At 62.8% G+C, this 110,095-nt stretch carries 118 protein-coding genes, 1 tRNA gene and 1 pseudogene (2 of these 120 only partly in view); 75 read left to right on the forward strand and 45 right to left on the reverse strand.

Going from position 1 to position 110,095, the window contains the following annotated elements; translation table 11 throughout:
• The 15 genes in view from SxD43FB_RS07175 to SxD43FB_RS07245 are tightly spaced (at most 35 nt apart) and all read right to left on the reverse strand, a layout consistent with a single transcriptional unit that may run on beyond the window.
• Positions 1-1,348: the 5' portion of a conjugal transfer protein TraN gene (locus SxD43FB_RS07175; RefSeq protein WP_255245633.1), read on the reverse strand. It extends 338 nt beyond the left edge of the window; 1,348 of the gene's 1,686 nt are visible here — the first part of the coding sequence; it begins with the start codon at positions 1,346-1,348; the stop codon falls past the left edge of the window.
• A 35-nt stretch (positions 1,349-1,383) separates the two neighbouring features.
• Positions 1,384-2,145 carry a type-F conjugative transfer system pilin assembly protein TrbC gene (gene trbC, locus SxD43FB_RS07180; RefSeq protein ID WP_096061598.1) on the reverse strand — a complete coding sequence of 254 codons (762 nt, stop codon included), beginning with the start codon at positions 2,143-2,145 and terminating at the stop codon, positions 1,384-1,386.
• Positions 2,142-3,173, reverse strand: a complete 1,032-nt coding sequence (gene traU / locus SxD43FB_RS07185) for a conjugal transfer pilus assembly protein TraU (protein WP_255245625.1) — start codon at positions 3,171-3,173, stop codon at positions 2,142-2,144. The genes trbC and traU overlap by 4 nt, the downstream gene beginning before the upstream one ends.
• Positions 3,170-3,811, reverse strand: a complete 642-nt coding sequence (traW, locus tag SxD43FB_RS07190) for a type-F conjugative transfer system protein TraW (protein WP_096061683.1) — start codon at positions 3,809-3,811, stop codon at positions 3,170-3,172. Before traW ends, traU begins: the two co-directional genes overlap by 4 nt.
• A 17-nt stretch (positions 3,812-3,828) precedes the next feature.
• The gene (locus tag SxD43FB_RS07195; protein WP_255245626.1) at positions 3,829-4,368 is read right to left on the reverse strand and encodes a S26 family signal peptidase; all 540 of its coding nucleotides are present in this window, start codon (positions 4,366-4,368) and stop codon (positions 3,829-3,831) included.
• A complete protein-coding gene (locus SxD43FB_RS07200) occupies positions 4,355-4,762 on the reverse strand; it encodes a type-F conjugative transfer system protein TrbI (RefSeq protein ID WP_096061599.1) in 408 nt (135 codons plus the stop codon). The genes SxD43FB_RS07195 and SxD43FB_RS07200 overlap by 14 nt, the downstream gene beginning before the upstream one ends.
• Positions 4,759-5,163 carry a hypothetical protein gene (locus SxD43FB_RS07205; protein WP_096061600.1) on the reverse strand — a complete coding sequence of 135 codons (405 nt, stop codon included), beginning with the start codon at positions 5,161-5,163 and terminating at the stop codon, positions 4,759-4,761. Before SxD43FB_RS07205 ends, SxD43FB_RS07200 begins: the two co-directional genes overlap by 4 nt.
• Positions 5,164-5,188: 25 nt before the next feature.
• Positions 5,189-7,735 (reverse strand): type IV secretion system protein TraC, encoded by a 2,547-nt coding sequence (traC, locus tag SxD43FB_RS07210; protein WP_096061601.1) that lies wholly within the window; start codon positions 7,733-7,735, stop codon positions 5,189-5,191.
• Complete coding sequence (locus tag SxD43FB_RS07215) at positions 7,735-8,529, reverse strand: conjugal transfer protein TraV (protein ID WP_176482696.1); 795 nt, start codon at positions 8,527-8,529, stop codon at positions 7,735-7,737. Before SxD43FB_RS07215 ends, traC begins: the two co-directional genes overlap by 1 nt.
• A 5-nt stretch (positions 8,530-8,534) precedes the next feature.
• On the reverse strand, positions 8,535-9,401 hold the full coding sequence (locus SxD43FB_RS07220; protein WP_096061602.1) for a DsbC family protein: 867 nt from the start codon (positions 9,399-9,401) through the stop codon (positions 8,535-8,537).
• The gene (locus SxD43FB_RS07225) at positions 9,398-10,741 is read right to left on the reverse strand and encodes a TraB/VirB10 family protein (RefSeq protein ID WP_096061603.1); all 1,344 of its coding nucleotides are present in this window, start codon (positions 10,739-10,741) and stop codon (positions 9,398-9,400) included. Before SxD43FB_RS07225 ends, SxD43FB_RS07220 begins: the two co-directional genes overlap by 4 nt.
• The gene (locus tag SxD43FB_RS07230) at positions 10,734-11,483 is read right to left on the reverse strand and encodes a type-F conjugative transfer system secretin TraK (protein WP_343228834.1); all 750 of its coding nucleotides are present in this window, start codon (positions 11,481-11,483) and stop codon (positions 10,734-10,736) included. Before SxD43FB_RS07230 ends, SxD43FB_RS07225 begins: the two co-directional genes overlap by 8 nt.
• Positions 11,483-12,055: a type IV conjugative transfer system protein TraE gene (locus tag SxD43FB_RS07235; protein ID WP_096061604.1), complete on the reverse strand. Its 573-nt coding sequence runs from the start codon at positions 12,053-12,055 to the stop codon at positions 11,483-11,485. Before SxD43FB_RS07235 ends, SxD43FB_RS07230 begins: the two co-directional genes overlap by 1 nt.
• 12 nt (positions 12,056-12,067) lie before the next feature.
• Positions 12,068-12,355 (reverse strand): type IV conjugative transfer system protein TraL, encoded by a 288-nt coding sequence (gene traL / locus SxD43FB_RS07240; protein ID WP_096061605.1) that lies wholly within the window; start codon positions 12,353-12,355, stop codon positions 12,068-12,070.
• A 29-nt stretch (positions 12,356-12,384) separates the two neighbouring features.
• Complete coding sequence (locus tag SxD43FB_RS07245; protein WP_096061606.1) at positions 12,385-12,714, reverse strand: hypothetical protein; 330 nt, start codon at positions 12,712-12,714, stop codon at positions 12,385-12,387.
• 350 nt (positions 12,715-13,064) lie between these two features.
• Here SxD43FB_RS07245 and SxD43FB_RS07250 point away from each other — a divergent pair, with 350 nt between their 5' ends.
• Both SxD43FB_RS07250 and SxD43FB_RS07255 read left to right on the forward strand, forming a co-directional pair.
• The gene (locus SxD43FB_RS07250) at positions 13,065-13,526 is read left to right on the forward strand and encodes a helix-turn-helix transcriptional regulator (protein WP_096061607.1); all 462 of its coding nucleotides are present in this window, start codon (positions 13,065-13,067) and stop codon (positions 13,524-13,526) included.
• Between the two features lie 56 nt (positions 13,527-13,582).
• Positions 13,583-13,831, forward strand: coding sequence for an AlpA family transcriptional regulator (locus SxD43FB_RS07255; protein ID WP_051093276.1), 249 nt, complete (start codon positions 13,583-13,585; stop codon positions 13,829-13,831).
• 17 nt (positions 13,832-13,848) lie between these two features.
• Here the strand turns inward: SxD43FB_RS07255 and SxD43FB_RS07260 are convergent, their stop codons facing one another.
• The 8 genes from SxD43FB_RS07260 to copC all read right to left on the reverse strand — a co-directional run bounded on the left by SxD43FB_RS07260 (position 13,849) and on the right by copC (position 20,990).
• Positions 13,849-15,219 carry a hypothetical protein gene (locus tag SxD43FB_RS07260; protein ID WP_096061686.1) on the reverse strand — a complete coding sequence of 457 codons (1,371 nt, stop codon included), beginning with the start codon at positions 15,217-15,219 and terminating at the stop codon, positions 13,849-13,851.
• Between the two features lie 141 nt (positions 15,220-15,360).
• Positions 15,361-15,756, reverse strand: coding sequence for a Cu(I)-responsive transcriptional regulator (gene cueR, locus SxD43FB_RS07265; RefSeq protein ID WP_096061608.1), 396 nt, complete (start codon positions 15,754-15,756; stop codon positions 15,361-15,363).
• Positions 15,753-16,253 (reverse strand): SRPBCC family protein, encoded by a 501-nt coding sequence (locus tag SxD43FB_RS07270; protein WP_096061609.1) that lies wholly within the window; start codon positions 16,251-16,253, stop codon positions 15,753-15,755. Before SxD43FB_RS07270 ends, cueR begins: the two co-directional genes overlap by 4 nt.
• The gene (locus SxD43FB_RS07275) at positions 16,250-18,610 is read right to left on the reverse strand and encodes a heavy metal translocating P-type ATPase (protein WP_096061610.1); all 2,361 of its coding nucleotides are present in this window, start codon (positions 18,608-18,610) and stop codon (positions 16,250-16,252) included. The genes SxD43FB_RS07270 and SxD43FB_RS07275 overlap by 4 nt, the downstream gene beginning before the upstream one ends.
• An 87-nt stretch (positions 18,611-18,697) precedes the next feature.
• Positions 18,698-19,360 (reverse strand): isoprenylcysteine carboxylmethyltransferase family protein, encoded by a 663-nt coding sequence (locus SxD43FB_RS07280; RefSeq protein WP_255245627.1) that lies wholly within the window; start codon positions 19,358-19,360, stop codon positions 18,698-18,700.
• Positions 19,360-19,608, reverse strand: a complete 249-nt coding sequence (locus tag SxD43FB_RS07285) for a DUF2933 domain-containing protein (RefSeq protein WP_096061611.1) — start codon at positions 19,606-19,608, stop codon at positions 19,360-19,362. The genes SxD43FB_RS07280 and SxD43FB_RS07285 overlap by 1 nt, the downstream gene beginning before the upstream one ends.
• Before the next feature lie 69 nt (positions 19,609-19,677).
• Positions 19,678-20,589, reverse strand: a complete 912-nt coding sequence (gene copD, locus SxD43FB_RS07290) for a copper homeostasis membrane protein CopD (RefSeq protein ID WP_096061612.1) — start codon at positions 20,587-20,589, stop codon at positions 19,678-19,680.
• A gap of 5 nt (positions 20,590-20,594) precedes the next feature.
• Positions 20,595-20,990, reverse strand: coding sequence for a copper homeostasis periplasmic binding protein CopC (gene copC, locus SxD43FB_RS07295; protein WP_096061613.1), 396 nt, complete (start codon positions 20,988-20,990; stop codon positions 20,595-20,597).
• A gap of 128 nt (positions 20,991-21,118) precedes the next feature.
• Here copC and SxD43FB_RS24670 point away from each other — a divergent pair, with 128 nt between their 5' ends.
• From SxD43FB_RS24670 to SxD43FB_RS07320, 6 genes are all read left to right on the forward strand, one after another.
• Entirely contained in the window at positions 21,119-21,400 is a 282-nt protein-coding gene (locus tag SxD43FB_RS24670) for a hypothetical protein (protein WP_141249473.1), read from the forward strand.
• Complete coding sequence (locus SxD43FB_RS07300) at positions 21,397-21,837, forward strand: periplasmic heavy metal sensor (RefSeq protein WP_096061614.1); 441 nt, start codon at positions 21,397-21,399, stop codon at positions 21,835-21,837. The genes SxD43FB_RS24670 and SxD43FB_RS07300 overlap by 4 nt, the downstream gene beginning before the upstream one ends.
• Entirely contained in the window at positions 21,834-22,397 is a 564-nt protein-coding gene (locus tag SxD43FB_RS07305; RefSeq protein WP_096061615.1) for a sigma-70 family RNA polymerase sigma factor, read from the forward strand. Before SxD43FB_RS07300 ends, SxD43FB_RS07305 begins: the two co-directional genes overlap by 4 nt.
• A gap of 51 nt (positions 22,398-22,448) precedes the next feature.
• A complete protein-coding gene (locus SxD43FB_RS07310) occupies positions 22,449-24,245 on the forward strand; it encodes a copper resistance system multicopper oxidase (protein ID WP_096061616.1) in 1,797 nt (598 codons plus the stop codon).
• 86 nt (positions 24,246-24,331) lie between these two features.
• Entirely contained in the window at positions 24,332-25,243 is a 912-nt protein-coding gene (locus tag SxD43FB_RS07315; protein ID WP_176482703.1) for a copper resistance protein B, read from the forward strand.
• Positions 25,244-25,549: 306 nt separating this feature from the next.
• Positions 25,550-25,900 carry a DUF305 domain-containing protein gene (locus tag SxD43FB_RS07320; protein WP_096061618.1) on the forward strand — a complete coding sequence of 117 codons (351 nt, stop codon included), beginning with the start codon at positions 25,550-25,552 and terminating at the stop codon, positions 25,898-25,900.
• 50 nt (positions 25,901-25,950) lie between these two features.
• Here the strand turns inward: SxD43FB_RS07320 and SxD43FB_RS26325 are convergent, their stop codons facing one another.
• Positions 25,951-26,187: a hypothetical protein gene (locus SxD43FB_RS26325; RefSeq protein ID WP_343228837.1), complete on the reverse strand. Its 237-nt coding sequence runs from the start codon at positions 26,185-26,187 to the stop codon at positions 25,951-25,953.
• Here SxD43FB_RS26325 and SxD43FB_RS07325 point away from each other — a divergent pair.
• From SxD43FB_RS07325 to SxD43FB_RS07340, 4 genes are all read left to right on the forward strand, one after another.
• Complete coding sequence (locus SxD43FB_RS07325) at positions 26,080-26,379, forward strand: DUF411 domain-containing protein (protein ID WP_343228836.1); 300 nt, start codon at positions 26,080-26,082, stop codon at positions 26,377-26,379. The genes SxD43FB_RS26325 and SxD43FB_RS07325 overlap by 108 nt on opposite strands.
• Before the next feature lie 131 nt (positions 26,380-26,510).
• Complete coding sequence (locus tag SxD43FB_RS07330) at positions 26,511-27,923, forward strand: MBL fold metallo-hydrolase (RefSeq protein WP_255245628.1); 1,413 nt, start codon at positions 26,511-26,513, stop codon at positions 27,921-27,923.
• The gene (locus tag SxD43FB_RS07335) at positions 27,920-29,461 is read left to right on the forward strand and encodes a thymidine phosphorylase family protein (protein WP_096061621.1); all 1,542 of its coding nucleotides are present in this window, start codon (positions 27,920-27,922) and stop codon (positions 29,459-29,461) included. Before SxD43FB_RS07330 ends, SxD43FB_RS07335 begins: the two co-directional genes overlap by 4 nt.
• Positions 29,458-30,351, forward strand: coding sequence for a ribose-phosphate pyrophosphokinase (locus SxD43FB_RS07340; protein WP_096061622.1), 894 nt, complete (start codon positions 29,458-29,460; stop codon positions 30,349-30,351). Before SxD43FB_RS07335 ends, SxD43FB_RS07340 begins: the two co-directional genes overlap by 4 nt.
• Before the next feature lie 119 nt (positions 30,352-30,470).
• Here the strand turns inward: SxD43FB_RS07340 and SxD43FB_RS07345 are convergent, their stop codons facing one another.
• From SxD43FB_RS07345 to SxD43FB_RS07360, 4 genes are read right to left on the reverse strand one after another with little or no spacing between them, the layout of a single operon-like run.
• A complete protein-coding gene (locus SxD43FB_RS07345) occupies positions 30,471-32,891 on the reverse strand; it encodes a cation-translocating P-type ATPase (protein ID WP_096061623.1) in 2,421 nt (806 codons plus the stop codon).
• Entirely contained in the window at positions 32,891-36,313 is a 3,423-nt protein-coding gene (locus SxD43FB_RS07350) for an efflux RND transporter permease subunit (protein WP_096061624.1), read from the reverse strand. The genes SxD43FB_RS07345 and SxD43FB_RS07350 overlap by 1 nt, the downstream gene beginning before the upstream one ends.
• Complete coding sequence (locus SxD43FB_RS07355) at positions 36,310-37,563, reverse strand: efflux RND transporter periplasmic adaptor subunit (protein WP_096061625.1); 1,254 nt, start codon at positions 37,561-37,563, stop codon at positions 36,310-36,312. Before SxD43FB_RS07355 ends, SxD43FB_RS07350 begins: the two co-directional genes overlap by 4 nt.
• The gene (locus tag SxD43FB_RS07360; RefSeq protein WP_096061626.1) at positions 37,560-38,861 is read right to left on the reverse strand and encodes a TolC family protein; all 1,302 of its coding nucleotides are present in this window, start codon (positions 38,859-38,861) and stop codon (positions 37,560-37,562) included. Before SxD43FB_RS07360 ends, SxD43FB_RS07355 begins: the two co-directional genes overlap by 4 nt.
• A gap of 501 nt (positions 38,862-39,362) precedes the next feature.
• On the opposite strand from SxD43FB_RS07360, the gene SxD43FB_RS07365 reads away from it, so the two are divergent.
• The gene (locus tag SxD43FB_RS07365) at positions 39,363-39,578 is read left to right on the forward strand and encodes a hypothetical protein (RefSeq protein ID WP_255245629.1); all 216 of its coding nucleotides are present in this window, start codon (positions 39,363-39,365) and stop codon (positions 39,576-39,578) included.
• 117 nt (positions 39,579-39,695) lie between these two features.
• Positions 39,696-40,061, forward strand: coding sequence for a hypothetical protein (locus tag SxD43FB_RS25845; RefSeq protein ID WP_096061627.1), 366 nt, complete (start codon positions 39,696-39,698; stop codon positions 40,059-40,061).
• A gap of 136 nt (positions 40,062-40,197) precedes the next feature.
• Here SxD43FB_RS25845 and SxD43FB_RS07375 read toward each other — a convergent pair whose 3' ends face one another.
• Positions 40,198-40,464: a metal-sensing transcriptional repressor gene (locus SxD43FB_RS07375; RefSeq protein WP_096061628.1), complete on the reverse strand. Its 267-nt coding sequence runs from the start codon at positions 40,462-40,464 to the stop codon at positions 40,198-40,200.
• A gap of 13 nt (positions 40,465-40,477) precedes the next feature.
• Complete coding sequence (locus tag SxD43FB_RS07380) at positions 40,478-41,347, reverse strand: nickel/cobalt efflux transporter (protein WP_096061629.1); 870 nt, start codon at positions 41,345-41,347, stop codon at positions 40,478-40,480.
• Between the two features lie 130 nt (positions 41,348-41,477).
• Here SxD43FB_RS07380 and SxD43FB_RS07385 point away from each other — a divergent pair, with 130 nt between their 5' ends.
• Entirely contained in the window at positions 41,478-42,692 is a 1,215-nt protein-coding gene (locus tag SxD43FB_RS07385) for an MFS transporter (protein WP_217988781.1), read from the forward strand.
• 478 nt (positions 42,693-43,170) lie between these two features.
• Here SxD43FB_RS07385 and SxD43FB_RS26330 read toward each other — a convergent pair whose 3' ends face one another.
• Positions 43,171-43,530, reverse strand: coding sequence for a helix-turn-helix domain-containing protein (locus SxD43FB_RS26330; protein ID WP_343228835.1), 360 nt, complete (start codon positions 43,528-43,530; stop codon positions 43,171-43,173).
• A 261-nt stretch (positions 43,531-43,791) separates the two neighbouring features.
• Positions 43,792-43,868 (reverse strand) — tRNA-Pro (locus tag SxD43FB_RS07395).
• A 188-nt stretch (positions 43,869-44,056) separates the two neighbouring features.
• Here SxD43FB_RS07395 and yajC point away from each other — a divergent pair.
• The 4 genes from yajC to SxD43FB_RS07415 all read left to right on the forward strand — a co-directional run bounded on the left by yajC (position 44,057) and on the right by SxD43FB_RS07415 (position 47,517).
• Entirely contained in the window at positions 44,057-44,392 is a 336-nt protein-coding gene (yajC, locus tag SxD43FB_RS07400; protein ID WP_037472426.1) for a preprotein translocase subunit YajC, read from the forward strand.
• A gap of 8 nt (positions 44,393-44,400) precedes the next feature.
• A complete protein-coding gene (gene secD, locus SxD43FB_RS07405) occupies positions 44,401-45,999 on the forward strand; it encodes a protein translocase subunit SecD (RefSeq protein ID WP_037472424.1) in 1,599 nt (532 codons plus the stop codon).
• 133 nt (positions 46,000-46,132) lie between these two features.
• Positions 46,133-47,119: a protein translocase subunit SecF gene (gene secF / locus SxD43FB_RS07410; RefSeq protein ID WP_096061630.1), complete on the forward strand. Its 987-nt coding sequence runs from the start codon at positions 46,133-46,135 to the stop codon at positions 47,117-47,119.
• A 56-nt stretch (positions 47,120-47,175) separates the two neighbouring features.
• The gene (locus SxD43FB_RS07415) at positions 47,176-47,517 is read left to right on the forward strand and encodes an Mth938-like domain-containing protein (RefSeq protein WP_096061631.1); all 342 of its coding nucleotides are present in this window, start codon (positions 47,176-47,178) and stop codon (positions 47,515-47,517) included.
• A gap of 72 nt (positions 47,518-47,589) precedes the next feature.
• Here SxD43FB_RS07415 and SxD43FB_RS07420 read toward each other — a convergent pair whose 3' ends face one another.
• Entirely contained in the window at positions 47,590-51,084 is a 3,495-nt protein-coding gene (locus tag SxD43FB_RS07420) for an autotransporter domain-containing protein (RefSeq protein ID WP_096061632.1), read from the reverse strand.
• Positions 51,085-51,422: 338 nt separating this feature from the next.
• Here SxD43FB_RS07420 and SxD43FB_RS07425 point away from each other — a divergent pair, with 338 nt between their 5' ends.
• Genes SxD43FB_RS07425 through SxD43FB_RS07435 form a run of 3 tightly spaced genes read left to right on the forward strand, consistent with a single transcriptional unit; the run spans position 51,423 to position 54,797 of the window.
• Positions 51,423-52,544 (forward strand): Ppx/GppA phosphatase family protein, encoded by a 1,122-nt coding sequence (locus SxD43FB_RS07425; RefSeq protein WP_096061633.1) that lies wholly within the window; start codon positions 51,423-51,425, stop codon positions 52,542-52,544.
• Entirely contained in the window at positions 52,541-53,245 is a 705-nt protein-coding gene (locus SxD43FB_RS07430) for an RlmE family RNA methyltransferase (RefSeq protein WP_096061634.1), read from the forward strand. Before SxD43FB_RS07425 ends, SxD43FB_RS07430 begins: the two co-directional genes overlap by 4 nt.
• Positions 53,246-53,288: 43 nt before the next feature.
• Positions 53,289-54,797: a YifB family Mg chelatase-like AAA ATPase gene (locus tag SxD43FB_RS07435; RefSeq protein ID WP_096061635.1), complete on the forward strand. Its 1,509-nt coding sequence runs from the start codon at positions 53,289-53,291 to the stop codon at positions 54,795-54,797.
• A gap of 191 nt (positions 54,798-54,988) precedes the next feature.
• Here the strand turns inward: SxD43FB_RS07435 and SxD43FB_RS07440 are convergent, their stop codons facing one another.
• The 3 genes from SxD43FB_RS07440 to SxD43FB_RS07450 all read right to left on the reverse strand — a co-directional run bounded on the left by SxD43FB_RS07440 (position 54,989) and on the right by SxD43FB_RS07450 (position 58,974).
• Complete coding sequence (locus SxD43FB_RS07440) at positions 54,989-55,366, reverse strand: polymer-forming cytoskeletal protein (RefSeq protein ID WP_037472413.1); 378 nt, start codon at positions 55,364-55,366, stop codon at positions 54,989-54,991.
• Positions 55,347-56,378: a M23 family metallopeptidase gene (locus tag SxD43FB_RS07445; RefSeq protein WP_096061636.1), complete on the reverse strand. Its 1,032-nt coding sequence runs from the start codon at positions 56,376-56,378 to the stop codon at positions 55,347-55,349. Before SxD43FB_RS07445 ends, SxD43FB_RS07440 begins: the two co-directional genes overlap by 20 nt.
• A gap of 313 nt (positions 56,379-56,691) precedes the next feature.
• On the reverse strand, positions 56,692-58,974 hold the full coding sequence (locus tag SxD43FB_RS07450; RefSeq protein WP_096061637.1) for an EAL domain-containing protein: 2,283 nt from the start codon (positions 58,972-58,974) through the stop codon (positions 56,692-56,694).
• A 364-nt stretch (positions 58,975-59,338) separates the two neighbouring features.
• On the opposite strand from SxD43FB_RS07450, the gene rpsL reads away from it, so the two are divergent.
• The 28 genes from rpsL (at position 59,339) to SxD43FB_RS07590 (ending at position 77,433) form a co-directional block, all read left to right on the forward strand.
• Positions 59,339-59,710, forward strand: coding sequence for a 30S ribosomal protein S12 (gene rpsL / locus SxD43FB_RS07455; RefSeq protein WP_026002556.1), 372 nt, complete (start codon positions 59,339-59,341; stop codon positions 59,708-59,710).
• Between the two features lie 15 nt (positions 59,711-59,725).
• Positions 59,726-60,196, forward strand: a complete 471-nt coding sequence (rpsG, locus tag SxD43FB_RS07460; protein ID WP_037472408.1) for a 30S ribosomal protein S7 — start codon at positions 59,726-59,728, stop codon at positions 60,194-60,196.
• A gap of 172 nt (positions 60,197-60,368) precedes the next feature.
• Positions 60,369-62,441, forward strand: a complete 2,073-nt coding sequence (gene fusA / locus SxD43FB_RS07465) for an elongation factor G (RefSeq protein WP_037472406.1) — start codon at positions 60,369-60,371, stop codon at positions 62,439-62,441.
• A gap of 137 nt (positions 62,442-62,578) precedes the next feature.
• Positions 62,579-63,769: an elongation factor Tu gene (tuf, locus tag SxD43FB_RS07470; RefSeq protein ID WP_037472405.1), complete on the forward strand. Its 1,191-nt coding sequence runs from the start codon at positions 62,579-62,581 to the stop codon at positions 63,767-63,769.
• Positions 63,770-63,913: 144 nt separating this feature from the next.
• Positions 63,914-64,222 (forward strand): 30S ribosomal protein S10, encoded by a 309-nt coding sequence (rpsJ, locus tag SxD43FB_RS07475; protein WP_007686587.1) that lies wholly within the window; start codon positions 63,914-63,916, stop codon positions 64,220-64,222.
• A 293-nt stretch (positions 64,223-64,515) separates the two neighbouring features.
• Positions 64,516-65,274, forward strand: a complete 759-nt coding sequence (rplC, locus tag SxD43FB_RS07480) for a 50S ribosomal protein L3 (protein WP_037472404.1) — start codon at positions 64,516-64,518, stop codon at positions 65,272-65,274.
• A gap of 3 nt (positions 65,275-65,277) precedes the next feature.
• Entirely contained in the window at positions 65,278-65,901 is a 624-nt protein-coding gene (gene rplD / locus SxD43FB_RS07485) for a 50S ribosomal protein L4 (protein WP_037472402.1), read from the forward strand.
• Entirely contained in the window at positions 65,894-66,211 is a 318-nt protein-coding gene (locus SxD43FB_RS07490) for a 50S ribosomal protein L23 (RefSeq protein WP_037472401.1), read from the forward strand. The genes rplD and SxD43FB_RS07490 overlap by 8 nt, the downstream gene beginning before the upstream one ends.
• 2 nt (positions 66,212-66,213) lie before the next feature.
• Positions 66,214-67,050, forward strand: a complete 837-nt coding sequence (gene rplB, locus SxD43FB_RS07495; protein WP_069065535.1) for a 50S ribosomal protein L2 — start codon at positions 66,214-66,216, stop codon at positions 67,048-67,050.
• A 6-nt stretch (positions 67,051-67,056) separates the two neighbouring features.
• Positions 67,057-67,332 carry a 30S ribosomal protein S19 gene (gene rpsS / locus SxD43FB_RS07500; protein WP_037472398.1) on the forward strand — a complete coding sequence of 92 codons (276 nt, stop codon included), beginning with the start codon at positions 67,057-67,059 and terminating at the stop codon, positions 67,330-67,332.
• A complete protein-coding gene (gene rplV / locus SxD43FB_RS07505) occupies positions 67,332-67,718 on the forward strand; it encodes a 50S ribosomal protein L22 (protein WP_043152133.1) in 387 nt (128 codons plus the stop codon). The genes rpsS and rplV overlap by 1 nt, the downstream gene beginning before the upstream one ends.
• A gap of 4 nt (positions 67,719-67,722) precedes the next feature.
• Positions 67,723-68,418: a 30S ribosomal protein S3 gene (gene rpsC, locus SxD43FB_RS07510; RefSeq protein ID WP_037472395.1), complete on the forward strand. Its 696-nt coding sequence runs from the start codon at positions 67,723-67,725 to the stop codon at positions 68,416-68,418.
• A 21-nt stretch (positions 68,419-68,439) separates the two neighbouring features.
• On the forward strand, positions 68,440-68,871 hold the full coding sequence (gene rplP / locus SxD43FB_RS07515; RefSeq protein WP_037472393.1) for a 50S ribosomal protein L16: 432 nt from the start codon (positions 68,440-68,442) through the stop codon (positions 68,869-68,871).
• A 3-nt stretch (positions 68,872-68,874) separates the two neighbouring features.
• Complete coding sequence (rpmC, locus tag SxD43FB_RS07520) at positions 68,875-69,084, forward strand: 50S ribosomal protein L29 (protein ID WP_037472392.1); 210 nt, start codon at positions 68,875-68,877, stop codon at positions 69,082-69,084.
• 12 nt (positions 69,085-69,096) lie between these two features.
• Complete coding sequence (gene rpsQ, locus SxD43FB_RS07525; protein ID WP_037472391.1) at positions 69,097-69,360, forward strand: 30S ribosomal protein S17; 264 nt, start codon at positions 69,097-69,099, stop codon at positions 69,358-69,360.
• Between the two features lie 200 nt (positions 69,361-69,560).
• Positions 69,561-69,929 carry a 50S ribosomal protein L14 gene (gene rplN / locus SxD43FB_RS07530; protein ID WP_007686569.1) on the forward strand — a complete coding sequence of 123 codons (369 nt, stop codon included), beginning with the start codon at positions 69,561-69,563 and terminating at the stop codon, positions 69,927-69,929.
• Positions 69,929-70,240 carry a 50S ribosomal protein L24 gene (gene rplX / locus SxD43FB_RS07535; protein ID WP_069065534.1) on the forward strand — a complete coding sequence of 104 codons (312 nt, stop codon included), beginning with the start codon at positions 69,929-69,931 and terminating at the stop codon, positions 70,238-70,240. The genes rplN and rplX overlap by 1 nt, the downstream gene beginning before the upstream one ends.
• On the forward strand, positions 70,240-70,812 hold the full coding sequence (gene rplE / locus SxD43FB_RS07540; protein ID WP_037472389.1) for a 50S ribosomal protein L5: 573 nt from the start codon (positions 70,240-70,242) through the stop codon (positions 70,810-70,812). The genes rplX and rplE overlap by 1 nt, the downstream gene beginning before the upstream one ends.
• A 52-nt stretch (positions 70,813-70,864) precedes the next feature.
• The gene (rpsN, locus tag SxD43FB_RS07545) at positions 70,865-71,170 is read left to right on the forward strand and encodes a 30S ribosomal protein S14 (protein WP_037472388.1); all 306 of its coding nucleotides are present in this window, start codon (positions 70,865-70,867) and stop codon (positions 71,168-71,170) included.
• A gap of 12 nt (positions 71,171-71,182) precedes the next feature.
• A complete protein-coding gene (rpsH, locus tag SxD43FB_RS07550; protein WP_096061638.1) occupies positions 71,183-71,578 on the forward strand; it encodes a 30S ribosomal protein S8 in 396 nt (131 codons plus the stop codon).
• Complete coding sequence (gene rplF, locus SxD43FB_RS07555; RefSeq protein ID WP_037472386.1) at positions 71,578-72,111, forward strand: 50S ribosomal protein L6; 534 nt, start codon at positions 71,578-71,580, stop codon at positions 72,109-72,111. The genes rpsH and rplF overlap by 1 nt, the downstream gene beginning before the upstream one ends.
• Position 72,112: 1 nt before the next feature.
• Positions 72,113-72,466, forward strand: a complete 354-nt coding sequence (gene rplR / locus SxD43FB_RS07560; protein ID WP_037472385.1) for a 50S ribosomal protein L18 — start codon at positions 72,113-72,115, stop codon at positions 72,464-72,466.
• 2 nt (positions 72,467-72,468) lie between these two features.
• Entirely contained in the window at positions 72,469-73,209 is a 741-nt protein-coding gene (gene rpsE / locus SxD43FB_RS07565; RefSeq protein ID WP_069065533.1) for a 30S ribosomal protein S5, read from the forward strand.
• Positions 73,210-73,214: 5 nt separating this feature from the next.
• Positions 73,215-73,394, forward strand: coding sequence for a 50S ribosomal protein L30 (rpmD, locus tag SxD43FB_RS07570; RefSeq protein ID WP_037472383.1), 180 nt, complete (start codon positions 73,215-73,217; stop codon positions 73,392-73,394).
• Positions 73,395-73,528: 134 nt separating this feature from the next.
• A complete protein-coding gene (gene rplO, locus SxD43FB_RS07575; protein WP_037472382.1) occupies positions 73,529-74,062 on the forward strand; it encodes a 50S ribosomal protein L15 in 534 nt (177 codons plus the stop codon).
• A gap of 194 nt (positions 74,063-74,256) precedes the next feature.
• Complete coding sequence (gene secY, locus SxD43FB_RS07580; RefSeq protein ID WP_037472381.1) at positions 74,257-75,606, forward strand: preprotein translocase subunit SecY; 1,350 nt, start codon at positions 74,257-74,259, stop codon at positions 75,604-75,606.
• Between the two features lie 44 nt (positions 75,607-75,650).
• Entirely contained in the window at positions 75,651-76,307 is a 657-nt protein-coding gene (locus tag SxD43FB_RS07585; RefSeq protein ID WP_096061692.1) for an adenylate kinase, read from the forward strand.
• Positions 76,308-76,548: 241 nt separating this feature from the next.
• A complete protein-coding gene (locus SxD43FB_RS07590) occupies positions 76,549-77,433 on the forward strand; it encodes an acyltransferase (protein WP_096061639.1) in 885 nt (294 codons plus the stop codon).
• On the opposite strand, the gene SxD43FB_RS07595 is transcribed toward SxD43FB_RS07590, so the two are convergent.
• A protein-coding gene (locus tag SxD43FB_RS07595; protein ID WP_096061640.1) for an IS630 family transposase occupies positions 77,434-78,497 on the reverse strand; the annotation gives its coding sequence in 2 pieces (ribosomal slippage) (positions 77,434-78,003 and positions 78,006-78,497; 1,062 coding nt in all).
• 78 nt (positions 78,498-78,575) lie between these two features.
• Between SxD43FB_RS07595 and SxD43FB_RS25850 the strand changes: the two are divergent.
• Positions 78,576-78,740: pseudogene (locus tag SxD43FB_RS25850) on the forward strand (acyltransferase); the annotation flags it as partial.
• Between the two features lie 52 nt (positions 78,741-78,792).
• On the opposite strand, the gene SxD43FB_RS07600 reads toward SxD43FB_RS25850, so the two are convergent.
• A complete protein-coding gene (locus SxD43FB_RS07600; protein WP_069065532.1) occupies positions 78,793-79,563 on the reverse strand; it encodes a CsgG/HfaB family protein in 771 nt (256 codons plus the stop codon).
• A gap of 185 nt (positions 79,564-79,748) precedes the next feature.
• Here SxD43FB_RS07600 and lepA point away from each other — a divergent pair, with 185 nt between their 5' ends.
• Genes lepA through SxD43FB_RS07615 form a run of 3 tightly spaced genes read left to right on the forward strand, consistent with a single transcriptional unit; the run spans position 79,749 to position 82,392 of the window.
• Positions 79,749-81,557, forward strand: coding sequence for a translation elongation factor 4 (gene lepA / locus SxD43FB_RS07605; RefSeq protein ID WP_069065531.1), 1,809 nt, complete (start codon positions 79,749-79,751; stop codon positions 81,555-81,557).
• A complete protein-coding gene (locus SxD43FB_RS07610; protein WP_096061641.1) occupies positions 81,554-81,862 on the forward strand; it encodes an alkylphosphonate utilization protein in 309 nt (102 codons plus the stop codon). Before lepA ends, SxD43FB_RS07610 begins: the two co-directional genes overlap by 4 nt.
• Positions 81,859-82,392 carry a hypothetical protein gene (locus SxD43FB_RS07615; RefSeq protein ID WP_255245630.1) on the forward strand — a complete coding sequence of 178 codons (534 nt, stop codon included), beginning with the start codon at positions 81,859-81,861 and terminating at the stop codon, positions 82,390-82,392. Before SxD43FB_RS07610 ends, SxD43FB_RS07615 begins: the two co-directional genes overlap by 4 nt.
• Here SxD43FB_RS07615 and SxD43FB_RS07620 read toward each other — a convergent pair.
• On the reverse strand, positions 82,357-83,073 hold the full coding sequence (locus tag SxD43FB_RS07620; RefSeq protein WP_096061694.1) for an EAL domain-containing protein: 717 nt from the start codon (positions 83,071-83,073) through the stop codon (positions 82,357-82,359). The genes SxD43FB_RS07615 and SxD43FB_RS07620 overlap by 36 nt on opposite strands.
• A 176-nt stretch (positions 83,074-83,249) precedes the next feature.
• Positions 83,250-83,798, reverse strand: coding sequence for a nuclease (locus tag SxD43FB_RS07625; protein ID WP_096061642.1), 549 nt, complete (start codon positions 83,796-83,798; stop codon positions 83,250-83,252).
• Between the two features lie 131 nt (positions 83,799-83,929).
• Here SxD43FB_RS07625 and SxD43FB_RS07630 point away from each other — a divergent pair, with 131 nt between their 5' ends.
• From SxD43FB_RS07630 to SxD43FB_RS07645, 4 genes are all read left to right on the forward strand, one after another.
• Positions 83,930-84,316 (forward strand): PH domain-containing protein, encoded by a 387-nt coding sequence (locus SxD43FB_RS07630; RefSeq protein ID WP_069065527.1) that lies wholly within the window; start codon positions 83,930-83,932, stop codon positions 84,314-84,316.
• Between the two features lie 172 nt (positions 84,317-84,488).
• Positions 84,489-85,172, forward strand: a complete 684-nt coding sequence (locus SxD43FB_RS07635) for a hypothetical protein (RefSeq protein WP_171899289.1) — start codon at positions 84,489-84,491, stop codon at positions 85,170-85,172.
• A 44-nt stretch (positions 85,173-85,216) separates the two neighbouring features.
• Positions 85,217-86,368 carry a cupin domain-containing protein gene (locus SxD43FB_RS07640; protein ID WP_096061696.1) on the forward strand — a complete coding sequence of 384 codons (1,152 nt, stop codon included), beginning with the start codon at positions 85,217-85,219 and terminating at the stop codon, positions 86,366-86,368.
• A 5-nt stretch (positions 86,369-86,373) separates the two neighbouring features.
• Entirely contained in the window at positions 86,374-86,916 is a 543-nt protein-coding gene (locus SxD43FB_RS07645) for a pseudouridine synthase (RefSeq protein ID WP_096061695.1), read from the forward strand.
• 18 nt (positions 86,917-86,934) lie between these two features.
• On the opposite strand, the gene SxD43FB_RS07650 is transcribed toward SxD43FB_RS07645, so the two are convergent.
• Both SxD43FB_RS07650 and rnd read right to left on the reverse strand, forming a co-directional pair.
• On the reverse strand, positions 86,935-87,213 hold the full coding sequence (locus tag SxD43FB_RS07650; protein WP_096061643.1) for an I78 family peptidase inhibitor: 279 nt from the start codon (positions 87,211-87,213) through the stop codon (positions 86,935-86,937).
• A 115-nt stretch (positions 87,214-87,328) separates the two neighbouring features.
• Positions 87,329-88,495, reverse strand: coding sequence for a ribonuclease D (rnd, locus tag SxD43FB_RS07655; protein WP_069065523.1), 1,167 nt, complete (start codon positions 88,493-88,495; stop codon positions 87,329-87,331).
• 129 nt (positions 88,496-88,624) lie between these two features.
• Between rnd and aspS the strand changes: the two genes are divergently transcribed.
• The 6 genes from aspS to SxD43FB_RS07685 all read left to right on the forward strand — a co-directional run bounded on the left by aspS (position 88,625) and on the right by SxD43FB_RS07685 (position 93,617).
• Positions 88,625-90,409 carry an aspartate--tRNA ligase gene (gene aspS / locus SxD43FB_RS07660; RefSeq protein ID WP_096061644.1) on the forward strand — a complete coding sequence of 595 codons (1,785 nt, stop codon included), beginning with the start codon at positions 88,625-88,627 and terminating at the stop codon, positions 90,407-90,409.
• Positions 90,410-90,445: 36 nt separating this feature from the next.
• Positions 90,446-90,808 (forward strand): hypothetical protein, encoded by a 363-nt coding sequence (locus SxD43FB_RS07665; protein WP_069065521.1) that lies wholly within the window; start codon positions 90,446-90,448, stop codon positions 90,806-90,808.
• Positions 90,805-91,188, forward strand: coding sequence for a type II toxin-antitoxin system VapC family toxin (locus SxD43FB_RS07670; RefSeq protein ID WP_096061645.1), 384 nt, complete (start codon positions 90,805-90,807; stop codon positions 91,186-91,188). Before SxD43FB_RS07665 ends, SxD43FB_RS07670 begins: the two co-directional genes overlap by 4 nt.
• A gap of 1 nt (position 91,189) precedes the next feature.
• Positions 91,190-91,981 (forward strand): polyphosphate kinase, encoded by a 792-nt coding sequence (locus SxD43FB_RS07675; RefSeq protein ID WP_069065519.1) that lies wholly within the window; start codon positions 91,190-91,192, stop codon positions 91,979-91,981.
• An 82-nt stretch (positions 91,982-92,063) separates the two neighbouring features.
• Complete coding sequence (locus tag SxD43FB_RS26295; protein ID WP_096061646.1) at positions 92,064-93,344, forward strand: methyl-accepting chemotaxis protein; 1,281 nt, start codon at positions 92,064-92,066, stop codon at positions 93,342-93,344.
• Positions 93,345-93,431: 87 nt separating this feature from the next.
• On the forward strand, positions 93,432-93,617 hold the full coding sequence (locus tag SxD43FB_RS07685) for a hypothetical protein (protein WP_037473899.1): 186 nt from the start codon (positions 93,432-93,434) through the stop codon (positions 93,615-93,617).
• Positions 93,618-93,635: 18 nt separating this feature from the next.
• On the opposite strand, the gene bla is transcribed toward SxD43FB_RS07685, so the two are convergent.
• Entirely contained in the window at positions 93,636-94,514 is an 879-nt protein-coding gene (bla, locus tag SxD43FB_RS07690; RefSeq protein WP_255245631.1) for a subclass B3 metallo-beta-lactamase, read from the reverse strand.
• A 166-nt stretch (positions 94,515-94,680) separates the two neighbouring features.
• Here bla and SxD43FB_RS07695 point away from each other — a divergent pair, with 166 nt between their 5' ends.
• Positions 94,681-95,559, forward strand: a complete 879-nt coding sequence (locus SxD43FB_RS07695) for a LysR family transcriptional regulator (RefSeq protein ID WP_096061648.1) — start codon at positions 94,681-94,683, stop codon at positions 95,557-95,559.
• Here SxD43FB_RS07695 and greB read toward each other — a convergent pair.
• Both greB and SxD43FB_RS07705 read right to left on the reverse strand, forming a co-directional pair.
• Complete coding sequence (greB, locus tag SxD43FB_RS07700) at positions 95,556-96,041, reverse strand: transcription elongation factor GreB (protein WP_096061649.1); 486 nt, start codon at positions 96,039-96,041, stop codon at positions 95,556-95,558. The two genes, SxD43FB_RS07695 and greB, sit on opposite strands and share 4 nt — an antisense overlap.
• 127 nt (positions 96,042-96,168) lie before the next feature.
• Complete coding sequence (locus SxD43FB_RS07705) at positions 96,169-98,253, reverse strand: lytic transglycosylase domain-containing protein (protein WP_096061650.1); 2,085 nt, start codon at positions 98,251-98,253, stop codon at positions 96,169-96,171.
• 99 nt (positions 98,254-98,352) lie between these two features.
• On the opposite strand from SxD43FB_RS07705, the gene dapA reads away from it, so the two are divergent.
• The 10 genes from dapA to SxD43FB_RS07755 all read left to right on the forward strand — a co-directional run.
• Positions 98,353-99,231: a 4-hydroxy-tetrahydrodipicolinate synthase gene (gene dapA / locus SxD43FB_RS07710; protein WP_096061651.1), complete on the forward strand. Its 879-nt coding sequence runs from the start codon at positions 98,353-98,355 to the stop codon at positions 99,229-99,231.
• A gap of 180 nt (positions 99,232-99,411) precedes the next feature.
• Entirely contained in the window at positions 99,412-99,894 is a 483-nt protein-coding gene (gene smpB / locus SxD43FB_RS07715; RefSeq protein WP_037477634.1) for an SsrA-binding protein SmpB, read from the forward strand.
• Positions 99,894-100,487, forward strand: coding sequence for a DUF2062 domain-containing protein (locus tag SxD43FB_RS07720; protein WP_096061652.1), 594 nt, complete (start codon positions 99,894-99,896; stop codon positions 100,485-100,487). The genes smpB and SxD43FB_RS07720 overlap by 1 nt, the downstream gene beginning before the upstream one ends.
• A 46-nt stretch (positions 100,488-100,533) precedes the next feature.
• Positions 100,534-102,957 (forward strand): response regulator, encoded by a 2,424-nt coding sequence (locus SxD43FB_RS07725; RefSeq protein WP_096061653.1) that lies wholly within the window; start codon positions 100,534-100,536, stop codon positions 102,955-102,957.
• Between the two features lie 86 nt (positions 102,958-103,043).
• Positions 103,044-103,400 carry a response regulator gene (locus tag SxD43FB_RS07730; protein ID WP_069065430.1) on the forward strand — a complete coding sequence of 119 codons (357 nt, stop codon included), beginning with the start codon at positions 103,044-103,046 and terminating at the stop codon, positions 103,398-103,400.
• Positions 103,401-103,502: 102 nt separating this feature from the next.
• Positions 103,503-104,576 carry a recombinase RecA gene (gene recA, locus SxD43FB_RS07735; RefSeq protein WP_096061654.1) on the forward strand — a complete coding sequence of 358 codons (1,074 nt, stop codon included), beginning with the start codon at positions 103,503-103,505 and terminating at the stop codon, positions 104,574-104,576.
• A 321-nt stretch (positions 104,577-104,897) separates the two neighbouring features.
• Positions 104,898-105,686, forward strand: coding sequence for a transglutaminase family protein (locus SxD43FB_RS07740; protein ID WP_096061655.1), 789 nt, complete (start codon positions 104,898-104,900; stop codon positions 105,684-105,686).
• 108 nt (positions 105,687-105,794) lie between these two features.
• On the forward strand, positions 105,795-106,601 hold the full coding sequence (locus SxD43FB_RS07745; RefSeq protein WP_096061656.1) for a hypothetical protein: 807 nt from the start codon (positions 105,795-105,797) through the stop codon (positions 106,599-106,601).
• Positions 106,513-108,090 carry a DNA polymerase Y family protein gene (locus tag SxD43FB_RS07750; protein WP_096061697.1) on the forward strand — a complete coding sequence of 526 codons (1,578 nt, stop codon included), beginning with the start codon at positions 106,513-106,515 and terminating at the stop codon, positions 108,088-108,090. Before SxD43FB_RS07745 ends, SxD43FB_RS07750 begins: the two co-directional genes overlap by 89 nt.
• Positions 108,087-110,095 carry the 5' portion of an error-prone DNA polymerase gene (locus SxD43FB_RS07755; RefSeq protein ID WP_096061657.1) on the forward strand. It continues 1,570 nt past the right edge of the window, so 2,009 of the gene's 3,579 nt are visible here — the first part of the coding sequence; its start codon is at positions 108,087-108,089; its stop codon lies off the right edge, out of view. Before SxD43FB_RS07750 ends, SxD43FB_RS07755 begins: the two co-directional genes overlap by 4 nt.

A 110,095-nucleotide genomic window follows, 5' to 3' on the forward strand; every position in this document is an offset into this window, starting at 1 on the left:
CATCGCGCTCGTGGAGCAGCATCTCCTCGCGGCTGCACCCCAGCGCCACGAGCAGCTGGATTCCCGGGATCAGCGGAAAACCCTTGCCCTTGCAGCAGTTGAGAATGCCGAAGACCTTGGACGAGCACGTTTCGCGGGTGCCCTTGAACAGGCTGAGCGTGTCGGGATCGAACTCGCGCCGCGCCTGGTTCATCGCATTGAGGGCAACCGCCGCATCCTTGAACTCGTCATTGGCCTCGCGCTCGATCGTCTCGCACGAGCCGTCGATGCAATAGACGTCGCCGTCGCAGATGAACTGGTTGGTGTTCGCCGGCTGGTCGGGAACCGGGCAGTCATAGACCCGCTCCCAGGTTCGGCACGGCTCGTCCGTCAGGCAATCCTCGCGCACCAGTTTGCAGCCGGGCGTGCTCTCCAGCGTCTGGCAGTCCTGCGCCTCGGTATAGGTCGCGCAAGCGTAGCTGCGCGACCAGGCCCAGCAGGGCTGGGTGACAGCCACGCCATCGACGATGCGCGTCACCGGTTCGCTGTCGGTGCAGCTCTCGGTGTCCTGCTGACAACTGCTATCACCGGCGAGGCTGGCGCACTGGCTTTCGTCGCGCGTCGTCGTGACGACATTCTCGCCTGTCACCGTGTAGGGCGTCGCGCCGTCGACCGGGGACGTGCAGCTGACCAGATCGACCCGGAGGTCGCCCGAGTTGCAACCCCAGTAGATGCCCAGATAGGGATCGCACAGGTTGATGGGGTAGGACTGCGTGACCGTGCACTGCGGCGCTGGATAGCGGTTGCAGTTGTAAACCGTAGCTGGATCAACCCCGTTGCCGCCGACGCAATAATAGCCGTAGACCTGCCGCTGCTCGACCCGGGCGGTGAGCGTCACCGGGCAGTTCTTCGCCTCCTGGGTCGCTGTGTAGCCGGTGTTGCAGGTGGCCATGTAGCGTGCGGCGCTGCCCGTTCCCGGAGGCAGGGGGACGCAGCGGCCCTGGGTGCCGCCGATCGCCATGCCGCTCGTATAGGAGAGCGGATCGTCACTAATGACCTTGCTGCGCGCAATGGTCGCATCGAGATCCTGCGGCGCGAAGCGCGCGCGCCGATCCATCGAATCCTTCATCGTGCGATAACCGGTGCTGGTGCTCGTCTGACTGGCCGCTTCACGGCTCATCCGGTCGGGGTCGTCGAAGTAGCCCGATTGGCTCGGTACCCCGCCAAAATTGGGCACCCGGCTGGCATCGGGTTGGACCGTCGCGGCATTCTGCGCCGTCCCGGCCTTGTCCTTGCCGAAAGCTTTCCCGTCGGCCTTGGCGGCATCCATGGTGCCCTGGGCCTGAGCGTGGGCGAGGGTGGGGCACATGAGTGCGAGCGCGATGCTCGCGAAGAAGGTGCCTTTCATGGCTTTTGCCTTTCAAGTCGGGCGAGATGCTGGGCGGCGAGCTTCGCGCCGGGGCCGCTGCCTTGCGCAAAGGTCGTGAGCGCATGGGCCGTGGTCACATTGCCGCTCATGCGATCGAAGGGCGGGACGGCGGTGGTGCAATCGAACCCGTCGCACAGGTCGAAGTCGCTCGAGGTGACGATGTAGGTCGGCACGGTTTCGATGCCGAAGGTGCGGAACAGGCGCGGGTCGATCCCGACACCGTCCATCTGTTCGCCGGGCTTCAGGACACGCGACAAGGCATCGGTCATGACTTTGGCCGAGCCTTGCGTAAGCCCGCGGAACACGACCACGCCGCCGGCGCGCGTCACGTCATCCATCATCTGCCGAAGCGCGGGGGCCGGCATCGACAGCGACGCAAAGGCAATGAAGCGAGGGGCCTCGCCCAAGCCATTCTTGGCCATGTCGCTCGCATCGACAACCATCCGGTCGAAGTCGAATGTCGGATCGCTGGTTTGCCCGCGCGGCTTGGGTTCGTTCGCATAGCCCCGACCGTTGGTCTTGCCCGCTTCCGCGCTTGCAGTGGCTTCAGCCGTCACCGCGCTGGCCCGTGCGCGGGCCTGGGCCGCGAGTGCATCGGCCTCACCGGCTTCGCTTGCCGCTCGCGCGCGGATCGCCTCGAGATCGATGTCCGGGGCGGTGCTCTGGGCAAGAGCGCCGCCGAGGGCTGCCGTGCTCGCAAGTGCTGTCAGCACAATATGGTGGAGGGAGGTTTTCATAGCGCGCAACAGTTCCGCTTGCGCCAGACCAGATAGCCCATGTCCTCGCCGATGGCGGGGTAGACTTGGCCTGCCGACATGAAGGTGGTGGAAGCCCCAATGGGCGCGCAGGCGTAGCGGCCCTTGGTCTGCGGATTGGGATTGGTGGCCTGGAACCGGTATTGCTGCTTGCGCATCACCGGCATCAGGTACTTGCCGCACAGGCCCTTGCCGCCCATCGTGCCCCAGGCGACGAGTTCGCGGTGGAGCTTGTAGGCAAACCGTGAAAGCGCGAGCCGCGAGGCCTGGACATGGCCGATCGTCGCCGAGACGTTGCCGTTGAGCGGATACATCGTGCCCTGGCAGCCCGCGCACCAGAACAGCGCGTCCGACGGCAGCTTGGCTGTCGCGAGGACGCAATCGGCAGCGCATGCCGCCAGCGCCAGCGGATTGGCGAACAGCACGGCCTCGGGGTTGATGATCGCAGTGAGCTCGCTGTCCTGCCAGAGCGGGTCGATCTCGGTGATGTAGAGAATGTCGATCGAGCCCGATTCAAGGCACAGGAAATCGGCTACGATCTCCATCCAGTAGATCAGCGGGTACGCATACCAGTGGACGTGCCACTGCGAGTTGTACTGCGTCGCGCCGCCGACCGCCGAAGGCCCGGCCATCGACTTAAAGCCAATGTCGAAGCCTGGGTCGAGCTTCATTCCGCCGAGGTTGACGAAGCACCAGGGCTTCATGCTGACATCGGCAAGCCGCACCGGCTCCCAGAACCCCATGGCAATGCCGGGGCGCAGCCCGCACAGGCACACCGGCAACGCCGGATTGTCGGGGTCTGGCCGCCCCGATGGCCAGATCTTCAGGCCACCGATCGAGATCGGGAACAGGCACGACCAGCAGATATCGGTGATCGGGTTGACGAACTTGCCGGTGCAGCGGCCCGGCCCCGCCGAAGCGGACGCCGGGGAACTGCTGGCAAAAGCCAGGAGCAGCGAGGCGAGAAGCGCAAAGCAGTGCCTTGCTGCTGGGCGAGATTTCCAGATCATGGCTGTTGTCCAGGCTTGGGCCTGATGGCCTGTTCGGTAACGAGGAGGACGCGGCCCTGCTGCTCGACCGTTGCTGGCACCGCACGGATGCCGAAGCGTTCGACAAGCTTGCCGCCCTGGTCGAAATAGAAACGCCGTTGGCGTGCCTTCATCAGATCGAGCGGGGCGCCGTTCACCAGGATGAACTTGGCCGTCGTTCCGGCGTAGCGCCTCGCGGCCCAGTCGACTTGGCGCTCATCGTCGCCATCGAGGAAGACCAGCGGCGCGCGTAGCGGGACTGTATCGAGCGGATTGACGCGGGTGCCCCGCGCCATGATGACCCGGCCCTTGTCATCGCGGATATCGGCTTCGACCGCGATGGTCGGATCGAAGTTCCAGCGCCGCATGACCGATGCCGGCACAATTCCGGCTACCGGCGCCGGGCGCTTGACCCGTGCGATGGTCCGCCGCTTCAAATCCTCGTTAAGCCGGGCCGTCTCGCCGGTTTTTTCTAGGTGCTGGAGGCGCGCATGGATCTGCTGCAGGAGATCGGGCTCGATCACCGGCCAGACGGCGCCTTGCTGGCCGTAGTCGCGGGCCACGGCCTGCCCTGCGAAGATCTGACCGCCGAGGACCAGCGTCAGCGCAGTGACGCACAGGGGGAAGCTGAGCGCCTTCACAACACCGGCCTCCCGACCCCGAGGACGGATCTGGCGCAGATCCAGCCAATCGCGGCGTAGCGGCTGTCGAACCCGTCCTTGTGATCGGTCGCAACGAAGTAGCAGCCTTTTGGAATCGTGCCGGTCGGCCCCAATGCCAGCGGTTCGCCGAACCGGCTGGCGATCTTGGCGACAGCAACCGCCTTGCCGCCCACAAAGAAGGTGCGGTCCTCCCTTGTGACCAAGTCTCCGGCAATGCCGAAGACTCGTTTGCCGAAGGGCTGCGGCGCCGCGCCGAAATGCCGGGTCAGCAACGCCGAGGGTGGGGGATCGAACAGGATCAGATCGCCGCGCGCGGGCACTGCGCCGCGGTCAAGCCAGATCGCCCAGTGCGGCAGTGACGGGCTGGCATTGATCATCAGCGCATGGGTCTGCGCGAAGTTCGTGGTCGCGCCGAGCGCAAGCGCAGCGCCGCCAAGCCCGGCCCAAAGGGCAAGCCGTGGCCAGACCGCGCGGAGCCGGCCAGCGGGGGGCGAGGATGCGTCAGCGGCTGGCATGGGCGACGGCCCCCATCCGGCGCGCGACGTCGGCGCGCACTTCGCCGGTCAGATCCGGCACGGTCCCGGCGACCACGGCTTCGGCGACAAGGACCGTTCGCCCTTGCTTTCCGAGCTTTGCGACCGAGGCTTCGACCGCCTTCAAATAGGTCTCGACGCGCGCCTTCATCGCTTCGGGCGGTCTGCCCGAGCGGGCCTCGGCCTCTACGAAGTCGCCCATGATCCGGGAGAGTTGGACCGTGACGACCTCGCGGCGTTCGAGCTTGACGATCTTGTGGGTTGCCCAGGCGCCCCAGAGCGTCGAACCAAGCAGGCTTGCCGACAGCGCGAGCGCGCCAAGCGAGACACCGGCGAAACGGCGCGGCGCGGTCGATGTTGCCAAAATGTTCCTCACGAGACTTCCTTTCGGGGAGCAAGGGCGGCCGAGACATCATCGAGGAAGCGCGGCAGGCGCCAGATCACGATCAGCGTGGCCACGCCGAACAGGCCGAGCTTCAGTTCATTGATGAAGCCTGCTTGCCGTGCATGATCGGCCGCGAGGTAGTGCGCGGCAAGATTGCCGAGGTGCATGAAGAACAGGCCAAGGTCGCCGCCCGCCAGCAGCAGGAAGAAGAGCAGCGGCAGTCCGAGGACCGCGAGGTAGATCGAGCCAAGGTAAGCCCCCGCCTTGATCAGGATGAAGCAGATATCGCGCAGCGGCTGCCGCCAGTGCCGGGTGCTGATGGTGCCGCGCCGATTGTCGCCGGGCGGCGCTTCCACTTCGCGGTCGAACGGGGAGACAAGGTGAAGGGGCATGGAAAGGTCCTCTGGTTGGCTGGATTCAGTCGTGGTCGGGAAAGGCAATGCGCTCGATCGCATCGGCAAGCTGGTGGCCGCGCGCGATCTCGGCATCGATCGCCGCGAAGGTCTGGGGCGAGCTGGAGAACAGCGTGGCCGAATAGTCGTCGAGTACGAGCCGGCCGATTGTCTCGGTCTCCGGTCCCTTGATGAAGACCTCGGAATAGGAGTTGCCCTGGCGCTTGAGGCTGCGGATCAGCGTCTCGGTGCGGTCGTCCATGTCGAGGCGTTTGCTGGCCTTGAAATCGGCGATCGTCTCGGGCTTCTGCTGGAGGATCAGCATCCAGTCGCTGTTCTCGAGTGCCGCCGTTGCACCATCGGACTTGTAGTAGTCGTTCAAGGACTGGGTCGCGGTGGCAAGCGCGCCGCCGTATTTGCGGCAGGTGCGGGCATAGGTTTCGACGAACTCACCCATCGAGCCGCCTTTCAGCATCGACCAGGCCTCGTCGATGAGCAGCAGCTTCCTCACCGAGCGCGGGCTTCGCGTCATCGCCTGGCTGGTCATGAACATGATCGCCGAGAGGACCACCGAGCGCAGTTCCTCGCGGGCTGCCAGATCCGACATCTCGAAGACGGTGAAGTCGCTGGTCAGGTCGAGGCTGGCCTGGCCCTCGAAAAAGGCGCCGTAAGTGCCGCCCGCCATGAACGGACCAAGCGCGGTCGCCAGGTCGGTCGCGGTGTCGTGGCCGGAGCCGCCCAGCGCCTCGCCGATCGCGGTGATGGTCGCCTGGGTGCCGAGCTCGCTCCACACCGTGTTCACAGCCCGGTCGATGAGCCCGCGCTCGGTATCGGTGAGCGCGGCGGAATGCCGCGCCATCTGCCCAACGATGGCCTTGACCATGCCAAAGCAGTCGAGGCGGTAATCGTCGTCGTCGTCGGCGCGAGCGGCATCGATCATCGAGAAGGGATTGAGGCAGAAGCCCGCTTTCATCGTGAACTCGACAAACCGGCCGCCTTGGAGCTTGACCGAGTGCTCGAAACTGCGCCCGTCGTCGATGACGACGACCTTGGCGCCGGCTCCGCGCAGCGCTGCGCACATCTCCTGCAGGAGCACCGACTTGCCCGACCCCGACTTGCCGCAGATCGCGACATTGTGGTTGCCGGCCTCGTTCTCGAACGGCGACCAGAAGAAGGGCTGCCCCCGCCGGCCGATGAACAGCATGTGCGGATGCTCGCTGCCAAGATATTCGCCCTGCATCGGCGCGATATTGGCCGCCGTGGTCGAGAGCAGCGTGCGGAAGCGTTTGAGGCGTTCCATGTCGGCGGCGAGCCCGTCGGCGAGCGTCAGCGGCATGGCGGCGAGCAGGCCCTGGATCTGGAGATAGCGCTCGTCGGCAAGGTCCCAGCCTGCGGCCTTGTAGATCGACTTCACCGCGCGTTCGTGGCGGTCGCCAAGTCCGGCCGGAGAAAAGGTCGTGAGGCCATAGAAGACCCTGACCAGCCGTCGGCCCTCCTGGAGCTCGGCCTGGACGTGTTGCCATTCGGCCGACTGCTCAGCCAGACGCGGCAGGAAGCGCGCGCTGCGCGTTCCCGCCAGGCTGGTCGTGCGCATGAATTTGAACCCAGCCTTGGCCGCGGCGGCTTCCTGGTCGGGGTAGACAAGGCACAGCATGGTCGCGGTGGGACAAGGAAAACGCAGCTTGTCGGTGAATAGGTCGCCAATCAAGCGTGCGCATTCCCAAGGCGCCCAGCGCGGAGGCATATTGCGCGCGCCAAAATGCCGCACGTCGAAGGTGTCGGGATAGACGGTGCCGATTTCGGGCACGCCGTCGCTCAGCGCGCCGGTCGCGCGGAAGCGCTCGGTCTTGAGGTGCATCCGGTCCTCATGGACGATGAGTTCGATGTCGCGCCGGATCGCCTGGTCGGCAATCGGGTCATTGGGGTTATACGGCACGGCATCGTCCTGCGGCGCGGTGGTCGGCGAGGTCAGATCGTCGATCAGCGCGATCAGGCCCTGCGGCTCGACTTCGGCGACGCCGAGATTGAGCGACTTCAGCATGGCGATGAGGCCTTCGCGGGTCTGGATCAGCTCCTCATTGGGGACGGCCTTGGCTGCCGGCACGCCTACCGAAATGATCACCTGGTGGTGACGTGCGTGGAACGGTGCGTCGTCCGAGGCCGAGTGCCAGACCATGCCATAGAGGCGGCGTGCCCGGTGGCGGGCGATGGCCTCATAAACGCCGCCCTGGAGATAGCGCGGCGCAAACCACGGAGCGATGATCCGGCTGATGCGCGGGGATGCAAGGTGCAGGACCTGGAGGCAGGCTCCCGGCGGCAGTCCTTCGGAGAAGAACTGCCCCAGGATTTCGCCGGTGCGCTCGTCGGCGCCAATGAGCGGCGTGACCGCCAGGACGAAGCCCTTCGATCGTGCGTTCACATAGAGCCGGCTGAGCGGGTCATAAACCCGGTAGGGCAGCCAGTCCGACAGCATGTCGAGCATCAGCCGCTGACGCGCGTCCTCGGCATGTTCGGCGTCGCCAAGCAGCCCGGTCAGCAGCCGGTCGCACAGGACTCGAAACGAGACGGCCATCACTTCTTCCCTTCAGGAGATGCGTCCGCAGCCTTGCTGACGGGAGCGGCCCGGGTGTGGTCTGGCGCGCTTTCCTGGGCCTTGGCCTTTTTCGTCTTCGCGGCTGCGAGGGCTTCGAGGCTCGGGAACTGCAATCCGGGCAGGGAAGAGTGTGGCCGAGGGGTCCGATCATGCGGGGGAGAGGACATGTCGAACCCCTCGACCGCCGGTGCCTGAGCACCGGCGATTGCCTCGGCCGCCGTGGAGGGGAGGGCCAGCGGCGAGGCAAGCGGGAAGGGGGAAGTGTCGCCGGCTATCAGCGGCGCATTGGCGTCAGTGGCGCTATCCGGGGTAAAAAGAGTGGGGCTGATAGGCTCGGCATCGGCAGCGGCATTCTGCGCGGCCTTCAGTTGCTTGCGCAGCTGACGCATCAGCTCGGGAGCCTCTGCGCCCTCCTTGCGCCGCAGCGCACCGGCCCACTGCGGGTTCTCGACAACCGCCCAGGCCACGGCTTCATCGTGGAGCGTGCCGGCCTCATCGACATGCGCCGGAAACACGATCCGGATCGTGCGCTCGGCCGTGCGGGCCACATCGCCGCTCGCGATCCCGGCGCGCACCCGCGCCGTCTGGAGGCCGGCAGACGGCAAGCGCCCGAGCTCGGCGGTGGCGCGCTGGTCGATCACATGGGAGGGCGCGCAATCGCCCTTGGGCGCGCGGCAGGTAAAGTGGCCTTCGATGTTGGTGCCAAGGCCCACGCAGCCGCTCGAGACGAGGGCAAGCGCGGCGAGCGGGACGAGACGGACGTGGGAAGACATGACGATCAGCCTTTCGGGTTGGACGGCGCTGCCGTCAGAAAAGCGCGCAGCGCAGACGCCGGGCGGTAGCCCTCGATGACCGCGCCATCGGACGGGCGGACGATGACGGGTGTCCCGCCGAAGCCATGGGCCTTGGCAAAGGCCTCGTTGGCATCGAGGCCGCTGGTGTCACAGGGGCCCGGATTGGCGAGGGCGAGGCCCGAATAGGCGGCGTTCAGCGCGACTTCGGGACGCGGTGAACACAGCACCCGCTCGGAGTCCTTGCGACTTTCCGCGCCGAAGATCGAAATCGGGCGTTCTTCGACCCGCGCACCGATCGCCCTCAGCTCCTCCTTCAGCTTCTTGCAGTAGCTGCAATGGAAGTCGGAGAAGACCACGACCCTGGGGCCGTTCGCCGGTCCCCAATGGATCGCGCCATTGGCGGGAAGTCCGGCGAGCGAGACCGTTTTGGGTGCCGCCGGGCGCTGCGGCGGAGCCGCGTCGCTGTCGCCTTGGCGCCGCGCTGCACCCGCCGCGAGCAGGTCGGGGTTGAGCGCGAGAAGCCGCGCTGCCGTCAGATCCTGGCGCGCCTCCATGTCGTAGATGCGCCCGATCACAAGATACTTGGCGCGGGCATCGACGTAAAAAAGCGTCGACTTCGAGGCGACTTCGCACAGGCCGCCAAGCCCTGAGCAGTTGATCGCATCGATCGGCGTCTTGGGCAGCCGGAGCTTCAGCGCGGCGCGCACCTTGGCAAGGTCGGGGGCGGCACTGGCGGGGCTCGCGAGATGGGCCGCGCCCCAGCCGGTTCCGGCCGAAAGCGTGGTCAGTGCGACGAGGCCGAGTGCAACTCTTGCCCAGCGGCGGGGCCGCGTTTGCGTTTCTTCGATCATTGGGAATTCCTCACATAGACGCCGTCCAGGAAGACGATCTCGACATCGATGCCGGTCGGCATCTCGACGACGGGCTGGTACTGTTCAGCCCGCTCGATCAGGTATTTGCTGACCGTATCGGCGGCATCGGCCGCGCCCTGCCCGAGGCCGCCGCCGAGAATGTCTCCGGGCGAGAGCTTCGAGCGGGTGCCATCGGCATTGGTGGTGACGCCTGAAAACGTGCTGTTGGCATTGGCGGAGAACCCCCGCCCGAAGCCGCCGACGATGCCGGCGAGCAGCGCCTGGGTGACCAGATTGCCCTCGCGGCTGACGACGCGGCCGCGCACCCCCGACTTGCCGGCAAAGCTGATGAAGCCCTTGACCTCGGAGACCGCGACGCGGCCGCCCGGCTGATCGCAGGTCATGCGGGCCAGCTTTACATAGACCTTCTCCGATGAGAGATCGCCGCGCGCGGCTCCGTTGACGATGCAGCCCTGGATGCGGGTGGTGAGCACCTTGCCGTTCTGCAGGACCGAGCGTGCCGGGCCGGTGATCCGCAGGACCACCGGCAGCGGGTCGGTCTGGCTCGCAACCCCGGCCGAGGCATCGACGCCGACAATGACACGCGCCGAGGCATAAGAGTTGGGGGGCAGGAAGTCGGGCGAGTCCTCGACCACCAGTGGCGGGGCGTCTGGTCGCGCGACCTTGAGACCGGCAGCACTGCCCTTGTCCCCGGTAAAGCTCATCAGCTTCACTTCGCCGGGTGCGCCGCTGTCGGGCGGACTGGTGGCCTGGCCGCCGAGCCCGGGCGGAACCGGCGCACGGCCGCGCGCATCGTAGCCTCCCGCCTGCGGGCCGTAGGCGGGCAATGGACTCGCTGGGTGAGGGGCTGCTGGCCCGGCTGTGGCTTGTTCCTTCAACCGGGCGTTCTCGGCAGTGATAGCATCGATCGCGGCCTGCCCGTCGGTGCGCATGGCCTGGTTTTCGGCCTTGAGCGCTGCGAGCTCGGCTTCGACCTGGGCACGCGGCAGCTGGGCGTCCTTGAGCGCCTTCTGCTCGCGGGAGACGGCATCGAGGCGATTGCCATAGACCGCCACGAATTCGCGCTGGGACAGGTCGCGGTTGACGAGGCCAGCCGTGTCGATCGTCTCGGCATCGCCAGCCTTGCCATCCTGCTTGGGATCGTCCGATCCGAAGATGAACCAGCTCCCGCCAGCGAGCAGGACAGCGCCGACACCGGCCAGAAGCAGCTGCTGGCGCTTTGCGGTCCGGGCATTGAGGCGGACGAGATTGCTGCCCTCATGTTGATCCGGCTGCGCGCCGGTGTCGGGGGATGCCGCCTCGCGGGTCGTATCAGTCATGGGTCTGCTCCCCATTGGGGCCGACGACATAGGCGGTCGTGCTGGCACCGGGTTCGAGGGCGGGATTGGCGATCGCCACGGCCAGCGCGTCGCGCGGGGCCAGATCGTGCTCGGTGATGGTCATCGGCCGGTTGCCGCGATTGGTGAGATGGATGACCTTGCCGGTCAGCGCCGCGCCGCGGTAATCGGCGATCAGCTGCACCTCGAGGGAACCGACGCGCGCTGGAAGTGCAGCCGACTGGCGGATCCGGTAGCCGTCGATCGCGGCGTTGTTCGCCATCGCCTGGACCAGACGCACCGCGGTTTCGCCCAGCGGGGTCTCGGTTTCCCAGCGGGTCGCGTCATTTCTGGCGATTGCCGGATTGGTAATGAAGACCTGTTGGGCCTCGATCCGTTCGACCGGGCAGGCGAGCTTGTAGACGTAGCCCTTCTTCGTCGTTGCAAAGAAGCTGATCTTGGCCGCCGCGTAGGTTTCGGGGACGGAGACGTAGATGTCCCCGCGCACCGGCTCGTTGGTGACGGCAAAGTCGTTGTAGGGATAGCCGGTCGAGAGCTTCGACACGCTGGCGAACTGGTCGCCGACCAGCGCAAACCGGGTCAGTTCGCGCGCCGAGACCGAGCATTCGATCGTGCCGCCATCGGCGGTCTGCTTGAACTGGTCGGCCTGCGCCGGACTGGCCAGCAGGGCCGCGAGCAGGGGGAGGGCTGCGGCGGTTCGCCGCAGCTGGGGCATGAGTTCCATCACTGGCTCTCCTTGGGTTTGTCGTCGGTGGGAAGCTGGGCAAACCCGGCCAGCGCGAGGCGCAGGCCCCGGTAAGTCCAGGTGAAACGGAAGCGCCGGTCGTCGCTGGCAATGACCTGGGCGCCGACAAAGGTCTTGAGCGTGCCCTTGACCTCCGAAGTCAGCCCCTTGGGATCAACCGTCATCGACTTGATGACGAAGGCCTGGGTCACATCGGAACCGCGCTGTTCCTCGACAATCCGCACCAGGTCGGCCTTCAGGCGGCCGTGGCTTGCCGGATCGGCAAGGTCGAGGATCGCCGCCATCCAGTAGTCGAGACCTTCAGGACTGCGATTGAGCAGCATAAGCGCCGCATCGCGGGTGACAAATTCGAGGTAATCGGCGCTGGCGCCGGCGCTCGATACCGTCAGCGGCGCGCGCAGCGTTGGCAGCAGCACGACCTCGCGGTCGCGTGTGGCGGCAAGACCGCCGGTGACGACGACCGCGAGAGCGAGGCCGGCACTTGTCAGCGCGAACATGTTGCGCTGGCGCAGCAGGGCTTGGCTGCGTTCATGAGAAAACTGGGCAAGCATGAGCCTCTCCCCTCAACCGGCCAGCAGCCGGCAATGGGAGGGCGGCGTCATCCTGAGGCCGGTGAACCCCGCAGGCAGATACCAGTAGGCGGCATGCAAAACCCAGGAGCTAGCGCGTCCTGCTTTCGCCTTTCGCAGTGCGAACCAGGCGCCAAACGAGAGCCCGATGCCGATAAAGATATGCTGTGCGAGGATTCCCCAGGTGAAGGGGATGATCATCCCGGCGAACTCGTCGAGGGTCCAGAAGCCGATTAGCTCCGGATCGTCGAGCCGACGGGGAATGATGTACCGATCGTTCATGATGACGCGCGCCCTCCTGTCCGCCGCCGTCAGATGACGGCGGTGACGACAGAAGTGACGATCGGCACACCCGTGCCGACGCCGATGCCGACACCTACGGGGACCGCGATCTGCGACAGGGTGAACCGACCCGAGGCGAGGCCGATGAGGCCGCCCGCGAGGCTCAGCACGGTGATGATCTTGCCTCCCGAACCTTCGAGAAAGTCGGTGAACTTGGTCAGTGCCGGGGCGAAGGTGGTGTCCGCGCCGGCATAAGCGGCGCTTGCTGCAAGTGCAGCCACCGCGACCGGGAGAACGAGGCCGGCGGCCTGGGTGAAGCGAGGGGCGCCGAGGCGCCGGGGGAGGGCAAGTGCAGGCATGAAGAAAGCTCCAGTTGGAGGGTTGGACACAGCGTCTTGCGTTCGCTGTGTGTTCTTCATGCATCTAGGAAAATATCGTAGGAAAGTGTGAATGTGCGATGGGGCCGAAATTCGGATGCATACGGACAAAAGGAATGTGGGGAGGTGACTGAAAACGGTTAGATAGCCGCATTATGGCCAATATATCGACGTTGGAATCGGCGGAATGCGACGGCGAATCGCGGCGTGGCCGTGTCTCATTTCAAATGGCCTAGAACCTAGATGTTCTAATATTGTTCTTTTCGGTTTCCTACAGGTAGACGACTGCGATATGCCTGCGAATCATGTGATCATGATGGAGTGACGCGACGATGCCCAGCCAGCCTTCCACGCCCCACGCGGCCAATGAGCGCCTTGCACGCACGCTGTGTTGCGCAGTGGATGGAGCGGGTAAGCCGCGTCACCAGGTTGCCCGCGAAGCCGGGATGCACAAGGACACGCTGCTGCGCGTCATCCGCGGCGAACGCCCGATTACGCTCAATGAGGCGGCCGGAATCCTCGAGGCTTGCGGCGCTCCTGTACGCGCCACTCTTGCGCTCGTGCTCGCTGGACATGAAGCGCTTGCCGCGCAGTGGATGCACCATGAGATGGGCGCCTTCCTCGAGGAGTTCTTCTCCGCGCTGCCAGGCGAATTGCACGAGGCGCTCGGCGACAGGATTGGTGATTTGCGGCCGCGCTGGGCGATCGGCACGTCGCGCCTGGTTGCCCGCATGCTGTCCAAGCACATCGATGAATTTGCCGATCGTGATCTGTCACTCGCGATCGGCAGGTGAGGGGGAGGCGATGATCGGAGGGGAACCCGACAATTGCTTTGTCCAAGGATTTTCTCATGCCTTCCATCCAGTTGAATACTGAATCGTCAGCCTCGCATGCAGGCGTTGATGCCATCCCGTATCCGCCTGCGCCGCGGCTAATCCGCTTGCCCGAAGTGATGGCCCGTGTCGGATTGAAGCGGTCCGCAATCTACCAGCGCATGAGCGAGGGCCGGTTCCCGAAATCGCGGTCGCTTGGCGGCAAGTGCACGGTTTGGGTTGAGGCTGAAATTGACGCTTGGATCAATACGGTAGCGGCGCGCTAAGTGCCCCGGATCTCAGCTCATTGAATCGATGATCCCGATGGGGTCGGTTGAGGGACTTGCCCGCAAGCTTGGTCCAAGCAGGATTCAGGGCCCGTCACTTCAAGAACCGGGGAAAATCCGCCCCCTGCCGTCCGCATGTTGGTGGTTTGGCCTTGATAAAGCCGTGCGGCGGCGAGCAGCAGCTCGCCAGCATATGTGTATAGTCGGATGTCAGTTTTAAGAACGATGCTTTCACCCGCCACAGATGCATTGCGTGCGCTGGGCGCGGCAAAGGCTTGCGCGACATATACGCCGCTGACGATCTCATCCCATACCCGGCGCGTGAGCTTGTCACCTCGATACGCCGCTTTGCTGCCATGACCGAGGGCCGGTTTGAAAAACAGGTTCCGGCGTTCACGCCAGAGATCCTCGCTATTCACCGCCGTGACGACAACGGTGCGCGGCAGGCCGCTACGCAGAACGGCTCGTCGTGCGGTCGACAGACCCCACTCCTCCAGCCGTGCATCGTCGGACAGAAGCGCAAGGTTGCGCTTGTCTGCGAACAGGGCGTGCACGTAGGGCGACGGCGTTAGGACGACTGCGCCCTGAAGGTACGCGGCCTGGAGTGCGGCATGTCGCGGCTCCTCGAGTGAGAAATCGACCAGGCGGTTGTAGACCAGGTCGATCGTTCGCCCGTTGACCGCAAGTTTCTGTCCGTCAAACGTCATTTCTGCGGGATCAACGATCACTGCCGGGATACCCTGTGCTTCGAGCATCTCCTTCGCCAACTGAAACTCTGGGTATAAATGCTGCTGCTCGGGCAGGTCATCGACAATCGCAACCAGCGCCGGCTTGCCGGCACCCCGTTGCAACTGCCATTCGGCTGTAAACATTCGAGCCACGCGCTCGGCAAACTCACTTTCAGTCGGGGGTCTGGCTTGGAACTCTGCCTCCGGACAGCAAGCATGCTGTGCCCCCGCCAGAAACGCATTGAGGAAAGCGCCACCGGCATTGGTGTTCACCTCAATGAGCTTCGGACCGTCAGGAGCCAGGTGAAAGTCGTAGCCCATGAATGCCCCGATCGGCCCGAAGTCCAGTTGCGCGGACGGCGGGGCATGGGACAAGGTGGCTGCACGATAGGCCGGTAACTGCGCGGCCCCCTCAACGGCATCGACGATCAGCATCATTTTGCCCAGCGTTGCCGATGGAACGAACACGGGAACATTGGAAAACAGCGTCGGATGCGATGCACTCAGCCGCTGCGCATACCCTTCGATCCGGACTGCTCTGTCCAGGGCTTCTTCCAACTCCATCCGGTCGAGTGAGATACAGAAACAGCCCAAGTTAAGCTGCTCTGCAATCGCTTCCGTGGCGACCGGCACGCCGTTCGGGGGCTCAATGGGGGACACCTCGTTCCTTTCTGGCATAAGTATTGGCGCAACATGAACGCTTAAACTGAGAGGATGAAGCCAATTCGTCTGGGGTTAGCATCATCAAGCTATGCCGTCGTGAGAGATAAGTAACGGCTGCTCACCTGCATTTTCCTCGCATCACTCTTGATTGCGTGCGATCCCGTTGATGATTGGGCAATCAGGCCGTGCGTCTCCGGAACAGTGCTCTGCCAACGTCAACAATGTCACGCGCATTTGTTCCAACTGCTCGGCCTTTCTATGAAGCTCGGCGGCACGGGCAAGACCAAGACTCTTTACGTCTGCGCTCGACCGATTGCGATCTGCCCAGAGCGAGAGCAATTCGCGAATTTCCTCAATCGGAAAGCCGAGATCCCGCGCATTCGCGATGAACCGCAAACGATGCAGGTCATCGGGGGCGTAATCGCGAAACGTGCCGTTGCGTCGCGGCGGTGCCGGGATCAGTCCGATCTTCTCATAATGGCGGACCATGCGCTGCGACACGCCCGTTGCTTGCGCCACTTGCCCGATGTTCAATGTGCAGATCCTTCGTGCTGGCTCTGAACTTCGTGCAGCATGTTCTCGACACACCAGCGCGCGAACGTCGGTGCCAGCAGTCGCCCAAGCCCGTGGCGCACACCCGATCGCGGCAAGGCGTAGTCGATCCAGACACGAAGCTGGCAGCCCATCACGACCTCTGCGATCTCGAAGCCCATCCGATAGTCTCGGATGACGACAAGCTGCGGAGTTCCGATCGTCGCCCAGAACTTGCGCAGCGGGGGTGCGCGCTCCTCGATGATCTCATCTAGGGCAATCGCGAACCCAAACCCCTTGCCGGTCAGACAGATAACAGAACCCACCGCTTTCCCAGCCAGACCATCAAGCTTACATTGCATAGAGCCGCCGCCCATCATGAGCGATGGCTCGCTCATGTGCCGGGTCAGAAGGTCCGGTTCATCGGCAACAGCGAAGACGCTTTCCGCTGACCCGTCAATTATCGTGGTCGCCTCGAAATGAAGCGGCAGATCGGTCACAGCCGCACGATCCGCAGGCGCAGAGCGTTGGTGATTACGCTCACCGAGGACAGGGCCATGGCCGCAGCCGCGATGGCGGGTGAGAGCATCCAGCCAAACGCCGGATAGAGTGCGCCCGCTGCGATCGGAATGCCGGCGACGTTATAGGCGAAGGCGAACACCAGGTTCTGGCGGATGTTGCGCATCACCGCGCGCGACAGTTTTCGCGCCCGCACGATGCCGCCCAGGTCTCCTTGCAGCAAGGTCACTCCGGCGCTTTCGATCGCAACGTCAGCCCCGGCCCCCATGGCGATGCCAACTTCCGCCGCCGCCAGCGCCGGCGCATCATTGACGCCGTCCCCGGCCATGGCGACGCTGCGACCCTCGGCGCGGAGTTTCTGGACGACGCTGGCTTTGTCTTCGGGCAGAACTTCGGCCTCGACATCGTCGATTCCGAGGCGGGCCGCGACGGCCAGCGCGGTTGTCCGATTGTCTCCCGTCATCATGACAATGCGGATGCCATCGGCCTTTAACTCGCGGATTGCCTGGGCCGAAGTCTCCTTGATCGGATCGGAGATGCCCAGCAGTCCGGCGAGCTTGCCATCGATGCTGGCGAAGATCGCGGTCGCGCCTTCGGCGCGCATCGCTTCGGCCGCTTCGTTGAGCGTAATCGTATCGATTTTCTGCTCCGCCATGAAGCGCGGTCCGCCGAGGAGGACATGCTTGCCCAACACCGTACCGGTCACGCCGCGCCCGACCGGTGAATCGAAATCGCTCGCCTGCTCCAGAACCAGCTTGCGGTCTTGTGCGGCGCGCAAGATGGCATCGCCCAGCGGGTGCTCGCTGCCGCGCTCAAGGCTGGCGGCGAGGCGCAGGATTTCGTCCTCGTCCCATCCGCTGGCGGTGCGAATACCGGTGACCGCAGGACGCCCTTCGGTCAGCGTACCGGTCTTGTCGACGATCAGCGTGTCGATCTTCTCCAACCGCTCGAGCGCCTCGGCATTCTTGATGAGCACGCCTGCCTGCGCGCCGCGTCCGACGCCAACCATGATCGACATCGGCGTGGCGAGACCCAGTGCACAGGGGCAGGCGATGATTAGCACCGACACGGCAGCGACCAGGGCATAGGTCAGGCGCGGGTCCGGGCCGAACAGGGCCCAGGCGGCGGCGGCGACCAGCGCGACCGCAATCACCACCGGCACGAACCAGCCCGAGACCTGATCCGCCATGCGCTGGATCGGCGCGCGGCTGCGTTGCGCCTCAGCTACCATCTGCACGATCCGCGAGAGCAGCGTCTCGCTGCCGACCTTCTCGGCGACCATGATGAAGCTGCCGGTCTTGTTGAGTGAGCCTGCAATTACCTTGGCGCCCGCTTCCTTGGTGACCGGCATGGATTCGCCGGTGACCAACGATTCATCGATCGACACGCGGCCCTCGGCGATGACACCATCGACCGGCACCTTTTCACCGGGGCGGACCCGCAGATGATCGCCTACAATGACAAGATCGAGCGTAACCTCTTCGTCCTGGCCATCCGCAGTAACCCTGCGCGCCGTCTTGGGCGCGAGGTCGAGCAGCGCCTTGATCGCGCCGGAGGTGCGCTCACGTGCGCGCAATTCGAGCACCTGTCCGAGCAGGACCAGCACGGTGATGACCGCCGCTGCCTCGAAATAGACCGGCACAGTTCCCATCGCGTCGCGAAAAGCCGGCGGGAACAGCGACGGCGCGAAATGGGCAACGAGGCTGTAGAGATAGGCGACGCCGACACCCATGGCGATCAGCGTGAACATATTGAGGTGGCGCGACTTGAGCGAAGCCCATCCACGCTCGAAGAAGGGCCAGCCCGCCCAGAGCACGACGGGTGTTGCGAGGACAAACTGGATCCAGTTCGATGCCTGCTTGCCAACAATCATCATGAGGCCGGTCAGATGTCCGCCCATCTCAAGGGCAAAGACCGGCAGAGTAAGCACTAGCGCGACCCAGAAGCGGCGGGTCATGTCGGCCAGTTCGGGATTGGGACCGTGATCGGCCGACACAGTTTCCGGCTCCAGCGCCATCCCGCAGATCGGACAGGAACCGGGGCCGACTTGCCGGACCTCGGGGTGCATCGGACAGGTATAGATGACGTCACCGGCGCTGGCGAGCACCGGCGGTGCTACCTTCTTAGAGAGGTACTGATCAGGATGGGCGACGAACTTCGTTTGGCAGCCTGCGCTGCAGAAATGGTATTCCTGGCCCGCGTGGGTTGCGTGGTGTTCGGTGGCAGCAGGGTCCACCTTCATGCCGCAAATCGGATCTGTCGCACTTTCTGCGCCTGTTTTCGGGCCGCCGCCGCAGCTCGCGCCATGTTGGTGCGCCTTGTGATCAGTCGATGCCATATCGATTCTCCTTCAACGCATCATCATGTGGGGTCTGACATCATGTCAGGGTCAAGCGACTATTTTGCCAGTAACAAGGGAAACTGCTCAATCTGCGCTTCGGGCTCGCCAATTTGGAAAGAAACTGCCCGTGCGCGCCATGTAGCCGCGATAGGCATCGCCAAATTCGGCAATGGCGGCCTTTTCTTCATGACGGGCGAGGCGGACGTACATCACGACCAGAACCGGATACATGGCCAGCGTCAGAAGCGTTGGCCATTGCAGCAGAAACCCGGTCAGGATCAGGATGAAGCCGACGTATTGCGGGTGCCTGAGCCGTTCGTAGATGCCGGTGGTCGCCATTGCACCGCGCTGTTGCGCTGCATGGAGTACGGCCCAGCCCACCGAGATCATCCAGAACCCAGCACCAATCAGGACAAAACTGGCCATGTGAAATGGGCCGAAGTGGGGGTTGACCCGCCACCCGAACATCATCTCGAGCAGATGGCCGGCGTCATGCGAGAACCAGTTGACGCCGGGATAGTGCGACTGGAGCCAGCCGGCGAACAGATAGATGGTGAGTGGGAAACCATACATTTCGGCAAAGAGCGCGACGAGAAAGGCGCTGAACGCGCTGAAGCTACGCCAGTCCCTTGCCGATTGCGGTTTGAAAAAGCTCAGAGCGAACAGGATGAACACCACCGAGTTGACGAAAGCGAGACCCCACAGGCCGAAGCCCTGCATCTGATGCGTGGCCGCGGTGCCCTCCATCACTGTGCGCCGGCGTCGCCGGCCCCCTGTGTCTTGCCAGACGGCGGACCACCGCCGTGTTTGTGACCATGATGCATGAAGAGGTGCATGATCGGGCAGGACAGGAAGAGCAGGAGCGGCAAGGCGCTCAGCAGGTGCACGGTGTGCTCGGTGAAGAGGTAGTAGCCAGCCACGATCGCGAAGCCGACGAAGACGAGTTTGGCGAGGCCGGACATCTTTCCACCGCCATGGGGGTCATGCTCTGACATGGAATGGTCCTTTCAAATGACGGGACGACTGACGGCCTGCGCTGGCAGGTGAAGATGGAATGCGACGCGTCACCAGCCTGGTTCCAGCGTTCCGAGCCATGCGACCAGGCCAAGGACCAGGCACGCAGCAGCCAGTTCGACGACCATACTTGATCTTATTCGGCGAATGGTCATCGCTTTGTTTGAGTGGTCGGTGGCGCGTTCCACTGCGGGAACAAGCCGGAACCGGTGGAGCGCTGCGAGCGCAAGCATGAGACCGAACAGCGCCAGCTTGGCCACCATCAGGACAATGTAGGTGGAACCGATGCCGGGACCGAGAGGCTGGCCGCCGAGAATAGCGAACCCGTTGATTAGCCCTGTGACAATCAGCAGTGCGACAACGAGCGACCCTAAGACACCGAAACTCCTGAGGCATCGTTCGGCTACGGTCAGATCAGCGAGCGAAGGCTTCGGACGGGCCACCATATAGAAGAGGCAGGCAATCGCGCCCAGCCACACGCCAGCGGCCAGCAGGTGCACAATGTCGGCAATCAGGTGAGGCCACGCCAGCGCGCCGTCGGTAGCAACGCCATGTCCGTTCCATGCCAGTGATGCGAGAGCGATGCTGCTCAGAGCGGCAATCCCAGTCAGCGCGTTCGTGTTGTTCGTCGAAACCAGCAAGACGAGGGCGAGGGCAAGCAAGGTGACCGCAAGGCGCAATGCAAAGGCCCAGCCCACGGGAGCTGTCAGGAGGATTGAACGGGCAAGGTCAGGATCGATGGAAGCAATAGAAGTGCCTGCCATGCTGGCGACAAACACGGCAAAACCCAGCATGTTGAGCGCTACTGCGCCGAGCCCCAGTAGGATCAGGCAAGCCCGGAATGGGAGCAGGCTGCGTTCCGACGGGCGCAACGCATAAAGACCGAACAGCGGCACGCCCAGTTGAAGTCCTTCAACTGCAAAAAGACCGAAGCGTATGGCTATGACCGGCCCCTCCGACATATCTGCTACCTGACGGAGAAGGCGAACTGGCCCTGGATTCGATGCGTGTCAGCCGACACCGCATGCCAGGTCACGGTATAGGCCCCGCGTGGCAAGGCCCTCGCAAAAGTAGCGATCAGTGTCTTGCCGTCGGACGAAAATTTCGTCCGGATCGCGGGCAACGGAGCCATGCCCGTGTGAGCCGCATGATCAGCATGGGACATACCGGCAGGCGCAATTTCCAGACCTGTCAGTTGCGGCATCAGCCGTTCGGAGAAGCGAAGGGTTATCTGGCGCGCATTTTGTACCGCTGACTGCGCGGCGGGGATCGAGGATACCAGCCTTGGATGAGCCAGCGCGGGAACGGCCGTTGTCATCGCAATCGCAGCGATGGCGGTGGCGATCGATCTGATGGTCTTCATGCAACACTCCTGGGATATCTGCAGGCAATACGCGGGTCGCGCCCTGACCCCTCACATTCCAGCCCAAAATAATTTGAGGGATTGGTCCTTCCGTTGCGTATGAAGGCTGACGAGTTTGGAGAGGAAAAATGACAGATATCGAAAGCGCACTTGCCCGATTGCGAGACCTTCCGGTTGATCCGCGCCTTAGCATGATCGATGCTGCGGTACTTGACGGGTTGCAGCGGGAACTGGCTGCGGGCGGTCGTCAGTCAGGCGGGCTGTTTGCAACAGCGGCCGCAGTCGCACTCGTTACCGGGCTTTTGGGTTCCGCCATTCCTGGTGCACCTGCGAATGCAGCGTCAAATTCGTTTCCGCTGGGAGCGCCTGCGGCGCTGGCCCCGTCGACGCTGCTGACGAGTGCGGAATGAACAATCGATCCCGTTACCTGCTGGTTATCCTCATCGCCTTTGGTGCGGCATTGGCAGGCGTCTTTGTGGGCCGCAGCTACATTGTTCCGCCCCCGCCAGTTGAAAGCGAGCTTCACCACCTCCTCCACGAGAAACTCGATCTGGATTCTGGCCAGGAAACGAAGATCGAAGCCCTTGAAGCGCAATTCGCCATCCAGCGGCAGGCGCTCGAACTGGAACTGCGAGCGGATAACTCCCGCCTCGCGCAGGCTATCCAGACCGAGCGCGGCTATGGCCCGCAAGTCAGCGCAGCGATCGACCGTTCGCATCAGGCGATGGGAGAACTCCAGAAGGCAACGCTCGAGCACATATTCGCCATGCGCAGTGTGCTGAGACCGGAACAGGCCGCGCAATTTGATGACGCAGTGGTCAAGGCGCTGACCGCCGAGGCAAAATGAGCCTCGATCTTGGTGCGTGTTCGGACGGCGAACTGGCAGCTCTGGCGATCGGAGGAAGGCAAACCGCCTATACCGAATTGTTGCGTCGGCATCGCGATGCCATTTTCCGTTTCGCCAGGGCGCATACCGCCGACGACGATGCAGCTCTCGATATAGCCCAGCAGACCTTCATTGCCGGATTTGCCGCGCTGGGGCGCTTCGATCAGTCGAGGCCGCTCAGGCACTGGCTGACCCGTATTGCGCTCAACAAATGTCGTGATTGGGCACGGCGCAGAAAGGTGAGCGCGCTCTTCTCGTTTGCTACGCCATTGGAAAGCGCCCCTGATCCGGTCGATCTCTCGGCCGATGTTGAACGCGAAGCCAGCGATCGTGAGGAACTGGCCAATGTTCTTAGCGCAATGAGCAGACTTCCGGCTAAGCTCAAGGACGTAATGGTGCTGCGCACGGTCGAGGGGCTTTCGCAGGTGGAAACTGCCGTGCTTTTGGGCATTACCGAAAAAGCTGTCGAAACGCGGCTCCACCGCGCACGCAATAACTTGCAGGAAATTTTGAGGGTCTGACGCAACTTCTGCGTATCTGTACGCAACAGGTATCAGGCAGGACTGCTTCCCATGACTTCCAACTACGCGTCCGTTCCGGGCATAGATCGCCGCGCGCTGCTGCGCGGTGCCGGCCTCGCTGGCAGCGGCTTTGCACTTGCCGCGTGGATGCCTGCCTGGGCACAGCCGGTTTCCCGCGGCATCGCCCGACCGGTGCCGCAGCTCTCGGGCGACACCATTGCTCTTCGAGTTGCCCACGAGATGGTTCGTGTCGACGGCCGTGATGCCCACGTCATTGCAATGAATGGCACCGTGCCAGCGCCGCTGCTGCGACTACGTGAAGGGCAAAAGGTCAGGATCACGGTCGACAACGCGCTGGATGAGGAGACCTCGGTTCACTGGCACGGGCTGCTTGTGCCGTTCCAGATGGACGGGGTGCCGGGGGTCAGCTTTCCGGGGATCAAGCCGCATTCGTCATTCACTTATGAGTTTCAACTCGAGCAGTCGGGTACTTACTGGTACCACAGCCACTCCGGCCTGCAGGAGGCGATGGGCCATTACGGCCCGATCGTGATCGATCCCAAGGATGTCGATCCGATCGCTTATGATCGCGAACATGTGGTTGTCTTTTCCGACCACAGCTTCATCCACCCGCATACGCTGTTCACGAAGCTCAAGCAGGAATCCGGATATTTCAACCGGCAGAAGCAGACGCTGGCGGGGTTGGCGGAGGGCAAAGACCAGACCCATGCCGAGCGCCTTGAATGGGCGCGGATGCGGATGGATCCTACCGACATCCTCGACGTGACCGGTTCGGTCTATACCTACGTTGTCAACGGCTATGGTCCGAATGACAATTGGACGGCGCTGTTCGAGCCTGGCGAACGCGTCCGGCTGCGGTTCATCAACGCATCGGCGATGACGATCTTCAACGTCCGCATCCCGGGTTTGCGGATGACGGTGGTTGCGGCCGACGGACTTCCGGTGCGTCCGGTTCCGGTCGACGAACTGCAAATGACCATTGCCGAGACGTACGACGTGATTGTCACGCCGACCGCGGATCGCCCCTATACGATCGTCGGTGAGGCGGCTGACCGGTCAGGTCTCGCTCGCGCTACACTGGCTCCCCGGCCGGGGATGGCTGCTGAGGTTCCGCCGTTGCGCGCACGTCCGCTGCTGACGATGAAGGACATGGGCATGGGAGGCATGGATACTTCTGTCTCCGACGATCCACATGCCGGGCACGACATGGAAGGCATGGATATGCCTGCATCCGGTGGCGGCGCGGTGGGGCAGGCGGGCGCTACCGGACACTCGATGTCGATGCGCGACGGGGCCAATGCGCCCCAGGTGGTGCTTGGCCCCGGTGTTCAGTCGATCGCGCCGATGCCTGTGGACCGAACCGGAGAACCCGGCGTCGGCCTTGAGAACGTCGACCACAAGGTTCTGGTCTATCGCGATCTCGTGGCGCTGGAGCGAAATCCAGACGAACGCGGGGCTGCGCGGGAAATCGAGGTTCACCTCACCGGCAACATGGAGCGCTACATGTGGTCGATGGACGGTAAGACGCTATCGGAGGCGAAGACGCCGATAGCGCTCCGGACGGATGAGCGGGTGCGCGTGACCCTGATAAACGACACCATGATGAATCATCCAATCCACCTGCACGGGCATTTCTTTGAACTGGTCACCGGACACGGGGCGTACAGCCCGCGCAAGCACACGGTAAACGTCGCACCGGGCGGCAAGGTCAGCTTCGACGTGACCGGTATCCACGGCGACTGGGCCTTCCACTGTCACATGTTCCTGCACATGCACGCAGGGATGATGCGCGTGGTGCAAGTGCGTGATGCGGGAGATGCGGCATGACCCGGCTTGCTTTGTTCGGGGTATCCCCGCTCGTTCTAGCCACCGCGGCGTCTGCCCAGCCCCCGCCCCCGCCGATGGATCACGGGATGCATCATGACCACGCCGTGCCAGCCCCGCCAGCCTCGTCGGCGGCACCGCCCCCTCCGCCGACAGAGACCGACCCCCACGCCGGGCATGACATGCACGGCATGAAGGCGATGCCGATCCCCGAGGCCGCACCTAACGATAAGGAAGGCAGGATCGGCACCGATCTGGAGCCGGGCAACGCACCGCCGCCGCCGGTCGCAGGCGATCGCGCTGCCGACACGTACTTCGGTCCCGCTGCGATGGCCGAGGCCCAATCCGCGCTGCTAGGCGAACATGGGGGTATGAAATTCCACAAGGTGCTGTTCAACATCGCCGAGTATCAGGCGCGAAATGGCCGCGACGGGTATCGCTGGGATGCCAGCGCCTGGTTCGGCGGCGACATCGACCGTCTTGCACTCGAGTCCGAAGGCGAAGGCAACTTCGGCGAAGCGAGCCATCATGGTGAGTTGCAGGCGCTCTGGTCCCATGCAGTGGATCCCTACTGGAACCTGCAAGGCGGTGTTCGCCAGGACTTCGGCAAGGGGCCAGACAGGACTTATGCCACTATCGGCATCGAGGGGCTCGCTCCGTATTGGTTCGAGGTCGAAACGGCGGCGTTTGTCTCGACGAAAGGCGATGTCCTCGCCCGGATCAAAGTCGACGTTGACCAGCGGATCACGCAGAAATTGATTTTGCAGCCGCGCCTCGAGGCGAATATCGCAGCGCAGGACGTTCCGGAAAGTGGGATTGGCTCCGGCCTGTCAAATCTCGAACTGGGGCTGCGCCTGCGCTATGAACTGCGCAAGGAATTCGCGCCCTATGTCGGTGTGTCGTGGGAACGCAAATTTGGTGACACGGCGCACTATGCACGCGCAGCTGGCGAGAACGCGTCATCGACGAGCTACGTTGCCGGCATCCGTTTCTGGTTCTGAACGCGCAGCATCCGGGAGCCGCGAATATTTTGCTCAGATTGCGAGGGGGCATTGCGGCACGTGCGTATAGCTTTTCAAGACCGGCTCAGGAGAAGCATCATGAAGATTTTGGCACTCGCAACGACCGTCGCACTTGCCATGACGGGGACAAGCGCCGTCGCGCAAACTCAGCCCTCAACGAGCGCCGAACACGATCATACCCATGGCCAGACCGCTGCGCCGGTCGCCACTCCTCCCGCACCGCCCCTGGCAACTCCAGCCTCGCCCGCACCTCCGGCAGACCAAAGGATGGAAGGCATGCCCGGAATGGGCGGCATGAAGGGGATGGAGGGCAAGCCAGGTATGGGTGGGATGCCGGGCATGGGCGATATGCAGCATATGCCGATGATGCAGCCAACGGCAGCTAACCCGTTTCCGCCAGCTGAAATGCACATGCACATGGCGATGATGCATGCGACCGGCGCCGATGCGAACGAGACCTATGTGCGCAAGATGATCGAGCATCACCGCGGCGCGATTGCAATGTCGCGCCTTGTCGTGGCCCGCAGCAAGGATACCCGCGTCCTGCGATTGGCGAACCAGGATATCGCGGCACAGACTCGGGACATCGTCGGCCTTCAGGCCTGGCTGAGCCAGCACGGCAAGGCCGCACAGTAACAGCGGCAGCGGGAGGAACCGCAATGAGAAAATCCCTAGGCCTCGTGGTCTTACTTGCCGTTGCGGTTCCATCCCTTGCTCTCGCTGCTACAACCGGGGTCGTTCACCGCGATCCAGGCTGCGGCTGCTGCGAGAAGTGGTTCGCGCTGGTCAAGCAGCAGTTCGGTCAGAATATCAGGATGATCGATGACGCCCGGCGCAATGCCTACCAAGGCCGTCTGGGCGTTCCCCAGAACCTGGCGTCCTGCCATACAGCGGTAATCAATGGGCTCGTCTTCGAGGGGCATGTGCCGATTGCCGATATGAAGCGAGTTCTCCGCGAGCGACCGCGCGGCGTTACTGGGCTTGCCGTCTCGGGCATGCCCATGGGCTCGCCCGGCATGGAAGTTTCCGGCAACCGGAGCGTAGCCATTGTCGTAACGGCGTTCGGGCCCGGCGGGACGCGGGTATACGCCCGTTACGCAGCCAGAGGCCTCTAGGTTTCCAGGCCGCCTGACGAGAGGGTGTGCCTCGCAGAGGGCAAGTATGAATGCTGGGGTCACCGGATTAGCGCATAGAACAGGCCTGCATCCTGACCTCGCACTGGCAGTAGGAAGAAAGGGGCGAAGCGATGAATGCAGCGAAAGGAACTGCCAGAGAGACAGCAATGCCAGCGGCTGATGAATTTTCCATCCGCTTCCTTGGCGCCGCCGGGACGGTCACTGGGTCGCGTTACCTCGTTGAAGCAGCCGATACCCGCCTGCTCGTCGACTGCGGGCTTTTCCAAGGGGGGCGCGAGCTGCGTGAACGCAACTGGGAAGAAATTCCCCATGCGGCAGAAACGGTAGATGCGGTCCTGCTCACGCATGCGCACATCGATCACTCCGGCTATCTGCCGAGACTGGTCAAGAACGGTTGGGCAGGGCGGATCGTCAGTACCACCGGGACGGCCGATCTGTGTCAGCTCCTGTTGCCGGACAGCGGTTTCCTTCAGGAGAAGGACGCGGATTTCTCGAACCATCGCGGGTTCAGTCGTCACAAACCGGCACTGCCGCTATACACGCAAGATGATGCAAAGGCTGCCCTTGAATATTTTGCACCGGTTGACTTCGAAACCGAGCAGGAGCTGGCCGACAGCACCCGGTTCAAATTTCGCCGCGCTGGGCATATCCTTGGCGCCTCCTTCATCGAATTGACGACCGGGTCGCGGAAGGTCACTTTCTCAGGTGACCTTGGCCGTTATGATGATCCGGTCATGAAGGATCCCGAAGTTCCCCTCGAGACAGACTACCTCGTTCTGGAATCTACTTACGGCAACCGGCTGCATGAACGTGTCGATGCGATGGAAGCCCTTGGCGAGGCCATCGAGAAATGCATTGAGCGTCGCGGGACAGTGGTTATCCCGGCCTTTGCTGTCGGACGCGCGCAGACGCTGCTTTTCCACCTGTCACGCCTCAGGAAGGCCGGACGGCTTCGGGGGGTGCCCGTATATCTGGACAGTCCCATGGCCATCAGTGCCAGCAAGATATTCTGCCGGCATCTGGGGGACCATCGTCTTACCCCCGAACAGTGCGAAGAGACCTGCGACGTACCGCAATATGTGCGCGATGTCGAAACGTCGAAGCAGATTTCGCGGAGCCATGAGCCGAAGATCATCATCTCGGCCAGCGGCATGGCAACGGGCGGCCGCGTAGTCCACCACATCAAGCAGTTCGCCCCCGACCCACGCAACCTGATCCTCTTCGCGGGGTTCCAGGCTGCTGGAACGCGCGGCGCAAGAATGGTTGAAGGCGCCAGAAGTCTCAAGATCCACGGTGAGCAGATCCCGCTCAATGCCGAGGTGGCCAATTTGCCGATGCTTTCGGGCCATGCAGACGCGGATGAGATCATGCGTTGGATTTCTGCAATCAAGAAGCCGCCTCGGATGACTTTCATCACCCACGGCGAACCGAGCGCTTCGGAAGCCTTGCGACAGCGGATCGAGAAGGAACTGGGCTGGAAATGCAAGATCCCGGTTCAGGGCGAACGGGCGATCCTGGCATGACCACTGCCGGACCGTCTTTCGTTGCGTCGTCCGGCGAACATGCGCCGCACCAACTGACGGTTCGCCGCCTCGGAGTGACCACTACCCAGCATCAGCCGAGCGTGTTCATGCGTGAGGACTGCTATGTCTGCCGTGCAGAGGGGTTCACGGCGCGTTCCGAGTTGCTGATCAGTTCCGCTGGCGGCGAAATCATCGCCGATATCGTGCGCACATCCGGAGATTTACTGGCCGAGGGAGAAATTGGTCTGTCGGAAGACGCTCTGGTCAACCTAGGCGTAAAGCCGGGCGATCTGGTGACTGTCCATCACCCGCCGCCGATTGCCTCTCTGAGCGATCTGCGCAGCCGCGTATACGGAAACCGTCTCGCGCCAGGTGCATTTCGATCGATCGTGACTGACATCGTGGCTGGTCGCTACAATGATGTTCACTTGGCCTCCTTCGTCACGGCATGTTCGGCCTTTCCCCTCGATTACGAAGAAACGATGGGTCTGACCGGGGCAATGGTGGACGTTGGCGACCGCCTCTCCTGGGGTTCGGAAGTGGTGGTTGACAAGCACAGTGTCGGCGGCCTTCCCGGGAACCGGACTACCCCCATTGTCGTGGCGATCATCGCTGCCCACGGTCTGGTAATGCCAAAGACCTCGTCCCGGGCGATCACGTCGCCAGCCGGCACCGCCGACACGATGGAGACGCTCGCGCCGGTAGACCTCAACCTGGCAGCCATACGCCGGGTTGTCGAACAGGAGAACGGTTGCATAGTATGGGGGGGCTCCGTGCGGTTGAGCCCGGCAGACGACATCATCATAGGTATTGAACGGGTGCTCGATCTCGATGCGGTCGGTCAGATGGTCGCCTCCGTGCTTTCGAAGAAGATCGCTGCGGGTGCAACCCATCTGGTAATCGACATGCCCGTCGGACCATCGGCAAAAGTGCGCAGCAAAGCAGCGGCACGCGAACTCGGCGACGCCCTGCTGTCGGTTGCGACTGCATTTGGTCTGAAGACCCGTATCCTGGAAGGGCCGGGACTTGAACCAATCGGTCGTGGTATTGGGCCAGCGCTGGAGGCGCGTGACATTCTGGCCGTGTTGCAGAACAAGGATGGCCCGGACGACTTGCGTCATCGTGCTGTGCAACTGGCAGGCGCTATTCTGGAGCTGGGAGGCCGGGCTCCGGCGGGGCAGGGTGATGCCCTCGCCGCGGAGGCGCTGCTGGATGGGCGGGCTTGGGACAAATTTCAGAGGATCTGCGAAGCGCAAGGTGGAATGCGCACTCCACCTGTGTCGAGCCACCGGCACACGCTGACGGCCGCTCGGTCCGGCAAGATCGCCGAGATGGACAATCGCAAGCTGGCCAAGATCGCGAAACTGGCAGGCGCGCCAGCAGCCAAGGCAGCTGGTATCGAGATGCATGTGAGACGCGGCGACATTGTCGAATCCGGTGCTGAGCTCTGCACGGTCCATGCGGAAAGCCGGGGCGAACTCGATTATGCTCTTGCCTATGCGGCAGCAGATGGCGCGATCTTCACGGTGATCCAATGACGGGGCATCTGCAGGTCCTTTCACTGCCCGACGGACAAACAGCGGGAAAGCGTCTGGCACAAGTCCTGAACTGTGACCATGCAAGCATTGCCTCACGCCGTTTCCCGGATGGCGAGAGCTATTTGCGATTGCCGCCCGACCTGGCCGGAAGCGAGGTGGTGCTGGCCTGCACCTTGGCAGATCCCGACCCCAAACTCGCATCGCTCCTGTTCGCCGCAGATGCCGCGAGGGAACTCGGCGCCGCGCGCGTCGGCCTGGTCGCACCTTATCTGGCCTACATGCGCCAAGACAAGCGATTTGCCCCTGGCGAAGCAATAACCTCACGTACCTTCGCAAAGGTCCTCTCAAGGGCGTTTGACTGGCTGATTACCGTCGACCCCCATTTACATCGCTACGCCGGGCTCGACGAAATCTACGACATGCCGACTAGCGTGGTGCATGCTGCACCCAGGCTCGGGGCGTGGGCAAAAACCAATGTTGCAAAGCCGCTGATCATTGGGCCCGATGCCGAGAGCGAGCAGTGGGTCACCGAGGTCGCACGCGCCGCTGGGGCGCCGCATGTGGTCTTGGCAAAGCAGCGGTCGGGTGATCGTGACGTGCGGATCGAAATGCCGAACTTGTCCGGCTTTCGCGGCTGCCAGCCTGTTCTGGTCGATGATATCGCGTCTTCGGGTCGTACCATGATCGAAGCTGCCCGAAATCTGCGGGCTGCGGGGTTCGTCGATCCCATTTGCCTTGTCGTTCACCCACTTTTCGCTGGCGATGCGTATCCCGAAATCCAGCAAGTGGCGGCAGCGGTCATAAGCTGCGACACCGTGCCACATGTCACAAATGGCATCTGCCTCGCCGAGGACATTGCCAGCGCAGTGGTTCGGTTATGTGCTCGATGAGCAAGGCCGCTGTTCGCCTCGTCCCGGCATTTCGTTGGCCCGGTGCATTGACGCGCAGTTGAAGTTCAGCTTGGCAATGGTGGCGTTTTAGCATTGGTTCTCGGCGTCGTCCGGTCGTTTTATCTTGCATTGGCCCGGCGTCTTGCCAGCTTCTCCAACTCCAGAATGAGCAACGGTACCGCGCCAACGCCGAGCGACAGCGCGCAGTCTGCCAGTGAGAGCGGGCCGATCCGGAAAACTTCCTGGGTCGTGGGCATATGGTGGATGGCAAGTTGAGCCAGCAGCGACACCACGACAATCAGCACCAGCTTCATGTTGCTGAACAACCCCACTTCCCAGAAAGGCCGGTCCGGGTCCCGAGCAGAAAAGGCGCGCAGCAATTCGCCAAAAACGAGCACGGAGAAGGCAAGATTGCGTGCTTCTTCGAGGTTTCGGGCATCGCGTGCCCACAGGAACACCCCCATTACACAGACCGTCTGTATTGCGGCTGCCAGAAGGATACGGCGCCATTCGGGACGACCCAGTATCTGCTCGCTTGCCGACCGGGGCGGACGGGTCATCAAGCTGGAATTTCCGCGGTCCGTCACCAGTGCAAGAGCGGGAAGTCCATCGGTCACCAGATTGATCCAAAGCAGGTGAATCGGCAGCAGGATGGTCGGAAAACCCAAAGCAGCACCGACAAACACAACCGCCAGTTCGGCCATGTTGCCTGCGACTAGGTAAGCCGTGGACTTGCGGATGTTTTCGAAGATCCCTCGACCTTCTTCAACCGCCGCTACAATCGTCGCGTAATTGTCGTCGGCCAACACGATGTCTGCCGCACCGCGCGTGACCTCCGTTCCAGTCTGGCCCATTGCGATGCCGATATGGGCTTCCCGCAAGGCCGGTGCGTCATTGACGCCGTCACCGGTCATGGCGACGATCTCGCCGCGGGACTTCCATTCTCTTACTATTCGCAGCTTGTCTTCCGGGGTCGCGCGAGCGTGCACTATATCGTCCGCACTTTGCCCCGGTTTCAGGATGCCCATTTCCTGGGCAATTGCATGGGCTGTCAGCTTGTGATCGCCTGTGATCATCACCGTGCGGATACCAGCTGCCTGCGCCAGCGCGATTGCATCGATCGCTTCTGTTCGAGGAGGATCCGCAATGCCGAGCAGGCCGACCAACTCGAGATCTGCTTCACTGTCGGCGCGACCCATGGCGATAGCCAGAACCCTCAATCCGCGGGCGGCCATGTCGCTGGCGGCCTCCTCGGTGCCATCGGGAATAGTCGTCGATCGTGCAGAGATCGCCTCGACGGCGCCCTTTGCATAGAGAAGGCCGTCCGTGCGGTAGATGGACATGCATTTGCGGTCTGCATCGAACGGGTACACCGACACACGCGGGCGTTCCGCTTCGATCGCATCTCGCCGGATATCGCGCTGCGCTGCGGCCACAATGATGGCAACCTCGGTCGGGTCGCCAACGCCGCCTTGTTCGTCGGCTGACAGCTCTGCGTCCGAACAGGCCGCCGCCGTGTCGAGCACACGCTGGTGATCCTGGCCCCAGATTTCGCGGACGGCCATAACTCCCGTCGTCAATGTTCCTGTCTTGTCCGTGCAGATGACCGTTGCGCAACCAAGTGTTTCGACAGCTGTGAGCCGCCGCAGGAGTGCGTGGCGCGCGGCCATCCTTTGCATGCCGACCGCAAGGGCTATGGTAACGATGGCTGGCAGGCCTTCAGGCACTGCCGCAACCGCGAGGGAGATGGCGGGCAAAAGCAGATCGAGGCCGGTCAGGCCTTGGCGCCAGCCGAGTATGGTTACGGCAACGACGATTCCCAGACAGATGAGCATCAGCCGACGGCTAAGCACCGCGAGGCGTGCCTGGAGCGGTGTGGCCTCGTCGGTTGCCGCAGTCAGCATTTCGGCAATGCGACCGAGCTCCGTCCGCATCCCGGTGGCAATGATCTCTGCCAGACCTGTCCCCGTTCCGATATGCGTTCCGGCAAATACATGGTCACTGCGCTGGGCCAGGGGGGCAGCCGGATCTCCCGGTTTCGCAGTCTTGGTTACCGGTGTGCTCTCTCCGGTAAGCGCGGCCTCCATAGCCGTCAGGACATTTGCCTCCAACAGCCGGGCATCGGCGGCGACAACGTCTCCTGCCTCAAGTGCCAACAGATCGCCGGGCACGACAGCAGCAGCGGCAATCACCTGCGTCCGGCCATCGCGGATGACGCGCGCGCGCGGAGCGGTCATCGCCCTCAGCGCGAGGACGGCTTTTTCCGCTCGGTACTCCTGAAAGAAGCCTACCAGTCCATTGACAATTACAATCGTCCCGATTGCGGCAGCATCAATGATTTCGCCGACCAACGCGGAGACGACACAGGCCACCAACAGCAACCAAATGACGGGACTGTTGAACTGGGCGAGGAGAAGGCGCCATGCTGGCCGTGCCGACTTCACTCCCAATTCGTTTGGTCCCGCCTCCACGAGAAGGCGGGCCGCAATTGCACTCGTCAGGCCGACAGTTGATGACGATCGAACCGCTTCCAGGGCCATTACGCGTCGCTCCGTACTGTCCCGGACGCCTTTAGCTGGGAGTGACGCCACAGGGCATATGCGGCCGGTATGACGAGCAAAGTCAGGAACATGCAGAACCAGAGGCCGCCAACCACGGGGGCGGCAGTGCGCGCCGAAAGATCGGCGCCCACGCCCGATTCCCAAAGCAGTGGCATGAGCCCGAACACCGTGGTTGCGACCGTCATGAGCATCGGGCGAAGGCACCGGGAAGCGCCCTCCATCACAGCAGCATCGATATCGTCCCCAGTGCGTAACCGATCCTGTTTCACCGCTTCCGCATAAGCCTGGTCGAGGTACACCACGACCACCGTGCCGGTCTGGGCCGCGACCCCCCCGACGGCGATCAATCCGACCCACACAGCGGTTGAAAGGTTGTAGTCAAGGAGTGCCAAGAGCCAGATGCTGCCGGCAATAGCAAAGGGCAAGCTCAGCATAACCAGCAAGGTTTGCTGCCAGCCTCCCATGGACAGATACAGCAATATGCCAACCAGAACGACCGTGAGGGGAACCACTGTCCGCAAACGCGAAGTCAGTTCCGCCATGAATTCATACTGTCCGGTCCACTGCAAGCGATAGCCAGGTGGAACTTCGATCCGATCTGCTACGACGCTTTTGGCATCATCCACCCATCCGCCAAGGTCGCGCTGTGATGTGTCGATATCCGCGAAAACGTAGCCCACCAGTATGCCGTTTTCGTTCTTGATCATTGGCGGCCCGGTGACGACTTTCACGTCCGCGAGTGCCGCCAAGGGTACGACGGAGCCGGCCTGCTGCCCATTGCTCCACTCCGCACCGGTGCGGCCGGCTCCATTCATCGGCCCGGCATTCTTGTTCGTGCCACTGCCGCCGGAGGCCCCGCTACCCATGCCGCCGCCCATGGCGTCCATCCCGGCGCCTGATTGAACCTGGCTTTGTCCCGCCGGCGATGACCCGCCACCTGCCGTTCGGACTTCGGTGAACGACAAAGTCTTGGGTGCCGGGATCGGGACGAGCAGTTCGTTCAGAGCCTGCGGGTCGGCCCTGAAGTCGGCCGCGTAGCGGACGTTTACGGAATATCGGGCTCTGCCATCAATGACAGTGGACACTGGCATGCCCCCGATCGCAGCCTCGACCAGATCCTGAACGTCCCGCACGGTCAAACCATATCGGGCTATCGCATCTCGCCTTGGTTCAATGTCGATGTACTCCCGTCCGCTCTGACGCTCGGCGAAGGTGCTGCGCGTTCCCGGAACTGTCCGCAACGCCCCCTCAAGAGCTACGCTCAAGCGCTCGATGCCTGCGAGATCGGGACCAAACACCTTGACGCCTACCGGGGTCCGCACCCCGGTTGTGAGCATGTCAATCCGTGTGCGGATGGGCGGTGCAATCGCCATCTGGTAACCCGGCATGCGCAAGGCCGCATCAAGATCGCGCGATAGCTCCGAAACGGTACGCTGTCGGCGATCCGGCCAGATTGTTCTCAGGCCTCCCTGAACCCACGATGGGGCCGTATCGCTATACCAACGTGTGACGGGAATTGTCGGCCAGTCGTCATGGGGTTTGAGTGTGATCACCGATTCGCTCATGTCCAACTGGGCTGGATCAGTGGCGGTTTCCGCGCGCCCTGCTTTGCCATGGACCATCTTAACTTCACCGAAGGTCATGATGATCCGATGCTGCGTGTTCAGCGCGCGCCGGGCTTCTTCTATTGAGATGCCGGGGAAGGTCGTGGGCATCACCAGCAACGATCCCTCGTCCAGCGGGGGCATGAATTCAGAGCCGAGACGCATGAAAACAGGCACAGTTGCGGCCATCACGAGTGCCGCGACGCCGACCACGGCGAGGCGCCATTGGATGATGAATCGTGCGATGGGGCGATAGAAACTGCCGAGTATGCGGTTGAGCGGGTTCTCTGTTTCAGTGCGGAACCTGCCACGCAGTAGCCAGATCATCAGCGGCGGTGCGAGCGTGATCGAGAGGATTGCTGCAAAGAACATGGCCAGCGTCTTCGTATAGGCCAGCGGCATGAAGAGCTTTCCGGCCTGCCCGGTCAGCGTGAAGATCGGTAGAAAGCTGACTGTTATGAGGAGGAGGGAATAGAAGATCGGTTTGCCGACTTCTTTTGCGGAATCGACGATGACACGAATGCGTTCCTCCGGTTTTGCATTCTCGGCCAGTCGCTTGTGCGCATTTTCGATCATCACGATCGCGGCGTCACTCAATTCACCGACCGCAATCGCAATTCCGCCAAGGGACATGATATTGGCTGAAATGCCAAGATAGCGCATGCCAATGAATGACAGGAGCACAGACATCGGAAGGATGATGAGGGCAACCAGCGCCGATCCGCCGTGCATCAGGAAGATGAGGCAGATGATCGCAATGATAGCCCCTTCGATCATCAGCGTATCCGTCAATGTCTCGATGGATCCGGTAATTAGTTCCGAACGGTCATGCGTCGTTTTGATGCGCACTCCGGGTGGCAATGCAAGCTGGCCAATCTGACCTTTGAGCGCCTCGATCACTTCCTGGGCGTTTGAGCCCAATCGCATCACCACAATGCCGCCGACGGCTTCACCCTTGCCATCAAGGTCTGCAGTCCCGCGGCGAATCTCCGGACCGAATTGCACGCTGGCGACGTCGCGCACGCGGATCGGTGTGCCACCATCGGCAACAGTAACGACGCTTTGCTCGAGATCCTGCAGGGTCTTGGCATAACCGCGTCCGCGCAGGACATACTCCCGTCCGCTCATTTCGAGGACGCGGGCACCGACTTCGGAGTTTGCGTCGCGCACGGCGCGCGAAACGTCCGCTGGGGTGATGCCGAAGGCCGCAAGTTTGTTTGGGTTCAGCAAAATCTGGTATTGCCGCTCGAAGCCCCCCATTGAGGCGACTTCCGCGACGCCTTTCACACCTTGGAGCGCTGGGCGCACTGTGAAGTCCTGCAGCGCCCGCAACTCAGCGGCATTCAAGCGTCCTGAGGTGTCCTCGAGAACATATTGATATATCCAGCCCACGCCGCTTGCATCGGGACCGAGCGTCGGGACTACGCCCGCAGGCAGTTGCTGCTGCACACGACCAATCTGCTCGAACACTCGGGTGCGGGCCCAGTAGATGTCTGTGTCGTCACCGAAGATTGCGTAGACAAAGCTCATCCCGAACATCGAATATCCGCGAACAGTGCGGACACCGGGTGTACTTTGCAGGGCTCGCACCAGCGGATAGGTAATCTGGTCTTCTACCAGGTTGGGACTGCGACCCATCCAGTCGGTAAATACGATCACTTGCGGATCGGAAAGGTCCGGAAGTGCATCCAGAGGCGTCTTGCGCATTGAGTCGACCGCCCAGGCCGATAGGACGAGCGCGATCGCCAACACCACCCACCGCCGCTTGGCGCACCATTCGATGATGTGCTCGATCATGGTTGATGCTCATGTTGCGCAGGCGCGGCAGCAGCTGGCGCAGTCTGTTGTCCCGCCGGTGCCGGTTGAGGAGAACCTCCGTGCCCTCCATGTCCGGTCGCCCCCGATGCTCGCAGGCGGCTTTCAGAGTCGATGAGGAACACTCCAGCGGAAACGACGAGTTCTCCAGCCGCAAGTCCATCCAGGACTTCCACCCGGTCTCCAACCTTCGCACCGAGTTTGATCGTGCGAGGTTCGAACCGATTGTCACCACTCCGGACAAAGACGTGCTGCGTTATACCGGTATCAACCACCGCATCGCGGCCGATAGTGAGGGCATTACGTGGTGCTGCCGAAATCTGGGCGCTGCCGTACATGCCCGGGCGCAGGGCACCGCCAATGTTGGGCACGGACATTCGAACCCGAATTGATCGCGTTCTTTCCGTGAGCATTGGATAGATGAATTCGACCCGCGCGATGAAGGGAGGTCGTCCTGACAGAGGGAATGTCAGCGAAGTGGGCGAACCGACCTGGATCCGTCCGGCACCAGCTTCCGCGACTTCGACGATGATCCAGAGCTGCGACACATCGGCGATCGACAGAATATTGGTGGAGGGGTCGACGGTAATCCCCTGGGTCGCGCCGCGATCCAGTACGAACCCGCTTCGCGGGGCCACAATGGTCACGAGCCGATTGGCCTGTCGGGTCCTTTCAATCTGCCTGATTTCACCATCGCTCATTCCGAGCACCTTCAGCCGGGTCCTGCCCGCTGCGAGTACGACGCTTGCAGGCGCGGTGTTCGCGCGCCGCAAGGCTGCCAGATATTCCAGCTGTGATGCGTACAACTCCTGCGAGAAAACCGCTCCGAGCGCCTGTCCGGCCCGGACATTCTGGCCGGTAGTCCGCACGTAAAGCTGCTCCAGCCAGCCTGAAACTCGCGGATGCACCTCGACGATACGGGATTCGTCGATCACCGCAGTTGCGACGCCTGGGACAGTTTCCTCAAGTTTTCGGACCTCGGCAGCCTCCATTTGAACGCCAAGCATATCCACTTGCTTCGCAGTCAACTCAACCGGCGCCCGCGCTGCAGCGGTGCTCGCCGCTACCGCCGTCCCCGGCGCAGTTTTTACGCGACCGGCAACTTCGCTGGACGGGTGCTGTGGTGCAAAGGGCCATTTCTCGCGTTGTGCCTGAAAAGCGAGGATTGCGATCAAGACCCCAACGGGAATGACGGCGCTAGCAATGAGCGCGCGGGGTGAGTAGGTTTTCACTGGCGCCTCCGCTGGCTGTCCCCGGTCGCCCGTTCGAACTTGGACCAGGCTTCGCCCAATGCACTTTCGGCCATGACTTCATCCCCCTGTGCCTGCCAAAGCGCCCGAGCGGCCTCGACGACCGCGATGAGGGACCCTTGCCCCGACGAATAGCTGCCAAGCGCCGCATCCATCGCTAATTTTGATCGAGGCAGCACATCCTGGCGCAACAGGTTGACCTGCACCTGGGCTGCAATCACGTCTTCGCGCGCTGCAAGGGTTTCGCCAGCGACCATCCGGCGCATGGCTTCCAGATCGGCGTCTGCCATGCGCTCCATGGCCTGTGCCTCTGCGACTCCGCTACTCAGGCGTCGCCGCCATATGGGAACGCTGATGCCGACCATCAGCATCGCTCCGGGACCCTCGGCCATGGTCTCGGCATACCCAGCTTTTACGGTCGCCATGGGTTTGTACATCGAGCGCATCGCGCGAGTTTCTGCGCCAGCGCGCTTTACCTCTGCGGTTCCCACCGCGAGCTCGGGCCGGTTGTCCGTGGCCAGTTCGAGCACTTCTGCAATTGACGCCGGCTCGGCAAGGCTGGGCTGATAAGCCAGTTCCGGAACTGAAGCATCCACAGGCAGGCCGAGGCCCGCGTTAAGCATCGCTTCGGCGCCGCGGATCTGGGCGGCGAGGGACTGCCGTTTCGCCTGCAGGCGGGCGACCTCGGCCTCGGCCCTGAGGATGTCGGCTTGTGCGCCACCGCCGCTCGCATAGCGACTTGCGGCCACATCGACGAGCAAACTGGCCAACGTGATCTGTTCGTCGATTACGGGCCGCATCCTGCGGCGTTCCAATAACATGAAGAATCCGCGCTGGGCATTGAGTACAACATCCAACTCGGTCACGCCCGTAAGCGCCGTTGCTCGCTCTGCCTCGGCAATGGCGGCGGAGCGCCGATGGGAAAGAACACCCGATAGCGGGAATTGCTGTTCGACACTGATACTTCGATCGTAACGCCGTCCACCATCCATCATCGCGCTGAATGGGTAGTGGTCGACCGAAACCGACACCATTGGATCCTGGAGGGAAGACACGATGGCGGGGCGCTGAGCAAGAGCATCGGCACGGGCTTTTGCCGCCGCTATTTCGGCCCGGTTCTGCAGAGCAATGGCCGCCACGTCCGATAGGCGCAAAGGCGAGCGGAGGCTGGAGGTTTCCTCGCGCACAGCTGCAGTTTCAGCGATGTTTTGTGCTTTGCTTTCGTGCGGCACACATACCGAAAGCACGAGGGGCGCAGCTACCCAGATACGGTTTAGCATGAGGCCATGTATCCTGATGGGTGAATACGCGGGAAAGTTTGATCGAACATCCGGTCGCGTCGTTTGGTTGCCGCATGGCGACCTGCGCCATGACCCAACCGGACGTACCAAGGTAACGGCAGCGCGAGAGCCACGCTCTTGCTGGCCGTTTTAAATGCAGCGATCTCTAACCCCGAAATTTGAATTTCGTTTGTCTGGTCTAAACCGGAATGCCTCATAGCCCCCTCCGTTGCCCTGTAACCTTATACGCTGCTGCGGCCGTTCCCCCTCATTGCCGCTAATTTTTTTTGAGGGCTATGTCCGGGCAGTGCGTATGTACCGAAAGGAAGCTCGAGACCTGCATTCGAATGGTCTTTGGTTTGTCGACATGGCATTGCCGTAGGGGTTGTTTGTTTCGTTCCCGGCGGGTAGCTTGTGCGGTGTCTCTATGTGTTTTCTGAACTCAAGCCGACATTAGAACGGCAGTGTTCGCAGGAGTGAACTCATTGAGAAAGGGGAATTATGATGAAATATTTGCCGATTCTGGGCCTCGCGCCATTTGCGCTTCTTGGTGCCTGCGCGACCATTCCGCCGACCAGTGCGGAAATCGAAAGCTGCCAGAAGATGGAAGCTGAAATGGGTGTCGGACAGGTCCACGATCATAATGAGATGAAGGGACGTGGCATCAATCCGATGAACCTCTCCCATGCCCGGTGCATGCAGATTCTGAAAAATTGATCTGACACGCATCCCCGGAGTCGACAGTCTGTTGTTCGTCTCCGGGGTGCGGGTAATACGCTCGCGTCAAATTTACACTCACCTTCGCTCCACAGGTCGGATTGGGGAAATCTCGAAATGCTGAGAAGAACATTTTCGACTGCTTTGGTCGCAGCCTCGATCTTCACGGCGGCGCCGGTGCTCGCACAGGGTATTGGGCACACATTCTTCATGCGTGGCTCCATCGTTGGGTCCGATACTGGCGGGATCGTGGTATGCATTGGCCGCGCTGATGGGGCTGAAGTTGGTCAGACTCTCGACGTTTATCGCGTTACCTACCGTCCAGGCCCTTCAAAGGGCGTGGTGAGCAATTACACGCGCGAACTGGTCGGGCATGTCCAGATTTCGCATGTCTTCGACGACCATTTTGCTCATGTTACGGTCGTTGATGGCCGCCCCAAAAAGCATGATATCGTAGAATTGCAGCGCCCCGCTCAGGATTGAGTTCTTCATTGGCCGGGATCCCTCCAAACATCCCCGGTTCGGCTGCGCTATTCCGATAAGCAGTTGCCACAGTTCTGCATCATCAGAATTGGGGCTGTCCTTGTGAACGACTGCAGGCACATCTTCGATCATTCGATCAAAGGTATTTCGCCAGTTCCGTTAGTTTGCCGAGCTGCTCGCGGGTCTCAGGCGACAAGGGACCAATCGCTTCTTCAAGATGATGCTCGATATGATCGGCAACCAGCACTGTCTTGGCCTTGTTCAGAGCACTTACGACTGCCTGCAACTGCTGCGCCGTTTCCAGCGCGTCGCGATTTTCCTCGATCATCCTGACAATCGTCGCCAAATGACCGTGTGCACGTTTCAGGCGATTGATCAGTTCCTTGTTTGCAGCGTGGCTCATTGCACTCTCTCTATCATGCCGCGAGCAGATGCAGCCACCCGCTGATCCCGACGTAGGCACCAACAAGCAGTATGATAACGCCCGACACGTAAGGTGCCTTGCGGACGATCTCGCCAAACCCCGACCAGCGCTGCGCCATGTGTTTCACGCTGAGCGCCGCCAGCACGCCTGATGCCACCATGGTCAGGGCCAAGCCGACGCTGAAACTGACGACGACAACCGCGCCCAAGGCGACCTTTTTCAATTGCAGACACAGCATGAGCACGGTTATCGCGCCGGGGCAGGGGATAAGGCCGCCCGTCAGGCCGAACAGGGCGATCTGGCCAGTGGTCACCTCGCGATTGGCAAAACGGCGGCGGATGTCTTCAGCGTGTTCCATTTCATGGGCGTCGACGTAGCCGCCAGTTGCCAGTTCGATGGCGGGGACTTCCTCATCGCTGGGCTCGTGATGATCGTTATGGCGGTGATTGTAGCCATGATCATGATCGTGACCTAGGTGGTGCCCTTCATGCTCGTGGTGGAAGTGGCTGGCTTCCTGTTGCTCGCGGCGCGTGCGCCACAACATCCAGACAGCCAGGGCGATGATGATCAGGCCCGATGCCAGCTGAAAATAGGGCTCGGTATCTTCTGCGCGCAGGCCTTCGAATGCCCACATGCCAGCCAGCGCGACCAACCAGACGACGGCCGTATGTGATAGGGTGGCCGCCAGCCCTAGCAGGACCGCCTGCCGGACAGTTCCTCGCACGGCGATAATAAACGCCGCCATCATGGTCTTGGAGTGGCCGGGCTCGAGCCCGTGCAATGCCCCCAGGAGGATCGCACTGGGGATGAACAGCCACGCATGAGCGCCGCCCTGCTGGAGCAAATAAGTGAAGTCGGTCATGAGGCTCCTGTATCCCCCTGGGGGGATATAACAACGGTTGAAAAATGCGTGATCCGGGCGCGATCAAGTGCGCTATGGACAGCAGATGGTGCTGATGACAGCGTACCTATGCGGATCGGAAGGAAGCAGATTGGCACTGCCCAAGAACGCAGATTTGCCGAAGATTTCCCGAACGGTCTGGACGCTCGGCTTGGTCAGCATGTTCATGGATATCTCGTCGGAGATCGTCCATGCGCTGCTGCCGCTGTTTCTGACCGTGACCCTGGGCACCAGCGTGGCGCTGGTTGGAGTAATCGATGGTATCGCCGAGGCGACCGCATCCATTTCCAAGGTGTTCTCAGGATATCTGTCCGATCGGATCGGACGCCGAAAGCCGCTGATTCTTTTGGGATATGGACTTGGCGCATTGTCCAAGCCGTTGTTCGCGCTCGCCGCGGGCCCAGTGCCGGTTCTCGGAGCCCGATTGATCGACCGGATCGGCAAGGGGCTGCGCGGTGCGCCTCGCGACGCATTGGTTGCCGATGTCACTCCGCTCGAGATCCGGGGCAGGGCCTACGGTCTACGCCAAGCGCTTGATACCGTCGGCGCATTTGCTGGCCCACTTGCGGCGATCGGCCTCATGGCCATTTTTTCCGACGACATGCGAGCCGTGTTCTGGGTTGCCGTCATTCCAGGACTTATCGCCGTTCTGCTCGTCATTTTCGGTATTGAGGGGCACCGCGACAAATTGGCACCCGCCGACGCGCGTGTACCATTGCGGATAGCGAATCTGAGAAAGCTGGAACGCGGCTTCTGGCTGGTGGTCTGCATCGGTGTGATGTTCACAATGGCTCGGTTCAGCGAAGCATTCCTGATCCTGAAGGCCAATGAAGACGGCTTGCCTCTGGCGCTTGCGCCGCTCGTTCTGGTCGTCATGAACGTCGTTTATTCACTCGGCGCCTATCCCGCTGGAGCATTCGCCGACGATGGGGGAGCGCAACGGCCATTGTTCTACGGCCTTGCCTGCCTTGTCGCCGCCGACATGTTCCTGGCATCGCGGCTGGGCATGGTCGGCACCTTTACCGGGATCGCGCTATGGGGCGGTCATATGGCGCTGACCCAGGGATTGCTGGCTCAGCTTGTCGCCGAACGCGCGCCCGAGGCATTGCGGGGATCGGCCTTTGGCATATTCAATCTTGCCACTGGTATCACGATGCTTGCCGCCAGCGTGCTCGCAGGGGTATTGTGGGATCATGCCGGACCGTCGGCAACATTCATCGCAGGCGGTGGGTTTGCAGGACTTGCAGCCTTGTTGATCTGGTGCCGCCAAATCGTGTCATCACGGCGTCGAGGCGGTATCAGGTGAGTGCGACGACGGCCAACGCCGACAGGTCATGGCCCTCCTCCCGAACGGATGATTCTGATGAGAAACGTCAAAATCAGTGCCCAGTGGAGAGGTGAACACGCCGGCAAAGTCGGTCTGCCGCACGCAGGAGTCGTTTCATCGCAGGGGCCGGAATTGGGGGTATTGTGGGGGGTATTTCTATAACGCACGTGAGATTAAATACTATATATCAATTAGATAGATGTATTCCGTTGGTCCTTCCTCCGCTACCATCTCCACGCTTCCGCTTAGTTCCGAACGCGTTCGCAAGCAGGGGGGCTCGCTTGCGCGGCGACGCTAAGGTCAATCGATTATTGAGCCTGCTACTTAGGGAGCTGCCCCGCGGCGAAGGACGGCGGCAGAACCAGTCGCTGAAAACAACTAAGCGATTGTAAAATACAGGTAAAATGGCGTATGCACTAACGCTCGAACCTAGGAGCTCCTGATTAAGAGTTGAAGTTCAATACCGCCGTAAAGGACGTGAATTTACCCAAGCTGCGATGTCTTGAGCACGCCAGCGAATACGTCCCCCGTCGAAATCGATCGGATGTGGAAACCTCCCAGATTGAATACGTCGCCAGATGGTGGTTCGACTTTTGATGCCGGTCATATCCATCACTTCTTTGCACGTAAGTAACTCTGGAATGTTCATCCTAACCTCATCTCGCTGCGAGGTCCCTCTGAAACTATCGCCATAAGACGTGGGGCAAACAGTGTTGTGGACCTCTAAATGCAAACGTAGATGGATCTCGTAACCGTTCGAAGAACAAAGAAGAAACATTCTCAGTCGATTTAGCCCTCCGGACTGACATGGCCGCATGTGGACCTTGTCTAATGCAGGAAGCTCGGCGAGGCCAATCGCCTGCTATCGCAGGTTGTAGGGTGGGCGGAGTTTTGCCATCACGCTGACCAACTTTAGCGGCTTCAGCGCCGTAGAGAATCGCCGTCTCTCGCCATCGAAGTGAGCTAACCGCGGACCATTCGGTTCCGTTCTGTACACTCGATTTGCACCACCAGTGCACCACCAGAGAGGAAAGATAGCTCTGGGAGGTGTAAAATGGCTTCTAAGTTATTGAAAAATTGGTCGGGACGAGAGGATTCGAACCTCCGACCCCCACACCCCCAGTGTGATGCGCTACCAGGCTGCGCTACGTCCCGACCGGAGGGCGCGCTTTAGAAGGGGTTTTGGGAAGTTGCAAGGGTTTCGATGCGGGCTTTCGCGCCCCATGTACGATTCCCTAATCATATTGCCTCCGCCCTTGCATCTGTGGTAGCCGCCCGGCCTTGATAGGCGGGCGCTGCCATGCGGTGCGCGGCCGACAGACACCATGACGAAAGTCCCACCCATGTTCATATCGACAGCCTTTGCCCAGACCGCTGGCGGGGAAGCCTCCGGCGCCGGAATCCTGGTGCAGATGGCCCCGCTGGTCCTGATATTCGTGGTCTTCTATTTCCTGCTGATCCGTCCGCAGCAAAAGAAGATGAAAGAGCATAAGGCCAAGATCGACGCGGTGAAGAAGGGCGACCAGGTCGTCACCGGCGGCGGTTTGATAGGCAAGGTCGTGCGCGTCGATGACATCTATGCCGATGTCGAACTGGCGCCGAACATGAAGGTCAAAGCGGTCAAGTCGACCCTGACCGACGTGATCGACCCGACCACTGCCAAGCCCGCGAACGACTGACCCCAACGATGCTCAATTTCTCGCGTGCGGCGGTGATCGCGATCATCCTGCCCCTGTTGATCGGCGTGCTGTGCGCGGTGCCGAGCTTCCTGCCCGATTCCGCCGTGGCCCGGCTGCCCGGCTTCATGCAGACGCGGGTGAATCTTGGCCTCGACCTGTCGGGCGGCAGTCACCTGCTGCTCGAAGCGTCGACGCAGGATGTCGCCAAGCAGCGGCTGGTCAATATGGAGGAGCAGGTTCGCACCGAACTGCGCCGGGCTGACCCGCGCATCGCGATCGGCGATATCTCCAGCCGCGACGGGAAGCTTAGCTTCATGGTGCGCGATCCCGCGCAGGTTGATGCAGCCGTCGAGCGCATCCGCCCGCTGACGCAGGGCGCGGGGCTGACCGGCCAGCGCGATTTCGACGTGGCGGTGGTGAACAGCCAGACCGTGACGATCACGCCGACCAATGCTGGCATCGACAATGCGGTCAAGAGCGCGATGGAAGTCGCGACCGAAGTGATCCGCAAGCGCATCGACGAAATGGGCACGCGCGAACCAACGATCCAGCAGCAGGGCAGCAATCGCATCGTCGTGCAGGTGCCTGGCCTGCAAGATCCCAAGGCGCTCAAGGATCTGCTGGGCCAGACCGCCAAGCTCGAATTCAAGCTGGTCGATACGACCGCCAACCCGTCCGAAGTGGCGCAGGGCCGCGCGCCGGTGGGCAGCGAAGTATTGCCCTATCTCGATAATCCGTCGGGCGTGCCGCTGATCGCGGTCAAGCGCCAGGTGATGGTGTCGGGCGAGGATTTGACCGACGCGACGCAGGGCTATGACCAGAATAACCAGGCGATCGTCAACATCCGCTTCAACAGTTCGGGTGGCCGTAAATTCGGGCAGGTGACGTCGCAGAATGTCAATCGCCCGTTCGCGATCATTCTCGACGGCAAGGTGCTGTCGGCACCGAACATCAACGAACCGATCCTGGGCGGCAGCGCGCAGATCAGCGGCAATTTCACGGTCGAAAGCGCCAACCAGCTGGCGATCGCGCTGCGGTCGGGCAAGCTGCCGGTGGCACTGGCGGTGGTCGAGGAACGCACGGTCGGACCGGGCTTGGGCGCGGATTCGATTCGCGCGGGCCTGATCGCGTCGATCATCGCGGTGGTTGCCGTGGCGATCTTCATGTTCCTGAGCTATGGCCGCTTTGGCATGTATGCCAATCTGGCGGTCGCCATCAATGTCGCGGTCATCCTGGGCGTGATGGGCATATTGGGGGCGACGCTGACGCTGCCCGGCATTGCCGGGTTCGTGCTGACGATCGGCACCGCGGTCGATGCCAACGTGCTGATCTATGAACGGATTCGCGAAGAGCGGCGGCGTGGGCGCAATGTCGTCCAGGCGATCGAACATGGCTATAAGGAAGCCAGCCGCACCATTTTCGAGGCGAACGTGACCCACGCCATTGCGGGCGGGATCATGCTGGCGCTGGGGTCGGGGCCGGTCAAGGGCTTCGCCATCGTGCTGCTGATCGGCATCGCGACCAGCGTGTTCACCGCCGTTACCTTCACCCGCGTCATCGTCGCCAACTGGGTGCGCCGCACCCGGCCGACGGACATCCATATATGATCGAGGTGACACCCCTCCTTCCGTTCGCCCTGAGCTTGTCGAAGGGCACCACCGAGCATAGCGAGGTGTCTTCGCCTCCGCTCAGACAGGGGCTTCGACTTCGCTCAGCCCGAACGGTATTAGGTCTTAGCGCATGAAACTTCTAAAGCTCGTCCCCGACAATACGAATATCGGCTTCGTCGCGATGCGGAAATGGGCGTTCGCGCTCACGGCCTTGCTGACGGTGCTGGCGGTCGGCGCTACGGCCTATAAGGGCCTCAACATGGGCGTCGATTTCGTCGGCGGTCTGATGATCGAAGCGAAATTCCCGCAAAATGTCGAAACCGACAAGGTGCGCGCGACGATCGGTCGCCTGGGCGTCGGCGAAAGTTCGCTGCAGCAATTCGGCGATCCCAAGACGGTGCAGATCCGGCTGCCCTTGCCTGAACAGGGCGGGGCCGGGGCGGCCAATGCGGTCGTCGAAAAGACCCGCAATGCGATGACCGGACAATTCCCCGGCGTCACCTTCTCCCGCTACGACACGGTGTCGGGCAAGGTATCGGGCGAGTTGATCCAGAACGGCATCCTGGCAGTCGTGCTGGCGATCCTGGGCATCGCGGTGTTCAGCTGGTTCCGCTATGAATGGCAGTTCGGCGTCTCGACCTTCGTCGCGATCGTCCACGACGTTCTCATGACGCTGGGTTTCTTCGCGCTGACGCAGTTGGAGTTCGACCTTAATATCGTCGCCGCCGTGCTGACGATCGTGGGTTATTCGATCAACGACAAGATGGTGATCGACGACCGTATCCGCGAAAATATGCGCAAATATCGCAAGATGGACATGAAGGCGCTGATCGACCTGTCGGTCAATGAAACGCTGCCGCGCACGGTGATGACGTCGGTGACGATCATGCTGGCGCTCGGCGCGTTGCTACTGTTCGGCGGCCATGTGCTGCGTGGCTTCACCGCGGCGATGATGCTGGGCATCATCGTTGGCACCTATTCGTCGGTCTATGTGTCGTCCTCGCTGCTGATCTCGCTGGGCCTGTCGCCCATGTCTTCGGAGAAGAAGGCGGCCAAGGCGAACCTGGCGTCGCAGGCCGAGCGGGTCGGGCCGCGCGATGACGGTGCCAAGCCCTGAGCGGGGAACGACGCACCGGGATAGAGCTGCGCCGCGACGATAGCGGGCAGGGGCCGATCGTCACCGGTTTTGCCGGGCGCGGCTTCCGCGTGCGCGACGATCTGTTTCCGAACGGCCTGTTGCTCAGCCCCGTTCGGGCGATGGCCTGGGACGATGCACCGACGGTCGACGCGCTGACGCTGGCGGCGCTTGGCGACCTGCTGGACGGCGATCCGCGTCCCGAATTCCTGTTGCTCGGCACAGGGGCCGGACTGCGCCAGCCACCCCGCCCCTTCGTGCGCGATCTGGAGGCCAAGGGGATCGGCGTGGAGGCGATGGACAGCCGCGCCGCAGCGCGCGCCTGGGGTGTGTTGCGGGCCGAGGAACGGTCGATTGTCGCGGCGCTGCTGCCGCTCTGAACCGCGCAGTTGCGGACACAAAAAAAGGGGCTGCCCTGTGGGGCGGCCCCTTTTCGTTGGCGCAAGGTGGGGTCAGAAGTGGATCTTCACGCCCGCACGATAGCTTTGATAGCTGATGTCCTTGCGCCAGACCGTCGTGTCGGCGGTCAGGTTGAGGTCCACAGAGCCAGCGCGGATGGTCAGGCCACCGCCGACTTCGCCCCAATTCTTGTCCGATCCGCCCAGCGCGAACGGCGCGAGGCTGCCGGTCCCGCCGACCAGATTGGCGAGGAAGAAGGCAGGCTGGTCGTTGAACTCATGGACATAATTGGCGGTGAGATAGGGTTTGAACCCGCCCGTATTCGCCTTGACCGTCGCGCCCAGGCGACCCTGGGCGCTGCGGATCGCATGGCGCTTGATCACCAGCGCGGCATCGCCGCCATATTCGGACAGGTTGCCAGAGCTGATATAGGCACCACGCAGCGCCGCGCGGGGCACGATGCTGAACGCATCGCTGCCGAGTGCCTTGCTGAGGCCCAGCTCACCCGACAGCGCCAGTTCCTGGTCGCTGCCATAGAGGGTGTAGGGGGTGATGCCGACTGCGAAGGAGCGACGCGAGCGAGTCGCCATCGTGCCCGCGCTGCCGACCGCATCCAGCTTCAGGCCGCCCAGGTCGAACGCACCATAGACCGTGCCCTGATAGAGGCGGGCGCGGCCCCAGTCATTGGCCCCCGTATTGCCCTTCAACTCGCTGAAGGAGGCGGCGAGGCCGATGACGCCGGTGTCGCCGAACGCCTTTTCGATGCCGGCGGCCATGTACCAGCCGTCGAACTGGTCGCGGCCAAGCGGCGTGGCGGTCCGCATCGGCGCGCTGTCGCCGTCGATATAGCCGCCCGCCAGGAAGGCGCTGACGTCATCGGGCAACACGCCTTCGCGCGTCATCGTGTCGTTGCTGCCGCCCTGCGCCATGCCCAGGTCGATATTGTTGAGGCTGGCGGCGGCCAGTTGCAGCGGCTGGCCAGTCATGGTCAGCGTGCCGCCCATCGCCCCGCCATCGAGCTTCGTCAGCCGATCACGATAGAAGCGCGCCATATTGTCGTTCAGCACTTCGGACATCGACGTCTTGAGCGTCTCGGTGCGCGGTGCCATCGCCTCGAAGGTCGCTTGGACCCCGGCCACACTCAGCAGATCGGCCTCGCCATAGAGATTGGCATAGTTGGCATAGAGCGGCCGGTTCTGGTCGAGCAGCTGGGCGAAGCTGGTCTGGTTGGGCGCGGCGCGGTTGACGACATCGGCATAAAGGCCCGCATCGATCCGCACGCTGACGCTGTTGGGGCCATAGAATAGCACGGGCTTCAACACGGCCGACAGGTTGGTCGGCGTCGCAAAGCTGCCATCCACGCCACCTTCGGCGGTCAGGAAGGTATAGCTGTTGCCATAGCGGATCTTGGTGCCGCTCGCCGCACCGAAGACGACGCGCCCGCCGACCGCGGCGATGCCGTCGATGGGATCACCGACCGCGAGCAGCGATGCATCGCCATCGGCCTGCGCCGCAGTGATCGCTGCAGCGGCCGAAGCCTGCTCCTGGCTACCGCCACCATCGCCGCCGCCATTGCCGGTATCGGGGATTTCGCCCTCGCTGTCGCCATCGGCTTCGACGAATTGCGTCGCCCGCACCGCCAGCACGTCCGACACGCCATTGGCACCCAGATCGATCTGCAGCGTGCTACCCGATGACAGCAGCGCATTGCCTTCGATGCTAAGCGTGCCGATCGTGCCGACGCCGCCGGGCGCAATCGTGCCGAGGACGTTGGTGAAATAGGGCGCGCGGAGCGTTCCCTTGCCGGACAACAGCCCGGTCATCAGGAAATAGTCGCCCGGTGTTTCGACCGTGCCATCGACATTCACGACACCGGCAAGGTGGGCAATGTCCATCAGGCTGGTCAGCGATCCGGTGGCCGTGACATCGAGCGCGGCCCCCGCGCCCGAAATGGTGAAGCGATCGACCGTGGCGTCCATGTCCAGCGTCGTCTTGCCATTGGCGCTGAGCGTCACGTCATAATAGCGACCGATCACCCCTTGCGACGCGAGCGGATCGATATTGTTGGGCACGAAGCTGGTCGCGCCGGGCAGGCCGTTGGCCAGCGTCGGCGTTGGCAGGACCGCAGCGCTGACTTCGCCTTCCTGCGCCTCATGAATCGCGCCGGTCAGCAGCGTGACGTTGTCGGCATTGGGGCTGCGCTCGGCAATCTCCACCTTGCCCTTGTTATTGCTGACCACGGTCGAACCCGTGGTCGCGCCCTTCGTTTCCGCAACGACCGGTTCGCCATCGACGATCAGCGTGTCGGTGCCGACATCATAGCAGACATCGTCCGGCCCATCATTGGGCTGATAGCAAATCTGGCCGAATTTCTGCGTGCTGTCCTGGCCGAACGCGCCTGCGCCCGGCGAGGTGGGAATGCCGTTCACCAGCGCGCCATTGCTGTCGATCACCCGATAATTGGGGTCGAGCGCGGTCACCCAATGGTCCGCATCGCTCCACAAGCCGTCGCCTGCCTTTGCGGTGGCGTAGCGATAGGGGTTGTTCTGCGCGATCCAGTCCCAGAATAGGTAGAGGGGCTGGTAGAAGGACGAGCCGCCATAGGAGCTTTGCGGCTGTTCGAGGAAATAGCGGCTGCCGCCCGACAGGACGCCGATGATCGTCTGTTCGTTGAACGCCTGGTCCAGGATCAGCGGACCACCCGAATCGCCGCCAGCGGTGCTGCCTTCATTGGCGAGCGCATCATCCTTGAACAGGTTGAAGTCGAACGGATTTTCACGCTCCGGATCGTCGAAATCGGTGTGATAGAGATTTTGCGTATAGCCGCCGGGCGCACCGAACAGGAAGGCGTCGATGTCATCGAGCGAGCCGAGCATCCCAAGGAAGTTTTCCGCCGTCTTGCGCCGGAAGTCGATCCCCAGATTATTGCCCGTCGTCCCGCTGCCGGTACGACCATAGCCAGTGATCGTCACATGATAGCCGGTGCCCGACGTCTCGCTGATCGCCGATGGCGCAGACAGGGCGGAAAAGAGCATCGTCCAGGTCGGCACGTCCGACGCGGGCGTGTCCAGCGTCGCCATCGCTACGTCGCCATAGAGGAAGCTCAACGCCGGTGGATCGAGCGAGTCGGGATGATAGGCGATATTGTTGACGTTATAGACGCTGAGTGACGTGTTGGTCTGAAAGCCGTTGCTCAACCAGTCGATCAAGCCCGGACGGGCGTCGTTCTGAAAGGCGAAGGCGACCGGCACGCCGCCGTTGACGGTGCTATAGTCCGGCGTGTCGAGGTCGTTGACGCAGTGGGCGGCAAAGATGACCGTGCGCGGGTTGATCAGCGAGCCGGTGCAGACGAAGCCATCGGCGCGGTACATGATGCCGACGCCGTTGACGTCGCTGCCATCGATAATGTCGGACGGACTTTTGCTGTCGTTGGGCACGACGGCGTGGGCCAGCGGCGCGAAGCCCAAAGCGGCGACCGCTGCGGATGCCAGAAGACTGGTACGACCGGCGCGCGCAAGTAAGCGCGCACCATTCTTGCGAATGTGCATGATGTGAACTCCCCAAAGACCTGAAGGGAAGCTATGTCAGCAACAAGACGAACACAATGCGGCAATTTGCGAAACTTTCCTTATGTTTCAAAAAGGTCACAGACTGCTGGGCTGTCCCAAAAAATCTGAAGTGGAATGGCGCAAATCCGGCATTTTCGGGATGGCGCTCTTCGCCGACGCCTGCGCACTACTTCATGACAAAGGCCGTTAACTTTAACCTGGCGCAGCTTTTTGGCGCATGGCGGCCGTCCCTTGCGCAACCGCGCCGATCCGCTTAAGCATGAAGGCAAGTTCCGGCTTCCCCACGAAGTTGGCGAAAAACAGAAGTGAGTTTCGGCATGGTGCAGCAAAGCCGCCCATCGCCGCAGAGTTCCGGTCCGACCGGCGGTTTTTCGGGCAAGCGTGTCCGATCCGGTCAGGGCAATGGGAGCAAGGCTGCGGCCATTCCTCCCCCGTCACCATCGCGGGGTCTTGCGCCGCATGGCGCGCGTGAGCGGCGATCCTATGCCGCGATCGACCTTGGCACCAATAATTGCCGCCTGCTGATCGCCAAGCCATCCGCCGATGGCTTCATTGTCGTCGATGCCTTTTCGCGGATCGTGCGGCTCGGCGAAGGGCTGGCATCGACCGGTCGGATCAGCGACGCCGCCATCGATCGCGCCATCGCCGCGCTGTCCGTCTGCGCCGACAAGCTGCGCCGCCGCCATGTGACGCTGGCCCGATCGGTCGCGACCGAAGCCTGTCGCCGCGCGTCCAATGGCACGGATTTCATCCAGCGCGTCTATCGCGAGACGGGCATCGCCCTCGACATCATCAGCGCGCAGGAAGAGGCGCGGCTGGCGGTGCTGGGCTGCCATGCGCTGCTGGAACCCGGCAATGGCCCGGCCCTGATCTTCGACATAGGCGGTGGATCGACCGAATTGGTGCTGGTCGATTCGAACGGATCGGCAGGGGCGCCCCGGATCGTCGATTGGGTGAGTGCGCCGTGGGGCGTGGTGTCGCTGACCGAGAGCGAGGCGTTCGACCATGGCGATCGTGACGCGCGGCTGGCCGCCTATGACCGGATGCGCGCGCGGGTCAGCGAAGCCTTCGCGCCGCTTGCCCGCCGCTTGCCGCAAGGCGCGGAGGATATCCGCCTGCTCGGCACGTCGGGGACGGTGACGACATTGGCGAGCGTGCATCTGAACCTGCCGCGCTATGACCGGCAGGTCATCGACGGCTTGATCGTGCCGTGCGAATCGATGCGGTCGATTTCCGAGCGCTTGTCGACCATGACCTTGATGGAGCGGCAGAAGCTGCCCTGCATCGGCACGGAGCGGGCCGATCTGGTGGTGGCGGGGTGCGCCATATTGGAAGCGATCCTCGACATCTGGCCCGCCGAACGGCTGGGCGTGGCGGATCGCGGGATTCGCGAAGGCATATTGCGTGGGCTGATGGACCGCGATGGGAGAGTGATGTGAGGGGCGCAGGCGTAGGCAAGGTGCGCGTCAAAAGCGCCAAGGGCAGGACCGCGCAGTCGGTTCGCTGGCTCGAACGCCATCTGAACGACCCCTATGTGCGCAAGGCGAAAGCGGAAGGCTGGCGCAGCCGTGCCGCGTTCAAGCTGATCGAACTGGACGAAAAATTCCATTTCGTGAAGGGATCGCGCGCGGTGGTCGATCTGGGCGTGGCACCGGGCGGCTGGTCGCAGGTCGTGCGCAAGCTAGCTCCGAAGGCCACCGTCGTCGGCATCGACCTGCTGCCGGTCGATGCGATCGAGGGGGTGACCCTGTTCGAAATGGACTTCATGGACGACAAGGCGCCCGACCTGTTGCGCGAAGCGCTGGGCGATGCGCCCGACCTCATCATTTCCGACATGGCGGCCAATACGGTGGGCCATGCCCAGACCGACCATCTCCGCACGATGGGGCTGGTCGAGGCGGCAGCCTGGTTCGCGGTCGAAAATCTGCGCAAGGGCGGGACGTTCGTCGCCAAGGTGTTCGCTGGGGGCACTGATGGCGAACTGCTGGTCCTGCTCAAGAAGAATTTCACGACGATCAAGCATGCCAAGCCCCCCGCCAGCCGCAAAGGCAGCGTGGAATGGTATGTCGTGGCGCAGGGGTTCAAGGGGCGACCCGATGAACCCGCGCGCGACCGGGCGGGCGATCCCGTAACAGAGTAGCCGTCGGAAGGCTGGCGGGCGCGGGATAGGAAGCGGGGGTCACTTGGTCGCAACGGTATCGACGGTCGCCTATCTGGGGCTGGAGGCGCGGGCCGTCGAGGTGCAGTGCCAGCTCGTCCCCGGCCTGCCCAATTTCATCGTCGTGGGATTGCCTGACAAGGCGGTGGCCGAAAGCCGCGAACGGGTGCGTAATGCAATCGCCGCCATCGGCCTGTCGCTGCCGCCCAAGCGGATCACTGTAAACCTATCGCCCGCCGACCTGCCCAAGGAAGGATCGCATTTCGATCTGCCGATCGCGCTCGCGCTGCTCGGCGCGATGGGCGTGATCGATGCCGAAACGCTGTCGGGCTATGTCGTGGTCGGCGAACTGGGGCTGGACGGGCGCACCGCGCCATCGCCCGGCGTGCTGCTGGCGGCGCTCCACGCGGGCGGGCAGGATATGGGGCTGGTCTGCCCGGTCGCGCAGGGGGCCGAAGCTGCCTGGGCGGGGCAGGTCGAAGTCGTCGCCGCGCCCGATCTTTTAAGCCTGCTCAACCATTTCAAGGGCACGTCGGCGCTGTCGCCGCCCCAGCCGGGCGCGGTCGAGGCACCCGTGCGGACGCTGGACCTCAAACAGGTCAAGGGGCAGGAAGTCGCCAAGCGCGCGATCGAGATCGCGGCGGCGGGCGGGCATAATCTGCTGATGGTCGGGCCGCCGGGCGCGGGCAAATCGCTGATGGCCGGGTGCTTGCCAGGGATTTTGCCCGAACTCACCCCATCCGAGGCGCTGGAAACATCCATGGTCGCGAGCGTAGCCGGGACGCTAGATGGCGGGCGGATCAGCCGGGCGCGGCCCTTCCGCCACCCCCATCATAGCGCGTCGATGGCAGCGCTGGTCGGTGGCGGCTTGAAGGCGCGGCCGGGCGAGGTCAGCATGGCGCATCTGGGCGTGCTGTTTCTCGACGAATTGCCGGAGTTCCAGCGGGCGGTGCTGGATTCGTTGCGCCAGCCGTTGGAAACCGGCGAAGTGACGGTCGCCCGCGCCAATGCGCATGTCACCTTCCCGGCGCGGGTGCAGTTGATCGCGGCGATGAACCCCTGCCGATGCGGACATCTGGGCGATCCCGCTTTGGCCTGCTCCCGTGCGCCGCGTTGCGCCGCTGACTATCAGGCCAAGGTATCGGGGCCGTTGCTCGACCGGATCGACCTGCATGTCGAGGTGCAGGCGGTGAGTGCTGCCGATCTGGTGCTGCCGCCCCCCGCCGAAGGATCGACCGAGGTCGCCGCGCGCGTCGCGGCGGCGCGCGATGTGCAGACCAAGCGCTATGCCGGGACGAAAGTGCGGACCAATGCCGAGGTGGACGGCGACGCGCTGGAGGCCTTTGCCGGGCCGGACGAAGCGGGGCGGCAATTGCTGGCCCAGGCGGCCGCGGCAATGAAGCTGTCGGCGCGGGGCTATACCCGCGTGTTGCGCGTCGCGCGGACGATCGCCGATTTGGCCGGCGCCGAGCGGGTCGGGCGGGTGCATGTCGCCGAAGCGCTCAGCTACCGGCGCCGCGCGCCGGTGAATTGAGAAGGGCTCAGGGAATCGGCTGGACCGTCAGCAGCGTATAGAGACCGATGGCCGCGCCGCTGGCGACGAAAGCGATCAGAAAGCGGCATATGTCGGGCCAGAAATCGGGGCGTTCCATGTCGGTCGTCTCCTTGTCGGTGACGATGCGACGGGTAGAAGGACTTGAAACCCGCTTCCAATGACAAATGACGTTAGGCGCTCTCGTTGGCGATCAGCTTGAGTTCGGCGGCAGGCGCATTGTCCTTATGCGCAAAATGGCCGTCGATCCGGCTGCCCGCCTCGATCGTGATGCGCTCATAACGAACATCACCGGTGATCCGCGCGCTGCGCTCGACCACCAACTCGTCCGCCGTGATCGATCCATCGACAAGGCCTGCCAGGCGCGCGCTTTGCGCGGTGACATGACCGATGATGCGGCTCTCGGCCCCCTGGACCAGCGCGGCGCAGCTAATATCGCCATCCACCACGCCATCGACATGCAGATCGACCGACGCGGTGACGTTGCCGCTGATCGTGACGTCGCCGCCGATCAGCGAGAAGGGGGTGTTTTTAGCCCCGGTTGCCGACATCGGCGAATCGGGCCTTGGCGATTTGCTGGACTTGGAGAACATCCTGGGCAGCCTCCAGAAAACGGCGGGGGTTGATGGGCCGGTCATTTTGCCGGACCTCGAAATGGAGATGGGTGCCGGTCGAACGGCCGGTCGACCCCATGCCGCCGATCGTGTCGCCCCGCGCCACCGCCTGGCCTACTTTGGCGGCAAAGCGTGACAAATGGGCGTAACGAGTCATCAGACCGTTGCCATGATCGACCTCGACCACATTGCCATAGCCCTGCCGCTGGCCGACATAGCGCACCTTGCCTGGCGCGGCCGCGACGATCGGCTGGCCATGACGGCCGGGGAAATCCATGCCGGCGTGGAAGGCGGCGTGGCCGTTGAACGGATCGCGGCGATAGCCGTAGGAACTGGTTTCCATCGGCGCCATGGTCGGCCTGCCCGACGGGATCGACAACAGGCTGCGTTCCAGAAACTCCATGCGTGTCAGGGCATCGGCAAGATGTTCCAATTCGCCGGTCATGGCGCCCTTGCTGCCCTTCCACGGAACGAAGGGGCCACCCTGGGCGCGCGCGGCGCTGCGAGCGAGTTGGTCGGGGTTGAGGCCGAAGCTGCGGATCGCCGCCGCTGCCTTGTCCGCGCGACGCTCTACAGCAGCGGTCAGCAGCAGGGCGAAACGGCGCTGGCGTTCTTCCAGCCGCACGAGCGGCGCGGCCTCCGGGGCCATGCTGATCTTGGCGGTCAGCGTCTCCGCCTTGCCGGATGTGTCGGCGGCGGTCGGCGCGACCATGTCCGCGTCCTTGTCACCCTCGGCCCCGAAATGGGTCTTGTAGAGCGTGTCCATGAAGTCCTGCCGGGCTTCCAGATCCTGTGCCAATTCATCGACCGACTGGCGATAGCCTTCGACCTTGGTGGCAGCGGTCGCGATGGATTTGCTCTTGGCGGCGAGCGCAGCGCGCTCTTGCGTCACTGAGGCGCTGTCGGCGATCATCGCCAGCGTCATGCCGCCCCAGCCGGCCAGAGCCATCGTCAGCAGGCTGAGTGTCGTGAGTTGCAGGCGGCGGGAAATGCGCAGGAACCGGACCTGGCCGCCCGATCGCAGGAAAATCTCCCGCTCTGGGCATAAGGCGGCAAGCCGTGCCCGGAGAGCGGCTGCCCTCGATTTTCGATGATGCGACAATGACGACCCCGTAGCTCTTTTCGACTCGGGCCGATAGCAAAGCCGGGCCACCCGCGCGAATCCACCGTTACGTAGACGTGACGAGTCGAGTGATGCGCGCGACTAAATGATCCCTGCGATCTTTTGTTCCCTCATAAATACGATTTTTTGAACCCGCGCCTCAGCCGAGATCGGCCTGTGCTGTCGTTGCGAGCAGGCGGGTGACGGCGGCGGCGGGTACGGCCGGGCTGAAATGATAGCCCTGGCCATAATGACATCCGCCCGCCCGCAGATAATCGACCTGCCGACTATTCTCGACCCCTTCCGCCACCGTGCGGATGCCAAGGCTGAAGGCGAGGTTGAGGACGGTGCGGACGATGGCGGCGTCATCCGGGTCGGTTTCCAGGTCGCGCACGAAACGCTGGTCGATCTTGATGATGTCGATCGGAAATTGTTTGAGATGGGAGAGGGAGGCATAGCCGGTGCCGAAGTCATCGAGCGCGATGCTGACCCCGGCATCGCTCAGTCGGTTGAGGGCGCGCCCGACCCGTTCGGCGTTGCGGCCCAGAAAGACCGATTCGGTCACTTCCAGTTCCACGGTCGAAGGTGGCAGGTCGGCATCCGCCAGCCGTTGCAGCAGGCGATCGGCAAAGGCATCGTCGTTCAGATCCGCGCCGGACCCGTTGAACGCAATGGGGCCGACCGTCACGCCCGCGTCGCGCCAGCGCACGCAATCGGCGATGATGCGGTCGATCATCATCATGGTGATGATGGGGCCAAGTTCAGGATGTTCAAAGGCGGACGCGATCTCGCCGGGCATGATGACCTTGCCGTCCGCGGTCGGGCAGCGGAACAGCGCTTCGAACCCGACGATCGCCCCGCTGTCGAGCGCGATCTTGGGCTGATACCAGGGGCAGGGCCGTTCATGCGCCAGGATATGGCGTGCCCGGTCAAGCATCGCGGCCTCACGCTCCCAGCTTTCCAGCAATTCAGGACCGAACAGGGTTGCGCGGCCCCGTCCGCTATTCTTGGCATGATAGAGCGCGATGTCGGCATGTTTGACGAGGGCGGTGACATCGTCGCCATGGTCGGGGAACAGCGCGACGCCGATGCTCACCCGGCATTCCATCGGCCGCCCACGATAGCTGAGCGGGGCATGAAGATGCTCGGTGATACGCCGCAATATCGGCTGCACCGACTCGGTGTCGGGCAGGCGGGTCAGCAGCACGGCAAATTCGTCCCCGCCCATGCGCGCCACCAGGTCGCCGGGGCGCAGCGCGTGCCGCAAGCGTCCGGCCACGGCGCACAGCAGGGCATCGCCAGCGTCATGACCGGCCGTATCATTCACGCGCTTAAACTCGTCCAGGTCGATCAACAGCACGGCCAGTTGCGCTCGCTTGGTCGGCGCAGCGGTCGCCTGCGTCACCGCTGCCATGAAATGCGCGCGGTTCGCCAGGCCCGTCAGCGCATCCGACATCGCCAGCCGTTCCAGATTCTGTTCGATTTCCTTGCGTTCGGTGATGTCGACCACGCTGGTCATGAAGCAGGCTTCATTGTCGATCACGATGGGCCGGGACGACAGCAACGCATTGCGAATGGCGCCATCACCACGGCGCAGACGGCATTCGAAATTATCGATCGCCTCCCCCTGTCGCAGCCGGGAGAACAGATCGTCGCGTACCGGCAGATCGACATAGGTTTGCTCGACATTGGTCAGCGATACGGGGCCACCAGCCGCATGCGCCTCCAGCGCGGCGCGGTTGATCCGCACGATGCTGCCGTCATAGCGTGTCACTAGCAGCGGCAGGGGTACGGCCATGAACATATGTTCCAGCGTATCCCGGCTGTTGGCCAGCGCAGCCTGGGCTTCGCGCGCGGCGAGGCCAGCCTTCCATTCCTTGCGCTGGAGCCGATTGCCGCGCGCGATCGCGATCCACATGCCGAAATGCAGCATCACCATCGCCAGGATCATGCCAGGCACGGTGGCCGACAGCGGGGCGGGGGTCAGATAGCCGATCAACAGCGCGACGCCGCAGGCCAGTCCGCCACCGACATTGCCGCGAAAGCTGGTCGGCACGACGAGGTAGAAGACCAGCGGAAGCATCACCAGCACGAAGACGGCGATGTCGCTACGCGAACTAACGAGGAAGGCGACACCGACGGCGATGACCGCCTGCCAAGCAAAGCAGATGCGTTCGACCGCGCGGAAACTGGTCATGCGATGGCTGACCGACAGGCAGGCCAGCGACCAGAGAATGACGACGATGCGCGCTGGCACAGCAACCCAGAAATGATCAGTTCCGGCAAAGCGCCAGTCGCTCATCAGGAACAGGGTATTGAGCACGGCCGATAGCGCGAACAGGATCTGGGCGTGCCCGCGCGACTCGCGCAAGCGCCCTTCCTGAAAGAGGCGTTCGCGGGCAGGGTCGCAAAATTCACCGGTATAGGGGGAGATGTCCGTCACATTTTGTCCATAGAAACACCATATTGGTGATTGGCCCGAAAAATAGGCGCAACAGGGTTATCAAAACCCTAACCACGTCGGAGCGAGGCACGGAAAATCACGGGTGTAGCGCCGCCCTGTCGCGACGCTTGACCCTTTGCCCGCGCAGGGCTATAGGCCCGGCTGCCCAGCGACCTGTCGCGTCGAGACTCGTCTTTTCTCGCCATTGCTGGGTGCTATTAGAGCTGAACATTGCCGGGTGCTCTTGCGGCTCCAGGGGGTTTTATGCCCACCGGGGCCTTTGCTGTTTGGATGACGTCTGTTTCCAAGCGGCTCGCAACACGGGGATGCCACGGTAAAGTAACTGAAAAAGGTGAAGGGCTTCATGCCAACAATCAACCAGCTGGTCCGCAAGGGCCGCGAACCGCAGAAGGCCAAGTCCAAGGTCCCTGCCATGGATGCGAACCCGCAAAAGCGTGGTGTTTGCACCCGCGTCTATACGACGACTCCGAAGAAGCCGAACTCGGCGCTCCGCAAGGTGGCGAAGGTGCGTCTGGTCAACCAGCGCGAAGTCATCACCTACATCCCCGGTGAAGGCCATAACCTTCAGGAACATAGCGTTGTTCTGATCCGTGGCGGTCGTGTCCGCGATCTTCCCGGCGTGCGCTATCACGTTCTTCGCGGCGTTCTGGATACCCAGGGCGTCAAGGATCGTAAGCAGAGCCGTTCGAAGTACGGCGCGAAGCGTCCGAAGTAAGGGGAGACCAAGAATATGTCACGTCGTCGTCGCCCCGAAAAGCGCATCATCCTGCCCGATCCCAAATATGGCGATATCGTGCTGTCCAAGTTCATGAATTCGATCATGCAGGACGGTAAGAAAGCCGTTGCTGAGTCCATCGTCTATGGCGCTCTCGAAACTGTCGAGACCCGCGCCAAGAAGGACCCGATCGGCATGTTCCATGACGCGCTGAACAACATCAAGCCGGGCATCGAAGTTCGCAGCCGCCGCGTTGGCGGTGCGACCTATCAGGTTCCCGTCGAAGTGCGTCCCGAACGCTCACAGGCGTTGGCCATCCGTTGGCTGATCACCGCCGCGCGCAACCGCAGCGAAACCACGATGGCCGCGCGCCTGTCGGGTGAGCTGATGGACGCCGCCAACAATCGCGGCAATGCCGTCAAGAAGCGCGAAGATACGCACCGGATGGCCGAAGCCAACCGTGCCTTCTCGCACTATCGCTGGTAACATACCGCTACTGGTAAAAGGCTGGCGGGCGTTTCCAATGTCCGCTTCGCTGTCCGGTTTCAAAAATTGGTCCGTTCGTCAGGGGTCTCTACCCATGGCGGACGGATTGGTTTAGGGGCCACCCAAGAACTCGAATCCCCAACCGCCGGTGCGCCGGCAACGGAGAAGCATCATGGCCCGCAGCCATCCGCTCGAACGCTATCGTAATTTTGGTATCATGGCGCATATTGACGCCGGCAAGACCACGACGACCGAGCGTATCCTTTACTACACCGGCAAGTCCTACAAGATCGGCGAAGTCCATGACGGCGCCGCCACGATGGACTGGATGGAACAGGAGCAGGAGCGTGGTATCACCATCACGTCGGCTGCGACCACCTGCATCTGGAACGACCACCGTCTGAACATCATCGACACCCCAGGCCACGTCGACTTCACCATCGAAGTCGAGCGTTCGCTGCGCGTGCTCGATGGCGCGGTCGCCGCGTTCGACGGCGTTGCGGGCGTTGAGCCGCAGTCGGAAACGGTGTGGCGTCAGGCGGACAAGTATAAGGTTCCGCGGATGTGCTTCATCAACAAGCTCGACCGTACCGGCGCCAATTTCTATTATTGCGTGCAGACGATCATCGATCGCCTGGGTGCCATCCCCGCCGTTCTGTATCTCCCCATCGGTGCGGAGAGCGAGTTCAAGGGTCTGGTCGATCTGGTCGAAAACCGTGCGATCATCTGGAAGGATGAGAATCTCGGCGCTGAATTCTCCTATGAGGAAATTCCCGACGATCTCGCCGACAAGGCTGCCGAATATCGCGAAAAGCTGATCGAACTGGCCGTCGAGCAGGACGACGAGGCGATGGAAGCCTATCTCGAAGGCAATCTGCCCGACGTCGCGACGCTCAAGAAGCTGATCCGCAAGGGCACGCTGGCCCAGTCGTTCGTCCCCGTGCTGTGTGGTTCGGCGTTCAAGAACAAGGGCGTTCAGCCCCTGCTCGACGCGGTCGTCGACTATCTGCCTTCGCCGCTCGACATTGAGGACGTGCAGGGCATCAACCCCGACAACGACCAGCCCGACAGCCGTGCGACCGCAGATGATGCGCCGTTCGCTGGCCTGGCGTTCAAGATCATGAACGATCCGTTCGTCGGCTCGCTCACCTTCCTGCGCGTCTATTCCGGCACCCTGACCAAGGGCACCTATTTGAACTCGGTCAAGGACAAGAAGGAAAAGATCGGCCGCATGCTGCTGATGCATGCCAACAGCCGTGAAGATATCGATGCGGCTTATGCCGGCGACATCGTTGCGCTGGCCGGCATGAAGGAAACCACCACCGGGGATACGCTGTGCGCCGAGCGCCAGCCGATCATCCTGGAGCGGATGGAATTCCCTGAGCCGGTTATCGAATTGTCGGTGGAACCCAAGACCAAGGCCGACCAGGAAAAGATGGGCGTCGCGCTCAACCGCCTGGCCGCCGAGGATCCGTCCTTCCGCGTTTCGACCGATCACGAATCGGGCCAGACCATCATCAAGGGCATGGGCGAGCTTCACCTCGAAATCCTGGTCGATCGCATGAAGCGTGAGTTCAAGGTCGAGGCGAATGTCGGTGCGCCGCAGGTGGCCTATCGCGAATATCTCAAGAAGGCCGTCGACGTCGACTATACCCATAAGAAGCAGTCGGGCGGCACCGGCCAGTTCGGCCGCATCAAGGTGAAGGTCACGCCGGGCGAGCGCGGTGCGGGCATCATCTTCAAGGATGAGATCAAGGGCGGTAATATTCCCAAGGAATATATCCCGGCCATCGAAAAGGGCATGCGCGAAACGGCAGCTACCGGCTCGCTCATCGGCTTCCCGATCATCGATTTCGAGATCAACCTGTATGACGGCGCCTATCATGACGTCGACTCGTCGGCGCTGGCGTTCGAAATCACTGGTCGCGCAGCGATGCGTGAAGTCGCGCAGAAGTCGGGGATCACGCTGCTCGAACCGATCATGAAGGTCGAAGTCGTCAGCCCCGAAGAATATTTGGGCGACGTGATCGGTGATATGAACAGCCGTCGTGGCCAGATCCAGGGCACCGACACCCGTGGTAATGCACAGGTCGTCGAAGCGATGGTCCCGCTGGCCAACATGTTCGGCTATGTGAACTCGCTGCGTTCGTTCACCCAGGGGCGTGCGAACTATTCGATGACCTTCTCGCACTATGATGAAGTGCCGCAGAATGTCGCGGACGAAGTCAAGGCGAAGATGGCCTGATGAATTTCCCCGGCCGAGCCGTGCAAGCGGCTCGGTTAGGGGCTGGTAATCTGCAAATTTGCTGCTATGGACGCGCCTTCGCGAGGCGCGGCCGAGCGGTCAGACCCAAGCTGATTTTGATTAGAAGGTAGGATAAAATGGCTAAGGCTAAGTTTGAGCGGAATAAGCCGCACTGCAACATCGGCACCATCGGTCACGTCGACCATGGCAAGACCTCGCTGACCGCAGCGATCACCAAGGTGCTGGCCGAAACCGGCGGCGCCACGTTCACCAGCTACGACAACATCGACAAGGCGCCCGAAGAGCGCGAGCGCGGCATCACCATTTCGACCGCGCACGTCGAATATGAAACCGAAGCGCGCCACTATGCGCACGTCGACTGCCCCGGTCACGCTGACTATGTGAAGAACATGATCACCGGTGCGGCGCAGATGGACGGCGCGATCCTGGTCGTGTCGGCTACCGACGGCCCGATGCCGCAGACCCGTGAGCACATCCTGCTCGCCAAGCAGGTCGGTGTTCCTCAGCTCGTCGTGTTCATGAACAAGGTCGATCTCGTTGACGACGCCGAAATTCTGGAACTGGTCGAGCTGGAAATCCGCGAGCTGCTGAGCAGCTATGATTTCGACGGCGACAACATCCCCGTCATCCCCGGTTCGGCCGTTGCCGCGCTGCAGGACAAGACCCCGGAAATCGGCCATGACGCCGTGCTGAAGCTGATGGCTGCCGTTGACAGCTGGATCCCGCAGCCCGAGCGTCCGATCGACAAGCCCTTCCTGATGCCGATCGAAGACGTGTTCTCGATCTCGGGTCGTGGCACCGTCGTCACCGGCCGCGTCGAAACCGGCATCGTCAAGGTTGGCGAAGAAGTCGAAATCGTCGGCATCCGCGACACCCGCAAGACCACGGTCACGGGCGTTGAAATGTTCCGCAAGCTGCTCGACGAAGGTCGTGCAGGCGACAATATCGGCGCGCTGGTTCGTGGCGTTGGTCGTGAAGACGTCGAGCGTGGCCAGGTTCTGGCCAAGCCCGGTTCGGTCATGCCGCACACCGAGTTCGACGCTGAAGTGTACGTGCTGTCGAAGGAAGAGGGTGGCCGTCACACGCCGTTCTTCGCCAACTATCGCCCGCAGTTCTACTTCCGCACCACGGACGTCACCGGCGAAGTCATCCTGCCTGAGGGCACCGAGATGGTTATGCCTGGCGACAACGTAAAGCTCGGCGTCAAGCTGATCGCGCCCATCGCGATGGACCCAGGTCTGCGCTTTGCCATCCGTGAAGGCGGTCGTACCGTCGGCGCAGGGGTTGTCGGCACGATCTCGAAGTAATATAGGCACCGCAGCGGCGCGAATCGCCTGATTCGCGCCGCTCGGATTTTTACCGCCTCGGATCGTCTTTCTCCGGCTCTAGCGAGCTAGAAGGACAGATTAAGAGGCGGTTGTTTTTTTGCTCTTTCGCATCGGTACAGGAATATGGACAGCAACATCCGCATTCGCCTTAAGGCGTTCGATCATCGCGTGCTTGATCAGGCGACTGGCGACATCGCCGACACCGCACGCCGCACTGGCGCTCTCATCCGCGGTCCCATTCCCCTTCCGACGCGCATCGAAAAGTTCACGGTCAACCGTGGTCCGCACATCGACAAGAAGTCGCGTGAGCAGTTTGAGGTTCGCACCTACAAGCGTATGCTTGACATTGTGCAGCCGACGCCGCAGACGGTCGATGCGCTGATGAAGCTGGACCTGGCTGCCGGCGTGAACGTGGAAATCAAGCTGGCCTGAGGTTAGCAAGTCCCTGCCTTCTGTAACAAGTCGGCAGGGTATCGGGTATTCCGGGAAACCGGAAGCTCACACGACACAAGGGATACCGCACAGCGCCGGGCAACTGGCAAGTCTGTGGTTCTGGTCCCCCGTCGCTGGTCCCGAGAGGGGTTGGCATCCAACCCGGACGGGGTGATCTGCATATTTGGGTTGGCCGCTAGGGAATGATCCCGAGCGGTTTTTTTCGTTGGATACGCCCGCCGGCGTCAGTTTCTTTTTAAGGCTTAGGCGGGCCTCTATTGGGAGTATGGATCATGCGCACTGGCGTGATCGCTAAGAAAGTCGGGATGACCCGCCTGTTCCAAGAGGACGGGCGTCACGTGCCGGTTACGGTTCTGGCCCTTGAAGGCAACCAGGTCGTGGCTCGCAAGGATGTGGACAGCGACGGCTATATTGCCGTGCAGCTGGGTGCCGGCGTAGCGAAGGTTAAGAATGTCGCCAAGCCGCAGCGCGGTCACTTCGCCAAGGCGGAAGTGGAGCCGAAAGCGCGTCTGGTAGAATTCCGTGTCGCCGAGGATGCACTCCTCGATGTCGGCGTGGAAATCGCCGCGGATCATTTCATCGACGGCCAGCTCGTCGATGTGTCGGGTCACACCCAGGGTAAGGGCTTTGCCGGCGCCATGAAGCGTTGGGGCTTCGGCGGTATGCGCGCCACCCACGGCGTGTCGATCAGTCACCGTGCCCATGGTTCGACGGGTAACCGTCAGGATCCAGGCCGCGTCTTCAAGAACAAGAAGATGGCCGGTCATATGGGTGATCGTGAACGCACGCAGCAGAACCTCGAAATCGTCCGCACGGACGTCGAGCGCGGTCTGCTGTTCGTCAAGGGTAGCGTGCCCGGTGCCAAGGGCACCTGGCTGACCGTCAAGGATGCCGTCAAGGTGCCCCGTCCGGCCGACGTTCCCTATCCCGCCAGCCTGAAAAAGGCTGACAACAGCAACGACAGCGCTCCCGCTGATACCCCGGCTGAAGAAGTCGCGGCAGTGGAAGCGACCGAAGGCCAGGAGGGCTAAACCATGAAGGTCAAGGTACAGACCCTCGACGCAGCGGAAGCTGGCGATCTGGAGCTGAACGATGCCGTATTCGGTGTCGAGCCCCGCGCCGACATCCTGCACCGTGTCGTCACCTGGCAGCTCGAAAAGCGTCGCGGTACGGCCCGCGGCACCCGCGAGCGTAGCGATGTTGCCCGCACGGGTAAGAAGTTCGGTCGCCAGAAGGGCGGCGGTACGGCTCGTCACGGCGATCGCCGCGCGCCTGTGTTCATCGGTGGTGGTAAAGCCCACGGTGCCCGCGTTCGTGACTTCAATCCCTCGCTGAACAAGAAGGTTCGCGCGCTGGGCCTGAAGATGGCGCTGTCGTCGAAGGTGAAGGACGGTTCGCTGTTCATCATCGACAGCCTCGACGTTGCCGAAGGCAAGACCAAGGCGCTGGTCGCCAATCTTGCCAAGCTGAACCTGACCAAGGTGCTGTTCATCGACGGCGACGCGGTCAACATCAGCTTCGCCAAGGCGTCGGCCAACATCATCGGCGTGGACTTGCTGCCGGCCGTCGGTGCCAATGTCTACGACATCCTGAAAGCCGACTCGCTGGTGCTCACCCGCGCCGCGGTCGAAAAGCTGGAGGCCCGTTTCAATGGCTAAAAAGCAAGCCGCAACGGTCGACAACCGTCATTATGACGTGGTTGTCGCCCCGCACATCACTGAGAAGTCGACTCTTCTCAGCGAATTCAACGCTGTGGTCTTCAAGGTGGCGGGCGATGCCTCCAAGCCTGAGATCAAGGCCGCTGTCGAAGCGATCTGGGGTGTCGACGTCAAGAGCGTGAATACGCTCGTGACGAAGGGCAAGACCAAGAAGTGGAAGGGCAAGCCCTACACCCGCTCCGACGTCAAGAAGGCGATCGTCCGCCTGGCCGAAGGCCAGTCGATCGACATCACCGAGGGAGTGCGCTAACCATGGCGCTGAAGCATTATAACCCGACGAGCCCCGCCCAGCGCGGCCTCATTCTGGTCGACAAGTCCAGCCTGCACAAGGGCAAGCCCGTCAAGGCGCTGACCGAAGGCAAGCGCAAGACCGGTGGCCGCAACAACAAGGGTCATGTGACCTCGCGCGGTATCGGCGGCGGTCACAAGCAGCGCTATCGTATCATCGATTTCAAGCGTCGCTTGTGGGATGTCGAAGGTACGGTCGAGCGTCTGGAATATGACCCCAACCGCACCGCGTTCATCGCGCTGGTCAACTATCCCGACGGTACGCAGGCCTATATCATCGCGCCGCAGCGCCTCGCTCCTGGTGACAAGGTCATCGCGGGCAAGAAGACCGACGTGAAGCCGGGCAACGCGATGGAACTGGGTCAGATGCCGGTCGGCACGATCATCCACAATATCGAGATGAAGCCGGGCAAGGGCGCACAGCTCTGCCGTTCGGCGGGCACCTATGCCCAGCTCGTTGGTCGTGATCGTGGCATGGTGATGATCCGCTTGTCTTCGGGTGAGCAGCGTTACATCCGTTCGGATTGCATGGGCACCATCGGCGCCGTCAGCAACCCGGACAACGGCAATACCAACCTCGCCAAGGCAGGCCGCAACCGTTGGAAGGGCATCCGCCCGCTGACGCGCGGTGTCGCCAAGAACCCGGTCGATCACCCTCATGGTGGTGGTGAAGGCCGGACCTCGGGCGGCCGTCATCCGGTTACGCCTTGGGGCAAGCCGACCAAGGGTGCCCGCACCCGTAACAACAAGTCGACCGACAAGATGATCATCCGGTCGCGTCACGCCAAGAAGAAGAGGTAATCCGCGATGGCTCGTTCCGTCTGGAAAGGTCCGTTCGTGGACCTCAGCCTTCTGAAGAAGGCAGAAACCGCGCAGGAAGCCGGTGGCCGTGCGCCGATCAAGACTTGGTCGCGTCGTTCCACCATCCTGCCCCAGTTCGTTGGCCTGACGTTCAGCGTCTATAACGGCCGCAAGCATGTTCCGGTGTCCGTGAACGAGGATATGGTGGGTCATAAGCTGGGCGAATTCGCTCCGACCCGCTTCTTCCCCGGCCACGCTGCCGACAAGAAGGGCAAGCGCTAATGAGCAAGGAAAAGGCTCCCCGTCGCGTCGCCGACAATGAGGCTCTGGCCGTCGGCACGCAGATCCGTGGTTCGGCCCAGAAGCTGAATCTGGTTGCCACGCTCATCCGCGGTCACAAGGTCGAAGACGCGCTGAACATCCTCGCCTTCTCCAAGAAGGCGATGGCAGTGGACGTGCGCAAGGTGCTGGCTTCGGCCATCGCCAACGCGGAAAACAACCATAATCTGGACGTCGACGCCCTGGTCGTGGCCGAAGCATCGGTAGGCAAGGCGTTTACGCTGAAGCGCTTCCATGCGCGTGGCCGTGGCAAGTCGACCCGGATCCTCAAGCCCTACAGCCGCGTGCGCATCGTCGTGCGTGAAGCTGGCGAAGAAGCGGAGGCGTAAGCACATGGGTCACAAGAGCAATCCGATCGGTCTGCGTCTTCAGATCAACCGCACCTGGGACAGCCGCTGGTACGCCGAAGGCGCGGACTATGGCCGCCTGCTGCTGGAAGATCTCAAGATCCGCCAGTTCATCATGAAGTCGCTGCCGCAGGCCGCGATTTCGAAGGTCGTCATCGAACGCCCTGCCAAGCTGTGCCGCGTGTCGGTCTATGCTGCCCGTCCCGGTGTCATCATCGGCAAGAAGGGCGCGGACATCGAAAAGCTGCGCAAGAAGCTGAGCGCGCTGACCACGTCCGACGTGTCGCTGAACATCGTCGAAATCCGCAAGCCGGAAGTCGATTCCAAGCTTGTTGCACAGGGTATCGCTGACCAGCTCGAACGCCGCGTGGCTTTCCGCCGCGCGATGAAGCGGGCTGTTCAGTCGGCGCTGCGTCTAGGTGCCGAAGGCATCAAGATCACCTGCGGCGGCCGTCTGGGCGGCGCAGAAATCGCGCGCGTCGAATGGTATCGCGAAGGTCGCGTTCCGCTGCACACGCTGCGCGCGAACGTCGACTATGCCGAAGCCACGGCGCACACCGCCTATGGCGTGTGCGGCATCAAGGTCTGGATCTTCAAGGGTGAGATTCTGGGCCATGATCCGATGGCCACCGACCGGCTCATGCTGGAGGCTCAGACCTCCGGTGTGCGTCCGGCGCGCTGAACATAAGGTAGGTATAGCGTCATGCTGCAACCGAAGAAAATGAAGTTCCGCAAGACCTTCAAGGGCCGGATCAAGGGCGATGCCAAGGGCGGTTCCGCTCTGAACTTCGGTTCCTATGGTCTCAAGGCCATGGAGCCTGAGCGGATCACCGCGCGCCAGATCGAAGCGGCTCGCCGCGCGATCACGCGTCACATCCGCCGTCAGGGCCGTTTGTGGATCCGCGTGTTCCCCGACGTGCCTGTGTCGAAGAAGCCGGCCGAAGTCCGTCAGGGCAAGGGCAAGGGTTCGGTCGAATATTGGGCCGCCCGCGTCAAGCCGGGTCGCATCCTGTTCGAACTGGACGGCGTACCCGGTCCGCTCGCAGCAGAGGCCTTCTCGCGCGCCGCGATGAAGCTGCCCATCAAGACCAAGGTCGTTGCCCGCCTCGGCGACACCTCGCACCTGGAGGGTTAAGCCATGGCGAACGTTGCTGACCTTAAGACCAAGACGGACGACGAACTGTCGACCGAACTCAACAACCTGAAGCGCGAGCAGTTCAATCTGCGTTTCCAGGCGGCCACCAACCAGCTGGAAAAGCCCAGCCGCGTCAAGGAAGTCCGCCGGTCGATCGCGCAGATCAAAACTTTGCAGACCGAGCGTAACAGCTCGGCTGCGACCGCGAAGTAAAGGAAACACACGATGCCCAAGCGCGTGCTGACGGGAACGGTGGTTTCCGACAAGACCGACAAGACGGTGGTGGTTCGTGTAGAGCGCAAGGTTAAGCATGCGCTCTACGGCAAGATCATCCGCCGTTCGAAGAAATATCACGCCCATGACGAGGGCAATGTCTACAAGGAAGGCGAGACGGTCCGCATCGAGGAAACCGCCCCGATTTCCAAGCTCAAGACCTGGAAGGTCATCGAGCGCGTGGACACCCACAAGTCGCCGGAGGTTGCCGCTTAAAGGCGGAAGCCCGGACTTTTAGGGTAGGCTCACTGATTCTTTGGGTCTTATTGCGACGCGGGGCTGGCCTTTTCGATCAGAAGGGGTTACAGGCCCGCGCTTCGCGTAGGACCCGACAGAGTCTTGGCACGAAATTCGGAACCGCTGGGCCAGACCTTTCTGGAGCGTCCCGGTAGGCCAAATAAGAAGGAACCGGATCCATGATCCAGATGCAATCCAATCTTGACGTCGCTGACAACAGCGGCGCCAAGCGCGTCCAGTGCATCAAGGTGCTGGGCGGCTCGAAGCGGCGCTTCGCGAGCGTAGGCGACATCATCGTCGTCTCGATCAAGGAAGCAGCGCCTCGCGGCAAGGTGAAGAAGGGTGACGTGCATCGTGCCGTCATCGTGCGTACCGCCAAGGACGTGCGTCGCGCTGATGGCAGCGTGATTCGCTTCGACGGCAACGCCGCTGTGCTTATCAACAAGAACGAGGAGCCGATCGGCACCCGTATCTTTGGCCCGGTCGTTCGCGAACTGCGCGCCAAGAAGCACATGAAGATCATCTCGCTCGCTCCTGAGGTGCTGTAATGAGCGCTGCCAAGATCAAGAAGGGCGACAAGATCGTCGTCCTGGCTGGCAAGGACAAGGGCCGTACCGGCGCTGTCCTGCAAGTGATGCCCAAGGCCGACAAGGTTCTTGTCGAAGGCATCAACGTGCATGCGAAGCATCGCAAGCCCGACCAGTCGAACCCGCAGGGTGGCATCGAGCGCAAGCCCGCGCCGCTCCACATTTCGAACGTGGCGGTCGCCGACAAGGATGGCAAGCCGACCCGCGTTCGTTTCGAGGATCGCGACGGCAAGAAGGTCCGTGTCGCCGTCAAGTCCGGTGAGGTGCTGTAATGGCCGATAAGTACATCCCGCGCTCCAAAGCGCTGTATGACGCCGAGATCGCCAAGGCGATGACCGAGAAATTCGGTTACAAGAACGTCATGGAAGTCCCCAAGATCGACAAGATCACGCTCAACATGGGCGTGGGCGAAGCGACCCAGGACAAGAAGAAGGTCACGCAGGCCGCTGAGGAAATGGAACTGATCGCTGGCCAGAAGCCGGTTATCACCAAGGCGAAGAAGTCGATCGCGCAGTTCAAACTGCGTGAAGGCATGCCCATCGGTGCCAAGGTCACGCTGCGCCGCGAGCGCATGTATGAATTCCTGGACCGCATGATCAACGTGGCCCTGCCCCGCGTCCGCGATTTTCGTGGTCTCAATCCGAAGAGCTTCGATGGCCGTGGCAATTATGCCTTCGGTATCAAGGAGCAGATCATCTTCCCAGAGATCAGCTATGACCGTGTCGACAAGGTGCGCGGCATGGACATCATTGTGACCACCACGGCGAAGACGGACGATGAAGCGCGCGAATTGCTGCGCCTCTTCGGCTTCCCCTTCCCGCTCGAAGAGAAGCAGGCGGCCTGAACAAGGTCCCGCTTCTCTCCCAACGCTAAAGCTAAGGAAGAGAACTTAAGTCATGGCGAAACTGAGTTCGATCAACAAGAATGAGCGTCGCAAGAAGCTGGTTAAGAAATATGCCGGCCGTTATGCAAAGCTCAAGGCGATCGCGAATGACAACGCGGCCGATGACAGCGATCGTCTGATCGCTCGTCTGAAGATGGCGGAAATTCCCCGCAACGGCAACCCAACCCGCGTGCGTAACCGCTGCGAACTGACGGGGCGCCCGCGCGCTTATTACCGCAAATTCCGGCTCTGCCGTATTCAGCTGCGCGATCTGGCCAATAAGGGCCTGATCCCCGGCGTCACCAAGTCGAGCTGGTAAGGATATCATCTCATGGCATTGACCGATCCCCTGGGTGATATGCTCACCCGCATCCGCAACGGGCAGCAGGCGAAGAAGGACAGCGTTATGTCCCCGGCGTCCAAGCTGCGCGCCCGCGTCCTCGACGTGCTCCAGCGCGAAGGCTATATTCGCGGCTATTCCGAGGAAGATCTCGGCAAGCACCCTGGCCTGCGCATCGAGCTGAAATATTTCGAAGGGCAGCCTGCTATCAAGCATGTCGCCCGCGTGTCCAAGCCTGGCCGCCGCGTCTATTCGGGTTCGAGAGAACTGCCGGTGATCCGCAACGGTCTTGGTATCACGATCGTCTCGACGCCCAAGGGTGTTCTGTCCGACGCAGAAGCGCGCGATCAGAATGTCGGCGGCGAAGTGCTGGCGGAGGTGTTCTAATGAGCCGCATCGGTAAAAAGCCGGTCGCGATCCCCAATGGGGTGACGGCGACCATCGAGGGCGGGCAGCTCTCGGTCAAGGGGCCCAAGGGCACCCTGGCCATGCCGCTGCGCGACGAGATCAGCTACACGCTGGAAGGCGAAGGCATTCTCGTTCAGCCGGCCAACAAGACCAAGGCCGCACGGGCATTCTGGGGCATGCAGCGCACGCTGATCCAGAACCTGGTCACCGGCGTGACGGAAGGCTTCACCAAGAAGCTGCTGATCACCGGCGTTGGCTACCGCGCGAACTCGCAGGGCAAGAACCTGAAGCTGCAGCTTGGCTACAGCCATGACGTCGATTTTGCGATCCCCGACGGGATCGAGATCAAGACCCCGGATAACACCACGGTCGAGATCAGCGGCATGGACAAGCAGCAGGTCGGCCAGGTTGCCGCCGAAATCCGTCGCTGGCGCAAGCCTGAGCCTTATAAGGGCAAGGGCATCAAATATGCCGGCGAGTTCATCTTCCGCAAGGAAGGGAAGAAGAAGTAAGATGGCAAAGCTTTCCCTCTTCGCGCGGCGTCGTCGCCGTGTTCGCACCGCTCTCAAGGCTGTTTCGGGCACCCGCCCGCGCCTGAGCATTCACCGTTCGGGTCGTCACATCTACGCCCAGATCATCGATGACGCTGCCGGCACGACCGTCGCTGCGGCATCGACCCTGGACAAGGACGTGCGCGGCAAGACCGGCGCTACCTCGCAAGCCGCTGCCGATGTCGGCAAGCGCGTCGCCGCTGCGGCGACCGCTGCCGGTGTCACCCGCGTCGTGTTCGACCGTGGTGGCTTCCTGTTCCATGGCCGCGTGAAAGCGCTGGCCGATGCCGCCCGTGAGGGCGGGCTGGAGTTCTGATCATGGCTGACGAAAACACCACCGGCGAAGGCAATCAGCCCGCAGCCGTCCTGGCTCCTGAAGCGACGCCTCAGGAAGTCACCGAAAATCGTGGTCCCGGCCGTGGTCGTGGCAATCGTGGCGGCGGCGACCGCAACCGCAGCGATCGCGGCGGCGGCCGTGGTCGTCGTGACGATCGTCGCGGCGGTAACCGTGACGAAGATCAGGGCGAAGAACTGATCGAGAAGCTGGTCCACATCAACCGCGTCAGCAAGACGGTCAAGGGCGGCAAGCGCTTCGGCTTTGCGGCGCTGGTCGTTGTCGGCGACGGCAAGGGCCGGGCCGGTTTCGGTCATGGCAAGGCGCGCGAAGTGCCCGAAGCCATCAGCAAGGCGACTGCCGCTGCCAAGAAGGCAATGGTTCGCGTTCCGCTGAAGGAAGGCCGCACGCTGCATCATGATGGCCTTGGCCATTTCGGTGCGGGCAAGGTGACGCTGCGTTCGGCCCCGGCCGGTACGGGTATCATCGCCGGTGGTCCGATGCGCGCCGTGTTCGAAAGCCTCGGCGTTGCAGACGTCGTGACCAAGTCGAACGGCACGTCGAACCCTTATAACATGATCCGGGCGACCTTCGCGGCGCTGGGCGAACAGACGAGCCCCAAGTCGGTGGCGCAGCGTCGCGGCAAGAAGGTCGCCGACCTTCTGCATCGCGGTGGAGCCTCGGTCGAGGTCGCGCAGGCTGACGCCGAAGCGATTGTGGAGTAAGCGACATGGCAACAATCAAGATCAAGCAGATCGGTTCGCCGATCCGTCGCCCCGCCGACCAGAAGAAGATTCTAATCGGTTTGGGCCTTGGCAAGATGCATCGCGTGGTGGAACTGGAAGACACGGCGGAAGTCCGCGGTGCCATCAAGAAGCTGCCCCATATGGTGCAAGTGGTCGAGGGCTAAGCCCTTCGATCCGATGAAATGATGCGGGAGAGGGGGAAACCCCTCTTTCGTTTTTTTGACGGTCGGGCTATCGACCCGGCCTCTTCAGGTTCCCACTGGGGACAGCGCGAACAAAGCGAAAGCGAGTGCACGATATGAAACTCAATGACATCCGTGATAATGATGGCGCCCGCAAGGGCCGTATGCGCGTCGGACGCGGCATCGGTTCGGGCAAGGGCAAGACCGCTGGCCGCGGCCAGAAGGGTGCCAAGGCGCGTTCGGGCGTTGCCATCAACGGCTTCGAAGGCGGCCAGATGCCGCTTCACATGCGCATCCCTAAGCGCGGCTTCAACAACATCTTCGCCAGCGATTTCGCGATCGTGAACCTGGGTGCGGTGCAGAAGGCGATCGACGCCGGCAAGCTGGACGCCAATGCGACCATCGACCATGCCGCGCTCAAGGCTGCCGCTCTTGCCCGTGGTGGCAAGGATGGCGTCCGTCTGCTCGCCAAGGGCGAACTGACCGCTAAGGTCAGCTTCCTGGTCTCCGGCGCGTCGAAGGGTGCCTTGGAAGCCGTCGAAAAGGCCGGTGGCAAGGTCGAAGTGATCGAAGTCGTCGCGGCCGCCGACAAGGCGAAGGCCAAGAAGGGCACGGCGCTGGCCGCTGCCAAGGCTGCCCGGAAGGCGTAAGCCGCAGTCTCAGACTTGCAAGCACGGCCCCGCTGCCCGATATGGGTTGGCGGGGTCATGCGTATCGGGGGACTGTCTTTGCCACTTGGTATGGCAACTCCCCGTTCGACACGTTGAACCCGTCCCGCTAAGGGATGAGCGATTCCGCACCGGGGCTTGATGCCTCGGCAAGAGTGATTTGAAGGGCAGCCACCATGGCATCGAGAGCCGACCAGCTCGCATCCAATCTGAGCCTCGCGAAATTCAGCAAGGCCACCGACCTCAAGAAGCGCTTGTGGTTCACGCTCGGCGCATTGATCGTGTTCCGATTCCTCAGCTTCGTGCCGATGCCCGGCATCGATCCGACGGCTTTGGCCGGCGCGGTGCAGAATACGCGCGGCGGCGTTCTCGACATCTTCAACACCTTTTCGGGTGGTGCGTTGGAGCGTGCCAGCCTGATCGCGCTCGGCATCATGCCCTACATCACCGCGTCGATCGTGGTGCAACTGGCCTCCTCGCTCTCGCCAAAGCTGGCGGCGATCAAGAAGGAAGGCGAAAGCGGCCGCAAGCGGCTCAACCAATATACCCGCTACGGCACGGTGTTCCTGGCAGCGGTGCAGGGCTATTTCGCGGCGGTCGGCTATGAGACGCAGGGCGCGGCCGTGGTCGATCCCGGCATGGTATTCCGCGTGTCGGCGGTCGTGTCGCTGATCGGCGGCACCATGTTCCTGATGTGGCTGGGCGAACAGATCACCTCGCGCGGCATCGGCAACGGCGTGTCGCTCATCATCATGGCGGGCATCGTCGCCCAGTTGCCGGTGACGTTGAGCAACCTGTTCAAGTCCGGCAGCGAAGGCACGATCTCTGGCCTGCTCATCTTCCTCGTGATGGTCATGGCGATCGGCCTCATCCTGCTGATCTGCTTCATGGAGCGGGCGCAGCGCCGGGTGCTGATCCAATATCCCAAGCGTCAGACCCGTCAGGGATTGATGCAAGCGGATCGCAGCCATCTGCCGCTCAAGGTCAACACCGCAGGCGTCATTCCGCCGATCTTCGCCTCGTCGCTGCTGCTGATGCCGCTGACCATCTCGCAGTTTGCGGGCCAGACGGTCGCGGGCGAAAGCCGGTGGGGCGATTTCGTCCTGACGCTCAACCAATATCTCTCGCACGGCAGCCCGGTCTATATGGGGCTTTATGGCCTGGGCATCGTCTTCTTCTGCTTCTTCTACACCGCTGTGGTGTTCAACCCGGAAGAGACGGCCGACAATCTCAAGCGCAATGGCGGCTTCATTCCCGGCATCCGTCCGGGCAAGAATACCGAACATTATCTGGATTATGTGCTGACGCGCATCACCGTGATCGGCGCCGCTTATCTGGCGTTCATCTGTCTGGTGCCGGAATTTGCCATCGCCCGGGCGGGAATTCCCTTCTACCTTGGTGGGACTAGCTTGTTGATCGTGGTCAATGTTACGGTCGATACCGTGACCCAGATTCAGAGCCACCTGCTCGCCCATCAATATGGCGATCTGATCAAGAAGGCGAAGCTCAAGGGCCGCCTGCGCTAAACGCGGCCCGGACGCTGGGCGCACAATAGGGGAGAATGCGCGCGATGAACATCATTCTGCTTGGCCCTCCGGGAGCCGGCAAGGGGACGCAGGCCAGTCGCCTGGTCGAGGACCGCGGTATGGTGCAACTGTCCACGGGCGACATGCTGCGCGCGGCCGTCAAGGCGGGCACGCCCGTCGGGCTACAGGCCAAGGCGCTGATGGAATCGGGCGCGTTGGTGCCCGACGATGTCGTGTCCGGCATCATCGGCGAAGCACTGGATGCGCTTGCCGCTGATACCGGCGTCATTTTCGACGGCTATCCGCGCACCGAAGCGCAGGCCCATTCGCTCGATGTCCTGCTCGATGGACGCGGTCGCTCACTCGATCATGTGATCGAACTGGACGTCAATGAGGATGCGCTGGTCGAACGGATCACCGGTCGCTTCACCTGCGCCAATTGCGGCGCTGGCTATCATGATGTCTTCAAGCTGCCCAAGGTCGAGGGCGAATGCGACAAGTGCCAGAGCCACGAGTTCAAGCGCCGCCCCGACGACAATGAGGAAACGGTGCGCACCCGCATGGCCGAATATCGCGCCAAGACCGCACCCATCCTGCCCATCTATGAAGCGCGCGCGATCGTGTCGCGCGTCGACGGCATGGCCGACATGGATGACGTGACCAGCGCCATCGCGGCGATCCTGGACGGCGACGCCGCCTGATATAGCGCGCTACGGAAAAAAATGACCGACAGGGGCGGGTATGGCTTTGGCCATGCCTGCCCCTTTTGGCGTCATGGTGCCGATGACGAGGGGGTGGTGTACCAGCCACCCATGGCCGTTAAGCATATTTGCCTTAACGCAATGCGATGTAGCAAAAGACCAGCAACAAAAATCGGGTTTTCGCAGACCGATTAACCACGATCTTGCCAGATTTATGTCTCCTATGTTGCTATAGCGGGCTGTGGCTGGATCATCCCCCAAACGCGCACGGTTAACGGAACTGGATGCGCTGCGTGGCATAGGCGCGCTGTGCGTGCTGATCTTTCATTATTCCACGCGCTTCCATGAACTTTTTCCCCAGGCGGCGCATGTGCCGTTCAGTTTCCCCGGCGGCAATTATCGGGTGCTGCTGTTCTTCACCATTTCGGGATTTTCGATCTTCTTCACGCTCGATCGGATCGGGTCCGTCGGCGACTTCGTGGTCAATCGCTTCGCCCGGCTCTATCCCGCCTATCTGGTGGCGATGCTGGTGACGCTGTCGATCGAATATCTCGCCCATGCGACGCAGCTTCTGATCGGACCCGGCGCGATCCTCGCCAATTTCACCATGTTGCAGGGCTTTGCCTTCCTGCCCGAAGTGGATGGCGCCTATTGGACGTTGACGGTGGAGATCGCCTTCTACGCCTGCATGATCGGCCTGTGGAAATTCGCGGGTTTGAAGCATCTGGAGCCGCTGCTCCTGCTATGGCTGGGCGTCCGCTGGCTCTACGCCCTGTGGCCCGACATGCCGGAGCGGATCATCATGCTGGTGGTGCTGCGCTATCTGCCCTTCTTCATCATTGGTATGCTGTCCTACCGCGTCTGGGCGGGACGGCGCAGTTGGCGACAGCAGGCACCCTATGCCGCGCTGGCGCTGGCGTCGGTCGCGACGATGGAGACATGGGACGTGACCATCGTCGCCTGCGTCCTGCTCGCGGCCTTTGCGGCGCTGATCGCGGGGCGGCTGCATATATTGCGCATCCGCCCGCTCATCTGGCTCGGCGGGATCAGCTATTCCTTCTACCTCATCCACCAGCATGTCGGTTTCGTCGTCATGCTGGAACTGGCTAATACCAACCTGCATTGATCACGACCCACGTGCCCATTTGCGGCGTCCAATTGTCATGATGCGCCAGGGCTGATCGATCAGCCTGTTCCAGGCTTCGCAGCAAAGGTCGACGATGTTGTCGTGGGACGTGAAGATGCGGTTGGATAGCCAGTTATCGCGCATGAATTGCCAGATATTTTCGACCGGGTTGAGTTCAGGACATTTTGGCGGCAGCGGAACGATGCTGATATTATCGGGTACTTCCAGCTTCCCGGTCATGTGCCATCCGGCCTGATCCATCAGCAGCACGCCGTGGGCACCTGGTTCGATAGCGAGCGATATCTCCGCCAGGTGCAGCGACATGGTCTGGGTATTACAGAAGGGCAGGACCAAGCCAGCGCCCTTGCCAAGCTCAGGGCAGATAGCGCCGAAGATGTAGGCTGATTTGGTCCTCTGATCCTTGGGCGCTGAAGGCCGGGTGCCGCGCCTGGCCCAGCGGCGGGTGATCTTGTTTTTCTGGCCGATACGGGCCTCGTCCTGGAACCATACCTCTATGGGCGTGTCGCGCGGGAGAGCGGCTTTGATCTTTGCCAGCTCGGCTGCAAAGCCCCCTTTTTGAAGTCCTCCATCGCATATTCGTTCTGGGCATGGTGACGTGGGCGTGCCGTCAATTTCACATAGCCCAGCTTTTTCAGCTCTCGCCCTACGGTCGTTTCCGTCAGAGACACGCCAAATTCGTCATGAAGCCACCGCGCCAGGTCGATCAGCCGCCAACGCACAACTCCATGGATCGCTGGTATCGGTCCACTTTCAACGACCTCCGCGAGCGCTTGGCGCTGGGTATCATTCAGCAAGGGCGGCTTGCCTGGGGCCTTGCCGTCAAGGAGACCCGCTGGACCTCGGGCGTTGAACCGCACCACCCAATCCCGCACGATCTGCAGGGTCACTCCGCCGATGCGCGCGGCATCGCTGCGGTTCGCGCCATCATAGATTTCCGCCAAAGCTAGCAGTCGGCGTCCCTGGTTCGCGCTCTTTGTCGTCCGCGCCAGTCGCCTCAAGCCCGCTGCATCAAAGTCGTCTCGCAATCCAATCGCTGCACCCATGACAATGCCCTCCAACCCGAAGACATAGATTCATAGTTTCGCCGCTTTGGGAATCTCAGCATCACGGACGGATGGTATAAGGCAGGCTATAGCCCCTGGATCGGCTTCTTCGCCGCCTTCGCGGTCGCATTGACACTCGGCACGCTGATCAACCGCGTGGTGGAGCGACCGGCGGGAGAAGCGATATTGGGGTGGTGGAAGCGGCGGCGTGCGCTCCAGCCAGCCGCCGTGCAACCGGCATGAAAAAGGCGGCGCTGGCCCATCCAGCGCCGCCCCTTCGACTAACCCGTTCGACTTACTGCGCGACGGGCGCGGCGGCCGCGGCATTTTCCGGCAGGCCGCCCATCTGCGTCACCATCTTGGTATAGGCGTCCAGATAGGCCAGCACGATGACCTGGCCGATGTCGGTATTTTGATAACCGCCACCGCCGACCGCGGCCAGGCCGCCCATCCAGCCGAGGCCACCACCGCCGCCGAAGCTCAGGTCCGATTTGCGGAAATAGCCTTCCGCCATCACTTCTTCTTCGGTCGTGCGCGCATTGACGACGGAGAGCATGACATTGGCCTCGCTCTTCTTGACCGAAATGCCGCCCAGCAAGGCTCCGCCGATGCGGCCGCCCAGCATCCCGCCCAACATGCCGCCCAGCGCGTTGCCGCCGCTATTCTTGTTGGTGGTGACGATATCGGGCTGGATGAAATAATCCGCCGCTTTCACCTGCCCTCGGCCCAGGTTCGACCCAGCCTGCAACTCGCCGGAATCCGCCATGGCGCGTTCCAGATTGCGGCTGGCCATCGACCGGCCGCGATTGACCAGGCCGAAACAGCCTGATTGCTGCACGAACAATTTGATGATCGCTTCGGGGCTGCCCAGGCTCAATTCCCGCCACCACTGATTGTCCGGTTCGACGATCGCCGCCGTGCCGATGCGCTTGGTGCAGCGGGGAATTTCCATCTGTTTCTTGGTTTGGGCCTGGCGGCCGGACGACCCCTTGTCCTTGGCCATGGCTTGCGGGACGACCAGGGCGAGGCAGGCCGTCGCCGCGGTCAGCATTTTCAATAGACGCATTATCAGAACCCCGTTTGTTGCTTGCTTTGAAACTCTGCAGGCGACCCTGATATTTTGCGACTAGCCTATCACAGCCGCCTTGGCCTTCCAAGCATGGGTACGCAGGCGTAACACTCTTTGTCATCCATCACCCCGCCCCTCGTGATCCTACTGACAGCGCGTGCAATCGCTGCTATCGGGCGGCGATGACCGAGCTTTCGCATATCCGTAACTTTTCCATCATCGCCCATATCGACCATGGCAAGTCGACCCTGGCCGACCGTCTCATCCAACGCACCGGCGGCCTGACCGACCGCGAGATGAGCGCGCAAGTCCTTGATAATATGGATATCGAAAAGGAGCGCGGCATCACGATCAAGGCGCAGACGGTGCGCCTGGATTATGTCGCCAAGGATGGCCAGACCTATGAGCTGAACCTGATGGACACGCCGGGGCATGTCGACTTCGCCTATGAAGTCTCGCGCTCGCTGGCCGCATGCGAAGGTGCTTTGCTGGTCGTGGACGCTGCGCAGGGCGTGGAAGCGCAGACGCTGGCCAATGTCTATCAGTCGATCGAGCATGATCATGAGATCGTGCCCGTCCTCAACAAGATCGACCTGCCCGCCGCCGAACCCGAAAAGGTGCGCAAGGAAATCGAGGACGTCATCGGCCTCGATGCCTCCGAAGCGGTGCTGGCGAGCGCCAAGTCGGGCATCGGCATCGACGAAATCCTCGAAGCCATCGTCAAGAAAATCCCGCCGCCCAAGGGCGACCGCAACGCCCCGTTGGAAGCGATGCTGGTCGATAGCTGGTACGACCCTTATCTCGGCGTCGTCATCCTGGTCCGCGTCGTCAATGGCGTGATCAAGAAGGGCCAGGCGATCAAATTCATGATCGGCGGCACCGAACATCTGATCGATCGGGTGGGCTGCATGCGGCCCAAGATCGAACAATTGCCCGAACTGGCGGCGGGCGAGATCGGCTTCATCACCGCGCAGATCAAGGAAATCGCGCAGACCCGCGTCGGCGACACCATCACCACGGTCAAGAATGGCGCCACCAAGCCGCTGCCAGGCTTCAAGGAAGTCCAGCCGGTGGTGTTCTGCGGCCTGTTCCCCGTCGATGCCAACGACTTCGACAAGCTGCGCGACTCGATCAGCAAGCTGCGCCTGAACGATGCCAGCTTCTCCTTCGAGATGGAAAGCAGCGCCGCGCTCGGCTTCGGCTTCCGCTGCGGCTTCTTGGGGCTGCTCCATCTGGAGATCATTCAGGAGCGGCTGACGCGCGAATATGATCTCGACCTCATCACCACCGCGCCGTCGGTGGTGTACAAGATCCAGCTCACCTATGGCGCGGGCGAGATCGAGCTGCACAATCCCGCCGACATGCCCGACCCGACCAAGATCGACGAGATCGAGGAGCCGTGGATCGAGGCGATCATCTATTGCCCCGACGAATATCTCGGCTCGATCCTGAAACTCTGCCAGGACCGGCGTGGCATTCAGAAGAACCTGACCTATGTCGGCGGCCGCGCGCAGGTGACCTATGAACTGCCGCTCAACGAAGTGGTGTTCGACTTCTACGATCGCCTGAAATCGATCAGCCGTGGCTATGCCAGTTTCGACTATCACCAGATCGGCTACCGGACGGGTGATCTGGTCAAGATGAGCATCATGGTCAATGCCGAACCCGTCGATGCGCTCAGCATGATCGTCCATCGCGGCACCGCCGAATCGCGCGGCCGCGGCATGTGCGAACGGCTCAAGGATCTGATCCCCCGCCATTTGTTCAAGATCCCGATCCAGGCGGCGATCGGCGGCAAGGTGATTGCGCGCGAGACCATCGCGGCGATGCGCAAGGACGTCACCGCCAAATGCTATGGCGGCGACATCAGCCGCAAGAAGAAGCTGCTCGACAAGCAGAAGGAAGGCAAGAAGCGCATGCGCGAATATGGCAGCGTCCAGATTCCGCAGGAAGCCTTCATCGCCGCGCTGCGTATGGGGGATGAAAATTGAGCGGGTCCGACGAAGACTATGTGTTCGACGAGGCGTCGGGCGAGTGGGTGCCTGCGTCGCAATTGACCGTGACAGGCGATGCCGCCGACACGGTCGAAGTCCGCGACGCGGTGGGCAATTTGCTGGCCGATGGCGATCAGGTGACGCTGATCAAGGATCTGGTGGTCAAGGGTGCGGGCCAGACGCTCAAGCGCGGCACGCTGATCAAATCGATCCGCCTGACCGGCGACGCCCAGGAAATCGATTGCCGCCATGACGGGATCAAGGGCCTGGTGCTGCGCGCGGAGTTCGTGAAGAAGCGATGAGCGGCGCGCCTGTCCGTCCCGCCTCGCTGGCGCAGATGGTGCCGATCGCAGGGCAGGTGGCACGGATCGAACGGGCGGCGGCGTTTCTCGCCAATGGCATGTCGCTCGGCCGTTGCCCGGATGCGGCCGATGACCGACGCCGCGCCATGCCCGCCAAGATGATCGGCAATGGCCTGCGCGAACTCGACTTGTTTCTGACCGACCTGATCGCCGAAGCGCGACGGATCGACCGGCTGGGGGCGGGGGCAGGGGATGATCCCGGCGTGCGGCCGAGCAGTCGCCTTTCCAGCGCAGCCGAGGCATGGCATCGGGCGGGGCCGCAATTGGGACTGAAGGACGAGGGGCGCATGGTGCTGCGCGGCCTGCGCGCGGCGCAAAATCGTCTATGTTTCGGCCGGTTGCGCCGCGCCGACAGCGAAGCGTCGATGCAGCGGGCCTGCGCCGACTATGCGCGGTTGGCGGGCGATGTGCTGGCGGCGGTGCAGGCGCGCCGCTCAGGCGACGGCGGCGTAGCGGTCGCGGCCGGGTAACGTCACGTTCGGTAGGCTTTTGAAGCCCGGCCGGGCCAGCAGATAGCCCTGAATATAGCGCACCCCCATTTTGCACAGGGCGTCATATTCGCCGACCGTCTCGATCCCTTCGGCAATGACGATGATGCCCAGCGATTGGGCGATGCGCAGCACGCCCTCCACGATCATCCGGCGCGGCAGGCTGGTGTCGAGACCCCGGATCAGGTCCATGTCGAGCTTGATATAGTCGGTCTGGAATTTGGCCAGCAGCCCCAGGCCCGCATGGCCCGCCCCGAAATCGTCGATTGCGGTGCCGAACCCCATTTTGCGGTAGGAATCGATGATGGTCCCGACATGGTCGGAATCGACCATCTCCTCATTTTCGGTGAATTCGAAGATCAGGCGCTCGGTCGGAAAGCCGGTCTTCTGCGCGGTCTTCAGGGTCAACTGGATGCAGGCGACGGGCGAATAGACGGCATTGGGCAGGAAATTGATCGACAGCTTCGCGTCAGTATCAAGAATGCCTGCCGCGACAGCGCCCTCGATCGCCGCCACGCGACATTGCTGGTCGAACGCATAGCGATTCTCCGGCGTGACTTCCGCCATGACCTCGCCTGCGCCTTCGCCATTGGGGCCGCGCACCAGTGCTTCGAACGCGAAAGGGCGTCCCGTCTGGATATCGACAATGGGTTGGAAGGCCATTGCGATGTCGAATTGATGGGCATGCGATCGGCAGCCCTGGCATCCTGTCTGCACCAAACGTCCTCCTACAACTGAAGGCGTAACCCGGCAGATGCTAACAGCCTGTAAACCCTGCAACTCGTGCGGCCGCTTTTGCGACGGACCGAGTGGGAAGGGGGATATGGCCTATGTCAGCGTCAGGCCGCGCACCAGTCGATCGGCGCGGCGGACCAGGGACTGGCATGACCCTTGAGGATCATGATCTCGCCCAGCGACACCTCGTCGCGGGTCAGTCTGCGCGCGGCAGGGTCGGCGTCGGTGGGGTCTGGCTTAGCGTCGAATCGGCCGCCGTTGAGAAGGGCGAGCAGGGCCATCCGGCCCCGCTGCGCTTTTTCCGCTTCTTCCGGGCAACGGGCACCATCTTCGGCGGGCACGCGGATGTCGGACAGGCGATAGCGGCGGCCTTCATAGGCGTAGCTGTTGGCGGTCAGCACGCAGGCCTCGCCGTTCGGGTCGTCGCAGGCGGTAAAGGACGCGCTGATGCTGGTCGGCGTGTCGCCTGCTGCGCCCTTGCCGCCTCCCGGCAAAGCGTCCTTGAGCAGAAAAACGGCAAGCCCGGCGATGGCGAACGCGACGAGCAGCAGTCGCACCGGCACGATCCGGGCGGGCCGCTCCTGCTTCTCATGCAGCCAGCGGTGGTCCCTGTCCGGGCTGCGATCCTCGATATCGTACAGATTGCGTGCCATGGCCGCTCCTACCTTCCGACATCCTCTAACAGGATGCGGACGAATATTTGGTTAACCAAAGCATTTGCGCGGCGCTTGACGGCGCGGGGACGGCATGGTCAAACCGCGCCGGTTCACACGCAGGAGGCGGCATGAGCGACACCTGGCTGTATGACGAAAACCCCGCCATGTTCCGGGCCCACCCGCTGCTGTTCACGCTGCTGCTGCTATCGGTGGTTGGCATCCTGGTGATCGCTGTCTGGTGGGTCATGCACAAGGGCGAGCGGCTGGCCTTGTCGGAGCGTGAAGTGCTGCTGGAACGCGGACTGCTGTCCAAGCAGCGGACCGAAGTGGCGCTGGGCAGCATCCGCAGCGTGCGGATCACCCAAAGCCTTGGCCAACGCCTCTTCGACGTCGGCCATGTCGAAATGTTCAGTGCCGGTGACGTAGCGGAAATCGCGATCAAGAACATGCCGCGCCCCGGCCGTATCCGGGCGCTGGCGGCCGCCCGCAACCTCGACCTTTTGCCGCAACGCTAGGGCATATTGCACGCCGCGCTTGACTTGCGCGCAAATATTCCAACGATAGCAACCACAAGGGAGCCGCATCAGAGCATCCCCGCAGGCAGGATGGACGCCAGAAAGGACCGCCGGTCGCATCATGCGGCACGGCGCTCATAAAGGGGTGCTCTGCATGGTAGGCCTGCGCGTGATGCCTTCATTGCCGGATTTGACCGCCGAGCAGCGCGCGGACATCCGCCAGGCGTGCGGATTTGCCTGCGTGCGCTGCGGCGTCACCCTCTATCGCTATCTGGGATTGCCCGACGGGCCGGGTGCCACGCTGCTATGCCCGACCTGCCACGGGCTTGTCGAGGAAGGGCGGCTGACCCCGACCCAGGTCCATAGTTTCCACGCCAATCCCGTGGTGCGCCAGCGGCATTTCGCACGCGACCGGCTGCCCTTTTCCTCTGAACTACCCCACCTGATCGTCGGCGGATCGCGGGTGCTGCGCGATACCCCGATTCCGATCACGCTGGAGGGCGAACCGATCCTGATCTTCGCCCCGCCGCGCCGGATCAATGGTGCGACTCGGATCAGCGTGCGTCTGGGCGGGCCGGACGGCGAGCCGGTGCAGGTGATCGACGGCAATGAATGGCTGCCGACCGATGGAAGCTGGCACTTTTTACTGCGCGGCGATCGCTATTCGATGATGGCGGCGCGGGGCGATGGGCTGGCCGTGCTGCGCATCGTGACCCGCAACCGGATCGCGGTCGAGCATCTGCGCACGACGATCAAGGGACGGCGGCTGGAAGTGACGCCCGACTGGCTGGAAATTGACGGCAAACGCTATATCGATCGGATCGGCAGCGGCACGCTCATCGGGCTGGAACTGTAAGCCGCGCTTTTGACAGCGAGGGCGGATGGGGCCAAGGCCGCATGATGCAATTTACCCATTTCGATATCAACCTGTTCCTGCGCGACCATTGGCAGAAGGCACCCTTGCTGATCCGCAATCCATGGAAGGCGTGGCGCAACCCGCTGGAGCCGGACGAACTGGCGGGCCTGGCCTGCGAGGAGGGCGTCGAATCGCGCCTCGTCATGGCGGCGGGCGACCGGCTGGCGATGGAGAGCGGGCCACTGCCCGAAACCCGCTTCGGCGATCTGGGGCGTGACCGCTGGACCTTGCTGGTGCAGGCGGTGGATCAGCATGTGCCCGACGTCGCGGCGCTGATCGACCCCTTCCGCTTCGTGCCCGACTGGCGGATCGACGATGTGATGGTCAGCTATGCCAGCGATGGCGGCGGCGTGGGCGCGCATTTCGATCAATATGACGTGTTTCTGGTGCAGGGCCTGGGCCGCAGGCGCTGGCGCGTCGGACCGCGCTGCGACAGCGCGACGCCACTCTTGCCGCATGACGACCTGCGCCTGATCGCCGACTTCGAGGCGACCGACGAATGGGTGCTGGAGCCGGGCGATATCCTCTATGTCCCACCCTGCTTCGCGCATGATGGCGTCGCGGTGGGCGATGACTGCATGACCTATTCGATCGGCTTCCGCGCGCCATCCCGCGCCGAACTGGTCGAACATTGGAGCGAACATCTGGTCGATGCCTTGCCCGACGAGGATCGCTATGCCGACCCGGATCTGATGCGGCAGGACCATCCCGGCGAAATCGCCGCCTCGGCGATCGACCGGCTGCACGGGCTGGTGCTGGAAGCCCTGAGCGATCGGGCGACCTTCGCCCGCTGGTTCGGCGCCTATAGCAGCCAGCCCAAATATGCCGACACCGATTGGCAGCCCGAAGAACCCGCTGACGTCAACATGGCCCGCGCACTGATCGCGGCGCAGGTGCCGCTGTGCCGCAATCCCGCGAGCCGCTTCGCTTTCATGGCGCAGGCGGACGATGCCGTGACCCTGTTCGTGGACGGGCAGAGCTTCGATTGCGTCGGGGATGGCGCGCTACTGGCGCGCGCCTTGTGCGGGCGCGGCGACCTGATGGTCGATCCCGCGCTGGCCGGGTCCGACACGGCGTTGACGCTGATCGCGGCGCTGATCGATCAAGGCAGCGTTGCCTTTGACGAGGGGGAATGACGACGATGACGCTGATCCTGTTCAACAAACCCTTCAATGTCCTGTGCCAATTCACCCCGGAGCCGAACGGCCCGGAGCGGCCGACGCTCAAAGATTATATCGACGTGCCGGGCGTCTATTCCGCCGGTCGGCTGGACACCGACAGCGAAGGGCTGTTGCTGCTGACAGACGACGGGCGGTTGCAGGCACGGATCGCCGACCCGCGCTTCAAAATGCCCAAAACCTATCTGGCGCAGGTGGAGGGTGAGCCGGACGAAGCGGCGCTCGATACGCTGCGGCGCGGGGTGACGCTCAAGGACGGGCGGACCTTGCCCGCCGAGGTTGAGCGGATCGCCGACCCGGCGCTGTGGCCGCGCGATCCGCCGGTACGGTTCCGCAAGACCGTCACCGATTGCTGGATCAGCCTGACCATCCGCGAGGGCAAGAACCGCCAGGTGCGCCGTATGACTGCGGCGGTGGGGCATCCCACGCTACGCCTGGTGCGCTGGCGGATCGGGAACTGGACGCTCGATGGCGTGGAGCCGGGGACGTGGCGCGACGCGGGCTGAGGCCAGCCCGCAAAGCCATCACCCGCAACGCGCCGAGGTGATCAGCATCGCCTCGTCATAGCTGACCGTCAGCCGATCCGGACGGAAGTCCATCGTCATCGCCATGCCGGGGCCGCCCCAACGCAACGTCTTGGCACCGGACGCCTGGAGGAGGGCGGTGCCGGTTTCGGCGCTGGCCTTCTGGCCCGTAAAGCGGGCGAGACTGTCGTGGTTGCAGGAGCCATCGGCCGTGACGGGTGGGGTGGTAGCGCAAGCGGCGAGGGCAAGCGCGGCGGTCAGCGGCGTGATGTGGCGCATGATGTTTCTCTCCTTACCCAATTTCCATTCCCCGTTCGGGCTGAGCCTGTCGAAGCCCCGTACTTCTTTCTAAAAAGGACAGCCCTTCGACAAGCTCAGGGCGAACGGCCGTTATTTACTCCGTCCGCGTCATCTTCAAACGCCCGCCCTTGACCGCAAAAGCCAGCCGCCCCTCGACCAGATCCACCGCATCGCGGCCAAATTGCTCGTAGCGCCAGCCTTCCAGAATCGACAGGCCATCGCGCACGCCAGCCGCCAGCGCCTCGATATCGTCGGACCGCGCCAGCAGGCGGGAGGCGACGTTGATGTCGCGCGAGCGGATCTTGAGCAGCAGCTTGAGCAGATCGGCGACCAGCGCGCCATCCTTGCCCAGCCCCGGACGGCGCGGTTCGCGGTCGGGCATCTCGTCCTTGCCGAGCGGCTGATGCTTGGCGATCGCACTCATCAGCCGTGCGCCAATGTCATTGGTGCGCCAGGTGGCGGACAGGCCACGCACTTTGCCCAGATCTTCCTGCGTGCGCGGCGGATGGCTGGCGATGTCGGCCAGCGTCTCGTCCTTGACGATGCGACCACGCGGCAGATTCTTGTCCTGCGCCTCAATCTCGCGCCAGGCGGCCAGCGCCTTCAACCGGCCCAGCACATCGGCTTTCTTGCTGGCGATGCGGACGCGCTTCCACGCTTCTTCGGGCAGGTTCTCATAGTTGGACGGGTCGCTGATCCGCTCCATTTCCTGGTCGAGCCAGTCGCCGCGCCCGGTCTTGCGCAATTCTTCCAGCATCTTGGGGAATATCTGGATCAGGTAGGTGACGTCGCCGATCGCATAGTCGATCTGCCGCTTGTCGAGCGGACGGCGCGCCCAGTCGGTAAAGCGTGCACCCTTGTCCAACTGCACGCCCATCCACGCTTCGACCAGATTGCCATAACCGATCTGTTCGCCAAGGCCGAGCGCCATCGCCGCGATCTGCGTATCGAACATCGGGTGCGGCGTCTTGCCAGTCAGATTGTGGACAATCTCGATATCCTGTCCGCCCGCGTGAAAGACCTTCAGCACATCCTCATTCTCGCACATCAGGTCGAGCAGGGGTTTAAGGTCGATGCCCGGCGCCATCGGGTCGATCGCCGCGGCCTCATGCGGGTCGGCGACCTGCACCAGGCAGAGTTCGGGCCAATAGCTGTTTTCGCGCATGAATTCGGTATCGACCGCGATATAGGGGGATTTTGCGATACGGGCACAAAATGCGGCCAGGGTCTTGCTGTCGGTAATCAGCGGATGAATTTGCATATAGTCTTCGATCTTATTATGGGCAGGCCCGCTCCCTGGCGGGCTCGTCGCTAGTCGACGTTCCAGCCCATAACCCGGCTGCAACACTTTGTCATTTCCGTAAAACGAAGCTGAAAGAACCCAAACGCCATGCACGCCTATCGCACCCACACTTGCGGCGCCCTTCGTGAAGCCGATGTCGGCGCGACCGTTCGCCTGTCCGGCTGGGTCCATCGCAAGCGCGACCATGGCGGCGTGTTGTTCATCGACCTGCGCGACCATTATGGCATCAGCCAGGTGGTGGCGAAGGCCGACAGTGCAGCATTGCACGTGCTGGAAGGGCTGCGGCTCGAATCGGTCGTGACGATCAACGGCACGGTCGTCGCGCGCGGTCCCGAAGCGACCAACCCCAAGATGGAAACCGGCGCGATCGAAATCGTCGCCGACAGCGTGACCGTGCTGTCCACCGCCGCCGAACTGCCGCTGCCGGTGGCGGGCGAGCAGGATTATCCCGAAGATATCCGCCTGCGCTACCGCTTCCTCGACCTGCGGCGTGAAACGCTGCACGGCAATATCGTCAAGCGCACGAAGATCATTTCCGACATGCGCCGCCGCATGGAAGATGCAGGCTTCACCGAATATTCGACGCCGATCCTGACCGCGTCCAGCCCCGAAGGCGCGCGCGACTTTTTGGTGCCCAGCCGCATTCATGCGGGCAAATTCTACGCCCTGCCGCAGGCACCGCAGCAATATAAGCAGCTGTTGATGGTCGCGGGCTTCGACCGCTATTTCCAGATCGCCCCCTGCTTCCGCGACGAAGACCCGCGCGCGGATCGGCTGCCCGGCGAATTCTACCAGCTCGATCTCGAAATGAGCTTCGTCACCCAGGAAGAAGTGTGGGACACGATGGAGCCGGTGATCGCCCAGATCTTCGAGAAGTTCGCCGACGGCAAGCCGGTGACGCCCGCAGGCAGCTTCCGCCGTATTCCCCATGCCGAGGCATTGCTGAAATATGGCAGCGACAAGCCGGACCTGCGCAACCCGATCGAAATTACCGATGTGACCGAGCATTTCGTGGGGTCGGGCTTCGGCATCTTCGCCAGCCTAGTCGACAGCGGCAGCGTCATTCGCGCGATCCCGGCGCCGGGCGCTGGTGCTGGCAGCCGCAAATTCTTCGACGAAATGAATAATTGGGCGCGCGGCGAAGGCTATTCGGGCCTTGGCTATATCAACATCAAGGACGGTGTTCCCGGTGGCCCGATCGCCAAAAATCATGGCGAGGAAGCGACCGCGAAGCTGATCGCGGCGCTGGGCCTCGGCGCGAATGACGGCGTGTTCTTTGCCGCTGGCAAGGAATCGCAGGCGGCCAAGCTGGCGGGCCTCGCCCGGACCCGCGTGGGCGAAACGCTGGACTTGATCGACAAGGACCGGTTCGACCTGTGCTGGATCGTGGACTTCCCCTTCTATGAATATGATGAGGACACAAAGTCGGTCGATTTTGCGCACAATCCCTTCTCCATGCCGCAAGGCGGGCTGGACGCGCTCAACAATCAAGACCCGCTGACGATCAACGCCTATCAATATGACATGGTCTGCAACGGCTTCGAAATCGCATCGGGGTCGATCCGCAACCAGTCGCCCGAACTGATGGTCAAGGCGTTCGAGCTGGTCGGTCTGTCGCAGCAGGATGTGGAAGAACGTTTCGGTGGCCTCTATCGCGCCTTCCAATATGGCGCGCCGCCGCATGGTGGCATGGCCGCTGGCGTCGATCGCATCGTGATGCTGCTGTGCGGCGCGCAGAATTTGCGCGAAATCACGCTGTTCCCGATGAACCAGCGCGCCGAAGACCTGCTGATGGGTGCGCCCAGCGCCGCCGAATTCAAGCAGTTGCGCGAACTCCATGTCCGCGTGGTGGAGCCACAGGCCAAGGGCTGATTGCTCCTCCTGTGAAACTGTGATACTGCGTTACCCATGAAGAATGTCACCATCGCTCTGGATGACGAAACCCACCGCAAGGCGCGTATCCGTGCGGCGGAACTCGGCACGTCGCTATCAGCGCTGGTGAAGAACTATCTCGCCAGCCTGGGCGACATGGGCGAATTGCAGGAGGTGCGGGACATGCCGATGGCATATGGGGCGCCGCCAGCGCAGGTCGTTCAGCCGGACGGCCCACCTTGGCTGGTCGATGGCAAATGGGTCTATACACGCGATGGCAAGCCGCGCCAGCCGGGTGCCTTGCGGGGCATGTGGATCGCTGATGATTTCGAGGAATGGCCAGCCGATATATGGGAATCGTTTGAACGTTGGGATCATGATGATCCGACGCCCGAATGAAGCTGCTGCTCGACACGCATGTGGTGCTGTGGTGGCTGCGAGACGATCCTAGGCTGGGGCCTCGCAGTCGCGCAATGATCGCTGGCGGGAACAACGAAATCCTCGTTAGCATAGCGACGCCCTGGGAAGTCGCGATCAAATATCGGATCGGTAAACTCGACGAGTCCAGTATGGCGGTGCTTGATGCCATTGGCAGTACCGGAATGTCGGTGATCGATATTCGCCGACCGCATCTTGAAGCGCTGGAAAAGCTGCCCAAAGGGCACGGCGATCCCTTCGACCATCTCATTCTGGCGCAAGCTGGCGCAGAAGCTGCTACGCTGATGACAGGTGATCGCCAGATGGCGGCTTATGGCATACCCTGCATTGGAATTAGCTAAGATGACCATCGACCTTGCGAACTATGAATCCGCGCCGAAATTCGATGGCGATTATGACGCGACCCTCGCCGCCTTGCAGGAGCGGCTAGCCAAGATTCAGGTCGCGCATATTCTGCACAAGCGGCGCAGTGTCATCCTGCTGGAGGGCTGGGACGCGGCGGGAAAGGGCGGGATCATCAAGCGGATGTCCGCCGATTGGGATCCGCGCTTCTATCAGGTCCATCCCATCGCCGCGCCCAATGAAGTCGAGCGCGACCATCATTTCCTCTGGCGTTTCTGGACCCGGCTGCCCGCCAGCGGCAACATCGCGATCTTCGACCGCAGCTGGTATGGCCGGGTGCTAGTCGAACGGGTCGAGGGTTTCGCCAAGAAGGCCGACTGGAAGCGCGGCTATGACGAGATCAACGCCTTCGAAAGGCAGCAGATCGACGCGGGCATGAACATGGTCAAATTGTTCGTCCACATCACCCAGGAAACCCAGGACGAACAATTGGCGCAGCGGCTCGATACGCCATGGAAACGGTGGAAGACCGGGACCGACGATTATCGCAATCGCGCGCGCCGGGACGATTATCTCGACGCGATGCACGCGATGTTCAAGAAGACCGATACCAAACACGCCCCGTGGCACGTCATCGACAATAATCATCGCAAGACCGGGCGGATCGCGGCGCTGACCTATGTCGCCGAGCGGCTGGAACAGCTGGTGCCGATGGATTTTCCGGCGGCGGACCCGGCCGTGGTGAAATTGGCGGAACAGGCCTTTGGCTATGTTCCTGGAAAGTCGCAGTAAAATAGTGCAAATACAAGGGCTTGTAACATTACTGTCATAAATTCCTAACGGCCTGTTTACCAATGAACGCTAACGCACACCCATGCTTGCTGCGCGTCTTTCCCTGTCCGATACCAGCCCCGTCATAAGGCTGGGCCGTCCGCTCAGCGAGGCGGTCGATTGTTTTCAGGATGATTCCGGGCTGCGGCTGCTGCCGGTGCTGGATGAGGCCGACCGACCGGCCGGCGCGATCTACGAACGCGACATGCGGCGCATCCTGTTCAACCCCTTTGGCCATGCGCTGCTGCGCAATCCTAGTTTCGGCGGGCGATTGGACGATCATGTCCGGCCCTGTGCCACGGTCGAGCGCAGCGCGGCCGTCGAGCAGTTGGTCGATCTCTACGCCGCGCAGGGGGCCGGGTGCGAGGGGCTGATCCTGGTCGAGCGCGGGCGTTATGCCGGTGTGCTGGGCGGGCCGCTGCTGCTGCGCCTGACGGCCGAGCGCGATGCGCGGACAGCCCTGGCCCGCACCGAACGCGCGGAGCGGATCACGCGGGAAAGTACGGACTTCCGCGCCGATATCGGCGCGCTGATCGCGGACATGGTGGCGATGGCGGAGCAATTGTCGGTCCTGGCGGGACAAGTGTCGGATCGGGCGACCGGCGACCGCACCGATTCGACGGCGATGGCGGTCGCGGCGGTGCAGACGGCCGACCGGCTTGCGGCGCTACAGAGCGGTGGCGCGGAACTCGGCCACTTATTCGCGGCGATGGAGGCCGAAGCGCGCGATGCGGGCGCGGCCATGCGCGAGGCGGCGGCGCGGAGCCGGTCGGGCCTGGCGCAAAGCGCGGCCCTACGCGACGAAGCCGACGGGATTGGCGAGGTTGCCGCGCTGATCGACGCCATTGCCGGCGCGACGGCGATGCTGGCGCTCAACGCAGGCATAGAGGCGGCGCGCGCGGGCGAGGCGGGGCAGGGCTTCGCCGTGGTCGCGCGCGAGGTCAAATCGCTCGCCGCCCAGACGCGCGCGGCAGCGGCGGGCATTGGCGAACGGATCGACCATATCCGCGCGGCCGTGGGGGATGTCGCAGCGGGCCATGCGACGATCGACGATGCCATGACGCGCGCCGACCGGCTATCGACCGCCTTGTTCGACGCGATGGCGCGGCAGGGCGCGTTCACGCGCACGATCGCCGACAGCGTCGCTGAAGCTGGATCATCGAGCGACCATATCCGCGCGGGCGCGCAAGCGATCAGCGACAATGCGCTGGCCACGGCGCACGGCGCGCAGGAAATGCGTGCCGTAGCCCGGCGCTTGGCGGACGAAGCGCACCGGCTGGAGGCGCGCGCTGGCGGTTTCATCGCCGAAATCCGCGCCGCCTGACCCGCCTTATCGCGCCACTGCATAAAGTCTCTGGCGCGCCGCGAAAATCGCGATAGGCTGTGCTTCCATAAAAAAGGAGAGGAAGCCATGCTCGTCATGTTCGTGGGTACGGACCGCACCGAAACTGCCGTCAACGCCACTCAAGTCACCTTCGTCTCATCCGTCAATGACGGCACCCGCATCCGCTTCGGCGAAGGCCGCAGCGTGACCGTGACTGAACCCATCGCCGAAGTGCTCGAAAGCCTCAACCGATCGCTACGCCCGCACGAATAAGCAGGCGTAACGGTCGGGTCAGCGCTGGGCCGCTTCCGCCGCCAGCTTCGCGTCGAGCCGCGCCGCATTCCGATCGGCATATCGTCTACAGGCGCTGGTATCGATAAAGGGATTGGGGTGTCGCTGTTTTTTCAGCCGGGTCAGTTGCGCCCGACCGTCGCCCTGATCGGGGTGCGTGGTCAGCAGAATGTCGCAAGGCATCATTCGCACCTTGGCGAAGCTGGCCTGGAACGCGCTCGTCAAGGAGCGGTTAGCGGGTGCGGAAAAGCGGTAACTGTCCACAGCGGCCGGATTGAGGCTGGCCGCAAAGACGATAGTCTTGCAGTCTTGGCGCTTCCCTTTCCCTTCGCATGATCGCCAGCTCCAACTCATGCTGCCGACGGTATGGCCTGGCGTAGCATGGGCGGTGACCACCGTGTCGCCGAGTTGGATCGCCTCTCCATCGCGCGCGACACGCAGCCGGGTGACCGGTGGGAAGCGTTCCAGCCAGGCGGCTTGCGGATCGGCGGGATTGCCACCGCCGGGGCGCAATTCCGCCACGCCCTCCGCGCTGGCAATGACCGTCGCCCCGCTGTCACGCGCGAGCGCCGCAAGGCCGCCTGCATGGTCGAAATGCGGCTCGGTGGACAGGATCAGCTTAACGTCGCGGATCGAAAAGCCCAACGCGCGGATATGCGCTTTCACATCGGACACAGCCTGCGGCACCGCGCCGTCCATCAGGATCAAGCCCGCGCTGGTGCGAATGAGCGCGACGTTCAGGCCGGCAAAGCCCACCAGATAGGTCTGGCCATGAATTCTGACCGGGGCTTGCGGACCCAGCCAGCGCTGCGCGGACTGCGGCGCGATCGGGCGGGTGAGAGGATCGTCGTGCGATTGCGTCAGCGCCGGGACGCTCATGCCCATCACTGCTATACCGATGCCAATCCTGCTTATGCCTGCACATAATCCGTTTCGCACTGCCTGTCCCTCCCTTGCTCCGATATGTGGAGAATTATGGCAGGCATGCTGGAGCGGCAATGCATGATTTCTCGACACTTCCATTAGCTTGCCTTATGGCTCTTTCATGGATCGCGCCCAACTGCCTCTGAATGCATTGCGGGCTTTCGAAGCCGCAGCACGGCACCTGAATTTCACGCGGGCAGCGGCCGAACTGTGCGTTAGCCAGGGTGCGGTCAGCCAGCAGGTTGCACAATTGGAAGCCCGGCTGGGCGCGCCGCTGTTCCGGCGACTGCCGCGCGGGCTGGCGCTGACGGACGAAGGACTGGCGCTGTTGCCGGTGATGGCGGACGCGCTGGACAGGATCGGCACCACCTTGGGGCGGATCGAGAATGGACGTCCGCGTGAAGTGCTGACGCTGGGCGTGGTCGGCAGTTTTGCGGGGGGCTGGTTGCTGCCGCGGCTTGATGAATGTGCACGGGCATGCCCCCAAATCGATCTGCGCGTGATGACCAATAACAACCGGGTCGATCTGGCAGGCGATGGGCTGGACTTTGCCATCCGCTTCGGCAACGGCGCATGGCATGGCACCCACGCGCAACCAATCCTTCATGCGCCGCTGACGCCATTATGCGCGCCAGACATTGCCGCGCGGCTGCATGATGTGGCCAATCTGGCACGGGAGACGTTGTTGAGATCTTATCGAGCGGATGAATGGCCCCGCTGGTTCGCGGCGGCCGGTGCCGTCGTTCCGCCCATGCGCGGGCCGGTGTTCGACAGTTCGACCCTGATGATCGCGGCCGCGATGGCGGGGCATGGCGTGGCTTTGGCCCCCGCCGCGCTGTTCGACAGCGAGATACGTGCGGGACGATTGGTTCAACCCTTCGCGCGGTCGGTCGATCTGGGCCGTTATTGGCTGACCCGGCTCATGTCGCGCGGGGATAGTCCGGCTATGGCGGATTTTCGAGCATGGCTGACGCGCGCGACAGGCGATGTCATGGGCTAGACCGGATAGGCGATCGCCATCACCTCATATTCCTTTTCGCCCGATGGCAGGATAACGCGGCGCACATCGCCTATGGCGGCCCCGCGCAGGGCGCGGGCGATGGGGGAGGACCAGCCGATCCGCCCCGCATCGACGTCGGTTTCGTCATTGCCGACGAGCGTGACGGTGCGGTGGGTGTCATCCTCGTCGGCGATGGTGACGGTCGCGCCGAAATAGACGCGGCTCTGGTCGGGCTGCTGCCGCGCATCGACGACCTTGGCGTCCTTCATCTTCTTGGACAGACGCTTCAACTGCCCATCAATCTCGCGCATCCGCTTGCGGCCATAGAGATAATCGCCATTTTCGGACCGGTCGCCATTGCCCGCGGCCCAACTCACGACTTCGACCACCGCCGGGCGCTCGACGCCCAGCAGATGGTCATATTCGGCGCGTAATTTCGCAAAGCCTTCAGGCGAGATATAATTGGGATAGGGGATGGTCATCGGATGACCCTATCGCGTGTCACGGGCTTTAATCAATTTTGTTCGCGCGGAGCCGCGGGGGCGCGGAGAAGAAAGGGGAAGGCCGCCTATTCCCCTCCGCGTCTCCGCGCCTCCGCGCGAACCAAAATCACCCCGGCGTCTGCTTGCCGAGATACCGGCTCAGCACCGCACTGGTGCCGCGAAAACGCGCCCGTTCCGGGTTCATCGCTTCATAGACCACGGCATTTTCCAGCACCCGCTGCACATAATTGCGGGTCTCGAAAATGGGGATCTGCTCGATCCAGCGCAGCATGTCGGCGCCGGGCATACGCGGGTCGCCATTGGCGCGGATCCATTTGTTCACATTGCCCGGCCCGGCATTATAGGCCGCCACGGCCAGCGGATAAGCTCCGCCATAATAATCGAGCATCCGCTGAAAATAGCCCGATCCCAGCATGATATTATAGCTGGGATCGTTGAGCGAAGCGGGGTTGTAGCCCATGCCCATCTTGCCCGCCTGCTCGCGCGCCGTGCCCGGCATCAGCTGCATCAGGCCGCGTGCGCCCGCATGGCTGACGATCTGCTTGTCAAACTGGCTTTCCTGCCGGGCGATGGCGTGGATCATGGTCCAGCTATGCTGCGCCTGCGCTGGCACGGGCACGCGCGGGAAGGCGGTCGCGCCATAGCCCGTCAGGCCGCTCGACACCGCGCGACGCCCCACCATGACGCTCATGTCGGGGCGACCGATATTCTGCGCCAGTTGCCCGGCCAGGATATGGTCGACATCATTGTCGGCGCTGTTGGCGATGGCGCGGGCGAAGACGCCCTGATCCTGCCAATAGCCCATCTGCCCCAGCGCCTTGACCGCGCGGACCACCGAGCGGGATTCGAAGGCGGCGCGGTCGGCCGCGGAAATCTGCACCGGCCGTTCGGCGGCTGGCGGCGGCGGGATCGGACGGCCCAGCCGTTCGAGCGACAATTGCCCGTAAAATTGATCGGGATAAATGCCGGCCTGTCCGAAATAATTGTTGGCGGTGGCGGGGTCGCCCGCCTGGAGCGCGGCACGCCCCGCCCAATAATAGCCTTTCGACTTTGTCTGCGGCGATTTGGCGGCCTCGGCATAGCGGCGGAACATCGTCATCGCGTCGCTGGGACGATTGAGATTATAGAAAGCCGTCGTGCCCGCCAGCCAAGCCAAGCTGGTATAATCGTCGCGCACGCCTAGCGCCTGATCGCTCACATCGATGCCGGGCGGCACCGCATCGTCGATCTTGCTGGCGATGCCATAGGCAAAGCTCCACTGGCTGTCATTGGCGGCGGCGCGCGCCTGACCCAGCAGCACTTCGTAGAATTTCTCGGCGTCGGTCGGACGATAGGTCAGCGACGGGCGGTTCGCCAGATATTGGCGCGCCGCCACCCAATTGCCGGTGTCGCGCAGCCAGGCGGCCTTGTCGGCGACGAAGCCCGCATCGCTGGCCCCGACCGGTTCGGCGGCCTGCATCATCATGGCCGCGTCGCTGCTCTTGCGGCGAAAGGCGATACGCGCCTGATAGACCGGGCGGCGGGCCGGACTGACATAGGCCAATATCCGCTCCGCGCCGCTGACGTCATTGCCCCACAGCAATTTGTCGGCGCGCAGGTCGTGATCGGCTGCGGTCAGGCCAGTGCCGAACAGGGACAGCAACCGCGCTTCGTCGGCGGCGCTCAGCGATCCACCGATCCAGGCATTGCGCGCGGCGACCCGCGCTTCGTCCATCCGGCCGACCTGCATCAAAGCGGTCGCGTTGCGGGCATGGCCGACCGCCGTGCGCGCCGGGAAGCGCGCGAAGAAGGCCGTGACCTGGCGCGGATCATAGCTGTCGGGGTTGATCCCGGTTTCAGCCAAGCGCCGCATCCGGTCCTCGCCCGGCCAGCCGGGGTTGGTGGTGATGAAACTGGCATAGGTGGAAAAGCCCAGGCCATCGCTCTGCTGCAGCGCGCGCCACTGGTTGATCGTCGCGGTGATGGCGCCATCGCTCGGCTGGCCGATGCGACCGGCAACCTGGCTCCAGGGGCTGGGACCGCTGTCGGCCTTGGGCAGCGGCTGCACCACGGCACCCGGCGGAAAGGGCGATGGCGCGGGCGGCTGTCCCTCGGTCTGAGCGCTGGCGCCGGCTGTGAACAACAAAAGGGCAATAAGGGGCATGCGAATCAGGGTACTTTCGACAGGAGGGGGCGTCGACATGCTGGACATAATCGCAATTGCATCCTTATCAGGCCCTGAATGACGCGCTATAGCGCGCCGCTTGCCCGATCATGCCCCGGCCGCCCGGAGAATTGAAGGAGTTAAATCATGTTTTCCGGCTCAATTCCGGCTCTGGTGACCCCGTTTCGCGACGGACGGGTGGATGAGGAGGCGTTTCGCGCGCTGGTCGACTGGCAGATCGCGGAAGGATCGAGCGCGCTCGTACCCTGCGGCACCACCGGCGAAAGCGCAACCATGACGGTTGAGGAGCATAATCGCGTCATCGCGATCTGCGTCGATCAGGCGGCGGGCCGCGTGCCCGTCATCGCAGGCTGCGGCTCGAACGACACGCGCATCGCGCTGGAGCATATGTATGCCGCGCAAGGGGCGGGGGCGGACGCGGCGCTGGTGGTCGCGCCTTATTATAACAAGCCCAATCAGGATGGCGTCTATCAGCATTTCGCTTATCTCGCCGAACGCTGCGCCCTGCCGATCATCCTCTATAATGTGCCCAGCCGCACCATTACCGACATCGGCGTGCCGGTGATTCATCGCCTGTCGGAGGAATTTCAGACGATCGTGGGCATCAAGGACGCCACCGGCAATCTCGGCCGCGTCACCGCGCAACGGCTCGCCTGCCGCCCGGATTTCTGCCAATTGTCGGGCAATGACGAAACTGCGCTGGGCTTCAACGCCATGGGCGGCAAGGGATGTATCTCGGTCACCGCCAATGTCGCGCCGCGCCTGTGCGCCGATTTTCAGGCGGCCTGCGCCGCGCATGATTGGGATGGTGCCTTGGCGCTCCAGGATCGTCTCTATCCCTTGCATGATGCTCTGTTCAGCGATTCTTCACCTGGCCCGGTCAAATATGCGCTCACGCGCGTTCGGCCCGACATGCCCGGCGACGTCCGCCTGCCGATCACCTGGCCGTCGGAATCGAGCCGGTCGGCGGTCGATCGCGCGCTGGAGATTGCGGGACTGGTTTAAGGATTTGGTTATTGCCTGTGCATACCCCATCTTCCGTTCGTCCTGAGTAGGCATTGAGCTTGTCGAAATGCCGTATCGAAGGACTGAGTGGCGTGCCGATGCTTCGATACGGAGCTTCGCCTTCGCTCAGCCCCTACTCAGCACGAACGGCAGTTTAGATATTTGGTGTTAGATTAATTTATGGCCCGCCCGCGTCCCGTCACTTTCGACAAGAAGAAGATCGTCGCCGAAAACCGGCGCGCACGGTTCGATTATTTTATCGAGGATGTGTTCGAGGCGGGCATCGCCCTGCAAGGCACCGAGGTGAAGGCGCTGCGCGGCGGCGAGGGCAATATCGCCGAAAGCTATGCCGAGGTGAAGGGTAACCAGGTGTTTCTGGTGAACAGCAACATCCCCGAATATAGCCATGGTAACCGCGAAAATCACGAACCCAAGCGGCCCCGCAAGCTGCTGCTGCACGAACGCGAGATCGAAAAAATGCACAGCGCCGTGTCGCGCAAGGGCATGACGCTGGTCCCGCTGATGGTCTATTTCAACAGCCAGGGCCGGGCCAAGATCGAACTGGCGCTGGCCAAGGGCAAGCAGACCCACGACAAGCGCGAGACGATCAAGGACCGCGACTGGAAGCGCGACCAGCAGCGCATCATGCGGGACAAGGGCTGATGGACAATCGCTTCAGCCGCTGGTGGCACGCTAACGCCCCGACCCGCGAGTCGCTGGAGCATAACAAGTTTCTGGCACCCGTCGCGCATCGGGTGCTGGAACCCTCGCTGTGGCGCTTCACCCGCCGGTCGGTGCCGCGCGGGGTGGCCTTGGGGCTGCTGGTCGGCATCTTCCTGCTGATCCCCGGCATCCAGATTGCCGGGGCCGCACTGCTCGCCCTGCCATTCCGCGCGAACATCCCGGTCGCGGCTGCCATGACCTTCCTCTCCAACCCGGCGACGACGCCGCTCATCCTGTGGCTGTCGGTCTATATCGGCAACTGGATGCTGGGCCGCAGCGCCGATGCATCGGGCTTCATGGCGCTGGTCGATGAGCATGCGACGATCGGCCAGTGGACCGCCTGGCTGGTGTCGGAAGCCGCGCCTGCGATGCTGCTGGGGCTGGCGATCATATCGGTGGTGGCGGCGATCGTCGGCTATGTCTTGGCCGACTGGTTCTGGCGTCATCGCATGGGCCGCAAGTGGCAGGCGCGCAAATTGAGGATTGGCAAGGTCCACGAAAGCAGCGCAAGGGAAGAAATCGCGCCGGTTTGAACCGCGGCGATAGGGAACCAATGCTGGTGCAAGGGGAAGGCCGATCATGGCCGCGCGGCTGAACAAGGATGGAGAAGCATGGCTGACGCAGCCATCTTCGCGCCTCGCGCTGCCGCTGTTGCTGCTGGCGGCCGCGCTTTCGGCTGCGCTGGTTTTCTACGCGATCGGTGACGCCGCGCTGGCTGCCGGCTTTGCGGCCACCCTGCTGGTCATCGCCGCTTTGATGGCCTGGGCGCGCCGCCTTTACCCTGCGCATGTCGTGGCGGGCGAAGCCACCCCCGACTGGACCGTGGCCCGCGCCGCAGCCGACGCCTCCAGCATGGCGATCGCGGTCACGGATCGGGCCGGACGGCTGGTCTGCGCCAGCGACCTGTTCGGCCAATGGTTTCCCGGCTACCCCACCCCGCCCGGCGTCACCGGCGAAGCGGCGCTGACCGAGAGCCTGTCGCTGGCCTCGCGCGCTGCCTGGCGCGATGGCGAAGCGCGAGTCGAGGGGGTGGCGCAGGGCGGGCTTCGGCTGGATGTCGATATCGCCCGCACGGGCCGCGCGGAGGATTATCTGCTCTGGCGCTTCACGCCTGTCCGCCAGCCGAGCGCGCTGGATGATGTCCATCGGCTGCTGACCGGGGAGGCGGGCCGTCAATTGGGCGAAGCGGGCGTGATGGCCGTCATGATCGGTGGCGAAGGCCGCATCCGCGCCGCCAACGGTGCCTTTCTGCTCCGGGCAGCCGGACGGATCGATGCCAATATCATCGGCCGCGATTTCGCCGCGCATATGCGGGTCGACGACAAGTCGCGATTGTTCCTCGCCCGCGAGGAACAAGGCGGGCTGCCGCTCCGCTTGCTGCAAGTGCCGTTGAAGCGGGCGATCCAGGCCAATGGCGCGCAGGGTTCGGCGCAGGACGGCCCGATGCTGCTGCTGCTGATCGACGAACCGGCCGGTGGCGGCGGCACGTCGGCGCTCTCCTATATCGAAACTTTGCTCTCGCTGCTGCCCTTCGGTCTCGCCATGGCGGATCGCGACGGACGCGTGCTGTTCGTCAACAATGCCTTTGCACGCGTGGTGGGCCTCAAGCCCGGCGAAACGCCCAGCTATCCCGGCGATCTGGTGGTGCGCGAGGATCAGGCGGCGGTCGCCGACGCGGTGCGCCGCTTTGCTGTCGGCCCGCAAATGTCGGGCGACATCGCGGTGCGGATGCGCGACCAGCCCGACGAACCCGTGGCGCTCAGCCTGGCGGGCGTGCGCGGCCTGGGCGAAGCGGCAGTGCTGCTCAGCCTCAAGGACAATAGCGAGGAGAGCAAGCTCAAGCGGCAGGTGGCGCAGGCGACCAAGATGCAGGCGATCGGCCAGCTGGCGGGCGGCGTCGCGCATGATTTCAACAATATCCTGACCGCGATCATCGGCCATTGCGACCTGATGCTGATGCGCCATGCGCCGGGCGACAGCGATTATGACGATCTTCAACAGATCAAGTCGAACAGCAACCGCGCGGCGGGCCTGACCCGGCAATTGCTTGCCTTCTCGCGTCAGCAGACGTTGCGCCCGCAAATCCTGCAATTGCCCGATATCGTCGCCGACGTGTCCAACCTCTTGAAGCGCCTGCTTGGCGAAAATGTGAAGCTGGAGGTCAATCATGGCCGTAACCTCGGCGCGGTGCGTGCCGACCCCGGCCAGATGGAGCAGGTGATCGTCAACCTGGCGGTCAACGCCCGCGATGCCATGCCCGAAGGCGGCACGCTCAATATCCAGACCTATGCCGTGCCCGCGATCAAGGTGCGGGAAATGCGCCAGCAGATCTTGCCCGCCGGCGACTATAGCGCGCTGCGCGTGTCGGACACGGGGCTTGGCATCCCGCCCGACATATTGGCCAAGATTTTCGAGCCCTTCTTCACCACCAAGGAACTAGGCAAGGGCACCGGCCTTGGCCTTTCCACCGTCTATGGCATCGTCAAGCAATCGGGCGGCTATATCTTCGCGGAATCGGAAATGGGGCGCGGGGCGAGCTTCGTCATCTATCTGCCGGTCTATGCCGGCGCCGATGCGCAGGAGGTCGCGCCGGTCAAGGCGCCGGTCAAGCGCAGCGAGACATGGGGCACCGGCACGATCCTGCTGGTGGAGGACGAAGACATGGTCCGCGCCGTGGCCGAACGCGCGCTGACGCGGCAGGGCTATACCGTGCTGACCGCCAATGACGGCGAACAGGGGCTCGAAGTGCTGGCGAACACCGACAGGATCGACCTGCTCATTTCGGATGTGGTCATGCCCAATATGGATGGCCCGTCGATGGTCGCCCGCGCCCGGCGCGCCCGGCCTGACCTGCCGGTCTTGTTCATGTCCGGCTATGCCGAGGAGCAATTGCGCAAATCGATCGACATCGCCAATGTCGCCTTCCTGCCCAAACCCTTTTCCGTCAGCCAGTTGGCGGAGGCTGCGCGCGACGCGATGGCAGTCAGGTCGCCGATCGATTGAGCTTGCGTTGGATCAGAGCAATTATGCTGGGCAAGCCTGCGGCGATACGGTAGCGGACGAGCATCGCAAACAGGGGACTGCCACGCATGACTGAAGGCAAAAGCATTTTGATCGTCGAAGATGAAGCGATGATCGGGATGATGCTGGAAGATTATCTCGACGCATTGGGCTATCGACTGCATGCGGTGGCGGCGAGCGTCGATGAAGCCTGCGCCTATGCGCGCGACGGTGGCTTCGACGCGGCGCTGGTCGATTGTAATCTTCATGGCGAAAAAAGCTGGCCGGTCGCCGACCTGTTGGCGCAGCAGTCCATTCCCTTCGTGTTCGCGACCGGGGGCATGGCCGACGATCTGCCGCCCGTGCATGCCGACCGTCCGACATTGGCCAAGCCCTTTACCATCGGCGCGGTCGAACGGGCGCTCGGCAAGATATTCGCCGCCTGATAGGAAATTTCCGTTCTCCTCTTGTTCTGGTAGAACAAAAGAGATACATCATGGCCAAGACGCCGACCGAGTCGGCGGCTCCGCTTGACAGGAGATTGGCTCATGACCGCAATGCTATCCCTCATCGATTCCAAGAAGAACGGGACTATGGACAGACAGAAAGCATTGGACGCGGCGCTGGCCCAGATCGACCGCGCCTTTGGCAAGGGCAGCGCGATGAAGCTGGGGTCGCGCGAAAAGCTGGAGATCGAGGCGATCTCGACCGGCTCGCTTGGCCTCGACATCGCGCTTGGCATTGGCGGCCTGCCCAAGGGGCGGATCATCGAGATTTACGGCCCGGAAAGCTCGGGCAAGACGACGCTGGCGCTGCACGCCATCGCCGAAGCGCAGAAGATCGGCGGCACGGCCGCGTTCGTCGACGCCGAACATGCGCTTGATCCGGGCTATGCCAAGAAACTGGGCGTCAACATCGACGAACTGATCGTGTCGCAGCCCGATACGGGTGAGCAGGCGCTCGAAATCGTCGATACGCTGGTGCGCTCGAACGCCATCGACATCCTGGTGATCGATTCGGTCGCGGCGCTGGTGCCGCGCGCGGAAATCGAGGGCGAGATGGGCGACAGCCATGTCGGTTTGCAGGCACGCCTAATGAGCCAGGCGCTGCGCAAGCTGACCGGCTCGATCTCGCGGTCCAAATGCATGGTCATCTTCATCAACCAGGTGCGGATGAAGATCGGCGTGATGTACGGCAACCCGGAAACCACGACCGGCGGCAACGCGCTCAAATTCTATGCTTCGGTCCGTTTGGAAATCCGTCGCACCGGACAGATCAAGGATCGCGAAGATGTTGTTGGCAACGCAACCAAGGTAAAGGTGGTCAAGAACAAGGTCGCGCCGCCGTTCAAGCAGGTCGAATTCGACATCATGTATGGCGAAGGCATCTCGAAGATCGGCGAAATTCTCGACCTTGGCGTCAAAGCCGGGATCGTCGAGAAATCGGGGGCCTGGTTCTCCTACGACTCGATCCGCATCGGCCAGGGCCGCGAAAATTCCAAGACTTTCCTCAAGGGCAATCCCGAACTGGCCGACAAGCTGGAAAAGGCAATCCGCGGCAAGACCGAAGCGGTGGCCGAAGCCCTGATGACCGGACCCGAAGCGGATGACGATGACGAATAAGGGCTGACTGCCTTGTCCGGTCGGATCAGCCGGACGAGACAGCCCGGTTCGTGTGCGCTTTCGCTTCACGCACTGAAAAGGCCCGTCCCGTGGTGGGGCGGGCCTTTTACCGTGATCGGCGAGGCGGGGGCGGCCCTCTTTCCGATAGGATCGGCCGGACGCAAGATTATGTCGAAATGTGCGGGAAAAGTGCGAAGTTAAGCGCCCGCCACCATCCCCCTTGCCTTGTGCCTGCGGCTTCGCAATGTTGCTTTTGGAGCATGCGGACCCGGACTCCTTATCCGCGCGTTTGGCGCATATTCCCTGACAGAAAGGCATCCCATGCGCGTCGCGATCGAAGCGATACTGGACTATGATTTCGCCCAGCCAACCGACGTGCTCCTGGCGGTGGAGGCCGCCGCGATGCCCGACCAACGCATCGTCGAACAGTCCCACATCATCCAGAATGCCGGACCTTTGACCAACAAGGTCGGCGGCAACGGCATTGGCCGCCGCACCTGGACCCGTACCGGCACTGGCCGGATGGTCAGCACGTTCCGCGCCACCGTGGACGTGGAGCGGCCGACCGTCGATCTCGCCACCCTCGACAAAAGCCCGCTGCCCAGCCTGCCTGAAGATGTGCTGCCCTTCATCTGGCCGAGCCGCTATTGCGAAGCCGACCGGTTCGTCAGCTTCGTCTGCGGCCATTTCCCCGATCTGGAGGGCGGCGCCTTGGTGCAGGCGCTGGTCCAATGGGTGAACGAGAATCTGGTCTATGTGTCGGGCAGCTCCGACGCCACCACGACGGCGGCCGACACTTTCGTCGCCCAGCAAGGCGTCTGCCGCGACTTCGCCCACCTGACCGCCGCACTCATCCGCTCGCGCGACATTCCCGCACGGTTGGTGTCGGTCTATGCGCTCGGCCTGGAACCGCCGGACTTTCATGCCGTGGTCGAAGTCTGGCTCGACGGCGCCTGGCATCTGGTCGATTCGACGGGCCTTGCGCCGGTCGAAACCATGGTCCGCATCGCCGTCGGCCGCGACGCCACCGACATCGCCTTCATGACCATCTTCGGCGGCGGCCAGATGAACGCCCAGTCGATCAGCGTCACGCCGGTCGACGCCGAATAATCGTCCGATGGGGCGGCGCGGCCGTCGCCCCATTCCACTCCAACCACCGCTCCTGCATTGACAGCGACCCCGCTTGCTCCGAAAAAGAACATAAAGGGAACAAATGGAATGGCCGAGTCGATTCACAGTCTCGCCGCGCTCAAGCGGCATATCGCCACGCTGGACCGCGCGCCAGCGGTGGAGGCCTCGCCGCGCTTTACCTGTGGTCCTGCCGCAATGGACGCCGCGCTGGGCGGCGGACTGGCGCAAGGCCGCGTGCATGAGATTTTCGCCAGCGTCGAAGAGGAAGGCGCCGCCGCTGGCCTCGCCCTGCTCTGGATGCGTCAGGCTGGGCGCGACGCACCCTTGTTATGGCTGCGCAACGCGACGGCGGTGCGGGTGGCGGGCGCGCCTTATGGTCCGGGGCTGGCGGCGTTCGGACTGGACCCGCAACGCCTGCTGATCGGCATGATGGCCGACGATGCGATGCTGTTGCGCGCCGCTGTCGATGCCCTGCGCTGTCCGGCCTTGGGCGCGCTGCTGATTGATCTGCGCGGCCGAGCGCCCTTGCTGGACCTGACCGCGAGCCGTCGATTGGCGCTGGCGGCGGAGACATCGGGCGTGACCGCGCTGCTGCTGCGGATCGGCGGTGATCCGGTGCCCAGTGCGGCCGAAACGCGCTGGCGCGTGGCGGCGGCCCCCTCCGCCCCGCTGCCGGGCCAGGCACCAGGCCAAAGCGCCTTCGACGTCACCCTGTTGCGCCGCCGGGCAGGGCCGGACGGAATGGCGTGGCGACTATATTGGGACAGCAACAGGGGTGAATTTGGAGACGCGGCAGATGAACGCCATGACGATGACGATATCCGCGACGCGCCGCTATCTGGCGCTGCATTTTCCCTTCCTGGCGCTGGACCGTCTGCGGGTCGCGCGGCCTGACCAATGGGCGGCGGGCGGCAACGGCCCGGCGGTCATCGTCGAACCGGTGCGCGGGGCGATGCGGCTGGCGAGTGTCGATGCCGACGGGTTGGCGATCGGCTTGCTGCCGGCCATGACCCTGGCCGACGCGCGCGCCCGCGAACCGGACCTGCGCGTATTTGATGCCCAGCCGCATGCCGATCAGGATTGGCTCGAACGGCTGTGCGATGGCTGCGGGCGTTACACCCCCAATGCTGCGCTTGATGGTCCCGATGGGCTGATGCTGGATATCAGCGGCTGCGATCATCTCTGGGGTGGGGAAGAGGCGCTGGCACGCGACGCGGCCGACCGGCTGGAGCGCTATGGTATGCGCGTGCGCCATGCGATCGCCGCCAGTCCCGAAGCGGCCCACGCGCTCGCCCGCTTTCCCGTGCCCCCCGCACCCGACGATGCGGCGACGATCCGCCGCCTGCCGGTAGAGGCGCTACGGCTGGAGGACGAAAGCGCGGTGGCGCTGCGCCGCGCGGGCCTGCGGACAATAGGCGATCTTGCGGCCCGCCCCGCCGCGACACTCGCTGCGCGCTTCGGCGCGGAAGCGGTCGATGCGCTCCATGCGCTGTTGGGACTGGGGCACCGCCCGCTCGCGCCCCGCCGTGCCCGCCCCGCCATCCGCATCGACCGCCGCTTTGCCGAACCGATCGGCAGCACCGCCTATGCGCTCAAGCGGCTGGAGGAGATGGCCGCCGAAGCTGGCGAGCAACTGGCCGAACGCGGGCAGGGGGGACGTCGGTTCGAAGCGACCTTCTTCCGCAGCGATGGCCTCGCCTTCCCGCTGCGCGTCGAAACCGGCCTGCCCGTGCGCGATGCCCCGTCCATCCTGCGGCTGATGCGCGAGCGGATCGACGCCCTGTCCGATCCCATAGACCCCGGCTTCGGCTTCGACATGCTGCGCCTGACGGTGCCGCTGGCCGAGCCGATGGCCGCGACTCAATTGGCGCTGGAAGGGGGCGAAGCGCGCAAGGGCGAAAGCGTGGCGGCGCTGGTCGATCGGCTGTCGATCCGGGCCGGGCGCGGACGCATCCAGCGGCTGGTGCCGCGCGACAGCCATATTCCCGAACAAGCGCAACTGGCGCTGCCCGCCGTAGAAGTCCGCGCACCCGCCGACTGGGGACCGGTCGGCGAACCGGGCGACCCGCCGTTGCGCCCCATCCACCTGTTCGATCCGCCCCAGTCCATCGACGTGATCGCCGGCGTGCCCGACGGCCCGCCCCACCGCTTCCGCTGGCGGCGCGCCTTGCATGACGTGGTCCGCTTCGAAGGCCCCGAACGGATCGCGCCCGAATGGTGGCGCGCGAAGGATGGCGCAATCGAGGGGGAGAGCATCGGCAAAACACGCGACTATTACCGGGTCGAGGATGCACGCGGCCGCCGCTACTGGCTGTTCCGCCACGGCCTCTATGGCGCGGAGACGCCTGACCCCGGCTGGTATCTCCACGGCCTGTTTGCATGAGCAGCCGCCGCAAGGGGCCAGACCCGGCCAAGCCCAAATCGGCTGATCGGCGCGAACTGGACCAGTTGGCAGCAAAGCGTGCGGCTGGAAGGCGGGTGGAGGAGCATCGACCTCTGGACAAAGGGGGGCCAGATTTCGCCGAACTGGTGGCGATGAGCCATTATAGTTTCCTTCATGGCGCATCGCATCCGGCCGATCTGGTCGGACAGGCGATCCATCTCCGCCTCAAGGCGATCGGTATTGCCGACAGGAACAGCGTGGCCGGTGTCGTTCGCGCGTATGTCGCGCTGCGTGAGGCACCGGACAAGGCGCGCGCCGCACTGTTGAAAGCGCGGGAGGAGAAGGGCGAACCCGCCCTACTGACACCACAGGAAGAAGCAGCATGTGAAACCGACCTGCGGCTGATCGTTGGCGCGCGGCTGGTGTTCGTCGATGGCACGCCGGACATCATCGCCTATCCGACGACCCGCCTGGGATGGGGGCGGCTGACCCGATTGCTGACCAAGGGGAATATCCGGGCAGTCAAGGGCGACTGCATCCTGCGGTTCAGCGATTTACTCGCGCATCTTGAAGATATGCTGTTGATCGTCCTGCCCTTTTCTACCGGGCAGGCGCAACAGGCCCATCGCACACCCCCGGCCTATGCCACCGAGGATGAAGAAGAGGAGGCACCGTCCGGGCATTTACGCCTGGTGCCGCCTTCTTCCCCACCGACATGGCAACAGGTAGCGCAACGATTGCAGGAAAATGCACCCGGCCGCGTCTGGCTTGGTCTGTCCATGCGCTACGAAGGCCGCGATGCCCGCCATATGGCGATGATGCAAGCTGTCGCCAGGGAATTGGGGGTGCCGCTGATCGCGACGAACGACATACTCTATGCCGCCGAAACCGCGCGTCCCGTGCAGGATGTCCTGACCTGCATCCGGACGGGTACGACCCTCAGAACGGCGGGTCGCCTATTGCACGCCAATGCCGAACGGTTTCTGAAACCGCCTGCGGAAATGGCGCGGCTCTTTGCCGCCTGCCCTGATGCGATTGCCGAAACGATCCGGTTCATCGCCCGCATCGATTTCAAGCTCAGCGACCTTCAATATGAATATCCGCATGAGCCAGTTCCCCCCGGCTGGTCACCGGATGATTGGTTGGAGGACATGGTGCGGCGGCGAGCGAAACGGCATTATGGCCGGGCGTTGCCGCAAAAAGTCAGGGCATTGATCGGCCAGGAACTGCGGCTGATCCGCATCCAGAAATATGCTTATTATTTCCTGACTGTCCATGACCTAGTCCGGTTCGCCCGCACCCGAAAGCCGCCCATATTATGCCAAGGGCGGGGATCGGCGGCCAATTCCATCGTCTGCTTCCTGCTGGGCGTTACATCGGTCGATCCGATGAAGCATGACCTGCTCTTTTCCCGCTTCGTGTCGGAAGAGCGCGACGAGCCGCCCGACATCGACGTCGATTTCGAACATGAGCGGCGCGAGGAAGTGATGCAATATATCTATCGCCGCTATGGCCGCGAGCGGGCGGGCATCACTGCGACCGTCATCCATTATCGGTCCCGCAGCGCGCTGCGCGAAGTGGCCAAGGTGCTGGGCCTCAGCGAAGATGTGGCGATGCGCTTGTCGGCGACGATATGGGGCAGCCATTCCGGTGACCTGGGCGAATCGCGGATTATCGATGCTGGCTTCGCCCTCGACAATCCGGAGGTCGTGCGGCTGCGGGGGCTGGTCGAGCAACTGATAAAAGCACCTTTCCCGCGCCACCTGTCGCAGCATGTTGGCGGCTTCGTGCTGACGCAGAATCGGTTGGACGAAACCGTGCCGATCCACAATGCCGCCATGCCCGACCGCAGTTTCATCGAGTGGGACAAGGATGACATTGATGCGCTGGGCTTGATGAAGGTCGATGTGCTGGCGCTTGGGATGCTCAGTTGCATCCGCAAGGCTTATCAACTGATGCGCTGTCACGGACTGGGGGATCACGACCTGACGGTCGATATCAATTC

It is taken from the genome of Sphingobium sp. D43FB (genome assembly GCF_002312805.1).
GTDB lineage: Bacteria > Pseudomonadota > Alphaproteobacteria > Sphingomonadales > Sphingomonadaceae > Sphingobium.

Excerpts from the sequence above, each read along its gene's own strand:
- trbC (WP_096061598.1), bottom strand. The coding sequence starts at position 2,145 with ATGAAAACCTCCCTCCACCATATTGTGCTGACAGCACTTGCGAGCACG.
- traU (WP_255245625.1), bottom strand. The coding sequence starts at position 3,173 with ATGATCTGGAAATCTCGCCCAGCAGCAAGGCACTGCTTTGCGCTTCTC.
- SxD43FB_RS07195 (WP_255245626.1), bottom strand. The coding sequence starts at position 4,368 with ATGCCAGCCGCTGACGCATCCTCGCCCCCCGCTGGCCGGCTCCGCGCG.
- SxD43FB_RS07205 (WP_096061600.1), bottom strand. The coding sequence starts at position 5,163 with ATGCCCCTTCACCTTGTCTCCCCGTTCGACCGCGAAGTGGAAGCGCCG.
- traC (WP_096061601.1), bottom strand. The coding sequence starts at position 7,735 with ATGGCCGTCTCGTTTCGAGTCCTGTGCGACCGGCTGCTGACCGGGCTG.
- SxD43FB_RS07215 (WP_176482696.1), bottom strand. The coding sequence starts at position 8,529 with ATGTCTTCCCACGTCCGTCTCGTCCCGCTCGCCGCGCTTGCCCTCGTC.
- SxD43FB_RS07220 (WP_096061602.1), bottom strand. The coding sequence starts at position 9,401 with ATGATCGAAGAAACGCAAACGCGGCCCCGCCGCTGGGCAAGAGTTGCA.
- SxD43FB_RS07225 (WP_096061603.1), bottom strand. The coding sequence starts at position 10,741 with ATGACTGATACGACCCGCGAGGCGGCATCCCCCGACACCGGCGCGCAG.
- SxD43FB_RS07230 (WP_343228834.1), bottom strand. The coding sequence starts at position 11,483 with ATGGAACTCATGCCCCAGCTGCGGCGAACCGCCGCAGCCCTCCCCCTG.
- SxD43FB_RS07235 (WP_096061604.1), bottom strand. The coding sequence starts at position 12,055 with ATGCTTGCCCAGTTTTCTCATGAACGCAGCCAAGCCCTGCTGCGCCAG.
- traL (WP_096061605.1), bottom strand. The coding sequence starts at position 12,355 with ATGAACGATCGGTACATCATTCCCCGTCGGCTCGACGATCCGGAGCTA.
- SxD43FB_RS07245 (WP_096061606.1), bottom strand. The coding sequence starts at position 12,714 with ATGCCTGCACTTGCCCTCCCCCGGCGCCTCGGCGCCCCTCGCTTCACC.
- SxD43FB_RS07250 (WP_096061607.1), top strand. The coding sequence starts at position 13,065 with ATGCCCAGCCAGCCTTCCACGCCCCACGCGGCCAATGAGCGCCTTGCA.
- SxD43FB_RS07255 (WP_051093276.1), top strand. The coding sequence starts at position 13,583 with ATGCCTTCCATCCAGTTGAATACTGAATCGTCAGCCTCGCATGCAGGC.
- SxD43FB_RS07275 (WP_096061610.1), bottom strand. The coding sequence starts at position 18,610 with ATGGCATCGACTGATCACAAGGCGCACCAACATGGCGCGAGCTGCGGC.
- SxD43FB_RS07280 (WP_255245627.1), bottom strand. The coding sequence starts at position 19,360 with ATGGAGGGCACCGCGGCCACGCATCAGATGCAGGGCTTCGGCCTGTGG.
- SxD43FB_RS07285 (WP_096061611.1), bottom strand. The coding sequence starts at position 19,608 with ATGTCAGAGCATGACCCCCATGGCGGTGGAAAGATGTCCGGCCTCGCC.
- copD (WP_096061612.1), bottom strand. The coding sequence starts at position 20,589 with ATGTCGGAGGGGCCGGTCATAGCCATACGCTTCGGTCTTTTTGCAGTT.
- copC (WP_096061613.1), bottom strand. The coding sequence starts at position 20,990 with ATGAAGACCATCAGATCGATCGCCACCGCCATCGCTGCGATTGCGATG.
- SxD43FB_RS24670 (WP_141249473.1), top strand. The coding sequence starts at position 21,119 with ATGACAGATATCGAAAGCGCACTTGCCCGATTGCGAGACCTTCCGGTT.
- SxD43FB_RS07300 (WP_096061614.1), top strand. The coding sequence starts at position 21,397 with ATGAACAATCGATCCCGTTACCTGCTGGTTATCCTCATCGCCTTTGGT.
- SxD43FB_RS07305 (WP_096061615.1), top strand. The coding sequence starts at position 21,834 with ATGAGCCTCGATCTTGGTGCGTGTTCGGACGGCGAACTGGCAGCTCTG.
- SxD43FB_RS07310 (WP_096061616.1), top strand. The coding sequence starts at position 22,449 with ATGACTTCCAACTACGCGTCCGTTCCGGGCATAGATCGCCGCGCGCTG.
- SxD43FB_RS07315 (WP_176482703.1), top strand. The coding sequence starts at position 24,332 with ATGCATCATGACCACGCCGTGCCAGCCCCGCCAGCCTCGTCGGCGGCA.
- SxD43FB_RS07320 (WP_096061618.1), top strand. The coding sequence starts at position 25,550 with ATGGGCGGCATGAAGGGGATGGAGGGCAAGCCAGGTATGGGTGGGATG.
- SxD43FB_RS07325 (WP_343228836.1), top strand. The coding sequence starts at position 26,080 with ATGATCGATGACGCCCGGCGCAATGCCTACCAAGGCCGTCTGGGCGTT.
- SxD43FB_RS26325 (WP_343228837.1), bottom strand. The coding sequence starts at position 26,187 with ATGCCCCTCGAAGACGAGCCCATTGATTACCGCTGTATGGCAGGACGC.
- SxD43FB_RS07330 (WP_255245628.1), top strand. The coding sequence starts at position 26,511 with ATGAATGCAGCGAAAGGAACTGCCAGAGAGACAGCAATGCCAGCGGCT.
- SxD43FB_RS07335 (WP_096061621.1), top strand. The coding sequence starts at position 27,920 with ATGACCACTGCCGGACCGTCTTTCGTTGCGTCGTCCGGCGAACATGCG.
- SxD43FB_RS07340 (WP_096061622.1), top strand. The coding sequence starts at position 29,458 with ATGACGGGGCATCTGCAGGTCCTTTCACTGCCCGACGGACAAACAGCG.
- SxD43FB_RS07345 (WP_096061623.1), bottom strand. The coding sequence starts at position 32,891 with ATGGCCCTGGAAGCGGTTCGATCGTCATCAACTGTCGGCCTGACGAGT.
- SxD43FB_RS07350 (WP_096061624.1), bottom strand. The coding sequence starts at position 36,313 with ATGATCGAGCACATCATCGAATGGTGCGCCAAGCGGCGGTGGGTGGTG.
- SxD43FB_RS07360 (WP_096061626.1), bottom strand. The coding sequence starts at position 38,861 with ATGCTAAACCGTATCTGGGTAGCTGCGCCCCTCGTGCTTTCGGTATGT.
- SxD43FB_RS07365 (WP_255245629.1), top strand. The coding sequence starts at position 39,363 with ATGATGAAATATTTGCCGATTCTGGGCCTCGCGCCATTTGCGCTTCTT.
- SxD43FB_RS25845 (WP_096061627.1), top strand. The coding sequence starts at position 39,696 with ATGCTGAGAAGAACATTTTCGACTGCTTTGGTCGCAGCCTCGATCTTC.
- SxD43FB_RS07375 (WP_096061628.1), bottom strand. The coding sequence starts at position 40,464 with ATGAGCCACGCTGCAAACAAGGAACTGATCAATCGCCTGAAACGTGCA.
- SxD43FB_RS07380 (WP_096061629.1), bottom strand. The coding sequence starts at position 41,347 with ATGACCGACTTCACTTATTTGCTCCAGCAGGGCGGCGCTCATGCGTGG.
- SxD43FB_RS26330 (WP_343228835.1), bottom strand. The coding sequence starts at position 43,530 with ATGCGGCCATGTCAGTCCGGAGGGCTAAATCGACTGAGAATGTTTCTT.
- yajC (WP_037472426.1), top strand. The coding sequence starts at position 44,057 with ATGTTCATATCGACAGCCTTTGCCCAGACCGCTGGCGGGGAAGCCTCC.
- secD (WP_037472424.1), top strand. The coding sequence starts at position 44,401 with ATGCTCAATTTCTCGCGTGCGGCGGTGATCGCGATCATCCTGCCCCTG.
- secF (WP_096061630.1), top strand. The coding sequence starts at position 46,133 with ATGAAACTTCTAAAGCTCGTCCCCGACAATACGAATATCGGCTTCGTC.
- SxD43FB_RS07420 (WP_096061632.1), bottom strand. The coding sequence starts at position 51,084 with ATGCACATTCGCAAGAATGGTGCGCGCTTACTTGCGCGCGCCGGTCGT.
- SxD43FB_RS07425 (WP_096061633.1), top strand. The coding sequence starts at position 51,423 with ATGGTGCAGCAAAGCCGCCCATCGCCGCAGAGTTCCGGTCCGACCGGC.
- SxD43FB_RS07440 (WP_037472413.1), bottom strand. The coding sequence starts at position 55,366 with ATGTCGGCAACCGGGGCTAAAAACACCCCCTTCTCGCTGATCGGCGGC.
- SxD43FB_RS07445 (WP_096061636.1), bottom strand. The coding sequence starts at position 56,378 with ATGGCTCTGGCCGGCTGGGGCGGCATGACGCTGGCGATGATCGCCGAC.
- rpsL (WP_026002556.1), top strand. The coding sequence starts at position 59,339 with ATGCCAACAATCAACCAGCTGGTCCGCAAGGGCCGCGAACCGCAGAAG.
- rpsG (WP_037472408.1), top strand. The coding sequence starts at position 59,726 with ATGTCACGTCGTCGTCGCCCCGAAAAGCGCATCATCCTGCCCGATCCC.
- fusA (WP_037472406.1), top strand. The coding sequence starts at position 60,369 with ATGGCCCGCAGCCATCCGCTCGAACGCTATCGTAATTTTGGTATCATG.
- tuf (WP_037472405.1), top strand. The coding sequence starts at position 62,579 with ATGGCTAAGGCTAAGTTTGAGCGGAATAAGCCGCACTGCAACATCGGC.
- rpsJ (WP_007686587.1), top strand. The coding sequence starts at position 63,914 with ATGGACAGCAACATCCGCATTCGCCTTAAGGCGTTCGATCATCGCGTG.
- rplC (WP_037472404.1), top strand. The coding sequence starts at position 64,516 with ATGCGCACTGGCGTGATCGCTAAGAAAGTCGGGATGACCCGCCTGTTC.
- rplD (WP_037472402.1), top strand. The coding sequence starts at position 65,278 with ATGAAGGTCAAGGTACAGACCCTCGACGCAGCGGAAGCTGGCGATCTG.
- SxD43FB_RS07490 (WP_037472401.1), top strand. The coding sequence starts at position 65,894 with ATGGCTAAAAAGCAAGCCGCAACGGTCGACAACCGTCATTATGACGTG.
- rplB (WP_069065535.1), top strand. The coding sequence starts at position 66,214 with ATGGCGCTGAAGCATTATAACCCGACGAGCCCCGCCCAGCGCGGCCTC.
- rpsS (WP_037472398.1), top strand. The coding sequence starts at position 67,057 with ATGGCTCGTTCCGTCTGGAAAGGTCCGTTCGTGGACCTCAGCCTTCTG.
- rplV (WP_043152133.1), top strand. The coding sequence starts at position 67,332 with ATGAGCAAGGAAAAGGCTCCCCGTCGCGTCGCCGACAATGAGGCTCTG.
- rpsC (WP_037472395.1), top strand. The coding sequence starts at position 67,723 with ATGGGTCACAAGAGCAATCCGATCGGTCTGCGTCTTCAGATCAACCGC.
- rplP (WP_037472393.1), top strand. The coding sequence starts at position 68,440 with ATGCTGCAACCGAAGAAAATGAAGTTCCGCAAGACCTTCAAGGGCCGG.
- rpmC (WP_037472392.1), top strand. The coding sequence starts at position 68,875 with ATGGCGAACGTTGCTGACCTTAAGACCAAGACGGACGACGAACTGTCG.
- rpsQ (WP_037472391.1), top strand. The coding sequence starts at position 69,097 with ATGCCCAAGCGCGTGCTGACGGGAACGGTGGTTTCCGACAAGACCGAC.
- rplN (WP_007686569.1), top strand. The coding sequence starts at position 69,561 with ATGATCCAGATGCAATCCAATCTTGACGTCGCTGACAACAGCGGCGCC.
- rplX (WP_069065534.1), top strand. The coding sequence starts at position 69,929 with ATGAGCGCTGCCAAGATCAAGAAGGGCGACAAGATCGTCGTCCTGGCT.
- rplE (WP_037472389.1), top strand. The coding sequence starts at position 70,240 with ATGGCCGATAAGTACATCCCGCGCTCCAAAGCGCTGTATGACGCCGAG.
- rpsN (WP_037472388.1), top strand. The coding sequence starts at position 70,865 with ATGGCGAAACTGAGTTCGATCAACAAGAATGAGCGTCGCAAGAAGCTG.
- rpsH (WP_096061638.1), top strand. The coding sequence starts at position 71,183 with ATGGCATTGACCGATCCCCTGGGTGATATGCTCACCCGCATCCGCAAC.
- rplF (WP_037472386.1), top strand. The coding sequence starts at position 71,578 with ATGAGCCGCATCGGTAAAAAGCCGGTCGCGATCCCCAATGGGGTGACG.
- rplR (WP_037472385.1), top strand. The coding sequence starts at position 72,113 with ATGGCAAAGCTTTCCCTCTTCGCGCGGCGTCGTCGCCGTGTTCGCACC.
- rpsE (WP_069065533.1), top strand. The coding sequence starts at position 72,469 with ATGGCTGACGAAAACACCACCGGCGAAGGCAATCAGCCCGCAGCCGTC.
- rpmD (WP_037472383.1), top strand. The coding sequence starts at position 73,215 with ATGGCAACAATCAAGATCAAGCAGATCGGTTCGCCGATCCGTCGCCCC.
- rplO (WP_037472382.1), top strand. The coding sequence starts at position 73,529 with ATGAAACTCAATGACATCCGTGATAATGATGGCGCCCGCAAGGGCCGT.
- secY (WP_037472381.1), top strand. The coding sequence starts at position 74,257 with ATGGCATCGAGAGCCGACCAGCTCGCATCCAATCTGAGCCTCGCGAAA.
- SxD43FB_RS07585 (WP_096061692.1), top strand. The coding sequence starts at position 75,651 with ATGAACATCATTCTGCTTGGCCCTCCGGGAGCCGGCAAGGGGACGCAG.
- SxD43FB_RS07600 (WP_069065532.1), bottom strand. The coding sequence starts at position 79,563 with ATGCGTCTATTGAAAATGCTGACCGCGGCGACGGCCTGCCTCGCCCTG.
- lepA (WP_069065531.1), top strand. The coding sequence starts at position 79,749 with ATGACCGAGCTTTCGCATATCCGTAACTTTTCCATCATCGCCCATATC.
- SxD43FB_RS07615 (WP_255245630.1), top strand. The coding sequence starts at position 81,859 with ATGAGCGGCGCGCCTGTCCGTCCCGCCTCGCTGGCGCAGATGGTGCCG.
- SxD43FB_RS07620 (WP_096061694.1), bottom strand. The coding sequence starts at position 83,073 with ATGGCCTTCCAACCCATTGTCGATATCCAGACGGGACGCCCTTTCGCG.
- SxD43FB_RS07625 (WP_096061642.1), bottom strand. The coding sequence starts at position 83,798 with ATGGCACGCAATCTGTACGATATCGAGGATCGCAGCCCGGACAGGGAC.
- SxD43FB_RS07630 (WP_069065527.1), top strand. The coding sequence starts at position 83,930 with ATGAGCGACACCTGGCTGTATGACGAAAACCCCGCCATGTTCCGGGCC.
- SxD43FB_RS07635 (WP_171899289.1), top strand. The coding sequence starts at position 84,489 with ATGCCTTCATTGCCGGATTTGACCGCCGAGCAGCGCGCGGACATCCGC.
- SxD43FB_RS07640 (WP_096061696.1), top strand. The coding sequence starts at position 85,217 with ATGCAATTTACCCATTTCGATATCAACCTGTTCCTGCGCGACCATTGG.
- SxD43FB_RS07645 (WP_096061695.1), top strand. The coding sequence starts at position 86,374 with ATGACGCTGATCCTGTTCAACAAACCCTTCAATGTCCTGTGCCAATTC.
- SxD43FB_RS07650 (WP_096061643.1), bottom strand. The coding sequence starts at position 87,213 with ATGCGCCACATCACGCCGCTGACCGCCGCGCTTGCCCTCGCCGCTTGC.
- rnd (WP_069065523.1), bottom strand. The coding sequence starts at position 88,495 with ATGCAAATTCATCCGCTGATTACCGACAGCAAGACCCTGGCCGCATTT.
- aspS (WP_096061644.1), top strand. The coding sequence starts at position 88,625 with ATGCACGCCTATCGCACCCACACTTGCGGCGCCCTTCGTGAAGCCGAT.
- SxD43FB_RS07665 (WP_069065521.1), top strand. The coding sequence starts at position 90,446 with ATGAAGAATGTCACCATCGCTCTGGATGACGAAACCCACCGCAAGGCG.
- SxD43FB_RS07670 (WP_096061645.1), top strand. The coding sequence starts at position 90,805 with ATGAAGCTGCTGCTCGACACGCATGTGGTGCTGTGGTGGCTGCGAGAC.
- SxD43FB_RS07675 (WP_069065519.1), top strand. The coding sequence starts at position 91,190 with ATGACCATCGACCTTGCGAACTATGAATCCGCGCCGAAATTCGATGGC.
- SxD43FB_RS26295 (WP_096061646.1), top strand. The coding sequence starts at position 92,064 with ATGCTTGCTGCGCGTCTTTCCCTGTCCGATACCAGCCCCGTCATAAGG.
- SxD43FB_RS07685 (WP_037473899.1), top strand. The coding sequence starts at position 93,432 with ATGCTCGTCATGTTCGTGGGTACGGACCGCACCGAAACTGCCGTCAAC.
- bla (WP_255245631.1), bottom strand. The coding sequence starts at position 94,514 with ATGAGCGTCCCGGCGCTGACGCAATCGCACGACGATCCTCTCACCCGC.
- SxD43FB_RS07695 (WP_096061648.1), top strand. The coding sequence starts at position 94,681 with ATGGATCGCGCCCAACTGCCTCTGAATGCATTGCGGGCTTTCGAAGCC.
- greB (WP_096061649.1), bottom strand. The coding sequence starts at position 96,041 with ATGACCATCCCCTATCCCAATTATATCTCGCCTGAAGGCTTTGCGAAA.
- SxD43FB_RS07705 (WP_096061650.1), bottom strand. The coding sequence starts at position 98,253 with ATGTCCAGCATGTCGACGCCCCCTCCTGTCGAAAGTACCCTGATTCGC.
- dapA (WP_096061651.1), top strand. The coding sequence starts at position 98,353 with ATGTTTTCCGGCTCAATTCCGGCTCTGGTGACCCCGTTTCGCGACGGA.
- smpB (WP_037477634.1), top strand. The coding sequence starts at position 99,412 with ATGGCCCGCCCGCGTCCCGTCACTTTCGACAAGAAGAAGATCGTCGCC.
- SxD43FB_RS07720 (WP_096061652.1), top strand. The coding sequence starts at position 99,894 with ATGGACAATCGCTTCAGCCGCTGGTGGCACGCTAACGCCCCGACCCGC.
- SxD43FB_RS07725 (WP_096061653.1), top strand. The coding sequence starts at position 100,534 with ATGGCCGCGCGGCTGAACAAGGATGGAGAAGCATGGCTGACGCAGCCA.
- SxD43FB_RS07730 (WP_069065430.1), top strand. The coding sequence starts at position 103,044 with ATGACTGAAGGCAAAAGCATTTTGATCGTCGAAGATGAAGCGATGATC.
- recA (WP_096061654.1), top strand. The coding sequence starts at position 103,503 with ATGACCGCAATGCTATCCCTCATCGATTCCAAGAAGAACGGGACTATG.
- SxD43FB_RS07740 (WP_096061655.1), top strand. The coding sequence starts at position 104,898 with ATGCGCGTCGCGATCGAAGCGATACTGGACTATGATTTCGCCCAGCCA.
- SxD43FB_RS07745 (WP_096061656.1), top strand. The coding sequence starts at position 105,795 with ATGGCCGAGTCGATTCACAGTCTCGCCGCGCTCAAGCGGCATATCGCC.
- SxD43FB_RS07750 (WP_096061697.1), top strand. The coding sequence starts at position 106,513 with ATGACGATGACGATATCCGCGACGCGCCGCTATCTGGCGCTGCATTTT.